Annotated in this window: 104 protein-coding genes and 1 pseudogene (2 of these 105 cut by a window edge); 61 read left to right on the forward strand and 44 right to left on the reverse strand. The window is 69.8% G+C overall.

Annotation, left to right across the window (positions count from 1 at the left end):
- Positions 1–16, reverse strand: the start of a protein-coding gene (locus FB453_RS24980; RefSeq protein WP_145794054.1) for a MarR family transcriptional regulator. 512 nt of this gene lie to the left of the window's left edge; 16 of the gene's 528 nt are visible here — the first part of the coding sequence; the start codon lies at positions 14–16; the stop codon falls past the left edge of the window.
- Positions 17–55: 39 nt separating this feature from the next.
- Between FB453_RS24980 and FB453_RS24985 the strand changes: the two genes are divergently transcribed.
- The 3 genes from FB453_RS24985 (at position 56) to FB453_RS24995 (ending at position 2,222) form a co-directional block, all read left to right on the forward strand.
- Entirely contained in the window at positions 56–682 is a 627-nt protein-coding gene (locus tag FB453_RS24985) for a mycothiol-dependent nitroreductase Rv2466c family protein (RefSeq protein WP_145794056.1), read from the forward strand.
- 152 nt (positions 683–834) lie between these two features.
- Positions 835–1,710, forward strand: coding sequence for an endonuclease/exonuclease/phosphatase family protein (locus FB453_RS24990; protein WP_145794058.1), 876 nt, complete (start codon positions 835–837; stop codon positions 1,708–1,710).
- Between the two features lie 107 nt (positions 1,711–1,817).
- Positions 1,818–2,222 carry a hypothetical protein gene (locus tag FB453_RS24995; protein WP_091399939.1) on the forward strand — a complete coding sequence of 135 codons (405 nt, stop codon included), beginning with the start codon at positions 1,818–1,820 and terminating at the stop codon, positions 2,220–2,222.
- Between the two features lie 113 nt (positions 2,223–2,335).
- Here the strand turns inward: FB453_RS24995 and FB453_RS25000 are convergent, their stop codons facing one another.
- Positions 2,336–2,863, reverse strand: coding sequence for a GNAT family N-acetyltransferase (locus FB453_RS25000; RefSeq protein WP_486480431.1), 528 nt, complete (start codon positions 2,861–2,863; stop codon positions 2,336–2,338).
- Between the two features lie 61 nt (positions 2,864–2,924).
- Here FB453_RS25000 and FB453_RS25005 point away from each other — a divergent pair, with 61 nt between their 5' ends.
- Positions 2,925–3,779: an ATP-grasp domain-containing protein gene (locus FB453_RS25005; protein ID WP_145794061.1), complete on the forward strand. Its 855-nt coding sequence runs from the start codon at positions 2,925–2,927 to the stop codon at positions 3,777–3,779.
- Here FB453_RS25005 and FB453_RS25010 read toward each other — a convergent pair.
- Together FB453_RS25010 and FB453_RS25015 are read right to left on the reverse strand one after the other, a co-directional pair.
- The gene (locus FB453_RS25010) at positions 3,756–3,980 is read right to left on the reverse strand and encodes an adenylyltransferase/cytidyltransferase family protein (protein ID WP_486480432.1); all 225 of its coding nucleotides are present in this window, start codon (positions 3,978–3,980) and stop codon (positions 3,756–3,758) included. The two genes, FB453_RS25005 and FB453_RS25010, sit on opposite strands and share 24 nt — an antisense overlap.
- Positions 3,920–4,453 (reverse strand): DUF6817 domain-containing protein, encoded by a 534-nt coding sequence (locus FB453_RS25015; RefSeq protein ID WP_145794066.1) that lies wholly within the window; start codon positions 4,451–4,453, stop codon positions 3,920–3,922. Before FB453_RS25015 ends, FB453_RS25010 begins: the two co-directional genes overlap by 61 nt.
- Positions 4,454–4,612: 159 nt before the next feature.
- Here FB453_RS25015 and ybiA point away from each other — a divergent pair, with 159 nt between their 5' ends.
- From ybiA to FB453_RS25055, 8 genes are all read left to right on the forward strand, one after another.
- Positions 4,613–5,197 carry a riboflavin biosynthesis intermediates N-glycosidase gene (gene ybiA, locus FB453_RS25020; RefSeq protein WP_145794068.1) on the forward strand — a complete coding sequence of 195 codons (585 nt, stop codon included), beginning with the start codon at positions 4,613–4,615 and terminating at the stop codon, positions 5,195–5,197.
- Positions 5,194–5,721, forward strand: coding sequence for an HAD domain-containing protein (locus FB453_RS25025; protein ID WP_486480433.1), 528 nt, complete (start codon positions 5,194–5,196; stop codon positions 5,719–5,721). The genes ybiA and FB453_RS25025 overlap by 4 nt, the downstream gene beginning before the upstream one ends.
- 312 nt (positions 5,722–6,033) lie before the next feature.
- Positions 6,034–7,410, forward strand: a complete 1,377-nt coding sequence (locus FB453_RS25030; protein WP_145794071.1) for a family 43 glycosylhydrolase — start codon at positions 6,034–6,036, stop codon at positions 7,408–7,410.
- A 33-nt stretch (positions 7,411–7,443) separates the two neighbouring features.
- Entirely contained in the window at positions 7,444–8,883 is a 1,440-nt protein-coding gene (locus FB453_RS25035) for a glycoside hydrolase family 43 protein (protein ID WP_145794074.1), read from the forward strand.
- 29 nt (positions 8,884–8,912) lie between these two features.
- Entirely contained in the window at positions 8,913–10,388 is a 1,476-nt protein-coding gene (locus FB453_RS25040) for an RICIN domain-containing protein (protein WP_486480434.1), read from the forward strand.
- A gap of 146 nt (positions 10,389–10,534) precedes the next feature.
- On the forward strand, positions 10,535–11,206 hold the full coding sequence (locus FB453_RS25045) for a hypothetical protein (RefSeq protein ID WP_486480435.1): 672 nt from the start codon (positions 10,535–10,537) through the stop codon (positions 11,204–11,206).
- Between the two features lie 838 nt (positions 11,207–12,044).
- Positions 12,045–12,758, forward strand: coding sequence for a ThuA domain-containing protein (locus FB453_RS25050; RefSeq protein ID WP_222431406.1), 714 nt, complete (start codon positions 12,045–12,047; stop codon positions 12,756–12,758).
- Complete coding sequence (locus FB453_RS25055; protein WP_145794081.1) at positions 12,728–13,843, forward strand: Gfo/Idh/MocA family protein; 1,116 nt, start codon at positions 12,728–12,730, stop codon at positions 13,841–13,843. The genes FB453_RS25050 and FB453_RS25055 overlap by 31 nt, the downstream gene beginning before the upstream one ends.
- 28 nt (positions 13,844–13,871) lie before the next feature.
- Here the strand turns inward: FB453_RS25055 and FB453_RS25060 are convergent, their stop codons facing one another.
- Together FB453_RS25060 and FB453_RS25065 are read right to left on the reverse strand one after the other, a co-directional pair.
- On the reverse strand, positions 13,872–15,371 hold the full coding sequence (locus tag FB453_RS25060; RefSeq protein WP_145794084.1) for an FAD-dependent monooxygenase: 1,500 nt from the start codon (positions 15,369–15,371) through the stop codon (positions 13,872–13,874).
- A gap of 123 nt (positions 15,372–15,494) precedes the next feature.
- Positions 15,495–16,115, reverse strand: a complete 621-nt coding sequence (locus FB453_RS25065) for a TetR/AcrR family transcriptional regulator (protein ID WP_091399920.1) — start codon at positions 16,113–16,115, stop codon at positions 15,495–15,497.
- Between the two features lie 122 nt (positions 16,116–16,237).
- Between FB453_RS25065 and FB453_RS25070 the strand changes: the two genes are divergently transcribed.
- From FB453_RS25070 to FB453_RS35060, 3 genes are all read left to right on the forward strand, one after another.
- Complete coding sequence (locus FB453_RS25070; RefSeq protein WP_145794086.1) at positions 16,238–16,597, forward strand: DNA polymerase ligase N-terminal domain-containing protein; 360 nt, start codon at positions 16,238–16,240, stop codon at positions 16,595–16,597.
- A 58-nt stretch (positions 16,598–16,655) separates the two neighbouring features.
- A complete protein-coding gene (locus FB453_RS25075) occupies positions 16,656–17,390 on the forward strand; it encodes a VOC family protein (protein WP_145794089.1) in 735 nt (244 codons plus the stop codon).
- Positions 17,391–17,542: 152 nt separating this feature from the next.
- A complete protein-coding gene (locus FB453_RS35060) occupies positions 17,543–18,148 on the forward strand; it encodes a TraR/DksA family transcriptional regulator (RefSeq protein WP_486480436.1) in 606 nt (201 codons plus the stop codon).
- 69 nt (positions 18,149–18,217) lie between these two features.
- On the opposite strand, the gene FB453_RS25085 is transcribed toward FB453_RS35060, so the two are convergent.
- The 4 genes from FB453_RS25085 to FB453_RS25100 form a co-directional block, all read right to left on the reverse strand.
- Complete coding sequence (locus tag FB453_RS25085) at positions 18,218–18,883, reverse strand: DUF2306 domain-containing protein (RefSeq protein ID WP_145794091.1); 666 nt, start codon at positions 18,881–18,883, stop codon at positions 18,218–18,220.
- Positions 18,884–18,981: 98 nt separating this feature from the next.
- Positions 18,982–19,644 carry a response regulator transcription factor gene (locus FB453_RS25090; protein WP_145794093.1) on the reverse strand — a complete coding sequence of 221 codons (663 nt, stop codon included), beginning with the start codon at positions 19,642–19,644 and terminating at the stop codon, positions 18,982–18,984.
- Entirely contained in the window at positions 19,641–20,780 is a 1,140-nt protein-coding gene (locus FB453_RS25095; protein WP_145794096.1) for a sensor histidine kinase, read from the reverse strand. The genes FB453_RS25090 and FB453_RS25095 overlap by 4 nt, the downstream gene beginning before the upstream one ends.
- 83 nt (positions 20,781–20,863) lie before the next feature.
- Positions 20,864–23,149: a tetratricopeptide repeat protein gene (locus FB453_RS25100; protein ID WP_186718512.1), complete on the reverse strand. Its 2,286-nt coding sequence runs from the start codon at positions 23,147–23,149 to the stop codon at positions 20,864–20,866.
- 144 nt (positions 23,150–23,293) lie between these two features.
- On the opposite strand from FB453_RS25100, the gene FB453_RS25105 reads away from it, so the two are divergent.
- Together FB453_RS25105 and FB453_RS25110 are read left to right on the forward strand one after the other, a co-directional pair.
- On the forward strand, positions 23,294–23,893 hold the full coding sequence (locus FB453_RS25105) for a hypothetical protein (RefSeq protein ID WP_145794100.1): 600 nt from the start codon (positions 23,294–23,296) through the stop codon (positions 23,891–23,893).
- 167 nt (positions 23,894–24,060) lie between these two features.
- Positions 24,061–25,326 carry a prolyl oligopeptidase family serine peptidase gene (locus FB453_RS25110; RefSeq protein ID WP_145794103.1) on the forward strand — a complete coding sequence of 422 codons (1,266 nt, stop codon included), beginning with the start codon at positions 24,061–24,063 and terminating at the stop codon, positions 25,324–25,326.
- A 58-nt stretch (positions 25,327–25,384) separates the two neighbouring features.
- Here FB453_RS25110 and FB453_RS25115 read toward each other — a convergent pair whose 3' ends face one another.
- The 4 genes from FB453_RS25115 to FB453_RS25130 all read right to left on the reverse strand — a co-directional run bounded on the left by FB453_RS25115 (position 25,385) and on the right by FB453_RS25130 (position 29,715).
- Positions 25,385–25,906, reverse strand: coding sequence for a hypothetical protein (locus FB453_RS25115; protein WP_145794105.1), 522 nt, complete (start codon positions 25,904–25,906; stop codon positions 25,385–25,387).
- A gap of 9 nt (positions 25,907–25,915) precedes the next feature.
- Complete coding sequence (locus FB453_RS25120; RefSeq protein ID WP_145794108.1) at positions 25,916–26,425, reverse strand: hypothetical protein; 510 nt, start codon at positions 26,423–26,425, stop codon at positions 25,916–25,918.
- A 54-nt stretch (positions 26,426–26,479) separates the two neighbouring features.
- Positions 26,480–28,138, reverse strand: coding sequence for an RICIN domain-containing protein (locus tag FB453_RS25125; protein ID WP_145794110.1), 1,659 nt, complete (start codon positions 28,136–28,138; stop codon positions 26,480–26,482).
- A 62-nt stretch (positions 28,139–28,200) separates the two neighbouring features.
- Entirely contained in the window at positions 28,201–29,715 is a 1,515-nt protein-coding gene (locus tag FB453_RS25130) for a family 43 glycosylhydrolase (RefSeq protein WP_486480437.1), read from the reverse strand.
- 259 nt (positions 29,716–29,974) lie between these two features.
- Here FB453_RS25130 and FB453_RS25135 point away from each other — a divergent pair, with 259 nt between their 5' ends.
- On the forward strand, positions 29,975–30,409 hold the full coding sequence (locus tag FB453_RS25135; RefSeq protein WP_145794112.1) for a glutaredoxin domain-containing protein: 435 nt from the start codon (positions 29,975–29,977) through the stop codon (positions 30,407–30,409).
- A 13-nt stretch (positions 30,410–30,422) separates the two neighbouring features.
- Here the strand turns inward: FB453_RS25135 and FB453_RS25140 are convergent, their stop codons facing one another.
- On the reverse strand, positions 30,423–31,610 hold the full coding sequence (locus FB453_RS25140; protein WP_145794114.1) for an amidohydrolase family protein: 1,188 nt from the start codon (positions 31,608–31,610) through the stop codon (positions 30,423–30,425).
- A gap of 277 nt (positions 31,611–31,887) precedes the next feature.
- Between FB453_RS25140 and FB453_RS25145 the strand changes: the two genes are divergently transcribed.
- Both FB453_RS25145 and FB453_RS25150 read left to right on the forward strand, forming a co-directional pair.
- Complete coding sequence (locus FB453_RS25145) at positions 31,888–32,778, forward strand: DUF1963 domain-containing protein (protein ID WP_145794117.1); 891 nt, start codon at positions 31,888–31,890, stop codon at positions 32,776–32,778.
- 102 nt (positions 32,779–32,880) lie between these two features.
- The gene (locus tag FB453_RS25150) at positions 32,881–33,834 is read left to right on the forward strand and encodes a cyclase family protein (protein WP_186718514.1); all 954 of its coding nucleotides are present in this window, start codon (positions 32,881–32,883) and stop codon (positions 33,832–33,834) included.
- Here the strand turns inward: FB453_RS25150 and FB453_RS25155 are convergent.
- The 5 genes from FB453_RS25155 to FB453_RS25175 all read right to left on the reverse strand — a co-directional run bounded on the left by FB453_RS25155 (position 33,812) and on the right by FB453_RS25175 (position 37,829).
- Positions 33,812–34,657: a CPCC family cysteine-rich protein gene (locus FB453_RS25155; protein WP_145794119.1), complete on the reverse strand. Its 846-nt coding sequence runs from the start codon at positions 34,655–34,657 to the stop codon at positions 33,812–33,814. The two genes, FB453_RS25150 and FB453_RS25155, sit on opposite strands and share 23 nt — an antisense overlap.
- A gap of 97 nt (positions 34,658–34,754) precedes the next feature.
- Entirely contained in the window at positions 34,755–35,702 is a 948-nt protein-coding gene (locus FB453_RS25160; protein WP_145794121.1) for a formylglycine-generating enzyme family protein, read from the reverse strand.
- A gap of 47 nt (positions 35,703–35,749) precedes the next feature.
- Entirely contained in the window at positions 35,750–36,289 is a 540-nt protein-coding gene (locus FB453_RS25165) for a hypothetical protein (protein WP_145794123.1), read from the reverse strand.
- Complete coding sequence (locus tag FB453_RS25170) at positions 36,286–36,813, reverse strand: hypothetical protein (protein WP_145794125.1); 528 nt, start codon at positions 36,811–36,813, stop codon at positions 36,286–36,288. The genes FB453_RS25165 and FB453_RS25170 overlap by 4 nt, the downstream gene beginning before the upstream one ends.
- Positions 36,810–37,829 carry a hypothetical protein gene (locus FB453_RS25175; protein ID WP_145794128.1) on the reverse strand — a complete coding sequence of 340 codons (1,020 nt, stop codon included), beginning with the start codon at positions 37,827–37,829 and terminating at the stop codon, positions 36,810–36,812. Before FB453_RS25175 ends, FB453_RS25170 begins: the two co-directional genes overlap by 4 nt.
- 231 nt (positions 37,830–38,060) lie before the next feature.
- On the opposite strand from FB453_RS25175, the gene FB453_RS25180 reads away from it, so the two are divergent.
- Positions 38,061–40,541: a M14 family zinc carboxypeptidase gene (locus tag FB453_RS25180; protein ID WP_145794130.1), complete on the forward strand. Its 2,481-nt coding sequence runs from the start codon at positions 38,061–38,063 to the stop codon at positions 40,539–40,541.
- Between the two features lie 79 nt (positions 40,542–40,620).
- Here the strand turns inward: FB453_RS25180 and FB453_RS25185 are convergent, their stop codons facing one another.
- On the reverse strand, positions 40,621–41,088 hold the full coding sequence (locus tag FB453_RS25185; protein ID WP_145794132.1) for a cupin domain-containing protein: 468 nt from the start codon (positions 41,086–41,088) through the stop codon (positions 40,621–40,623).
- Between the two features lie 116 nt (positions 41,089–41,204).
- On the opposite strand from FB453_RS25185, the gene FB453_RS25190 reads away from it, so the two are divergent.
- Positions 41,205–41,675 carry an Rrf2 family transcriptional regulator gene (locus tag FB453_RS25190; protein WP_145794134.1) on the forward strand — a complete coding sequence of 157 codons (471 nt, stop codon included), beginning with the start codon at positions 41,205–41,207 and terminating at the stop codon, positions 41,673–41,675.
- A 19-nt stretch (positions 41,676–41,694) separates the two neighbouring features.
- Here FB453_RS25190 and FB453_RS25195 read toward each other — a convergent pair whose 3' ends face one another.
- Together FB453_RS25195 and FB453_RS25200 are read right to left on the reverse strand one after the other, a co-directional pair.
- Positions 41,695–43,824, reverse strand: coding sequence for a ThuA domain-containing protein (locus FB453_RS25195; RefSeq protein WP_145794137.1), 2,130 nt, complete (start codon positions 43,822–43,824; stop codon positions 41,695–41,697).
- A 189-nt stretch (positions 43,825–44,013) separates the two neighbouring features.
- Positions 44,014–44,367: a VOC family protein gene (locus FB453_RS25200; protein ID WP_145794139.1), complete on the reverse strand. Its 354-nt coding sequence runs from the start codon at positions 44,365–44,367 to the stop codon at positions 44,014–44,016.
- A 166-nt stretch (positions 44,368–44,533) separates the two neighbouring features.
- On the opposite strand from FB453_RS25200, the gene FB453_RS25205 reads away from it, so the two are divergent.
- Complete coding sequence (locus FB453_RS25205; protein WP_145794141.1) at positions 44,534–45,313, forward strand: hypothetical protein; 780 nt, start codon at positions 44,534–44,536, stop codon at positions 45,311–45,313.
- Complete coding sequence (locus FB453_RS25210; protein WP_145794143.1) at positions 45,310–45,681, forward strand: GntR family transcriptional regulator; 372 nt, start codon at positions 45,310–45,312, stop codon at positions 45,679–45,681. Before FB453_RS25205 ends, FB453_RS25210 begins: the two co-directional genes overlap by 4 nt.
- A 176-nt stretch (positions 45,682–45,857) precedes the next feature.
- Here FB453_RS25210 and FB453_RS25215 read toward each other — a convergent pair whose 3' ends face one another.
- Together FB453_RS25215 and FB453_RS25220 are read right to left on the reverse strand one after the other, a co-directional pair.
- A complete protein-coding gene (locus tag FB453_RS25215) occupies positions 45,858–47,072 on the reverse strand; it encodes a sigma-70 family RNA polymerase sigma factor (RefSeq protein ID WP_145794146.1) in 1,215 nt (404 codons plus the stop codon).
- Positions 47,072–47,458, reverse strand: a complete 387-nt coding sequence (locus FB453_RS25220; protein ID WP_145794148.1) for a YciI family protein — start codon at positions 47,456–47,458, stop codon at positions 47,072–47,074. The genes FB453_RS25215 and FB453_RS25220 overlap by 1 nt, the downstream gene beginning before the upstream one ends.
- A gap of 438 nt (positions 47,459–47,896) precedes the next feature.
- On the opposite strand from FB453_RS25220, the gene FB453_RS25225 reads away from it, so the two are divergent.
- The 8 genes from FB453_RS25225 (at position 47,897) to FB453_RS25255 (ending at position 56,351) form a co-directional block, all read left to right on the forward strand.
- On the forward strand, positions 47,897–49,126 hold the full coding sequence (locus FB453_RS25225) for a cellulose-binding domain-containing protein (protein WP_145794151.1): 1,230 nt from the start codon (positions 47,897–47,899) through the stop codon (positions 49,124–49,126).
- A gap of 202 nt (positions 49,127–49,328) precedes the next feature.
- A complete protein-coding gene (locus tag FB453_RS25230) occupies positions 49,329–50,333 on the forward strand; it encodes an ABC transporter substrate-binding protein (RefSeq protein WP_186718519.1) in 1,005 nt (334 codons plus the stop codon).
- Complete coding sequence (locus tag FB453_RS25235; RefSeq protein WP_145794157.1) at positions 50,330–51,118, forward strand: class I SAM-dependent methyltransferase; 789 nt, start codon at positions 50,330–50,332, stop codon at positions 51,116–51,118. Before FB453_RS25230 ends, FB453_RS25235 begins: the two co-directional genes overlap by 4 nt.
- 110 nt (positions 51,119–51,228) lie before the next feature.
- Positions 51,229–52,218, forward strand: coding sequence for a FecCD family ABC transporter permease (locus FB453_RS25240; RefSeq protein ID WP_486480438.1), 990 nt, complete (start codon positions 51,229–51,231; stop codon positions 52,216–52,218).
- The gene (locus tag FB453_RS25245; protein ID WP_222431407.1) at positions 52,215–53,120 is read left to right on the forward strand and encodes an ABC transporter ATP-binding protein; all 906 of its coding nucleotides are present in this window, start codon (positions 52,215–52,217) and stop codon (positions 53,118–53,120) included. Before FB453_RS25240 ends, FB453_RS25245 begins: the two co-directional genes overlap by 4 nt.
- 95 nt (positions 53,121–53,215) lie before the next feature.
- On the forward strand, positions 53,216–53,857 hold the full coding sequence (locus FB453_RS25250; protein WP_145794161.1) for a GNAT family N-acetyltransferase: 642 nt from the start codon (positions 53,216–53,218) through the stop codon (positions 53,855–53,857).
- 133 nt (positions 53,858–53,990) lie between these two features.
- The gene (locus FB453_RS34375; RefSeq protein ID WP_167362386.1) at positions 53,991–54,137 is read left to right on the forward strand and encodes a hypothetical protein; all 147 of its coding nucleotides are present in this window, start codon (positions 53,991–53,993) and stop codon (positions 54,135–54,137) included.
- 174 nt (positions 54,138–54,311) lie between these two features.
- Positions 54,312–56,351 (forward strand): hypothetical protein, encoded by a 2,040-nt coding sequence (locus tag FB453_RS25255; RefSeq protein WP_486480439.1) that lies wholly within the window; start codon positions 54,312–54,314, stop codon positions 56,349–56,351.
- 72 nt (positions 56,352–56,423) lie between these two features.
- Here FB453_RS25255 and FB453_RS25260 read toward each other — a convergent pair whose 3' ends face one another.
- Positions 56,424–56,840 (reverse strand): hypothetical protein, encoded by a 417-nt coding sequence (locus FB453_RS25260; protein ID WP_145794165.1) that lies wholly within the window; start codon positions 56,838–56,840, stop codon positions 56,424–56,426.
- Between the two features lie 136 nt (positions 56,841–56,976).
- On the opposite strand from FB453_RS25260, the gene FB453_RS25265 reads away from it, so the two are divergent.
- From FB453_RS25265 to FB453_RS34380, 4 genes are all read left to right on the forward strand, one after another.
- Positions 56,977–58,005: an NBR1-Ig-like domain-containing protein gene (locus tag FB453_RS25265; RefSeq protein ID WP_145794167.1), complete on the forward strand. Its 1,029-nt coding sequence runs from the start codon at positions 56,977–56,979 to the stop codon at positions 58,003–58,005.
- Between the two features lie 209 nt (positions 58,006–58,214).
- Positions 58,215–59,078 carry a peptidoglycan-binding protein gene (locus FB453_RS25270; RefSeq protein ID WP_145794169.1) on the forward strand — a complete coding sequence of 288 codons (864 nt, stop codon included), beginning with the start codon at positions 58,215–58,217 and terminating at the stop codon, positions 59,076–59,078.
- A 33-nt stretch (positions 59,079–59,111) separates the two neighbouring features.
- Positions 59,112–59,996: a peptidase inhibitor family I36 protein gene (locus FB453_RS25275; protein ID WP_145794172.1), complete on the forward strand. Its 885-nt coding sequence runs from the start codon at positions 59,112–59,114 to the stop codon at positions 59,994–59,996.
- A gap of 6 nt (positions 59,997–60,002) precedes the next feature.
- Positions 60,003–60,926 (forward strand): peptidase inhibitor family I36 protein, encoded by a 924-nt coding sequence (locus FB453_RS34380; RefSeq protein ID WP_186718521.1) that lies wholly within the window; start codon positions 60,003–60,005, stop codon positions 60,924–60,926.
- Positions 60,927–61,004: 78 nt separating this feature from the next.
- Here FB453_RS34380 and FB453_RS25285 read toward each other — a convergent pair whose 3' ends face one another.
- Genes FB453_RS25285 through FB453_RS25295 form a run of 3 tightly spaced genes read right to left on the reverse strand, consistent with a single transcriptional unit; the run spans position 61,005 to position 66,676 of the window.
- Positions 61,005–63,878 carry an FAD-binding and (Fe-S)-binding domain-containing protein gene (locus FB453_RS25285; RefSeq protein ID WP_145794174.1) on the reverse strand — a complete coding sequence of 958 codons (2,874 nt, stop codon included), beginning with the start codon at positions 63,876–63,878 and terminating at the stop codon, positions 61,005–61,007.
- A gap of 24 nt (positions 63,879–63,902) precedes the next feature.
- A complete protein-coding gene (locus FB453_RS25290) occupies positions 63,903–65,099 on the reverse strand; it encodes an anhydro-N-acetylmuramic acid kinase (protein WP_145794176.1) in 1,197 nt (398 codons plus the stop codon).
- 11 nt (positions 65,100–65,110) lie between these two features.
- Positions 65,111–66,676 carry a sodium:solute symporter gene (locus tag FB453_RS25295; protein WP_145794177.1) on the reverse strand — a complete coding sequence of 522 codons (1,566 nt, stop codon included), beginning with the start codon at positions 66,674–66,676 and terminating at the stop codon, positions 65,111–65,113.
- A 195-nt stretch (positions 66,677–66,871) separates the two neighbouring features.
- On the opposite strand from FB453_RS25295, the gene murQ reads away from it, so the two are divergent.
- A complete protein-coding gene (gene murQ / locus FB453_RS25300; protein ID WP_145794179.1) occupies positions 66,872–67,765 on the forward strand; it encodes an N-acetylmuramic acid 6-phosphate etherase in 894 nt (297 codons plus the stop codon).
- Between the two features lie 228 nt (positions 67,766–67,993).
- Here the strand turns inward: murQ and FB453_RS34385 are convergent, their stop codons facing one another.
- From FB453_RS34385 to FB453_RS25315, 4 genes are all read right to left on the reverse strand, one after another.
- Positions 67,994–68,170 carry a hypothetical protein gene (locus FB453_RS34385; protein ID WP_186718523.1) on the reverse strand — a complete coding sequence of 59 codons (177 nt, stop codon included), beginning with the start codon at positions 68,168–68,170 and terminating at the stop codon, positions 67,994–67,996.
- A gap of 121 nt (positions 68,171–68,291) precedes the next feature.
- A complete protein-coding gene (locus tag FB453_RS25305; protein ID WP_145794182.1) occupies positions 68,292–69,089 on the reverse strand; it encodes a hypothetical protein in 798 nt (265 codons plus the stop codon).
- Positions 69,090–69,289: 200 nt separating this feature from the next.
- Positions 69,290–70,528, reverse strand: a complete 1,239-nt coding sequence (locus FB453_RS25310) for an MFS transporter (protein WP_145794184.1) — start codon at positions 70,526–70,528, stop codon at positions 69,290–69,292.
- A 75-nt stretch (positions 70,529–70,603) separates the two neighbouring features.
- Positions 70,604–71,269, reverse strand: coding sequence for a DNA alkylation repair protein (locus tag FB453_RS25315; protein ID WP_145794186.1), 666 nt, complete (start codon positions 71,267–71,269; stop codon positions 70,604–70,606).
- A gap of 110 nt (positions 71,270–71,379) precedes the next feature.
- Between FB453_RS25315 and FB453_RS25320 the strand changes: the two genes are divergently transcribed.
- Complete coding sequence (locus tag FB453_RS25320; protein WP_112583542.1) at positions 71,380–72,093, forward strand: alpha/beta fold hydrolase; 714 nt, start codon at positions 71,380–71,382, stop codon at positions 72,091–72,093.
- 62 nt (positions 72,094–72,155) lie between these two features.
- Here FB453_RS25320 and FB453_RS25325 read toward each other — a convergent pair whose 3' ends face one another.
- A complete protein-coding gene (locus FB453_RS25325; RefSeq protein WP_145794188.1) occupies positions 72,156–74,039 on the reverse strand; it encodes an alpha/beta hydrolase-fold protein in 1,884 nt (627 codons plus the stop codon).
- Positions 74,040–74,265: 226 nt separating this feature from the next.
- On the opposite strand from FB453_RS25325, the gene FB453_RS25330 reads away from it, so the two are divergent.
- Positions 74,266–74,658, forward strand: a complete 393-nt coding sequence (locus FB453_RS25330) for a nuclear transport factor 2 family protein (protein WP_145794190.1) — start codon at positions 74,266–74,268, stop codon at positions 74,656–74,658.
- A gap of 119 nt (positions 74,659–74,777) precedes the next feature.
- Here the strand turns inward: FB453_RS25330 and FB453_RS25335 are convergent, their stop codons facing one another.
- Both FB453_RS25335 and FB453_RS25340 read right to left on the reverse strand, forming a co-directional pair.
- On the reverse strand, positions 74,778–76,343 hold the full coding sequence (locus FB453_RS25335) for an alpha/beta hydrolase (protein ID WP_186718525.1): 1,566 nt from the start codon (positions 76,341–76,343) through the stop codon (positions 74,778–74,780).
- 69 nt (positions 76,344–76,412) lie between these two features.
- Complete coding sequence (locus tag FB453_RS25340; protein WP_186718527.1) at positions 76,413–79,241, reverse strand: BTAD domain-containing putative transcriptional regulator; 2,829 nt, start codon at positions 79,239–79,241, stop codon at positions 76,413–76,415.
- A 184-nt stretch (positions 79,242–79,425) separates the two neighbouring features.
- Between FB453_RS25340 and wrbA the strand changes: the two genes are divergently transcribed.
- Positions 79,426–80,034 (forward strand): NAD(P)H:quinone oxidoreductase, encoded by a 609-nt coding sequence (gene wrbA, locus FB453_RS25345; protein WP_091399821.1) that lies wholly within the window; start codon positions 79,426–79,428, stop codon positions 80,032–80,034.
- Between the two features lie 93 nt (positions 80,035–80,127).
- On the opposite strand, the gene FB453_RS25350 is transcribed toward wrbA, so the two are convergent.
- Positions 80,128–80,730 carry a class I SAM-dependent methyltransferase gene (locus FB453_RS25350; protein WP_145794197.1) on the reverse strand — a complete coding sequence of 201 codons (603 nt, stop codon included), beginning with the start codon at positions 80,728–80,730 and terminating at the stop codon, positions 80,128–80,130.
- A gap of 53 nt (positions 80,731–80,783) precedes the next feature.
- Here FB453_RS25350 and FB453_RS25355 point away from each other — a divergent pair, with 53 nt between their 5' ends.
- The 3 genes and pseudogenes from FB453_RS25355 (at position 80,784) to FB453_RS25365 (ending at position 83,059) form a co-directional block, all read left to right on the forward strand.
- Positions 80,784–81,563, forward strand: a complete 780-nt coding sequence (locus FB453_RS25355) for a hypothetical protein (protein ID WP_145794199.1) — start codon at positions 80,784–80,786, stop codon at positions 81,561–81,563.
- A gap of 76 nt (positions 81,564–81,639) precedes the next feature.
- Positions 81,640–82,476: pseudogene (locus tag FB453_RS25360) on the forward strand (alpha/beta fold hydrolase).
- A complete protein-coding gene (locus tag FB453_RS25365) occupies positions 82,469–83,059 on the forward strand; it encodes a TetR/AcrR family transcriptional regulator (RefSeq protein WP_145794201.1) in 591 nt (196 codons plus the stop codon). Before FB453_RS25360 ends, FB453_RS25365 begins: the two are co-directional and overlap by 8 nt.
- Positions 83,060–83,385: 326 nt before the next feature.
- Here FB453_RS25365 and FB453_RS25370 read toward each other — a convergent pair whose 3' ends face one another.
- Positions 83,386–84,270 (reverse strand): CDP-diacylglycerol diphosphatase, encoded by an 885-nt coding sequence (locus tag FB453_RS25370; RefSeq protein ID WP_486480440.1) that lies wholly within the window; start codon positions 84,268–84,270, stop codon positions 83,386–83,388.
- Between the two features lie 139 nt (positions 84,271–84,409).
- On the opposite strand from FB453_RS25370, the gene FB453_RS25375 reads away from it, so the two are divergent.
- A complete protein-coding gene (locus FB453_RS25375) occupies positions 84,410–84,724 on the forward strand; it encodes a chorismate mutase (RefSeq protein WP_145794206.1) in 315 nt (104 codons plus the stop codon).
- A gap of 19 nt (positions 84,725–84,743) precedes the next feature.
- Here the strand turns inward: FB453_RS25375 and FB453_RS25380 are convergent, their stop codons facing one another.
- On the reverse strand, positions 84,744–85,628 hold the full coding sequence (locus FB453_RS25380; RefSeq protein WP_486480441.1) for an IclR family transcriptional regulator: 885 nt from the start codon (positions 85,626–85,628) through the stop codon (positions 84,744–84,746).
- Between the two features lie 69 nt (positions 85,629–85,697).
- Between FB453_RS25380 and FB453_RS25385 the strand changes: the two genes are divergently transcribed.
- The 7 genes from FB453_RS25385 to FB453_RS25415 all read left to right on the forward strand — a co-directional run bounded on the left by FB453_RS25385 (position 85,698) and on the right by FB453_RS25415 (position 94,611).
- A complete protein-coding gene (locus tag FB453_RS25385; protein ID WP_186718529.1) occupies positions 85,698–86,945 on the forward strand; it encodes an ABC transporter substrate-binding protein in 1,248 nt (415 codons plus the stop codon).
- A gap of 76 nt (positions 86,946–87,021) precedes the next feature.
- Positions 87,022–87,975: a carbohydrate ABC transporter permease gene (locus tag FB453_RS25390; protein WP_145794214.1), complete on the forward strand. Its 954-nt coding sequence runs from the start codon at positions 87,022–87,024 to the stop codon at positions 87,973–87,975.
- Positions 87,972–88,802: a carbohydrate ABC transporter permease gene (locus FB453_RS25395; protein WP_145794216.1), complete on the forward strand. Its 831-nt coding sequence runs from the start codon at positions 87,972–87,974 to the stop codon at positions 88,800–88,802. The genes FB453_RS25390 and FB453_RS25395 overlap by 4 nt, the downstream gene beginning before the upstream one ends.
- Before the next feature lie 8 nt (positions 88,803–88,810).
- Positions 88,811–89,992, forward strand: a complete 1,182-nt coding sequence (locus FB453_RS25400; RefSeq protein WP_145794217.1) for a mandelate racemase/muconate lactonizing enzyme family protein — start codon at positions 88,811–88,813, stop codon at positions 89,990–89,992.
- Entirely contained in the window at positions 89,989–91,197 is a 1,209-nt protein-coding gene (locus FB453_RS25405; protein ID WP_145794219.1) for a fumarylacetoacetate hydrolase family protein, read from the forward strand. Before FB453_RS25400 ends, FB453_RS25405 begins: the two co-directional genes overlap by 4 nt.
- Entirely contained in the window at positions 91,194–92,711 is a 1,518-nt protein-coding gene (locus FB453_RS25410) for an aldehyde dehydrogenase family protein (protein ID WP_145794222.1), read from the forward strand. The genes FB453_RS25405 and FB453_RS25410 overlap by 4 nt, the downstream gene beginning before the upstream one ends.
- A 322-nt stretch (positions 92,712–93,033) precedes the next feature.
- Positions 93,034–94,611 (forward strand): alpha/beta hydrolase-fold protein, encoded by a 1,578-nt coding sequence (locus FB453_RS25415; protein WP_145794224.1) that lies wholly within the window; start codon positions 93,034–93,036, stop codon positions 94,609–94,611.
- A gap of 108 nt (positions 94,612–94,719) precedes the next feature.
- Here FB453_RS25415 and arfA read toward each other — a convergent pair whose 3' ends face one another.
- Positions 94,720–96,243: an arabinosylfuranosidase ArfA gene (arfA, locus tag FB453_RS25420; RefSeq protein WP_145794226.1), complete on the reverse strand. Its 1,524-nt coding sequence runs from the start codon at positions 96,241–96,243 to the stop codon at positions 94,720–94,722.
- A 285-nt stretch (positions 96,244–96,528) separates the two neighbouring features.
- Between arfA and FB453_RS25425 the strand changes: the two genes are divergently transcribed.
- From FB453_RS25425 to FB453_RS25460, 8 genes are all read left to right on the forward strand, one after another.
- Positions 96,529–98,901 carry a glycoside hydrolase family 3 N-terminal domain-containing protein gene (locus FB453_RS25425; RefSeq protein ID WP_222431409.1) on the forward strand — a complete coding sequence of 791 codons (2,373 nt, stop codon included), beginning with the start codon at positions 96,529–96,531 and terminating at the stop codon, positions 98,899–98,901.
- 316 nt (positions 98,902–99,217) lie between these two features.
- Positions 99,218–100,213 carry a LacI family DNA-binding transcriptional regulator gene (locus tag FB453_RS25430; protein WP_258399579.1) on the forward strand — a complete coding sequence of 332 codons (996 nt, stop codon included), beginning with the start codon at positions 99,218–99,220 and terminating at the stop codon, positions 100,211–100,213.
- Positions 100,214–100,381: 168 nt separating this feature from the next.
- Positions 100,382–102,565 carry an alpha/beta hydrolase-fold protein gene (locus FB453_RS25435; RefSeq protein ID WP_145794228.1) on the forward strand — a complete coding sequence of 728 codons (2,184 nt, stop codon included), beginning with the start codon at positions 100,382–100,384 and terminating at the stop codon, positions 102,563–102,565.
- Between the two features lie 104 nt (positions 102,566–102,669).
- Entirely contained in the window at positions 102,670–104,010 is a 1,341-nt protein-coding gene (locus FB453_RS25440; protein WP_145794230.1) for an extracellular solute-binding protein, read from the forward strand.
- 76 nt (positions 104,011–104,086) lie between these two features.
- The gene (locus FB453_RS25445) at positions 104,087–105,028 is read left to right on the forward strand and encodes a carbohydrate ABC transporter permease (RefSeq protein ID WP_145794232.1); all 942 of its coding nucleotides are present in this window, start codon (positions 104,087–104,089) and stop codon (positions 105,026–105,028) included.
- On the forward strand, positions 105,029–105,913 hold the full coding sequence (locus FB453_RS25450; protein ID WP_145794234.1) for a carbohydrate ABC transporter permease: 885 nt from the start codon (positions 105,029–105,031) through the stop codon (positions 105,911–105,913).
- Positions 105,914–106,000: 87 nt separating this feature from the next.
- On the forward strand, positions 106,001–107,728 hold the full coding sequence (locus FB453_RS25455) for an IlvD/Edd family dehydratase (protein WP_145794236.1): 1,728 nt from the start codon (positions 106,001–106,003) through the stop codon (positions 107,726–107,728).
- Between the two features lie 112 nt (positions 107,729–107,840).
- Positions 107,841–108,827, forward strand: a complete 987-nt coding sequence (locus FB453_RS25460) for a LacI family DNA-binding transcriptional regulator (RefSeq protein ID WP_145794351.1) — start codon at positions 107,841–107,843, stop codon at positions 108,825–108,827.
- Between the two features lie 100 nt (positions 108,828–108,927).
- Here the strand turns inward: FB453_RS25460 and FB453_RS25465 are convergent, their stop codons facing one another.
- The 3 genes from FB453_RS25465 to FB453_RS25475 all read right to left on the reverse strand — a co-directional run bounded on the left by FB453_RS25465 (position 108,928) and on the right by FB453_RS25475 (position 112,288).
- Positions 108,928–110,628 (reverse strand): cellulose binding domain-containing protein, encoded by a 1,701-nt coding sequence (locus tag FB453_RS25465; protein ID WP_145794239.1) that lies wholly within the window; start codon positions 110,626–110,628, stop codon positions 108,928–108,930.
- A gap of 174 nt (positions 110,629–110,802) precedes the next feature.
- Positions 110,803–111,738, reverse strand: a complete 936-nt coding sequence (locus FB453_RS25470; protein ID WP_145794241.1) for a hypothetical protein — start codon at positions 111,736–111,738, stop codon at positions 110,803–110,805.
- A 115-nt stretch (positions 111,739–111,853) separates the two neighbouring features.
- Positions 111,854–112,288, reverse strand: coding sequence for a hypothetical protein (locus FB453_RS25475; RefSeq protein ID WP_145794243.1), 435 nt, complete (start codon positions 112,286–112,288; stop codon positions 111,854–111,856).
- 210 nt (positions 112,289–112,498) lie between these two features.
- Here FB453_RS25475 and FB453_RS25480 point away from each other — a divergent pair, with 210 nt between their 5' ends.
- Positions 112,499–113,326, forward strand: coding sequence for an SAM-dependent methyltransferase (locus FB453_RS25480; RefSeq protein WP_145794353.1), 828 nt, complete (start codon positions 112,499–112,501; stop codon positions 113,324–113,326).
- Positions 113,327–113,397: 71 nt separating this feature from the next.
- Here FB453_RS25480 and FB453_RS25485 read toward each other — a convergent pair whose 3' ends face one another.
- The gene (locus tag FB453_RS25485) at positions 113,398–113,922 is read right to left on the reverse strand and encodes a MarR family winged helix-turn-helix transcriptional regulator (RefSeq protein ID WP_112734322.1); all 525 of its coding nucleotides are present in this window, start codon (positions 113,920–113,922) and stop codon (positions 113,398–113,400) included.
- A 144-nt stretch (positions 113,923–114,066) separates the two neighbouring features.
- Here FB453_RS25485 and FB453_RS25490 point away from each other — a divergent pair, with 144 nt between their 5' ends.
- Positions 114,067–114,424, forward strand: partial view of an LLM class flavin-dependent oxidoreductase gene (locus FB453_RS25490; protein WP_145794245.1) — the 5' end (the start) only. It continues 1,922 nt past the right edge of the window; 358 of the gene's 2,280 nt are visible here — the first part of the coding sequence; it begins with the start codon at positions 114,067–114,069; its stop codon lies off the right edge, out of view.

The following is a 114,424-nucleotide window of genomic DNA, read 5'->3' on the forward strand; positions in this document are numbered from 1 at the left end:
TCCGGTCGTCATCCACTGTTGCATCTTACCTTCCGGGGAAGATAAGTTGTCTTCCGTGGAAGACAACTCGCCTCGAACGTCAGCTCCGGTGGTCACGGCGTACGTGGATCCGTCCTGCCCGTTCGCCTGGATCACCTCCCGCTGGCTCATGGAGGTCGCGAAGATGCGGCCGCTCACTCTGCGGTTCGAGGTGATGAGCCTCGCGGTGATCAACGAGCATCGTGACCTTGAGCCCTGGTACCGCGAATTCAACGACCGGGCGTGGGGGCCGGCCAGGGTGTGTGTGGCGGCCGCCGCGCAACACGGCTCCGCCGCCCTCGCACGGCTGTACCCGGCGCTCGGCCGCCGGATCCACGACGCCGGCGACAAGGACTTCGACACCGTCGTCCCGCTGGCCCTGGCCGAGGCCGGCCTCCCCGCCGACCTGGCCGACGCCGCCCACCGCAGCGACCTCGACCCGCAGATGCGGGCGAGCACCGCCCACGCACAGCAACTGGTGGGCGAGGACCTCGGCACCCCGACGGTCATCGTCGACGACGTGGCCTTCTTCGGCCCCGTGCTGACCTCGGTCCCTCGTGGAGAGGAGGCCGTCCGCGTCTTCGACGGCGCTCGTCTGCTCGCCGGCTGCCGGGCTTTCTCCGAGCTCAAACGCGCCCGGTCCGACGGCCTCACCTTCGCGTAGCTCCACCACCGGCGCTGGGGGAGCTGGTTACCCCCGCACTGGTCGACCCAGGTCTGTCGATGCTTCGTCACCGGATGTTCGGCGTCGCGTCGACTCGAATCGATAGTGTCCGTTGGCCGGCCACCGCCGGCGGTCCAGGCGGAGGGAAAACGATGCGCAGCACAACGGACTGGTCGGCCCGCGCCCTGGGCGCTCTCGCGGGCGCGGTCGCGCTGGTGGCGGCCCTGCTGCCGGCCGCACCAGCCGCTGCCGCAAGCGTCGGCTTCAAGGCGGCCACGCTGAACATCTACTACGGGCTGAGCCAGGCCGACTTCGCGCACGACCTGAACCTGATCGCGTCCAAGGCTGACCTCGTCGGTCTCAACGAGGTCGGTGCCCGCAAGGGGCTCCTGGAGGGCTGGGCGGCCGACAACGGCTGGTGGTTGTACGCACCGGGCGGGACCAACCAGGCTGGCGAAGCGTTGATCGCAAAGAAGAGCATGTTCGACGTACTCGACAAGGGCTCGATCTTCGTCTGTGACACCAACGGCCCGGGCGAGGTGCCGCCCGCGCGGTACAACAACTGGGTCAAGTACCGGCACAAGGCCAGTGGCCGCAACGTGACCCACATCAACGCCCACGCGGTGGCCAGCATCGAAACCGCCGGCCGGCCGGAGGACCTGCCGCGCACCAGGTGTGCCGAGGCGCAGTTCCAGGGCCTCAAGGAACTGGCGGTCGACAAGCAGGACGAGGGCCAGGTCATCGTGAGCGGTGATCTCAACGTCGACTTCAGCGCCGACCGGAGCTACGGGTACGCGAAGTTCCCGTGGCAGGTATTCGAGGCCAACGAACTGCCGAATCTGCGCTCCAACTACAACCTCTACGGCGAGAAGGGCACCGGAACGCACGGCAACCGGCACATCGACTACGTCTACTTCTGGAAGCGGCTGCCCGAGTACCAACTGATGTGGATGACCGACTACGACATCGTCGGTGGCACGAGGTCCGACCACAACGGCGTCGTCTCCACCTTCTCCATCCAGAGCTGACGCGCCCGCCCTCCGCCGGGCGCGAGTCCTGCGCCCGCTCCGGCTGAGGCGTTCCGTGCTGCCGGGGCAGATGCGACCCGGGTGGCACGGCAGACGACAATGCGAGCGTGACCGACACCGTTCCGGCTTCGCTGCCCGCTGTGATCGAACTCGTCGATGAGTACATGTACCGCGTGCTGAAGGGCGCAGAGGATTCGGTGCTGGTGATCGGGGAGCTGATGGGCGCACTGACCGAGCCGAATGCGGAGGTCAGCGAGGTCAGCGAGGGGAGCGTCGGCAGGCTCTACCCCCTGTTCGGGGACCTATCGGACATCGTCGACGGCTTCCCGTTCGACTACGGCGACGGTACCGAGATGATCGCCCAACGGGAGATCCGCGACGCTGCCTGGGACTGGTTGACCACGGCGCGTAACGCCGACGGGTTGAAGGCCTACGTCGACCGCTGGATCGCGAGAAGCGCAGCCTTACCGACCATCGAGGACGGGCGGCCGTTCCGCGACATCGCAAGATAGTGGAGTGGCGGCGGGTTCGCATCGAGCGTGTGCGGGCCGGCGCCCATCATCGGCGCTCGGGGTGTCCCCCGTGCTCTGCCCACTCGGGCGCGAGGATCGACATCACCGTGGCGTCAACCCAGTCGTCGCCATCGCGCAGGACCTGCCGCAGCACGCCCTCGGCCACGAAGCCGACCTTCTCGTACGCCCGGCGGGCCCGGGGGGTTGAAGGCGAACACTTCCAGCGAGATGCGGTGCAGGCCGAGCCTCTCGAAACCGTGGCCGACGATCAGGCGTACCGCCTCGGTGCCCAAGCCGCGGTCGCGGCCGGCGGCGGCGAGCAGGGTGCGGAAGTTGCAGTTCCGGTTGGCGGGATCCCAGTCGTTGAGGACCACCTCGCCGACGCAGGCCCCGGTGGCGCGGTCCACGACCGCCAGGTCGAGTCGGTCGGTCTGCGCGTTGCGGCTGCCGTACCAGGAACGCATCCGCTCCTCGCCGGGAGCGTCGTCGGCCGGGCTGCCGGTCAGCCGGGCCACCTCGGGGTCGGCCACCGCCGCGCGGACGGTGTCCAGGTCGTCGTCGACGAAGGGCCGCAGGATCACCCGCTCACCGGTGAGGGTGGGTTTGATCGAGAAGTCGGGGGTCGCCTGGTCGCTGGGCATCGACTGATCGTCGGCGCGACCCCGGCGACAGGCAACCAGTTTCCGCGGGCAGGATACGGGGGTGATCCTGATCGTTCCCGCGAACCCGCTGCGTCCACGCCGCCCGGACGAGCATTTCGTGGCCGAGGCTGAAGCGGCCCGTGCTGCGGGATTCCAGGTGGCGGTGGTCGACCACGACGCGTTGGCGCGGAGCGGTGACGTACGTCGGGCGGTGGCCTCGGTCTCGGGGACCGGTGCGGCGGTCTATCGCGGCTGGATGCTGCGCAGCGAGCGGTACGCGGCGTTCGCCGAGGCTCTCGCCGAGCGCGGTGTGGCGTTGAGAACCAGTGCTGAGCAGTATCGGCGGGCACATGAGCTGCCCGGCTGGTACGCGGCGCTGGCGGCGGTCACTCCCGCGTCGGTGTGGACCCGGGGCTCGGATCAGGCAGATCTTGACCAGGCGCGCGTCGCGCTCGGGGCGGGACCGGCGGTACTGCGTGACTACACCAAGTCGATGAAGCACTACTGGGACGACGCGGCCTTCATCCCCGAGCTCGACGACGCGGTGGCCGTCTGGAGAGTGGCGAGCCGGTTTTTGGAATTGCGTGAGGACGACTTCGTGGGCGGGTTCGTGCTGCGTCGCTTCGAGCGGTTCACCTCCGCCGAGGTACGCACCTGGTGGGTCAACGGCGACTGCGTCCTGATCGGCCCTCATCCGGACAGCCCGAACGACAGCCCTTCGGTCGAGGTCGACGTGAAGTCGCTCGCGCCGATGATCGCCGGGCTCGGGTTGCCCTTCGTCACCGTGGACCTCGCCCTTCGCGCGGACGGAGTGTGGCGGGTCATCGAACTCGGCGACGGGCAGGTCAGCGATCGACCAACCACCATCGAGCCCGAAGCGATGATCGCCGCCCTACTCGGCCCGCCGCGCCCGTAGCGTGCGCACGTCGAAGAGAGCGCATGCCCGGCTGACCACATTCACATGCCCTGCAGTGAAGGGATCGAAGCTGCCGGGGTAGACGGCTCGCACCCGTACGCGGCCGGAGGTCCGTGTTGTCGGACGCGACGATTCGGGTGTCACTGCCGCAGGACCCGCTGAGCATCGCTGATGACCTGCTCCGAGGCGATCGGGGCCCACGACGCGAACAGCTTCCGGAAGTAGGCCCCGTGCCGGTCTGCCACCGCAGGATCGTGCTCGATGACGTCCATCTCGTTGACGATGCTCAGGTCCACGAGCGACCGAAGTCGAGTCTCACCGGGCGTCCCCACCTGACGTGTGAAGCGGTCGAACACCTCGCCGGTCCTCGCCAGCTGCTGCCAGCTGCGTCCACGGTCGCAGGCGCCGTACAGGTAGACGAGCTCCTCGGCGTCGGCGCCAACGAGATCCCGCAGCACCGCACGATCGGCCCGATCAACCAGGGTGACGTCGAACCCGTCGGTCCCGTAGGCGGCGTGGGTGAGGCCCGCTGCTTGCACGTCACGGGCGCAGCCGAGCACGGCGAGTCGTTCGCTGACTCGACATAGGTGGACGTACAGGTTGCCTCCGGGATGGGCGATCTGCTCAGCTCCCTGCCGGCGGAGCCAGACCCGCACGCCGTCGTCGATGGTCATGGTCCGACTGTAGGTATCGGCCGTCGGGTTCGATGGCCGCCGGACGTGGGCACTATGTCACAGCGCTGTGGGCATGCCTGGCGTCGCGGCGGCCGCGAGCACGTCGTCGCGGTCGAAAATGCGGGGTACGCGCAACGCTGGTGCCGCACACTCGCCATCATGCTGGCATCGGTTCGGAGCGTCGCGGATCTGGCCGCTGCGCAGGCGCAGGGTCATCAGGTCAAATTCCTGTTCTTCTGGGGGCACCAGCCCGAACGTGACGGTGGTGTCGGCGCAGGCTGCCTGAGTCAGTGGTGGCCGGCGCCGTTCACCGCCGACGACATGCGGTTCGCCACTGCGGAGCACTACATGATGTGGCGCAAGGCCACCCTGTTCGGCGACCGCGCGATGGCGGAACAGATCCTCGCCGCGCCGCATCCCCACGCCGCGAAGGTGCTGGGGGGACGCGTCGCGGGTTTCGATCAGCAGACCTGGAGTGAACACCGCTTCGCGATCGTGGTGGCCGGCAACCTCGCGAAATTCGATCAGCACCCCGCGCTCCGGGCGTTTCTGCTGGCCACCGGGCAGCGAGTCCTGGTGGAGGCCAGCCCGGTCGACCGGATCTGGGGCATCGGCCTGAACCGCGACGATCCGGCTGCTGGCGACCCTGCCTGTTGGCGAGGGCTCAACCTGCTGGGCTTCGCGCTCATGCAGGTGCGCGAGGTGCTCGAGGATCAAGGTCGGCAGGGGACGGTTCCGGCGTGATTCCCGGCTTCGCCGGACGTCCGGTCATCTTCCTCGATGTGGACGGACCGCTGATCCCGTTCAAGGCCCGATCGGTTGGCCAGAGACGTCCGTCGGGCGGCAGCGCCAAGCGGCAGACGGACAAGACCGGCAACCCCCTCCTTGATCGCCTCAATCCGGACGACGGTCGTCGGTTGCTCGCCCTGGGCTGTCAGTTGGTCTGGGCAACGACGTGGATGGCTGAGGCGAACGAGATCGTCTCCCCCCGGCTCGGTCTTCCGGACCTGCCCGTCGTCGATTGGCCCGACGACGACGAGGAGACGGGGCGTGGCCTGCACTGGAAGACCCCGTTCCTGACCCAGTGGGCAGCAGGAGGACCCTTCGTGTGGCTTGACGACGAGATCACCGACGCCGACCGCCGATGGGTGAGGGCTCGCCACCCGGGGCGGGCACTGCTGCATCGCGTTGACCCGTACACAGGCCTGACCGAGGCGGACTTCGCCGTCGTCCATCGATGGCTTCAGGAGGGTGAGGGCACGGTCTGACCGGGACTGTGGATGACGGGTGGCGTGACCGGGCTCGCGGGGGAGCGGCAGCGGTCGATCCCTTGACACTCGTAGATGCGATCGCTAACACTTGTCCGCAACGCGAACTTAACGAGTCGAACACATTGTGTCTGTGGTCGTGTGACGGGCCAGAGGCACCGCATGCGAACACTCCACCCCGTCGCCAGGGCCGCTCAAGCCTGAGCCCAGATACCGCCTGCTCTTGTTAACGCTAACATAGATGATCTTACGAGAGGGGTCGGGACGGTGATTCTGTCGGGAGCATCGACCAAGCGCCCACGTGCCCTCCTCGTGCTGTCCACGGTGGCCGCTGCGGCTGTCGTGGTGGTGGCCGACGGGCCGTCGTTTGCCGCGACGTTGCCGACCGGTGCGGTGTCGTTGGAGGCGGTCAACCAGGCCGGGCGGTACGTGCGGCACATCGATCATCTCGGTCAACTCGACCCGGTGACCTCCAGTAGCGGCAACCAGACCAAGCTCGATGCCACCTTCACAGTGGTCAACGGTCTGGCATCGCCGACCTGCTACTCGTTGCAGACCAGGACCGGCATGTTCCTGCGGCACCGCGACTACCGGCTCCGGGTCGACCCGAACACCGGTGACGCGGCGTTCCGGGCCGACGCCACCTTCTGTGCCGTGGACGGCTCGGTCAGCGGATCGGTGGCGCTCGTCTCGTACAACTATCCGAACCGGCGCATCCGGCACCGCGACTTCGCGCTCTGGCTCGACGCCTACCAGGACACGGCCGCGTTCCGGGCGGACAGCTCCTTCCGCCTCGTCGCACCCTGGGCCCCCAGGACCACCAAAGGGCCCGTGATTCCGGGTCTGTTCGCCGACCCGCACCTCGCCGTGTTCAACGGCCGCTACTACCTGTACCCGACCACCGACGGCTACGCGAGCTGGGCCGGCACCTACTACAAGGCGTTCTCCTCGACCGACCTGGTCAACTGGACCGACCACGGCGTGATCCTCGACCACGGTCCGGACGTCTCCTGGGCGGACAACTCGGCGTGGGCGCCGGCGGTGGCCAGCGCCAACGGCCGCTACTACCTGTACTTCAGCGGCGGCGCCGCCAGCGGCAACACAGCCAAACACCTCGGCGTGGCGGTGGCCGACACCCCCACCGGACCGTTCCGTGACGCCCTGGGCCGACCACTCATCCGCAGCGACCAGTTCTCCGGCGGACAGACGATCGACCCCATGGTCTTCACCGACGACGACGGCCAGTCCTACCTGTACTGGGGCCAAGGCGTCGCGCGGGCGGTGCGGTTGAACGCCGACATGGTCTCCTTCGACACCGCACAGGCGCGGGTCATCACCCCGTCGGGCTACAACGAGGCACCGTTCGTGTTCAAACGCAACGGCCTCTACTACTTCATGTGGTCGGAGAACGACACGCGCAGCGAGGACTACCGAGTCGCCTACGCCACCGGCTCCGCACCCCTCGGACCGTGGACCAGACGCGGCGTGATCCTCCAGAAGCGCCTCGACGCCGGCATCAAGGGCACCGGACACCACTCCGTGGTCCGCGCACCCGGCAGCGACACCTGGTACATCGCCTACCACCGCTTCGCCGTGCCGACCGGCAACGGCACCAACCGCGAGACCGCCATCGACCGGATGGAGTTCAGCACCGACGGCACCATCCGGCCCGTCGTACCGACGCTCTAGCTGACTGCTAGCCCCTGCGCGAAGGAGAGACAGATGTCGAGAGTCCTCGCCCGGCTCTGCGCGGTTGCGGTGGCCGCGAGCCTGTTGTTCACCACCTGGTCGGCGGCGACACCGAAGGAGGCGGCCGCGCTCGACCCGACCGTTGGCTACCTGATGGCGCACTTCACCGGCGAGTCGTCGACCGACCAGCAGATCTACTTCGCCCACAGCGCCGACGGCCTACGCTGGACCGACCTCAACAACGGTGGGCTCGTGCTGCGGTCCACAGTCGGCACCCGCGGCGTCCGCGACCCCGCCCTGGTGCGCTCACCGGCCGGCGACCGGTACTGGATCATCGCCACCGACCTGTGCATCGGCTGCGGTCAGGACTGGTCGACCGCGATCAACAACGGCAGCCGCAACCTCGTCGTGTGGGAGTCCACCGACCTGGTCAACTGGTCGGCGCCGTGGCTGCTGAACGTCGCCGGCGCAATTCCAGACGGACGTAACGCCTGGGCGCCCGAGGCGATCTGGAACCCGGCCACCGGCGACTACGTCCTCTACTGGGCGACGAACGTCCCGCTCAACGGCGCGACCAAACACCGCATCTACTACGCGCGCACGGCGAACTTCCGCAGCGTCACCACACCGCAGCCCTACGTCAACCGGCCGGGAACCCAGGAGATCATCGACACCCAGATCGTCGAGGTGCCGGCCGGAGTCGGCGCCTTCCGCTACGTCCGGGCCTCTCGGGACGGCCAGATCGCCATCGAAGGCAGCAACTCCATCCTCGGCACCTGGACCAGCCTCGGAAACCTCTCCGGCATCGGGCTGACCGGCGCGCAGGTCGAAGGCCCGATGTGGATGAAGATGAACACCCGCAACGAGTGGGTCCTCTACCTCGACCAGTACTCCAGCGGGCGTGGCTACCTGCCGGTGCTGACCACCGATCCGTCGAGCCCGGGCGGCTACCGACTGCCGGCCTCCGGCTCGTACACGATGGGTGGCACCAAGAAACGGCACGGTTCGATCCTCAACCTGACCGCTGCCGAACAGAACCGGGTGCTCGCCCGCTGGCCCGCCACCGCGGTCAACCGGATCCAGTCGTACAACTTCCAGGACCGGTACGTGCGGCACTACGACTACGACGTCCGCATCGACCCGAACGTCAGCCCTGCCCAGGACGGCCAGTGGCGGCTGGTGCCCGGCCTGGTCGGCTCCGGCACCGTCTCCATCCAGTCGGTCAACTACCCGGGCCACTACCTGCGCCACTACGGATACGACTTCCGCCTGGAAGGCAACGACGGCACCGCCACCTTCGCCGCCGACGCCACCTTCCGGCAGGTCGCCGGTCTCGCCAACTCGTCGTGGACGTCGTTCCAGTCCTACAGCCACCCGGACCGCTACGTCCGGCACTACAGCTACCTGCTCCGACTCGACCCGGTGTCCGACGCGCAGAGCCGTGCCGACGCCACCTTCCGCGTGATCAGCTGAACCTGGTCCCTCTTCAAGGAGTTCCGACTGTGGCACTACATCGACGGGTGCTCTGCGCCCTGGTGGCCGCGTTGACGGCGATGGTTGGCGTCGTCGCCGTCGCGTCGTCGCCGGCCACCGCCGCCACCAACCAGTTCCGCGGCATGAACTGGGCCATGTTGGGTGACAACTTCAAGACCAGCCCGCTCGTCGTGCAGGGCCTGAGCATGTCCGACAGCAACGCCACCGTGCGGGCCAAGGCCAATGCCCTCTACGACGACATGGCGTCCACCATGGGGGTCAACACCATCCGACTGCCCATCAACACCCACACGGTGGGGACGGCCTGGTGGGAGGCGTACCGAGGCGCCATCGACGCGGCCACCGCCCGCGGCTTCAAGGTCATCCTCGCCTACTGGGAGGACGGCGCCGCCTCCGGCGGCAGGATCACGAACCTCGCCGCGTGGAACGCGATGTGGTCCACCGTGACCAACACGTACGGCACGAACACCAACGTCTACTTCGAGCCGATGAACGAGCCGCACGGCTACAGCTCGGCGGAGTGGCGCAACGTCGCGGCCAACTGGCTCAGCTACCACTACTCGGCGGCGCCCGGCCGGGTGCTGATCGGCGGCACCGGCTTCAGCCAGGACCTGCGCGACATCTGCAACGACAGCCGCTTCAACTCGACGCTGCTGTCCTTCCACTACTACGCCTTCTTCTACGGCGCGATGACCTACGACGCCTTCCGCAGCCACATCCAGGCGCGCCTTGGCAACTGCGCCTCCCGCGCGGTCGCGACCGAGTTCGGCGCACCGATGAACGACGGTCGCAACTACGCCGACGCGGGCAGCACCGACAACTTCGTGCGCTACATCCGGGCCATGGCCCAGGTCATGCGGGACAACCAGATGGGTGGCACCTACTGGCCCGCCCTCGGTGGCAAGACCGGCACCATCGGCTACGACTGGTACTCGATGTTCGCCCTCAGCGGCAGCGGCACCGACCTCAACCTGACGGTCCGTAACACCTCCGGCGCGGACCGGATCCGGTACGCGTGGGGCGACGCCATCGGCGGCGACCCGACGACGCCCCCGCCGTCGACGGGAACGTACTACCGGATCAACGTGCGGCACAGCGGCAAGGCCATGGACGTCCAGCAGCCGAACACCGACAACGGCGCCCGCGTCGGCCAGTACACGTACGGCGGTGGTGCGTGGCAGCAGTGGCAGTTCCAGGACGCCGGCAGCGGATACTGGCGCATCGTCAGCCGGCACAGCGGAAAGTGCCTCGACGTGGTGAGCGCATCGACCGCCGACGGTGCCGAGCTCGTCCAGTACACCTGCGGCGCCGGCACCAACCAGCAGTTCCAGATGGTCGCCAACGGCGGTTACTTCCAGCTCCGGGCACGACACAGCAACAAGTGCGTGGACGTGCCGGCCGCGGCGACCGCGGACGGAGTGGTCCTCAAGCAGTATTCGTGCAACTCCGGCACCAACCAGCAGTGGTCCCGCACCACCGTCTGACGGTCGTTCCGGCGTAACGACCGATCCACGGTGGCCTTCCCGAGCCGGACAACGACGGGTTGCGTGTCGGCAATCCGTCGTTGTCCGGGCGGTGGGCCGCTCCGTAGCGTCGCGACTACGGACCGATGCCCAGCGGAAGGACCCTCGTGACCGAACTCGTCGCTCCGCAGCTCGTCGTGAACAGCAGAATGATCTACTTCGGTTGGCTGCCGGCCGACCCCGACGCGGTGGCCGCCCTGGTGCCCGACGGGCTCAGGCCGGCAGCGAACCACCAGGTCTTCATGAACCAGTACGCCGTCGACGACGCCGGGCAGACCTCTGGCTTCAGCGCCTACTCGCTGACGTACATCGGACCGGACCTCTCCGGGCTCGACGCCCCCGACGGTGTCACGCCCGGCCGCTGGTGGACGCACTACGTCAACTCCAGTCCGGTCGTCCGGGCGTACGCCGCCGCCCGGGGCGTGCCGGCTACCCCGGGAAGGACCACCATCGAGGTACGGGGGCACCGGCTGATCGCGACCACCGAGGCGGACGGCGTGCCCGTGATCAGGACGACGGCCCGCGTCGGGCGCACCGGTGACGCCGTCAACCGGGGCCAGTTGCGCTATCTCACCCGGCTGAACGGCAGACTGCTCAGCGGCAACTACCCGTTCGTGGCGGAGCCGGTCGACCCGTTCGCTGTCGAGTCGCTGGAGTTCCTCGAACCCGACCATCCGGTGTACGCGCTGCGTCCGGCCGACCCGCTGGAGATCGTCTGGGGTTTTTACTCACCACGCGCGTCATTCGCCTACCCGGGCGGCGAGTCGGTACTCGACTGAGCCCGTTACCTCTGGAGGTCTGCAAGACGATCGGCGGCGTCGCGATCGGCGAGCCGGCGAGACCGTTGGACGTCTGCGCAGCTCAGCCAGCGATTCGACGGTGCGCCGCAGGGGGGCCGTATCGATCTGACGGGGAGTGCGTCGCCCACTTCTGCCGGGCTGGCTCGCGATCTGTCATGGTGTGCTAACGGTGCGTGCCGAGGTGATGGCCGGCTGGCGGCAGGACTGGTCCCGCTCGAGCGGGGGAGCAATCAGCTGGGCCTGGCGTTGCGCTACCGTCAAGGCGCGCACCTCGGCGTCGATCAGTCCGCGTCCGCCGGCCGTGACGGCCCGCAGGGCCCCACCAAATCCAAGGAGAACCCGATGCCGGAGCCTGAACCCGCCCAAGACGACCCCGCGGTGGCTGCCGACACCTCGACGCCGGCCGAGACCGAGACCGAGACCGAGCAGCCTGCCGTTCCCGCGAATCGGGCTGCCCGACGCGCGAAGGGCAAGGTCGCCTCGCCTCAACCGCATGGAAAGGGTCAGCATCTCGGCGGCCGGGGCTCGGTCCAGAGCCCTCGCCAGTATGGTAACCGCCGTAGCGGTTGATCAGCAGATCCCGCTGCGACGCTCGCGATTCGACCCGGCCGGCCCGGAACCTCTGCGCCGTTTCAGCACCTGCGTTCTTGCTGCGGCGTGAGCCGACCGTGCACAGTGGAATCCGGAAGCCGGCGTACGTCGGCTTTGTCGGGGCGACCACGGGTACGGTTTCGGTGCTCGACACGTACCGGCATCGGCGGCACGTCGTCGGGGCGGGAGCGGCCAGCCCGGTGGCGACGGACCGTGGGAGGGAGCGATGGTGGCGCAGCGCAGAGCACTGGTGGTTCGGGGCGGTTGGGAGGGGCACCAGCCGGTCAAGGCGACCGAGTTGTTCCTCCCCTTCCTCGAACGTAGCGGCTATGCCGTACGGGTCGAGGAGTCGACGGAGATCTACGCCGACGCCGCCGAGATGGCCGAGACCGACCTCGTCGTGCAGTGCATGACGATGTCGCAGATCACCGCGGACCAGGTGGCCGGCCTCAGCGCGGCGGTCGTCGCCGGCACGGGCTTCACCGGCTGGCACGGCGGCATCGTGGACGCATTCCGCGCGTCATCCGAATACCTGCACCTGGTGGGCGGCCAGTTCGCGACCCATCCGGGCCGGGAGCCGTGTGAGCGTCACGGCGGCCCGGAGGACAACTTCCTGCCGCACACGGTGCGCATCACCGACCTCGGCCGGGAGCACCCGATCACCGCGGGCATCGAGGACTTCGACCTGGTCACCGAGCAGTACTGGGTGCTGCACGACGACCTGATCGACGTACTGGCCGTCACCACCCATCCGACGCAGGCGTGGCACCCGTGGCACCGGCCGGTCACCTCGCCGGCGATCTGGACCCGACTGTGGGGTGCCGGACGCGTCGTCGTGACGACCCCCGGCCACAGCCTGGACGTGCTGGAGCACCCGGGTGTCCGTACCGTCATCGAGAGGGGAATGGTGTGGGCGACCCGCACCGCGTCGGCGTCGTAGGTCTCGGGTTCATCTCCCGCGCGTACCTGGACACACTCGCGGAGCACCCCGAGGTGAGCATCGCCGCGGTGGCCGACCTCGACGCCTCCCGGTCGGCCGCGGTCGCGGCCACGATTCCCGGAGCCGAGGCGATGAGCGTCGAGCGCCTGCTCGCCCGCCCGGACGTGGAGACGGTGCTCAACCTCACCATCCCCGCGGCGCACGCGGACATCTCGCTGGGAGCGATCGACGCCGGCAAGGACGTGTACGTCGAGAAACCGCTCGCCGTGACGTTCCCGGACGGCCGCGCGATCATCGAGCGGGCCGCGTCGGCCGGCGTCCGCGTCGGGTGCGCGCCGGACACCGTCCTGGGTACGGGTACGCAGACGGCGCGGGCGGCGATCGACGGCGGGCTCATCGGACGCCCCACGTCCGCGTCGGCCGTCATGGTCACTCCCGGGCACGAACGCTGGCATCCCAACCCCGACTTCTACTACGCACCCGGCGGCGGCCCGATGCTGGACATGGGGCCGTACTACATCTCGGCGCTCATCCACCTGCTCGGGCCGGTCCGGGCGGTGACCGGAGCCGCCAGCCGCCTGCGCACCGAGCGCGTCATCGGCTCGGGCCCGCGCACCGGCGAGCGAATCCCGGTGGGGGTGGACACCCACCTCACCGGCGTCCTCGAGCACGCCAACGGTGCGCTCTCCACCATCACGACGAGCTTCGACGGCGTCCGGACGACTGCCGCACCGATCGAGGTGCACGGGGAGGCTGGCTCGCTCGCCGTACCCGATCCGAACTACTTCGACGGCGAGGTCCGTCTCTTCGCACTCGGTGGCACCGAATGGCGCGCCCTCGAACCGCAGGCCGGTTACGCCAAGGGTTCCCGGGGCATCGGTCTGATCGACCTTGTCAGGGCCGACGATCAGCGTCCGCCGCGCGCCGGCGGCGACGTCGCGCTGCACGTGCTCGAAACGATGACCAGCCTGCTCCGGTCGGCGGCGGAAGGCCAGCGGATCGAGCTGACGACTGTGGCGCAGCGACCCGCGCCGGTCCCGCTCACTCCGGTCGAGGCCTGGAAGGCGTACGCAAAGACACGCTGAAGAGGGCCAGCCCGGAATGGGTTCGTGGTCATCGCGGACGGCCGAAGTGATGGGTGAGCGCGGCACGCAGCGTGGCGGCGTTCCCGGCGGACCAGGCGATGAAGCAGTCGGGGCGTACGAGCAGGGCGGTCGCCGTCGTGCCCTCCAGTGAGCCGGTGACCACGTCGACCCGGTCTCGCCATGGTGCGGCGATCCCGGCGTGGGCACCCGTGGAGTCCAGCAGCAGTGGCCGGGCGGTGCGGGTCAGCTCGGCGAGGCGTGTCGCGCCGTGGTCGGTCTGCACGACCAAGTCGGGCGCGCAGCGGCCGGCCAGAGGGTCGGCCGGATCGGCGGGGTAGCGGATGTCCGCACCGGACATCAGCGCCGCGATGTGCCCGGTCACCTCCGGCTTGCGCAGCAGTTCGGCGAAGAGTTCTCGCAATCCGCTGACCTCGTCGCCAGGGCCGATGAGCGCCGACTGCGCCTGGGTGGACATGACGACCCGTTCGGCGACGGGGCGACGTTCGCTGTCGTACGTGTCGAGCAGACCCTGCGGTGCCCAGCCGCGTACCGTTGCGGCGAGCTTCCAACCCAGGTTGACCGCGTCCTGCAGGCCCAGGTTGAGGCCGGGGCCGCCCATCGCGGGGTGCACGTGCGCGGCGTCGCCAACCAGCAGCACCCGGCCGGCGCGGTAGCGGGCGGCGATGCGGGTGTTGCGGCCGGTCAGCCGCCGCAGCAGGCCGGGGCCGTCAGGCGCGCCGAGGGGGATGTCGGCACCGAGCACCCGGGCGACGCTGGCGCGGAGCTCGGCCAGGTTCATCGGGGTCTCGTCGTTCGGTGGCGTGTCGGGCCACTCCGTCGTGCTCAGGATCGCCGGGCGGCCGGGGAACGGGGCCCAGGCGATCAGGCCACGCGCCGTGCGGGTGTGCTGGAAAGGCGGGACGACACCGTAGCCGGGGACGCGCAGGCCGCCCGTCTCAGGGTCGAGGGACGACGCAGGCACGGTCACCGTGGCGGTGCGGGAGATCGACCGGTCGTTGGTGACACCGGGGAAGTCGATACCGGCGAGGCGGCGCACCACGCTGCGGCCGCCGTCGGCACCAACGACGAAACGACTGGTGAGCTGCGTACCGTCGGCGAGGTGGACCTCGACCGCGTCGGGGCGTTGGCGGAGGTCGACGACCTCGTGGCCGCGGCGCAGGTCGACTCCGAGCTCGGCGGCTCGGACGGCGAGACCGGCCTCGAGCTGGGCTTGCGGCACTCCGAGCACGTAGTGCGGGTTCTCCGCGAGCATCGTGAGATCCAGCGAGAACGCGCCGAAGGTGAAGGCGGGTTGAGGGGCCGGCGGGGTGCTCTCACCGCTGAGCCGCGCGTAGAGGCCGCGCCGGTCGAGCAGGCGGACGACCTGTCCCACGAGGCCGTTGGCGCGAGGCTCGCCGGTGGGCGCGGCGTGGCGTTCGAGGACGACGGGGTGCACGCCGGCGAGGGCCAGTTCGCAGGCGAGCATGAGGCCGTTGGGGCCGGCTCCGACGATGACGACATCGATCATGATCGTGATCCCTTCGGGGTGCGCGTCATCGCCACGGCAGGCGCGGCACGTGGCCGGCCCGCCGCGGGAGTGTGATGCGGCTGGAGACGTGGGTGAGGTGGTGTCCGGCGTGAGGGCGGAGCTTCAGCGGGGTGGGGCCGGGAGGCCGGCGGCGACCTGGGTGAAGGCGTCGGTGATGAGGCGTTCGATCGGGGCGGGTGGGTCGGCGCTGTCGAGATAGTGCTGCATGGCGACGACGACGGCGGCGCTGGCGGCGGCCGCGACGAGCCTCGGGTACATGTCGGTGGCGAGGTCGGTGCCGGTGCGCTCGGCGACCGCGGCGGCAAGCTCGGCCTCGGCGAGGGCGGTGGCGCGCAGCCGCTCGCCCTGTAGCGCGGGCTCGGCGAGCATGGTGCGTACGCCGGCAACCCACCGGGCGTGGTCGGGGGAGGGCATCGCCTCGACCTCGGGGCCGCGCGTGAACTGATCCAGCGCGGCCTGGGTGAGCGCCACCCAGAGCGGCTCGTCGGCGGGACGCTCGCGCAGCGCGGCTGCGGTGCGCAGGCTGCGGTCGAGGTGGCGGGAGGCGATCGCCTCGGCCTTGCTGGAGAAGTAGTTGTTGAAGGTACGCGGGGAGACGCCGGCAGCCTCGGCGATGTCCTCGACGCGGACGTTGTCGTAGCCACGCTCCGCGGTGAGGTGGATCGCAGCCCAACCGAGCGCCGCCCGCGTCTCGGCCTTCTTGCGCTCCCGCAGTCCCGTCATGCCACCACGCTAGCACTAATTGCGTGACACGCAAATATGCGCGCCACGCAATTAATGCCGGCGGCCGCGTGAGGTAATCGCGTCGACAGGCGGGAGGGCCGACCCGCGCCGACAATGGGGGAGTGGCACCCGCCTTCGTCCTGCACCACCACCGCAAACCACGACCGCACTTCGACCTGCGGCTCGAAGAAGATGGTGTGCTGCGCTCGTGGGCGGTGCCTCGCGGTCTGCCGGACAGTCCCAGCGACAACCGGCTCGCGATCGCCGTCCCCGACCACGACCTCGCTCACCTCACCTACGAGGACGTCGACAAGTCGATCGCCGACATCGGCACCTGGGAGGAGCATGATCGCAGCGACCGCCGGATGCTGTTCACGTTGCACGGTCGCACCGGGCGCCGGCGATACGCGCTCATCCGTACCGGCGAGGGATGGCTGTTGCACCTGACGAAGGAGCAGCATCCGGACGAGCGCGGACGGTAGTGCGGTAGGCGGCGATGGCGGTCAGCGAGACGTCGACGCAGGCCCTAGCATCGCCGGCATGGCGACACGTCTTGTTCAGATCAACATGAAGGCTCGGGACGACTCCGCGCTGGGCGGTTTCTGGGCGCAGGCGCTCGGTTGGGAAATCTCCAGTGAGGGACCCGGCGTGACCAACCTCGAACCCGAGGGCTTCGTCTACCCCGACCCCGTCGCTGTCTGCATCGACCTCATCGTCTCCTCGGAGCCCAAGACGGCGAAGAACCGGGTGCACGTGGACCTCGCCACCACCTCGGCGGCCCACCAGGCGCAGGTGGTCGCTCGCCTGACGGATCTCGGCGCAACGACCGCCGACGTGGGCCAGGGCGACGTGCCGTGGACGGTCATGGCCGACCCGGAGGGCAACGAGTTCTGCGTGCTGGACCCCCGACCGCTCTACCGGGACACCGGACCGATCGCCGCCGTGGTGGTCGACTGCGCCGATCCGCGAGCCATGGCCCGGTTCTGGAGCGAGGCCACGGACTGGACCCTGCACGAGGTGACCGACCAGATTGCGCGACTGCGCTCCGCGAAGGGCGTCGGCCCCTATCTGGAGTTCGTCCGTACCCCGGACGTGAAGAGCGGATGGAACCGCGTCCACCTCGACGTCCGCCCGTACCCCGGTGACGACCCGGAGGCCGAGGCGGCCCGGCTGCGGAGTCTCGGCGCGACCCCCATCGACCTGGGCCAGGACGTCCCGTGGAGGGTGCTCGCCGACCCGGAGGGCAACGAGTTCTGCCTCCTCACCCCGAGCTGACCAACCGGCGACACCGTGCCGGCGGAGAACCGGACGGCGTCGACCGATCGGAGCAACGGTCCTAATCGCGGCCAAAAGTGGCAGTTCGTGGCCGGAACGAGGCCCCGCCGCGAACGTTGGCATTAGGGCAACGCCACTCTATGGTGGGGGGCATGCCGCCGGTGACCTTCCGCTCGCCCGCCGCCACCGAGGTGGCGGTGTGCGGTGCTGTCCGCGTGCCGACGGCGACCCGCCCCAAGGCCGACATGCGGGTGCCGGTTGTCCGCGCACCGCACACCGTGCCCACGCACACAGTGTCGAGCCCGATGCGAACCGGCCGAGGCCCACCTGCGGAGTCGTTGCATACCCAGAACGACCGCCAGGGCGAAGCTATCAAGCTTCGGCCCTTTTTGTTTTTCCCGCCCATCTCCCTTGAAAGGCAGATCATGAGCGTCGATCATCGTCCTACTCCCGACCAGAGTTGGCTGGCTGACCTGCGAGCGTCCCTGGCGGACGACTTCGCCACCCAGACGGCTCGGCTGCGGGAACTGACCGAGCTCAACGCGGACACCGGCGACCCCGGCGAGGCCCACAACCAGGCTGCGCTGCTGCTGGCCACCCGCCAGAACATCGAGCAGATCACCGGTGCGCTGAACCGGATCAGCGACGGCACCTACGGTGCCTGCCAGAGGTGCGGCCGGAGCATCCCGGCCGAGCGGCTCGAAATTCTCCCGCACGCTCGCTTCTGCGTGCCGTGCCAGGAGAAGCGGAACAGGTGACGCTTCGGTGTGGCTGCCGTACCGCCGGCACGGCAGCCACACCGTCAGGTGCGAGAGGGGTGACGACCCTCAGCCCTTCTGCCGCTCGGGCTCCGCTCGGCGCACTGCCGCCGCGGCGACGGCCGGAGCTGGACGCCGCAGGTACCACTCGGCCACGGCAAGGTTGATCAACCATCCGGCGACCACCAGGCCGGCCCGGAGGTTCCCGTCGGGCTGGTCGCCGGTCGCAATGAGGTACGGCGCGTGGGTGAACGCCTGGGTGCCGGCACCGAGGCCGATCGCGTAGCCGCGCACCATCCACCTGCGGTGCTGGGCGATGTCCCGGCGGAGCACGGCGGCGAGGCCGAGCAGGATCGAGCCGGCCATGGCCGAACCGAAGACGAGTCGCATGCCGGCGAGCACGTCGTTGTCATGGGCGGGCAGGTCGTACGCGACGGCCATCCACAGGCCGGTGAACGCGACCGTCAGCCCACAGGGGACGAGCAGCCGGCCGGCCCTGCGGTGCCAAGAGTGGCGGCGCAGACGGGGCACGAACTGGAACGCGCCGAGGATCGTGTAGACCACCGCGCCGACGATGTGCAGCACCACCGGCAGCGGATCGGCGACGAAGCGGGCGTTGGCCGGGGTGATCTCCGGTCCGCTGCTCAACTCGGTGAGGCGTCCCGCGCCGGCGAGCATCGGTATCAGGCCCAGCAGGATCAACGCGGCCGGTAGCCGCCACTCGCGCATCGTCATGCCACCGATGGTGGTCGCCGCACCCGCCCCCGCTCATCGGCACAAGGGCCGCGATCGGGTCGGCCCATGGTCGGACGCCGTCGTCGTACTTCCGCCGGTCACCAGTGCCGTCGGCGGCGGTTGGTCTCGTACGCCCACATCGCCACCTCGACCCGGTTACGCACCCCCAGCTTCATCATCAGGCTGGTGACGTGCGACTTGACAGTGCTCAACGTGATGTAGAGCTCGTCGGCGATCTCCTGGTTGGTGCGTCCCCGCGCGACTGCGACCAGGACCTGCTCCTCCCGGCTGGTGAGCGCCTCGATGGGCTGCGTGCGCGGTGCGGCCGGATCCGTGTCGGCGAACGCCTTCAGCAGCCGCGTGGTGACGCTCGGCGCGATCAGCGCGTCCCCGTTGGCGGCGGCGTGCACGGCCTGGCTGAGCAGGTCAGGGCCGGCCTCTTTCAGCAGGAAGCCGCGGGCGCCGGCCCGCAGCGCCGCGTACACGTACTCGTCGAGGTCGAAGGTCGTGATGACGACCACCGCGAGCGGCTCCGGGACCGTTGGCCCGGCGAGCGCCCGGGTGGCCTCGATGCCGTCCATGCCCGGCATCCGAATGTCGAACAGACACACGTCGGGGCGGAGCCGCCGGGCGAGTTCGACGGCCTGGCGGCCGTCGCCGGCACCACCGACGACCTCGATGCCAGGTTGAGTGTTCAGGATGATGGTGAGGCCGGTACGAACGATCTCCTGGTCGTCCGCCACGAGCACGCGAACCGTCACGCGCCGACCCCTTCGCGCGGAAGCACGGCCGTGACGGTCCATCCGCGGTCGGGATCGGGGCCGGCCTCGCAGGTGCCGCCGAGCAGGTCGGCGCGCTCCTTCATTCCGACCAGCCCGAAACCGGGCGAACCTGTCGGACGGGCGCCGCCGGCCTCGCCGTCGTCGCTGACCCGCAGGCACACCGACGTGTCGTCGGCCGCCACGCTGACCTCGATGCGGGTGGCGTGGCGCGCGTGCCGACGGGCATTGGTGACCGACTCCTGAGCCAGGCGGTAGAGCGCGGAGCCGACAGTGGGCGGAAGGCCGCCGAGGTCGCCTCGCAGATCCACGTCGACGGTCGGCCCGGTGCGGAACTGGCCGGCGAGCCGTCCGATGTCGGCGACCTGCGGGTTGGGCCCCAGGTCGGCGGGCTCGTTACGGCGCAGGACGCGGACCATCGCGCGCATCTCGGCCAGCGCACGGGACGCCTCGGCCTCGATGGTGTGCAGCGCCTCGACGGCGGCATCCGGCTGACTCGTCGACGCGGCGATGCCGGCCTGGGCGCGGATCGCCATCGCCGACACGTGGTGGGCCACCGTGTCGTGCAGGTCGCGGGCGAGCCGCTCACGCTCCAACAGCTTCACCTGATCGAGCTCGCGCTGCCGGGCGGCAGCGCCGAAACGGATCGCAACACCCAGCGTGGCGGCGGCGAACATCACCGCGAAACCGGCGACCAGCTCACCGCCGTCGACCGAGTCGACCAGGCCGGCGGCGGTCACCTTGGCCACCACGAAGAATGAACCGAGCACCGCATCCCGGCCGGAGCCCCAACGGAACAGCGCGTACACCAGGAGGACCAGGAAGCTGGCCGTGAACAACTGGCAGGGATCGCCGGGCAGCACGAACGGGGCGACCGTCGTGCAGCCGAACGCGATCACCACCATCGCCAGCGGCGCCGTACGCCGCCACAGGAGCGTGGGCAGCAGCGCGAGCACGACGACGACGCAGCCCACCCGCCAGGGCAGATCGGGTCGGAAGACCCCTTCCACCAGGATCGCCGGCGCGAGGACTGCGATCAGCGCCCAGTCACGCCACACCCTCGACAGGGCGGGGGAGACACGCGGCTCGGCCAACACCGCGTGCAGGCGAGGGTGCATGGACCCATCGTACGAACGGTGGTGCGACTTCAGATCGTCCCAAAGTACGACCCGGGTGGCCGGTCGCTGGGCGATGGTCTCGATTACGGCAGCTGGAGTTTGGCGCGGACGGCGGCGGCGTCCGGGTGGTTGAGGGCCGTGAAGATGTCCAGTGCCCGCTGCCAGTCGGCCTGACCGGAGGTGGGGTCGCCAAGGGCGTGCCAGGTGTCACCGAGCCGGCTGAGGGTGTCCGCCTCACCCCAGAGGTCGCCGAGGTCACGGGTCAGCTCGAGCGTGCGCTCGTAGCACTCCACGGCCCGGCCGTACTGGCCGAGGTGATGGTGTGCGAAGCCGAGGCTGTCCCAGGTCGCGGCCTCACCGGCGCGGTCGTCGAGCTGTTGGAGGAGTGCGAGGGCCTGCTCGCAGTACGCCAACGCCCCGAGGTGCTCGCCGAGCTGGGCAAGGCACCAGCCGACCGCGTTGAGCGCGTCGGCCTGGGCCCTGCGGTGACCCGCGGCCCGGGCCAGCACGAGGGTCCGCTCCGAGTGCTCAAGGGCCTTCCGCGGCTCACTCCGCCGGTCCCACAGCGAGGCGAGGTTCTGGTGCGTACGCGCCTCGCCCTCGGTGTCTCCAGCGCGGACGTACAGGTCGAGGGCCTGATCGAGGTGGCCCAGCGCGTCAGCGTACTGGTTGACCACGGTGTGGGCGCCGGCGAGGAACCGGTGCGCGACCGCCTGTGCGACCGGGTCGCCGAGGCGCTCGGCGGCGAGCAGGGCCGCCCGGCAGGTCTCGACGCGGTCGTGCCAGTGCCCCTGCCGGTCCAGGAACGTGTCGAGGGCCCGCCCCAGCCGCCAGGTGTGCGCGTCGAATCCGGCACCGGCGGCCTGCCGGAGCGCGGCGAGCAGGACCGGGTGTTCCGCGGTCAACCAGGCCATCGCCTCCGCGTGGGTGGTGGGCCGCTCAGGATGCACACCGGCCGCGGGTGGGGTCACGAGGTGGTCGACCGGGTCGCTGTGCGGGCGCAGCAGGGCGTCGGCCGTGTGGGTGGTGTGGGTGTAGTGGTCGAGAAGCCGAGTGGTGGCGGCCCGGCGGTCCGGCTCGGGATCGGTGCCGTCGCTGAGTTCGGCGGCGTACGCCCGCAACAGGTCGTGCGCCGTGAACCGGCCGGGCCGGTACTCGGCGAGCAGGTTCGCGCGGGTCAGCTCGGTCAGCGACCGGTGGGTTCCTTCCGCCGGAAGACCGGCCAGGCTCGCCGCCGCGGCCACCGTGATGTCCGGACCGGGGTGCAGGCCCAGCAGCCGGAACAGCCCGGCCGCCGGCGGGGCGAGCGCGGTGTACGACCAGGAGAACACCGCCCGTACCTCCCCGACGGCGTCGCCCGCGTCCAGTACGCCGAACCGCCGACCAGCCGTCCCCAGCTCGGTCGCGAGGGTGCCCAGCGGAAAGCCGGACTGCTGGACTCTCGCGGCGGCGATGCTCAACGCCAGCGGTAGCCGTGCGCAGGCGGCGATGATCGCCTCGGCGGCCTCCGGCTCGGCGGCCACCCGTTCGGCGCCGAGCCGATTGGTGAGTAGACGACTGGCCGCGTCGTGGCTGAGCAGGCCGAGCGGGATCGGGTGCGCGCAGTCCAGGCTGACCAGAGAGGTGAGCTGGTTGCGGCTCGTCACCAGGACCACGGTGGTGGATGTGCCGGGCAGCAGCGGACGGACCTGTTCGGCGTCGCGGGCGTTGTCCAGCACGATGAGGACCCGTTTGCCGGCCAGCGCGCTGCGGTACAGCGCGGCCTGGGCGTCGAGGTCGGCGGGCACCCGGGCGGCCGGCACCCCGAGAGCGTCCAGGAAGCCGTGCAGCACCTTCGCCGCGCTCAGCGCCTGCCCGCGCGGGTCGAAGCCGCGTAGGTTCACGTAGAGCTGACCGTCGTCGAACTGGTGCGCGACGCGATGCGCCCAGTGCACGGCCAGGGCGGTCTTGCCTACCCCGGCGGTGCCCGAGATGGCGGCGACCACGACGGCGGTGGGCGCGGCGACGAGCTTGTCGAGAAGGGCCAACTCGTCGTCACGGCCGGCGAGGCTGGCCACGTCGGCGGGCAACTGCCGAGGCACAAGCCGGTCGGGCGTGCGCGGCGCGCGGCGGCGGCTCTCCTCGATCCGGTCCCGGGCGGTGGCCAGCGCACCCTGCTCGGCCGGCGTGGCACCGAGGAGCCGGACCAGAGCGTCGAGCCGGTCGGTCGGCGGCAGCGTCTTCCCGGTGAGGTACTCCGCGATCGCGGTGTGCGACCAGCCGGTGCGGGCGGCCAACTCGCGATAGGTCAGCTCGCCGTCACCCTGCTGGCGTGCGTGCCTGCGTCGCAACGCCCGCAACAACCCGGCAAGGTCGTCGGACGTTCGCACCCCCGCAGCGTCCAGTGTCCCGCCCCCCGTCGGCAATCGACGTTCGTCAGTGTACGGCGGTGTACGGAATCCCGGCCAGAGGCTCGGCCCGTTCGGCGATCCTGCTCGGGTGCAGAGCGCACTGATCGAACCATTGGAGGTCATGTGTCCGTACATCTCAAGTCTCTGGTCCTGGCCCTGACCGTGCTCGCGGCGACGCTCACCGTCCCGGCGGCCGCCGCGTCGGCGGCGCCCGACGTGGCCATCTGCAGGACGAAGGCCGCCTGCGCCGACGGTGGCCTGCGCGCTACCCCGTCGGGCAGTTCGGCCCGCACCACCGGCGACATCACGACCAACGCGATCCCGGTGCCCACGCCGCCCGCGTTCCCTCCGGGCACCCCCTGCTACCGCGAGGAGGTCTCCGAGGCGGTCTACGAGACAGCCACCTACACCACCATCTACGAGTTGTACTTCCAGGCGAGCGTCTGCCTGTTCTCCAACGAGATCGTGCTGTACGGCCTGGACACGTCCCTCTCCTTCCCCAACGACGTGCAGGACCCCCGACTGACCTCGATGCGGTTCGTCGTGCGCGACCAGATCGTCAACTACAGCCCGACCGAGAAGGACGGCTACTCCGAGTTGTGGGTGACCTTCTGCCCCGACCCGGCGCAGCCGAGCGCCTGCCAGCGGTACCTGCACCGGCTGGGCCTGATGTTCAACCCCGCCTGGGTCTACCCGTTCTCCGTGTTCGAGCGCCTGAGCTGACCGTGCGGGCGATCCTCCTGCCGTGACTGATCAGGGCGTCTTCCGCGTAGCTCCATGACGTGGGGCGCCCTGATCACTCGTGCTCACACCGGTTGCCAGCGGATCTCCGCGGCGTTACGTTGAGATTCCATCGATGACCTTCTACATCACAAGGTACGGGGGACCGCATGTCCACGTCTGTCACTCGTCGCACCGTTCTGGCCGGTGGGGCCGGTGCCGCCATTGGCCTGGCCCTGCCCGGCACCGCCGCCCACGCCGGTGGACACCATCCCACCAGCGTGAGTTTCACCCTCGACGCGACAACGCTCGACGGCGGCGAGCAGGTCACCTCGGTCACCCTCGACACCCGCCGGCTCGGGCCGATCGACCCGGCCGGGCTGACCCCCGGCACGTTCAGCGTGCACGCCAAGGCCACCAGCCCGATCCCGATCGCTCCCGGGGACCAGATCTTCAGCGAGTACGACCTGGACCGTACGGTCACCGCGGCCCGTCTCGACCGGCACGGGAACATCGTGCTGGAGCTGAGCCACGCCGAGGGTCAACCCGGAGGTGGCACCCTCGGCTACATCCTGAGCAGGGGCCGCAACGTCCGGCTGGACCTCGTCTACACCATCACCCAGAACACCCCGATCGTCCGGCGCCGCGGCGCGCCGATCACCATCACACGCTTCGTGCCGGCAGGGCTGTCGAACCCCGAGGTGGACGCCTTCACCTACCACGTCTCGGGCTCGGGCCTGAAGTACCGGCTGTACTCGCCCGACCACTCGCCCCGGCACGGCCGGCGACCGCTGATCGTCTGGCTGCACGGTGGCGGCGAGGGGGCCTCGCTGCCGGACGACTACTACGACAACGAGACCACACTGCGCGCCAACCGGGGCGCGCTCGGCTTCGCCACCCCACAGGCTCAGCGGATCTTCTCCGGCGCGTACGTCGTCGCGCCGCAGAGCACCTCCTACTGGATGGAGGACGGCCCCCGGTTCGCCCCGCTGATCCGCGAGATCATTCAGGACCTCGTACGTCGCAAGCGTGTCGACCCCGACCGGATCTACGTGGTCGGTTGCAGCAACGGCGGCTACATGTCCCTGGAGATGACCACCACCTACCCCGACCTGTTCGCCGCGTCGGTGCCGATCTGCGGGGTCGTCCAGCCGCTCAGCGGCGAAGGCCCGCCGCTGATCACCGACGCCGAGTTGGCGGGGATTCGGACGCCGACCTGGCTGGTCACCTCACGCGACGACGACACGGTGCCACCTGAGACCAACACGATCCACGCCCACGACCTGATCCCGGGATCCCTGATCACTCTGTACGACCACGTCGTCTGGAACGGCTACCAGTTCCCCGGCCACTGGTCCTGGATCTATGTGGCCCGCAACGACCCGAGTCTCAACGGCACCCACATCTGGCAGTGGATGGCCCGCCGCCGTCGGTGATCTGCCGGCCGGGCTCGTGCCCGCGTGCGGCACCGATCGGATCGGCTCGCGTGGATCACTACTTGCGGCGTAGTTCCCGCAACACACCATGCCGGCGCAGGGCCCAGGCGAGGCGCCGGACGCTCGGGTGCCGCACGAACAGCACCGCCGTCCGGCGGATCAGGCCCAACCGGTCGTCGCTCAGCTGGTTCTCGATCGCCTGCCAGATCAGCTCGCGCACCTTGGCGCTGGCCAGCACCGCCCGCACCTCACGCCGCACCACAGGGTCCTCGGCCGCCGACGCGATGGCGGCAGCCTGACCCGGCCGGTCCGCCAGCGGCTCCACCGCGGCCGCGACGAGCGGCCTGCGTACCTCGTCCTGCTCCAGCAGCAGCAACACCGCTTCCCGGATCTCGACAGTGTCCAGGGCGGACCGCAGCAGGCTCAGCAGGCTGCGCTCCACCTCGTGGTCATGGTCCGGAACGGACAGGGTGGCCAGCAGCACCGCGACCTCATCAAGATCGACGACGTGTCGCACCCCGGAACGGAACTCCGGCAGCTCCCACGCGACCTGTAGAGCCTTGACGAGATTGCGGTTCATGGGCCATCGCTACCCGGAAGCGCCAGCCGGCGAAACCCCGACCTGGCGCCGGACGACCTGGATACCGGCGGTCGAGGTGGCCACCAGCGTCGCAGCTGCGGCGACCAGCAGCAGTGTGGTCTCCGCCAGGACACTGTGCATGTATTCGCCTCCGTTCGCGGTGGCCCGCAGGTACTGCACGGCTGCGATCAGGTTGAGGGGTGCGGCGATGAGCGCGCTAACCCACCACCTCGTCCTTGGCGCTGTGGGTGCGCCCGCTGGTCGCGCGCGGCGGGCCTGGATGACCCAGTTGGCGACGCTGGCCCAGGCGGTGAGCAGCGTCAGGAGCAGCAGACAGAATGTCGCTGTGGACAACTCACGAAGCGGCACGACGCTGTCGAAGATCTCCACTATGGCGGACCCGTCGTGGGTCACCACGCCGACGCGGCGCTCGTATGCCCCAAGAGCGACGAGGGTGTGGGTGACGTCGACGACCGTGAGTGCGACCAGGGCGGCCACGGCCGTGCGGGAGTTCGGCATCTGGCGACGATAGCCCTCGGGCGTGGCTTCTTGAGTCCCTCTGCCGATCGCCTCTCAGCACCACGTCAGGGTCGAGTTGACCCGGGTGACGTTGCTGATCGTGTTGTTCGCCCCACCGCAGGGGCTCTGGGTGATGTTGGTGCCGCTGACGGTCAGATTCTGGAACCGGATGCCGGAGGAGATCGGGAACTCGCTCCGGGCCGCGATCCTCACCTCACCACCGCCCGTCACCGTCCCGGACGCCCCGGCGATGGTGACGTTGTAGCAGTTCTCCACCAGGATCGCGTTGTTCCCCGTGTTAGAGATCGTCACCCGATCGATGACCGCGCCACCGGACTCGGACACGCAGAAGATCCCCCGACCACCGCCGGACGCGAGCACGGTTCCGACCCGGATGTTGGTCGGGTACGAGTTGCCCACCCGGCCGTTGCGGTTGGCCATCCGGAACGCCGCGTACCCGGTTCCGGTCCCGGCGCCCTGCGCGTCGACAGTGCCGATCGTGGCGTTGATCGTGTCGTTGAGCAGCAGGCCGGAGTCCCGGGTGTTGCGCGCCGTGACCGTGCCGATCGTCAGACCGTCCACGCCGTACGTCTCCACCCCGTGGCTGCCGGTTCCTGACACGTACACGGTGTCGATGCGAATGTTGCGCACCTTGACCGCTCGATCCCCACCGTGGTTGTCGATGCGCACGCCCAGACCGGCCGAGAGTCGCATGTCGATCTGCCCGAGGGTCAGGTTGTTCACGTTGCGCATGAAGATCCCGTACAACGGCGAACCGGTCAGCGTGAGGTTCTGCACCTCGACGTCAGTGGTTCCCCGCGAGTACACCGGTGCCTGGTCACCCGAGCCGGACCCGGTCACGTTGATCGTGCCGCAGACGGCCAGGGCCGTGTACGACGGCAGCGACAACCGCGAGCCCGCGCTCATCGAGCCGGAGCCGCGAACCACCACCCGCTGCTTCGACGTACGACCCGCCGAGAGCGAGTTGACCGCCGCCTGCATCGCCGACAGCATGTCCGAACCCGAGTAGACAGTCGACGAGCCGTTGCGGGCCGTCCAGGTGCTCCCGCTCAGTACGGCCTCGGCGTTGGTCGACCCGCTGCCACAGCCGGTGGTCGGTGGCGTGCTGCCGCCGCCGACCGCGACCAGCTGCCACTGCTGGTTCGGGCCGTTGAGGTCGGCGTACTGACTGATCCGGCCGCCGTCGGCCGTGGACCGCTCCCAGACCTCAAGTGCCTTCGCGGAGTGGCGGTTGATCAGCCGGACGTAGCCGCCGTCGGAGTCGAGAACCTGGAACTGCTGGTTGGTGCCGTTGACATCGGACCACTGGCGGTACTCGGCGCCGTCGGCGGTGTTCCACTCCCAGAGGTCGACGACCTTGCCGCTGTGCCGGGCCTTGAGGCGGTAGTAGCCGCTGCCGGAGGAAACGAACTGGAACTGTTGCCACGCGCCGTCGTTACGGGACCACTGCTGGATCACCGCGCCGTCTGCCGTCGAGGTGTCCCGGACGTCGAGGACCTTGCCGCTGTTGCGGTTGACCAGGACGTAGTAGGCGTTGGTGTCGATGCTCGCCGCCGCTGCGGGCGGTGCGCCGACCAGAGCGGCACCGGCCGCGCCGACCAGCGTGGTGATCATGGCGAACACCAGGCCCGTACGCCGGCCGCGACGGATCGACCCGCCGCCGGACGGTCTTCTGGTGATGCTGAAGGGCATCGCTCCTCCTGGCTGGAATGGGCTCCGGACGAACCTGGACGGGTATCGACGACCGCGGGCACCTACTCGAGGTGGAAGGTGGCCGAAGCGCGCTCGGCGCTCGAACTGACCGCCTCGATGTAGAGCAGTCCGTCGCGGTGGCGCACGTGGCGGCCCGGGAAGTTGTGCGACTCCAGTGAGATCCCGGCGCTGTCGGCGAGGCCGGCTTGACGACGGAAGCTCGCGTCGCCGCCAAACAGCGCCGAGCCGTCGTTCTTCTCCACGTACAGGGCGTAGCCCCGGTGGCGTAGGTAGTAACCGGGGAAGTTGGTCGACTCCAGCGACACCGATCCGCCGCCGGCGAGGCCGGTGACGATGCGGAACTGGGAGTCGGCCAGGTTGGTCACGTTCGGCTCGATCCGTGCCCGGTAGTCGTAGTGCCGGATGAAGCTGCTGGCCTGGTCATGGGACCGCAGCCGCACCGGTGTGGCCCCATCGGGCACCGGGATGCCGAAGTTCGGGGTGCCGTCGGCGTTCCAGTACACCTTCTGTAGCCGGGTGCGTCGGTTCGGGTCGTTGAGCGGATCGCCGGTGATGTCGCGGTAGTTCCGGTCGTGGTAGACGAGGATGTCGCTCTGCCCGTCCTCAGAGACGGTGAACGAGTTGTGGCCGGGGCCGTACTGGCCGGTGGCCGCGTTGCTGGCGAACACCGGGCTGGGGCTCTTGCTCCAGGAGGCGGCGTCGAGCAGGTTCGCGCTGGCGGAGGCGCTCAGCATCCCGAGGCAGTAGTTGGCGTCCGTGGCGCTGGCCGAATAGGTCAGGAAGATCCGGCCGTTTCGTTGGATCACCGCCGGTCCCTCGGCAACCCGGTAACCGCGGGTTTCCCAGTCGTACGTCGGCACGACGAGCCGGGTCACGGTCCCCGTGATCTGCCACGGGTTGACACCCATCCGGGCGAGGTAGACGTTGGAGTTGTTTCCGATCGACGGCTCCTGCTGTGCCCAGGTCAGATAGCGCACCCCGTTGGCGACGAAGGTCGAGGCGTCCAGGCTGAAGGTGTCCCAGGGTGTGGTGATCCGGCCGCGTTCCGTCCACGAACCCGTCAGCGGATTCGCGTTGGCGTTCTCCAACACGTACATCCGGATCCGCCACACGTCGTCGGTGCGGCCCGCGGCGAAATAGACGTACCACCTGTTGTTTATGAAGTGGATCTCCGGCGCCCAGATGTGGGCGCCCATCTCTCCGCTGGTATGGCGGCTCCAGATCGTCGTCTCCGCGGCCGTGGCCAACCCTTGCAGGGTGGTCGCCCGGCGCAGCACGATCCGGTCGTACTGCGGCACCGTCGCGGTCAGGTAGTAGTAGCCGTCGGTGTGCCGGAAGATGTGCGGGTCGGCCCGCTGGTTCACCAACGGGTTGGTGTAGTTGACGGCCGGTGCGGCGTGCGCCGGCGCGGCCATGGGCAGGCCGGCCGAGACGGCCAGCACCACCAGCACCGCGGCCAGCGTCGACCGCAGACGCCGAGGGACATCGTGGCCGGCAGGCCCCCGGCGGACGGCCCGACGGGTGTTCGGGTCGGTTCGAGGGAATGGCAGCGGCATGTGTCCTCCGCGAGATTGGAAACGGCCATTGACCAGGACCTTTAGCGCCGCGGCGGTGCCGTGGCCGGTCCGGTCGACGCCCCGCGGCGACGTCGGGCAGGACCGGGGGAGAGGCGTGAAGGGCTGGGAATGTGACGGTGGCGTTGCTGCCAGGTGGCGGAGTTCATGTTGGCGTTAACATCGACACATGTCAAGGTGTGAGGGCCGCCGACCTGGCCGGAACAGCGGCCATCGCGTACCTGGAGGTAGGGTCCTCGGCGTGCTGCGACGGTGGGTTCTGGCGGTCCTGATGGCGACGTGCGGCGTGCTGGTGGCGGTGACGCAACTGGCCGCCGGTCTGCCCGTCGTCGGCGGCGTCGAGTTGGTGGTCTTCCTGGCGTTGGCGCTGCTGCTGTCGCCGTTGGCCTTTCCCCGCTCGATGGGCGCCGCCGAGGCGCAGCGGGCCAGCGCGGTGGACGGCCGGCCGATCGTGTACTGGCGTCCCGGCTGTCATTACTGCCTGAGGCTCCGGTTCTCCCTCGGCCGGCTCGCCCGGCGGGCGCACTGGGTGGACATCTGGCGCGACCCGGCCGCTGCCGCCGCCGTCCGGGCGGTGGCCGGCGGCAACGAGACAGTGCCCACCGTCGTGCTCGGCGATCAGGCTGTCGTGAACCCCGACCGTGCCTGGTTCCGTGAGCAGCTCCGCTCGTCCTGACCCTGCGACACCCTTATCTCACGAGGTCACCGGCGAGGTATACCGCGAGCGGGCGGTGCAGCACCCTGATGTCGCTCGTCGGGTCGCCGTCCACGATCAACAGGTCGGCCTCGAACCCGGGGCGGACCCGACCCTTGCGTCGCCCCAGGCCACACACCTCGGCGCCGACCGACGTGGCCGCGGCGAGGGCGACGGTGGCGGAAATGCCGCAGACCACGTACTCGACGAGTGTCTCGGGCAGGATCCCGTGCGGCTTCGCGGGGCCGAGGCCCGCGTCCGAACCGGCCACCAGGCGGACCCCGGCCCGGTGCAGGGTGGCAACGCCGTCGCGCAGCGCGGCCTCGCTGAGCCCGGCCCGCGCCGCCATCTTCACCACCTCGGGTGGCGTGACCACGGCCGGGTCGGTGCCGAGCGTGGCACAAACCGCCACCCCCGACGCGGCCAGTCGGTCCGCGAGCTCAGCGGGAACACGGGCGCCGGCCGCGGTGACGCAGGTGCAGTGCTCGATGCCGTCCACACCGACGCGCAGCGCCTGCTCGACCGCGCTGAGCGCGTGCGCGTGCGCAGTCACCGGCAGGCCCAGATCGTGGGCCTGCGTCAGTGCGGCGGTCAGTTCCTCGTCGGTGAACTGCGGCCTCGTGGTGTCGGTGCCCGGGGTGAACACCCCGCCGCTGGCCATGACCTTCACCAGATCGGCACCGGCCGCCACCCGCAGACGTACGGCCTCGCGGATCCCGTCGACACCGCTCGCCTCACCCCCCAACGACCAGCAGTGCCCGCCGACGCTGGTGAGGGGTGCGCCCGACCCCACCACCGTCGGAAGGTCGTTCGGTACCCGCCGATCCCGCCAACGAAGCACCGCGTCGCGCCGGTCGCCCAGGTCCCGGACCATCGTGACGCCGGCCGCCAGGTGCGTACGTAGCGACGCCTCGACGACCGCGTCGAGGTCCGACTCGGGACGATCGGCGAGCCGGCCGAGCGCGTCGGGCCCGGCGTCGGCGCACAGGTGCACGTGCGCGTCGACCAGGCCGGGCAGCAGCGTGCCGTTCGGCTCCTCGCGCACCGGCCAGCCTTCCGGCGCCTCGGCGCTACCCCGGTGCACCTCGGCGATGCGCCCCTCGTCGAGCAGGACCAGCACCCCGCCGTCCACGCGCCGTTCGCCGTCGAACATCCCGGCCACCCGGACAGCATGCTTCGTCATCGTCACCCCAACCCCGCCCCGCTCGGCCAGTGCTGTCACGACCAACGCCCGCGATGCCCTCGTCCGCTGGCGGCCACCGGTCACGGTCTGACCATCGCACCACCGCAGGGTGCACAGCCTCCCTCGGCAGAGCGATGTCTCTTCCCCCTGCCGGGTTAGCGGCCCGCTGACACATTCCTGCCCGAGGACGGGATGTTCCTCGCAACAATGCCGACAGGGCGAGCCGTCCGGCCGCCCGGTGTTCTCGCGTCGTACCTCGATGGCATCATGCGGGGCCATGGATCATCAAGGGCAGCTTCGCCGTGCCGCGCTCGCGCTGGGCATTCCGGACGACGAGATCAACAGGTTCACCGACCACCTGCGTCTGTCCGTCCGGTTGGGCGGGGGGTCCGGCGGTGCCCCGGTCGGGCAGTTCGGTGGGTTGCCGCGACTGCCGGTGGGCACCGACTGGCCGACCGCCGGAGCCAGTCCGTTGCCGTTCATCTTCTCCGTCGACTGTGCGGCGCTGCCGAGAGTCGACGGCTTCGGCCTGCCGGCAGATGGCTCGCTGCTCTTCTTCCTGGCCCACGAGGAGGACCACCTGGCCGGTGGCACTGGAGACCGGAGATACGCGCGGGTCGTGTACGTACCGGCCCACACCGATACCGAGGTAGCGGAAGAACCCGGCATCCCCAATGTCGTCGGCGAGCAGTACGACCTCCACGCCAGGCTCGGCGCGGAGCTGCACCCTTGGATCGCGACGCACGACGACGATGAGGACGACGAGGACGAGGACGACCTGTCGCCGTTCCAGCAGCAGTTGGCCCGTGACCTGGAGCGCGACCTGCCGCATCTGGAGGAGCTCCGGGCGCTGGCCGACGACCTCTGGCCGCCCGATGAAGGGCTTGCCAGCGCCGATATCGGCGGGTATGCCGACGACGAGGTGCTCAGGAGTATCGCGGAGCAGACCCTGGCCTGGCGGGAGAAGGCTGGCGAGATCGTCGTCCCGGTGGCGCAGTGGTATTCCCAGCTGGAAAAGGAGAAGCACCGGCTGACGAGCGAGTGGGTCTCGCTCGCCCGTTTTTCCCTCGCCGACGAGTTCTACTACGGCAGCTTCGTCATCCGCCACGACGACCTCGCCGCCGGTCGGCTGGACGAGGCGCTCTCCGTGACCGAGTTCAGTGAGTAGAACAGCCGCGGCCGCGCTGCCTGCGGTCGTCCGTCGATCAAGCGGCGGACTACCCTGACCTGCGGTGCCTCGAACCGCGTGACCAGAGGAGTCGATGCTGACATGACGGCAGGACGACCGGTGCCGACCCAGAACGAGGTGCTCGGGTACTTCGACACTCTGTCCAACTGGGGGCGGTGGGGCGACGACGACGAGCGCGGAACGCTGAACCACATCACCGACGCCGTCCGGCTCGCGGCGGCGGGGGCGGTGCGGCACGGCAGGAGCGTGTCCTGCGCGTGGGAGGTCTCCGTACCGGCAGACATGGAGCGGTCGACGACGACGTGCCCGTGCACCGCCGACATGCCGGGCGCGGAGAACATGCCGCCCGCCTTCCACGCCGACCGGCGCTGGGGCTTCTCGTCCGAACGGCTTGGCATCTCGTTCCACGGCAACACCGTCACCCACCTCGACTCGCCGTGTCACATCTACTGGGACGGCACGATGTACAACGGGCGGTCACACTCGTTGGTCGACGCCGCGACGGGCTCGGCGTGGGCGGCCGTCACGGCGGCCGCGAACGGGATCATCACCCGTGGTGTATTGCTGGACGTCGCCGCGGCCCGCGGTGTGCAGTGGCTGGAGCCGGGGGAGGGCGTGTACCCCGACGATCTCGAGGAGGCCGAGCGTCGCCAGGGTGTGCAGGTGCGACCCGGCGACGCGGTACTCCTGCGAACCGGCTATGGCCGCTTCCGGCACGAGAACGGTGCGGACAGCGGCTTCACGCAGGCCGGCTGGCACGCGTCCTGCCTTCCCTGGCTGCACGAACGGGGGGTGGCGCTGATCGGGGCTGACACCCCACAGGACGTTCAGCCGTCGGGGTACGACGACGTGTTGATGCCGGTCCACGCCGTGAGTCTCGTTGCGATGGGTCTGTGGATGCTCGACAACTGCGACCTGGAGGCCTGCGCGACGACGGCTGCCGAACTCGGCCAGTGGGACTTTCACCTGGCGGTCGCACCGGTCCGCTTCGCCGGCACGTCCGGCAGCCCGGTCAACCCGATCGCCACGTTCTGACCGGGGGCGCTGCCTCTGCCGGCGCATTGTTGCCAGACCATCGTGTGATGATCGAAGCGGTGATGTAGTAGCCGCCTTGGCTGTTCATGGTCGCCACGTGGAGACCCACCGAGGTCAGCGTGATTTGCAGCAGGTGAGCCTCCCAGTGCTGGTAGCGGAGGTCCCGCAGCCACACTTCTTCGAGTTCCGCTGCGACCTGGTGCGGCGATGCGGCTTGTTCGGCGAGGCAGTGGGCGGTCAGTTGACGGGCAGGGTCCGCGCTGCTGGACACGGTCACCTGCCGGATCGATCGGCAGCGCCAGAGGTAGTGGTCGAAGTCGACCGCCATGCCGGAGAGGTTGTCAGGGTCGGCAGGCGGCGTCGCGTCGGCGACAGCACGCACGGCAGCGACGAACTCGGTGACCCGACTGTCGCCGTCGTCGCCGTAGGTGAGGGCACTGGGTGTGACGTCCTCCCACCAGGCTCTCGCGGTGCGGCGCCGCCACCAGTACAGGACCGTCCGATCGGCGGGCCAAGGGGCCAGGCTCCCGCCGCGTGGCTCAAACCGGTCGCGGCGATCATCGATGCGCCGCCAGAGGGGCTCCCGCTCGAAATCGGCTACGTCGGCGCGGGTCTGCGTACCGGCATCGGGGCTGGACACGGACGGAGTGACGCTCCGCTGGGCATCGACCAGTGAGCGTTCGTTCATGCCGCCCGCCCGATACGGCCAGCGGAGTTGGTAGACGTCGTCCTCCCACCCGCACACGGGACAGATCTCATGAGATCCCGGTGGGTCCGAGAGGGTGCGATATCCGCAGCACACACAGGGGTACGCGGGCTCCATGCCGCTGATCGTGCACCAGGAATACCGTCGAGTCCTGCGCTTTTTGGGGTGCCGGCCGGGCGGAACTGCCGCTGCGAAGCGGCCAGCCGCTGTGGGCTCAGCTCAGCTCCAGGACGGGCCGGGTCAGGATCTCTTCGGCGTACCCGTCGTCAGAGGCGAGCCACTCGCCGAAATCCTTGTCCCGGTAGGCGGTCGCGAGGGCGAGCCACCCCAGGAAAAAACCGCTGCCTCCGCAGGTGGTGCCGCCGCCATCGCCGCCGCACACGATGGTGCGCTCGGTGGTCACCTCGTGCTTGTACGGATCTTGCCCGATCGCCAACCCCCACAGGTTGGTGTCGTTGTGCATTCCGGTTTTGTAGTCGTACGGGTAACCGTCGACGGGGCAGTCATCACCCCAGCGGAACAGAGTCGTCGCCCCCGCGCCGCATGCCCACTCCCACTCATCCGCAGTCGCCGTCCGCAGGCCGACGCTCGCGAGCTGGGCCATCGCCTCGTCGTAGGAGACGTCCGTAATCGCTCGGGCCTTCGCCACCTGCCCGGTCCGGTCGAACTCGACGGTCAGCCCACCGGCAGACCGGAACGTGCTCACCCCGTCGAGCTGGGCTCCCTGCGACGCGATGAGTTTGAGCACCCGGGGGTCGTCCGGCGCCAGCGAGACCTCGCAGGGGTCGAACGCGTCGACAGCGACCAGCATCGCTGGCAACTCCACGGTGCGCATCGGCGAGGTCATCGCGTCGACGTACTCGGCCAACGGTGGAAGGCCGTACTCGTCAGCGCTGTCGGCGTAGCTGGCCAGCTGGTCCGACGTGGGCTGGAAACGGGTCGCGTCGTGGCCGAGCGTCGGTCGGCCGCCGGGCACCAGAGCGAACCGCATCCCGTCCCGCTCGAACAGCGCCACCCGGTGCGACCGCCCCGCGTACACGATGTCCCGGAGGCCGACCGGCACGGCCAGACCGTACCGGTCGGCGATCTCCTCGACGAGCCGGTGGGCAGCGCCAGCGGAGAGGTCGTTCCACTGCGCACAAGTGAGATCGGCGTACGGCACCACGCAAGGATAGGACCGGACGTTCTGCTCCCGCAGGCGCGAAAACGTCACGTGCCAAACGCGTAGCCGCCGGGTCGGACCGGGTAGCGGGAGAGGTTGTACGGGGCGGTGTCGATGCAGTACCGCTTGGCGGGTCTGGTCGGATCGCCGCCGGCCTGGAGCGTCTCGATCTGGTCGGCTCGACCCGGACCACCCTCAATGATCTTGATGACGAAGACGTGGTTGACCATCGGGCTGCCGCCCTCCGGGACGACAGCGGTTACCAGTGCGGTGTCGCCCACCACGCTGACGCACGTCACCTCGGCGTGTCCCTCGCTCACCACGCTTCCGCCGGGCAGCGCATGCCGGAAACGGAACACGCCGTGGCCTGTTCCGTCGCGGTCGACCCAACCCAGGACACCGAACCGGATCTGATGACCGACTGTCCCGGGCTCGTCGTAGACGAAACCGCCAACGCCGGCGATCCACGCACCCGGCGTGGCGGGCACCTCCGGTGGGTCCTGGTCGTCGGCCCGCGCCGACAGCGGGGCACCGACGACCATCACGGCCCCGGCGAGCATGGCGACAAGCAGTTTGCGGGTTTTCATGGCTTCTCCATTCTGTGATTCATGGCTGCGCGCCGGCGGTAGTCGGCCGCCACCGCGATGACCAGAGGTCCCCAAGCGAGCATTGGGGCGTAGTAGCGGAGCACCTCCCAACCGGGAGTCGGGTGCACCGGTTCGTCGTCGCCGATGCCTACCCAGGTGCTCTGCACAAAGTGGAACCTCTGATTCAGGAGGAAGTAGACGCAGATGGCGACGAGCGACAAGCCGCCGATCAGTGCGACGCGCACGACCGGACGCGCCGGGATCCGACGGCCGCCGATGCGGGGCACCCAGTGCGGGACTCGTTGTCCCCACCCGTGCACCAGCCCGAGTGTCAACAGGGCCAGCCCCATCGACAGGGCGGACAGGAAGATCATGTACCACTGGGTGACGGCATCGTCGGTGAACACCAACGACAGTCGCCAGGCCGCGGACGGCAGGACGCAGAGCGGGACGGCGTAGGCGGCCCAGACCGCCCAGGGCGGCGGGGCGGCGGTCGAGACGCGGGCAGAGTCAGTGGGGTTCATGGACGCTCCGATCCTGGGGAGGCGGTCATGGCGACGTGGGTCGAGGTGGTGAGGGCGTAGCCGGCGGTGGTGACGGCCAACGACACTCCCCAGCCGAGGAACACCAGCAGCGTGGCGGTGACGGCCCACCCGTCCGACACGTCGGACCAGCGCGTGTCACCGGTGAGCAGCCGCCCGACGAGCACCGCGATGCTCAGCACGCCGTAGGTGACCAGCGTGAGCGCGACCACGCCGGCCGGGATCACGGCCAGCCGTCGGGGGACCTGTCGACCGTGTAGTCCCGGGACCCAGCGCGGAAACTGCTGCCCCCACCGCTGTACCAGCCCGAGAACGAGCAGGCCGGCGAGCGGCGGGACGACCGTGATCGCCACCCCCGTCGGCGTGGAGAGGTTCCGCTCGATGTCGTTCAGTTCGCGCTCGGAGATGCCGATCGGAACGCCGAGCACCCACAGCGCGTGGGGCACTGCCCAGCCGACCACTGGCAGCGCGACGGCGACGTACGCCCAGCGGCGCGTCCACAGCGGCACCGGCCGGTAGCCGACGGCGGCCGGTCCGCGCCGGGGCCCGGATGCGTTCGCGAGCCCGGCGAACAGGACGCCACCGGCCACCAGTACGAGCCGGGCCCCGAGGTCACGCCAGTCCGAGGGCCGCCCCGCCAGCGCTGCCGGGATCTCGAAGACCAGGTGCAGCGGGAACGCGACCACCAGGAGCAGCGCGGCCGCGGCCCAGCTGCAGGCGGTCGCCCAGGTGCCGGCAAACCGGACCGTGCACCCGAGCACCACCGCGAGGGCGACGCCGACTCCCACCGCGCCCCACCCCGACCAGAACGGCAACGCCACGACCTGGTCCGCACCGCACCCGCCCGCCGGATCGACCAGATCGGTGCGGTCGCAGGCGGTGTACCCCCACCGGCCACCGGCGATCCAGTACAGCCGCTGAGCGACCGCAGCGACGACGAACACGGCACACGCCAGCGCCCACGCTCTGGCGCGGTTCGGTACCTCAACGACAGCCATGGACCTACGATCGTCGGCTGCGTATCAGCTCTCCTCCCCGACAGATGGGGAAGCGTTCCCTCTGCCGGGGGACCTGGTGTCCGGGGTACCGGCGCGGGCGTACGGGGCCGGCGACGGTCGCCTCAAGGAATGCTCAAATTCGATCGACGTGAGCCGCTGGAGCCGCGAACGCACATACGCTCACCGGACCGGTCCGCCGGCAATCACCCGTCGTAGGCAGAAGGAGGGGGAATGCGGCGATCACAACGGCGCATCGCGCTACTCGCGCTGTCCACCCTGGTGGGTAGCATCCTCGTGACGACCGGCCCTGCGGGCGCGGATCCCACGGGGCCGTCAGCCGCCACCAGCCAATCCCAGCCTGAGGATCGTGAGTCGGTACGCCTCGTACACATCAGGCTGACCGGTGCCGACATGCTGGACAAGGTGGCCGCGGCGGGCTTCGACCTCGAACACGGCCTCCGGCGCGTGCCGAACGGCATCGAGGGCGAAGCGGTGGTGACCGCCGAGCAGGTCACCGAACTCACGGCGATGGGCGTCGAGCTGCTCGGCGACGACGCGGGCTTCGCCTGGAGCAACGAGGCCGACGGTGGCATTGGCGTCGGCGCGGCCAGCGCGCGGGCGGCCCAGCCGGCGAACCACGACGCGACGGTACGCGTGGTCCGCGCCGACTGGTTCACCACAAAGGGTCAGGGCTTCCTCTACGTCGAGGCGCGGACCACCGAGGGGCAGCAGGCGGACCCCATCGTCGGGATGCAGCTGGAGAACGACTCGGGGAAGGGCACGCCGTTCGGCTTCGCCCGGACGATGAGCCGGTTCGTCGACTCGGGGCAGTACATGTTCCACCGGAACCTGTTCAAGCTCGACGTACGCCCTAACAAGATCAAGCTGACGAGTTCCACCGGTGGCGTCGCGACCGGTGCCGTCTCCAACTGGCTCGAGGACGCCCCGCCGCCGCTGACGGCGAACCCGTCCTACAAGTCGGACTTCGTGGACGGCTACCGGCACCCGCAGCAGCTCTACAGCCGTGCCAAGGAGATCGCCCGTCAGTACCCGGACATCGCCGAGATCGTCTACCTGCCGAACCAGACGAACGGGTACCAACGCAAGGCGCAGGCCCAGATCGGCGGTACGGGGCAGGCGGCGGTCGTCGTCACCTCGGCGGCGTGGGGTCACCAGGGCGGCAACGACATCACGGTGGACTTCGTGGACCGACCCGACGCGAACCTTCCGCTCGCGGTGGAGGTCACCGGCAAGGCGGTTCGTGTCCTGCTCGCCACGGACGCCTCGGGTGCGCCGACGAGCACGGCCGCCGAGGTGGCCGAATCGCTGCGGACCCGCTCTGCGGGGCTCATCGACAGGGCGCACCCGTACCGCACCAACGAGGGCACCGGCATCGTCGCTCCGACGGCCGGCCCGGTCGCGCTGACCGACTTCCTCGACCAGAAGCGCGTCGGAGCACCGGAGGGCGAGGTGCCGCGCGGCCCGGCGACGATCCCGGTCCTGCGGATCGGCAAGCACCGTGACGGTACGAAGCCTGGTGTCCTCATCCAGGCGCAGGACCACGCCCGGGAGTGGGTGCCGGCGACGACCAGCCTGGAGTCGGCCGAACGTCTGGTGCACAACTACCGGTCCGACCGGGAGACGAAGAAGATCGTCGAGAACACGGACGTCTTCTTCATCCTGTCCAACAACCCCGACGGGGCGAACTACAGCTTCTACAACTTCGCCTCGCAGCGTAAGAACATGACGAACCACTGCCCGGACGCGAGCGCCGATCCGGCGCAGCGGAACTCCTGGGGCGTCGACCTGAACCGGAACTACCGGGTCGGGTCGGGCCACGACGGCTACGCGGGAGGGTCGACCAACTGCGTCAGTGGCACCTACCAGGGGCCGGGGGAGCTGTCCGAGCCCGAGTCGAAGAACATCATCTGGCTGGTCGAGAAGTACAAGAACATCAAGTTCATGATGTCGGTGCACTCCAACGGCGGCCAGCTCTTCTGGCAGCCCGGCGCCTACATCGCGGACGGCCGGATCACCACGCCGCGTCCGCCACTGGGTGACGAGGCGTTCTACTGGCAGTCCGCCGCCCGGATCCTGTCGCAGGTCAAGGCGCACCGGGAAACTGTCGTCACGCCGGAGAACGTCGGCGGCTCATCCGACGTCCTCTACTCCTCGGCGGGCAACGTACGCGAGGACCTGTACCACACCTACGGCATCTACGCGTTCGGCTGGGAGGTCGGGGGCTCCGTCTACAACCCGGCCACCGGCGACTGGCAGGGCGGTTCGTTCCAGCCGGAGTGGGACGGAAACCCCGAGCTCGTCAGTGGCCACGCCGAGACGATGGAGTACGCCAACGGGATCATGGAGATGTTCCGGGTCGCGGCCGACTGGGGCAGGGACAAGAAGGACCCGACGTCCCAGCTGGTTCCGGGCGCTGGGCGCTACTCCGGGCCTGTCGACGTGCGCTTCGAGACCAGCGAGCCGGCCACCATCTACTACACGACCGACGGCAGCCGGCCCACGCTCGAGTCGCCCCGCTACGCGGCGACCGAGTTCCGTGAGCCGGGGCAGGTGTTCCACGTGACCGAGACGACGACGTTCCGTTGGTTCTCGGTCGACAGCGCCGGCAACATCGAGAAGAACTACGACCCGACGAAGAACGACAGGCGCAACAACTACCGCACCGCGACGATCAGGATCGCCAAGAGGTAGCCCTCACGACGATCGTTGCCCCGTCGGTGCGGACCACCCGCGCCGGCGGGGCAACTTCTGCATGTGGAGGTCGCGTCGGTCAGCCTCGTCGGCCGGCCCACAACGGGCTGTCCACGTAGTGGTTGTCGTAACGGTCCTGGGTCTCGGCGACGTCCTGCCAGGTGGCTTCGCCCTGGTGCACCTTGTCGAGCAGTCGGTAGTAGTCGAACCGGGGCCTGCCGGGGGTGATCACGACGAGGAAGTCGGCGTCCTGGCCGTCGGCGGGGGCGAAGGCGTGCGGGGTGTTCGGCGGGACGAAGAGCGCGTCTCCCTTGTGCAGGGTGTGCACCTCGTCGTCGACGAGCATGTCAAGGGCGCCGTCGAGCATGAAGAACAGCTCACCGGAGTGGGTGTGGAGGTGTGGCGGGGCACCGTCGGTGCCGTGCTTGAGCACTGTGCGGTTGCTGGTCAGGGCGCCGCCGGTGTGCTCGGGGTCGAGGAGCAGCGTGATCACGCTGGCCGGATCGCTGTCGAGAACCTCGGCCTGGGCTGCGCGTACCAAAGTCATTGTCGACTCCTTCGTCGTCCGTCGATTCCTAGACACTAGATGTCCAGAATCAGTCGACGCCAGCGATCATGGCGTGCGTCACAAATTCTGGACAGGTAGAGTCCAGGATTATGCGGATGAGTCAGGGCGTCGAATGGGCCCTCCACACGTGCCTCAACCTGAGCTGGCTGGACGCCCCGGTGCCGACCAGCACCCTCGCCGCCTTCTACGAGCTGCCACCGGCGTACCTGAACAAGCAGCTCCAGGCCCTGGCCCGGGCCGGGATCCTCACCTCGACCTCGGGGCCGCGCGGCGGCTTCCAACTGGCCCGGACCCCGGCGGCGATCTCCCTGCTGGACATCGTGGCCGCGATCGAGGGCCCGGAGGAGCTGTTCCAGTGCGACCAGATCCTCCGCAAGGGTCCGGGCGAGCACGTGGGCGTCGACTATCGACAGTCCTGCGCGTTCGCCCAGGCCATGCGCGGCGCGGACCTGGCCTGGCGGCGGGAGCTGGCCGGCAAGACCGTTGCCGACGTCCGGGCCGACGTCGAGCGCGGTCACCCCGACGCACCAGCCAACACCCGGGCCAGGATCATGGAACTGCGCTAGGGGGTGGTCCGGCCCGCGGTCAGCGGCCGTGCACCTCCAGCTCCCACAGCGAGTAGCCGTACGCGGGCAGCGCCCGCTGGGTGCCCTGGACGCGCAGGTAGCGACCGGTGGCCGAGATCGCGATGTCGTCTACACCGCCGTCGCCCGTGGTCGTGGTGTGCACCGGCGACCAGGTGACGTTGTCCGGGGAGACCTGGATCTGGTACGACCGCGCGTACGCCGCCTCCCAGGTCAGCCGGACCCGATCGAGGGTGCGGGACGCGCCGAGGTCCACCGAGATCCACTGCGGGTCGGCGTACGCGCTGCCCCAGCGGGTCGTCGTGTTGCCGTCCACGGCGTTGCCCGCCGTGTGCGCGCTGCCCGGCTCCACGCTGGACGTGGTGACCGGCCGGCCCCGGGAGAGCAGGGTGCCGCTGGCGGCGGTGCCGTAGACATTCAGGTCCCACAACGAGTAGCCCCACTGGGTGGCGCGTTGGGTGCCGTATACCCGCAGGTAACGGCCGGTGCCGGTGACCGTGAGGTCGTCGACGCCACCGTCTCCGGTGGTCGTGGTGTGCACCGTCGACCAGGTGGCGTTGTCCGGCGACACCTGGACCTGGTACGCCCGCGCGTGGGCCGTCTCCCAGGCCAACCGCACCCGGTTGATCGCGTACGTGGCACCCAGGTCGACGGTGATCCACTGCGGGTCGGCGTACGCGCTGCCCCAGCGGGTGGTCGTGTTGCCGTCCACGGCGTTGGCCGCCGCGTGGGCGCTGCCCTGCTCGACGCTGGACGCCGTCACCGGCCGGCCCTGGGCCAGGTCGGTGGCGGGTGGCTCACTCGGACCGTCGGTCCTGATCCGCACGTTGCGGTAGTTGATGTCCATCCCGGCGCCGTCGTTCTGCAACCCGATGTAGCCGTTGGCGATGGCCCGGCTGCTGACGTAATCGTTGATCTTGACGCCGTTGAGCCATATCTCGACCCGCTGGCCGTGCACGCCGATCTCGTAGGTGTTCCAGGAGCCGGGTGGGTTCAGCGCCGCCGCGCGGGCGGCCTGGTTGGGTGCCTGGAAGCTGTAGACGCTGCCGGTGGTGCGCGTCGCGTCGCCGTCGGTGGCGTCAATCTGGATCTCGTGACCGGCGGCGACCGGGCCCCACGGGTCGCCCTGCGGATCGGGGAACCCGATGAAGACCCCGCCGTTGTCGTCGCCCGGCATCATCCAGTCGACCTTGAGCGAGTAGTTGGCGAAGGTGCGCACCGGGTACCAGAGCAACCCCATGCCACCGTTGGACGTGAGGGTGCCGTCGGCCACTGTGAAGCCGCCCGGCCCCGCCTGCCGCCACTGCCCGAGGGTGGCCTGGGTGCCGTCGAACAGCGGGGTGTAGCCGGGCTCCGGCCGGCAGTCGGCCGCCACCGCCCCGGCCGCCACCTGGATGCCGCCCAGCAGCATGCGGGTGAAGTTCGGGTCGGCGTAGCTCTGCTCGGTGTGGCCGAGGCCGGTGTACCAGGAGCGTCCGCCGCCATAGTTGTGGCACCAGGTGATCGGGTGGTCACCACCCATCGACCCACCCGTGTACGACGACTCGTCGAGGTTGGCCAGCACCTTGACCGCCGAGCGGGGGTTGGTCCGGTAGTTGTACCACTCGTCGGTGCGGGTCCAGGTCGACGGCAGGTGCGCGGTCGAGGCGTTGGCCCGGTCCTCGACCCGCACTGTCGCCTGCTGGGTGGCCGGGTGCGAGGCGAAGTACCCGCCGACCAGCCCGCCGTACCACTGCCAGTCGTACTCGGTGTCGGCGGCGGCGTGCACTCCGACGAAGCCGCCGCCGGCGGCCAGGTACGCCTCGAACGCGCCCTGCTGGCCGGCGTTGAGCACGTCGCCGGTGGTGCTGAGGAAGACCACCGCCTGGTACTGGGCGAGGTTGGCAGTGGTGAAGGTCGCCGCGTCCTCGGTGGCGGTGACGGTGAAGCCGTTCGCCGCGCCGAGCTGCTGGATGGCGGCGATGCCGTTGGGGATGGAGGAGTGCCGGAAGCCGGCGGTCTTGGAGAAGACCAGGACCTTGCCCAACGGTGCGGCCTCGGCTGGGGACGAGGTGACCGCCGCCGCACCGGCGGCGAGGGTGAGTGCGGTGACGACGGCGGCGGCGAGCGTGCTGATGGCGCGTCTACGCATGCGGGGCTCCTTGTGGGGAAGTGCCCGGTGTGCCCACGTCCGCCGAAACGAGGGCGATGTCGAGACGACGCGGAGCGGTGCCACCGTGCCGGGTTGACGGCAACCGGGTGAACATCGATCCACATCGTTGATGTGCAGTTAACATCGGGCGTCTGTGAGGGTCAATCCCTCGGGATTGCCGGCACCGTCTCAGGAGCGGTGAGCCGCCACATTGATGACGTTGCCGTCCGGGGCGCGGACGAAGAACCTGCGCACGCCCCACGGCTCGGTGGTCAACGGATGCACGATCTCGTAGCCGAGCCGCTGTGCCTCGGCATAGGCGCCGTCCACGTCATCCACCTGCACGCTGATGACCGAGTCCTCGGGTGCGGTCGCGTCGCCGGAGACGAGCTGCACGGCCACGTCGGGGTCGGGCGAGGTGTAGCGGGCCACCCAACCCAGGTTGAATGCCTCGGTGCTCAAACCGAGAAAGTCGGTGTAGAAGCCCTTCGCGGCGCCGACGTCAGCCACCGGAAGGTTGGGCAGAATGCGGACGACGCGCATGGGGACCTCCAGCTCAGGCGATTGAGACTCCTGATTATTCGGGTGCGAGGGAGGGCGGTGGGGCCCGCCTGGCTGTTCGGGACAGCACGCGAGCCCAGCGTTGACATTGTCGCACGCTATGACTCATCCTGTTGAGACAATGCTTGCGACATTCGGGGGTGGTGGCATGCGCGAGGCGGATCTCACGGAGGCTGGGCGGTGGCTGGCCCGGCACGGCCTGACCGACGCCGAGCCGACCCCGCTGATCGCGGCGCGGCTGGCGGCGCGCGGGCGTGCCAAGGCTGCCGGCAGCCTCCTGCTGGCCGCATTCCTGCTTGGTGCGGCACTGACGCACGTGCTGGGGCGGCTCGCCGACGGCGCGTTCTCCTGGCTGCCGGTGCTGGTGCTGGCGGCGTTGGTGGTCGGGTTGCTGGTGGGGCAGTGGCTGCTCGGCTGGTGGGTGCGGCGCGTCGACCTGCGGGCCGGCGCGCAACTGTCCCGGCGGGTGGCCCACCCGGTCGAGCTCGGCTGGCCGGCGGTGCTCGGCCGGCCGCACGCCGTCTTCACGGTTGCCACGTTCACCGGCGCGGTGCTCCTCGCGGTGAGCGTGCTGCCGGTCGCGGACTCCAGCCTGCGGTACGGGGCGATCGTCGTGCTGATCAGCCTCGCCGGCGCCGGCGCCGGCATCATCATGCAGCTGCGCCAGATCCTGGCGAGCCCGGCCGTGGCCGAGGACGAGGTGTCGCTCACGGCCGATGTCATCATGCGGGTCGAGGACACCCGCGCCCTCGTCACACCGAGCCTGGTGTGGTCGCTGCCGGCCATCCTCCTGTCCGGCGAATCGCTCGGCTGGTGGAACGCCGTTGCGGTGGGGCTCGTCGTGGCGGGCGTCAGCGCGCTCTACCTCATCCAGGTCCGGACTGCGGATGTCGGGACGGCGGCACGGCGGGCCATGGCCATCCAATGATCGTCATCGACGCGGCCTCGCCGACACCGCCGTACGAGCAGCTCCGAGCCCAGCTCGCGAGGCAGGTCCAGGACCGCTCGCTCGCCGTCGGCACGAGACTGCCGACGATCCGCCGGCTCGCCGCCGACCTCGGTCTCGCCGTGAACACCGTCGGTCGGGCGTACCGGGAGCTGGAGGAAGCCGGACTGATCGAAACCCATGGGCGGGCCGGTTCGTTCGTCTCGGCCGCAGGCGAGCACTCCCTTGAACAGGCCCGCCGCGCCGCCCGCGCCTACGCGGCGGTCATCGCCAGCGTCGGAATCGACTCCACCGAGGCGATCCGGATCGTCGCGGCGGCGCTGGGCGACGCTTCGGCCGTCAGGCCCTGATCCGCTCGGCAATCACCACCGCGACGGCCCTGAGCTGCCCGCCGGAGAGCGGTGGCTCTGGCGACACTGACCCGCCGACCGCCAACGTCAGGACAGCGGCCACCAGGCCGCCGACCAGCCGGGCGCGACTCGGTTCACAGCCCGCGTACCGACTGACTCTTGACGGTTCTGAGGAGTCAGCTCAGGCCGGCCGCCTTGCGCAGCAGCACCGCGCGTTCGCGCTGATTGGCGCAGAGCCGGGCGGCCAGCTCCAGCTCGGCGCGCGCCTCCGGAAGCCGGCCGAGGCGGGTCAGCAGCTCGCCGCGTACGGTCGGGACGAGGTGCGACCCGGGGAGCCGGTTGGAGGCGATCAGCTCGTCCACGATGGCCAGGGCTGGCGCCGGACCCGAGGCCATGGCGACGGCGACGGCCCGGTTGAGTTCGACCACCGGCGAGGGCGCGACCCGGCCGAGCGTCTCGTAGAGCCGGACGATCCGGGCCCAGTCGGTCTCCTCGACCGAGGCTGCCGACGCGTGCGTGGCCGCGATGGCGGCCTGTAGACCGTAGGGGCCGAGGCCGCGCTGCGATGCCCTGGCCAGCGCGGCCAGCCCACGGCGGATCGCCGGGAAGTCCCACAACCGGCGGTCCTGGTCCTCAAGGAGGATCGGGGTGCCGTCCGGGCCGGTCCGGGCCGGGAAGCGCGCGGCCGTCAGCTCGCACAGGGCGAGCAGGCCGTGCACCTCCGGCTCGTCCGGCTGTAGCGCGGCGAGTGTGTGGGCCAGCCGGATCGCCTCGTACGCCATGTCGGTGCGCAGCAGCCTGTCGCCCGACGTGGCCGTCGACCCCTCCGTGAAGATCACGTAGAGGACGCTGAGCACACCGCCCAGCCGCTCCCGGCGCTCGCCGGCCGGCGGCAGTTCGAACGGCACCCCGGCCGCCGCGATCGCCTTCTTGCCCCGGGTGATGCGGGCCTGCACGGTCGGCACCGACACCAGGAACGCGCGGGCGATCTCCTCGGTGGACAGCCCGCCGACCACCCGCAGGGTCAACGCCACCCGCGCCTCGCGGGAGAGCAGCGGGTGGCAGCTGACGAACATCAGCGCCAGCACATCGTCGTCGATCCGGTCGGGGTCGATCTCCTGAGCGAGCGCGGGATCGGCCGCCAACAGTGCGTATCGCTCCTGGAGGGCGACCCGGCGGCGGATGGCGTCGATCGCCCGCCGCCGGGCCGTGGCCATCAGCCACCCGGCCGGATTGGCCGGAGAGGCACGCTGCCAGGACACCAGCGCCTCGGCCACCGCCTCCTGGGCGGCGTCCTCGGCCAGCCCGAAGTCACCGGTGAACCGGGTCAGCGCGGCCACGATCCGCGCCGACTCGATCCGCCAGACGGCCTCGACGTCGGCCGTACCCATCAGACCTGGCCGTTGCTCTCGCCGCCCCGCGGGACCTCGTCGGCCTCGGCCACCCGCCGGACCTCGATCTTGGACCCGCGGACCGCCGGGACCCGCCTGGCCCACTCGACCGCCTCCTGTTTCGTGGCGACGTCGAGCAGGAAGTAGCCTCCGAACAACTCCCTGGTCTCGCCGTACGGACCGTCGGTGACCACCGGTGCCTCGCCACCGAAGTCGACAACGACGCCCTGGCGCGGATCGTCCAGCCCTTCGGCCGCGACGAGAACGTCGGCCTTCATCATGTCCTCGATGAACTGGCGGGTGGTGGCCATCATCTCGTCGATGTTGGCCATCATGGCCGCGTTCGTCTCATCGGTGCCCCGCATGATCAACATGTATTTCGACATCGCGTTCTCCTCATCCGACGGGGCCGTCTCCCGGCCCCAGCATCCCCACGTCGAACGAGCGGCCGACGGATCGACACGGGCCGGGGCATTCTTTTCCTGTCCTTTGCTCGTCGATCTTGCACTTGCTGTCCCGACATAAGGGGCATTCAATCTATGTCGACAACTGAAACTGCATGATCGACGCCGCGGGAGAGCGCCGCCGACGCTTGATTAGATAGTCGGATATCAATAGATTGAGGGTGGGCGCCGCCGGGGTCCGGGGGACCGGGCCGTCGGCGGCTGACAGGTCCACCCCCGAGCCGGGCATTTCGGTCGTACGCGCGACCGGTCGCTGTGGCGCACCGCCGCGCCGCATCCAGGGCACGTTGTCGCGCCGCGTCCCGTCCAGGACGCGCCGCCGTGCCGCCTCCGCTCAGCTCGATGGCAGAAGGACCCTTCATGACGATTCTCCGTGCCCGCCCCGCCGCGACCCTGGTGGTCGTAGCCGCGCTGGCCGCCGCCGCGACCACAACCGGAGCGGCAGTGCTCAGCGGCCCCGCCGCAGCCGCCCAGGGTTGCCGGGTCGACTACACGCCCAATCAGTGGCCCGGCGGATTCACCGCCACCGTCAAGGTCTCCCCGGGGGACGCGGCCGTCTCCAGTTGGACCGTCACCTGGACGTACGCCGGGGACGAGCGGGTCACCAGCGGCTGGAACGCCACGGTCAGCCAGTCCGGATCGACGGTGACCGCCCGCAACGCGTCGTACAACGGCAGCATCCCGGCCGGCGGCTCCACCGAGTTCGGGTTGCAGGGCACGTACGGCTCCAGCGGTGGTGCGCCGACCGGGTTCAGCCTGAACGGCGTGCCGTGCAACGGCGCCACCCCGCCGCCGACGACCCCGCCGCCGACGACGCCGCCGCCGACCACGCCTCCGCCGACCACGCCTCCGCCAACGACGCCTCCGCCGACCACCCCGCCGCCCACCACCGAACCGCCGACCGGGTGCGCCGGCGCGGTGCTCTGCGACGGCTTCGAGGGCCAGACCGGTTCGACGCCGTCCGGTGACTGGGCCGTGGTGAGCCCGGACTGTTCCGGCGCCGGTACCGCCACCATCGACACGGCGACCACGCACAGCGGCAGCCGGTCGGTCCGGATCAACGGCGCCGCCGGGTACTGCAACCACGTCTTCATCAGATCCACGAAGAACCTCGGCAGCGTGGGCAACGTGCGGTACGGCCGGATCTGGGTCCGGCACACCACGGCCCAGCCCACCGAACACACCACGATGATGGCGATGGCCGACGCCGCCGACGGCAACAAGGACCTGCGGTTGGGTGGCCAGAACGGCGCCCTGCAGTGGAACCGCGCCTCCGACGACGCGACCCTGCCCGAGCAGAGCCCGGCCGGGGTGGCGCAGAGCCTGTCGTTACCCACCAACCGGTGGACCTGCGTCGAGTTCATGGTGGACGGCGCGGCCGGTCAGCTGCGTACCTGGGTGGACGGCACCGCCATCCCCGGGCTGACCGCGGACGGCGCACCGACGCACGACATCGACGGCCAGTGGTACAACCGCACCTGGCGGCCGCAGCTCACCGACCTGAAGCTGGGCTGGGAGAGCTACGGCGGCGGAGCCGACACCCTCTGGTACGACGACGTCGCGCTGGGGTCCAGCCGGATCGGCTGCTGACCCTTCGGGGTCGTGGACGGGCCCGTCAGCGGTGCCCGCAATGGTGATGAATGCGTCGAGGGTGTGACCCGGAACCTGGGTCACACCCTCGACTGCGTCGGCGTGAGTGGGCGGCCGGAACGTGGGCCGGCGTCCACCGCCGGGTGGCGTACCGCACCCCCGCCTGCCAGGCCGCGGAGGCGCTGTTGATATGTTCGCGGCCATGAAAACCGTTTTCATTAAGGCGGGCATGTGCCTGGTGCTGGCCGCGGCCGGCTGCTCCGATGGCGGAGCAGCCGAGCCGGCCGCGCAGAGCCACCTGGCCACTCCGGTCCACCTGACCAACTGCGGACTGCCGGTCAGCGTCACCGCGCCACCCCAGCGAGCGATCGCACTGGAACAGAACGCCACCGAGATCATGCTCAGCCTCGGTCTCGCCGATCGGATGGTCGGCACCAGCTACCAGACCGACCCGGTGCTGCCCGACCTGCGCCCCGCGTACGAGAAGGTGCCGGTGCTGGCCAAGCTCTACCCCTCACGAGAGGCGGTCCGGGCGGCAGCCCCGGACTTCGTCTACTCGACCTACACCTCCGCGTACTCGCCGGACGCCGCGGGCTCGCGCGCTGACCTGGCCACGCTCGGCGTACCGGCGTACCTCTCCGAGTTCGCCTGCGAGAAGCCGGCGGACGCGACCCAGAGGGTCACCTTCGATGGGATCTTCGACGAGATCCGCGACATCGCCGGCGTCTTCGGCGTCCCGGAGCGGGCCGACAAGCTGATCCGCGACCAGCAGAGTCGGTTGGACGCTGCCCGAGGTGCGGCGCCGACGACCGCGTCGAGCGCGGGCCCGTCACTCCTCTGGTACTACTCCGGAACGAGCACCCCGTACGTGGCCGGCCACGGCGGGGTTCCGGATGCGATCAGCTCGCTGCTGGGCGCGCGCAACACGTTCACCGATGCCAGCCAGAAGTGGCCGGCCGGCAACTGGGAGGAGATCGCCAAACGCAACCCGGAGGTGATCGTGTTGGCCGATCTGACCCGGGGTGGCGACGGCGACAGCGCCCAATCGAAGATCGACTTCCTGCGCCGCAACCCGGTGACGTCGAAGTTGGACGCGGTGGTCGCCGGGCGGTTCGTCACAGTGCCCGGCTCGTCGATGGATCCGTCGATCCGCAGCGTTCAGGCGGCGGAACTGGTCGGTGCCAACCTGCACGGGACCGCCCGATGACCCCGCCGGCCGGCGCCGAGGTCGCCGCGCTGGACCAGGCGGCCGCCCGCCGCCTGCTCGAACTCTGGAACGACCAGCAGTCCGCCTATGTCGCCCACCGCGACCTGCGCTTCGACGCGATGGCCGACGTGCTGCGACTGCACTGCCCGGACGACCCCGCGATCCTCGATCTGGCCTGCGGTCCCGGTGCGATCAGCGACCGGTTGCTGGCCCAATTCCCCCGCGCCACCGCCGTCGCGGTCGACTACGACCCGATCCTGCTGGAGGTCGCGCGGCGCGCCCTGGACCGGTACACCGCACGGGTCGAGGTCCACGACGTCGACCTGGTGGCCGACGGCTGGGAGGAGGTGCTGACCGGACGGCGGGTCGACGCCGTGCTCTCCTCGACGGCACTGCACTGGCTCGCGCCGGAGCAACTGCTGCGGGTCTACACCACCGCGGCGCGGTTGCTGCCCGCCGGTGGTGTGCTGCTCAACGCCGACCACCTCCGCTACGACGAGTCGGCGCCCACCCTCCGCGACATCGCCGGTCGGCACGACGCACAGGTGCAGCAGCAGACATTCGCTGCCGGAGCGCTCACCTACTCCGCCTGGTACGCCGAGGCAGCCCGACACCCGGAACTGGCCGGCCTGGCACCCCAGCGGGAACGGCGGTTCGCCGACCGACCGCCGCAGGCCCCAGCGTCACTGGAGTTCCACCTGGCTGCCCTTCGCGCGGCCGGTTTCGCCGAGGTCGGCACCGTCTGGCAGTACCTGGACGACTACGTGGTGTTCGCCCGCCGATGAACCCGCGAGTCGCACGATCCCTCGTCTCGGCGAGCGGCCCGCCCGGGTCGACGCGACGGGACTCGCCACCTGTTACCGGCATCTCGAGGAACGGCCGGTACGTCCTTCCGTTGGCCCTGCTCCTGCTGCTGGTCACCATCGCGGCGGCGGTCAGCGTGGGCTCGGCCGACCTGCCGGTCGACAGCGTTCTGCGCGCGGTGGCCAGCCATGTGGGCCTCCCGGTCCAGCCCCTACCGGCGTTGCCGGACAGCATCGTGTGGGATCTCCGGTTGCCCCGGGTGCTGTTGGCCGCGTTGGTCGGTGCCGGTCTGGCGGTGTGCGGGGCGGTGTTACAGGCGCTCACGCGTAACCCGCTGGCCGACCCGTTCCTGCTCGGTGTCTCGTCCGGCGCCTCAACCGGAGCGGTGGCGGTGCTGGTACTCGGCATTCGGATCGGCGCCGGCCCGGTCGACCTGACCACCGGCGCGTTCGTCGGCAGCATGGCCGCGTTCGGCGCGGTGCTGTTGCTGGCCGGCCGGCGGGCCGGCGGGCCGACCCGGATCGTTCTCGCCGGGGTGGCCGTCTCGCAGCTCTTCAGCGCGGTGACCAGCCTGATCGTGATCTCCGACGCGCACAGCCAGGACACCCGTAGCGTGACGTTCTGGCTGCTCGGTTCGCTGACGGCGGCCTCCTGGCCGTCGGTGACGCTGAGCGCCGTGGTTGTCGGCGTCGGCCTGCTGGTCTGTTGGGCCAGTGCGTCGGCGCTGGACGCGTTTGCGTTCGGCACCGATACCGCCCGCTCGCTCGGCTTCTCTCCCGGGCGCACCCGGGTGCTGCTGTTCACCGTCACCGCGCTGATGGCAGCCGCGCTGGTCGCGGCGAGCGGTGCCATCGGTTTCGTCGGGTTGACCGTGCCACACGCCGTACGGTTCCTGTTCGGCTCCGGGCATCGCATGTTGCTGCCCGCCTGCGCGGTGATCGGCGCGATCTTCCTGATCTGGGCGGACACCGTGGCGCGGACCGTCTTCTCGCCACAGGAGCTGCCGGTGGGCGTGCTCACCGCGCTGCTCGGGGTGCCGGTGTTCGCGCTGGTCATGCGACGCCGGACGGGTACGCCGTGATCGCGCCGGACACCGCCGGCCGGGGAGTGGGCGGTGACCCTTTCCCGGCGGGAGCGTTGCCGGCGCGGCTGGACGCGGACGGGATCGGGTGGGGCGTGGCCGGCGTACGGATCCTGGCCGGGGTGGCGCTCACCGCCGAACCGGGTGCCACGGTCGGGCTGCTCGGGCCGAACGGGTCCGGCAAGTCGAGCCTGCTGCGGCTGCTGGCCGGGCTGGCGCGGCCGGAGTCCGGGCGGGTGCTGCTCGACGACGTCGCGGTGGACGCCATACCCCGGCGTGCGCTGGCGCGGCGGGTCGCAGTTGTCACCCAACAGGTGGCCACCGACGTGGAGATGTCCGCACTGGAGGTGGTTCTGCTGGGCCGGACCCCGTACCGGCCACGCCTTGCCGGGGTCGGTGCCGCGGATCTGGACCTGGCGCGGCGCGCGCTCGCCGAGGCCGGCCTGGCCGGGTTCGAGCAGCGGCGCTGGTCCAGCCTCTCCGGTGGTGAGCGGCAGCGGGTGGACCTGGCCCGCGCTCTGGTGCAGGAACCGGATCTGCTGCTGCTCGACGAGCCGACCAACCACCTGGACATCCGGCATCAGCTGGATTTGCTGCGGTTCCTCGCCGAGTCGGCCAGCACCGTCGTGGTGACCCTGCACGATCTCAATCTGGCCGCGCAGTACTGCGACCGGCTGGTGCTTCTGTACGGCGGGCGGGTGGTCGCGGCGGGTACGCCCGTCGAGGTTCTCACCACCAGCCGGATCGAGCAGGTCTACCAGGTGCGTACGGACGTCGACGTCGCCGCTGACGGCCGGCCCCGGATCTGGTACCGCCACGCCGTAGGTGCCGACGGAGCTGACGAAGCGCGGGCCGAGACACCGCGGCACCCGGTTGCGTACTCCGTGCGGGAGGATGTCTGAACACTGTTGGGTCCGCGCGGTGGCAAGGGGCGGGAGCGCATTGCCGCGTCCGCCCTCGGCAGCCGCGCGGTCGGGGGACCGGGGGAGAGGCGACCATGGACCGCACGTTGGCCGACATCCTGGACGCGGCGGCGCACGAGCGCTTTCCGCCACCGGACGGCGGGACCACAGTGGTGCCACAACCGAGTCTCCGTGACGCCGGAGTCATCGCCTTCACCGGGCACTCGGTGGTGTTCACCGACGAAGACCCCCAGTGGGTACGCCGTACGCTGGCAAACCTCGACTGCGACTCCCTGGCGGCCACGATGAATCCGCGTTTCCTGGGTGCGCTGCTCGACCGCACCCGGCGCTCCATGGACACGATCGACCTGCTGACCGTGGCGAGTTGCCTTGACGGGCCACCTCCATTGCAGCTGACTGAGCTGGCGGACGCCGACCATCCTCGCGAGGTCAGGTCGCGTCGGCGTCGTGACGACATCCGCGTCTGGGCCGCCGAGGGTGGGGTGGTCGTGCTCGGCCGAGGGGTGGCCGGCCGTTGGGAGGCGGCGATAGAGGTCGACGACGAGCGTCGCCACCGAGGTCTGGGGCGGGCGTTGGCGACGGCCGCCCGCCATCTGGTGCCCGACGGCCAGCCGATCTGGGCCCAGCAGGCCGCCGGCAACGCGCGCAGCGTGCGCGCCTTCCAGGCGGCGGGTTTCCGACCGGTGGGTGCCGAAGCGCTTCTTCTCCACACGTAGGCCCTCCACCGTGGCAGCCGCACGTGCCACTGTGGGCCGAACCGTGATCGGCAAGAGGGTTTCCGAGATCACGCCCGGGGGCATCCCGCGGATGACGTCAGCCGCCCGCTACCCCTGATCGAGGAGAGCACCCATGTCGGTCCAGGCATTTCTCTACATCGTCGCCGTCATCCTGATCGTGCTCGCTGCTCTGCCGCTGCCCACGAGGGGTGTCTCGCTCGCGCTTCTGGGTGCCGCCTGCGCCCTGCTCGCCTACGCCTGGCCGGTGATCACCGACTGACCTTTCCGTGAGTCGTCGTCATTGCGGCCGGTGGCCGGCAGCCAGAGTGTGATCGGCTGCCAGCCACCGGCCGCGAGTCTGTTGCCCTCACGAGGTCGGGGTGCGCTTGCTGAGCTTCTTTCACAAGCGTAGGAAGAACACCACCCATCGATCCGCCGTCCAGCGTCGAAGGAAATGCGTGTGACCACCTCCAGAGGGCTCCGTCTGGCCGTGTCCGTGCTGGTGACAGCAGGCGCTGTCCTGCTCGGCACGGCGGCGCCTGCCGCACCGCCGACGACTCCCGCACCGACCGGGCACCCGTCCTGCGACCCGATCGACCCGACCGCCTGCCTGCTGCCGTTCCCGAACGACCACTTCACCGTGCCGGACCGGAGCAGCCCCACCGGCAAGCGGGTGCGGTTCGCCGCCGCCGCGATGCCCGCCAACGTGCAGGGAACCCCGATCGACCCGACGGAGTGGAACCGGCAGGACGGGTTCAGTCCGGGCTCACCGATCCTGGTGCGCGTACCCGGCCTCGACGCCGCGGCGAGCGGGATCGCGCCGGTCACCGACATCGGCCGCTCGCTGGCGCCGAACGCGCCGATCGTGCTGCTCAACACCCGGACCGGTGAGCGCACGCCGTACTGGGCCGAGTTGGACGCGCACGCCGCCGGCCAGCCCGACCGGCAGCTGCTGATCATCCGGCCGGCGGTGGCGCTTGCCGAGGGCACCCGCTACGTCGTCGGGTTGCGCGGTCTGCGGGACGGCAACGGGGCGTTGATTCCGGCGCCGAAGGCGTTCACGGCGTACCTGACCGGTGCCGGCCTCAAGCAGCGGGACGCTCGGGGGCCGCAACTGAGGCGGATCGTCGCCGAGCTGAGCCGGACCGGCGTCAAGCGGCACAGCCTCTACCTGGCCTGGGACTTCACAGTGGCCAGCCGGCACGGGCTGACCGGGCGGATGTTGGCGGTCCGGGACGACGCGTTCGCCGACCTCGGCCCGGCCGCGCCGCCGGTCACCGTCACCCAGGTGACGGACTATTCACCGGAGCAGGACGCGCTGATCGCCCGGCAGGTCACCGGCACCATCGGCGTACCGTCCTATCTGACCGGCGACGGCGGGCCCGGCTCCCGCCTGCACTACGGGCCGGCCGGCGGCGCCGGGACGCCGCCCACGCCGAACGCTCTGCCCACGCCGTCCGGCGCGACGGTGGCAGCGGACTTCGTCTGCAACATCCCGCGCAGCGCCTCGGCCGCGCGCCCGGCCCACCTCTCGCTCTACGGCCACGGACTGCTCGGTCGACCGACCGAGATCAACGCCGGCAACGTCAGGACGATGTCGAACACCCACAACTTCACCTTCTGCGCGACCAGCTGGATCGGCATGGCCGCCGCCGACGTTCCCTTTGTGGCCAACGCTTTCACCGACCTCAGTGTCTTCCCCGCGGTGGCGGACCGGCTGCAGCAGAGCTTCCTGAACTTCCTCTTCCTGGGTCGCGCGATGATCCACCCGGCTGGGTTCGCCGCCCACCCGGCGTTCCGGGACGCCACCGCCCGGCCGCTGATCAATCGCGTCGGCGGGCTGCACTACGACGGCAACAGCCAGGGCGGCATCAACGGAGGTGCCCTCACCGCCATCGCCCAGGACTGGACCCGGTCGGTGCTCGGCGTACCGGCGATGAACTACTCCACACTGCTGCAACGCAGCGTGGACTTCGCACCGTTCCAGACCGTGCTCGACGGCTGGTACCCGGACAAGATCGACCAACAACTGGTCCTCGCGCTGCTGCAGATGTTGTGGGACCGGTCCGAGGCCAACGGGTACGCCCAGCACATGACCGACCGGCCACTACCGCGCACCCCGGCGCACCAGGTGCTGATGCACGTGGCCTTCGGCGACCAACAGGTCTCGCCGGCCGCGGCGGAGGTGCAGGCGCGCACCATCGGCGCGCGCCTGCACACCCCCGCGCTCGCCGACGGCTGGTCACTGGACGTGCGGCCGTACTGGGGCATCACGCCGATCCGCCGCTACCCGTACACCGGCTCGGCGATCGTGATCTGGAACAGCGGCGCGGCCTACGCGCCGCCGCCGACGAACCTCGCTCCGGCCGGACCGGAGTACGGCGACGATCCGCACGAGTTCCCCCGCGCCCAGGCCGGAGCCCAGAAACAGAAAGCGGTCTTCCTGCTCACCGGCAAGGTCGTCGACGTTTGCGCGCGGACACCCTGCCCCTGACGCGAGAATCGGAACGAAGCGGGGCGCTGGCCGTGCCAGCGCCCCGCCTGGGAAAACGTCGACCCTGTCGGGTCAGCAGCGCACCTCGGTCTCCTTCTGCGCCACGTCCGAGATGCCGCCGAGGGCCCGGGTGCACACCGACAGCGTGTTGGCGCCCAGGGACCAGACCTCCGGACCACTGGAACACTGCAGGTCGCGCAGCGTGCTTCCGGTCACGATGGAGGTGCAGACCTGGTACGAACCGTGGCTTGCCCGGTACTGCTGCCACACGTACGTGTAGGCGTAGTTCTTGCCGCAGCCCTTGTACTGCTTGACCGATGCCGCGGTCTGACCGCCGACGGTGACGTACGCGGTGGCGCCGATCTGCACCGAGTCGAGGCAGCGCGGGTTGGTCTCGGCGTGCGCGGGTCCGGCGATCGCCAGCGTCGCCGGCACAGCCAGACCGGCGGCCGCGAGGATGCGTACGCCACGGCGGGAAAGGTTCTTCATCGGTGACCTCCTTCAATGCACAGGAATTGTGGGGCCCGGTGTCGTCGATGCACCACATTGATGGCGACCGAGCCCGTTCGGTACCCTCTGACACGCTCTGACAACGCCTGACAACGTCGTCTGACATGGGGGAGTGATGAAGGACCAGCGTGCCGCCGCTCAGTCGACTATGGACAGACAGGCCGCCGAGAGGTTCGCCGAACAGCTACGCGCCCTGCGGACCGCCGCCGGTGACCCGTCGTTCCGCAAGATGGCTGGGCGGTCGGGTCGGATCTCGCACACCACGCTGCACGAGGCCGCCGCCGGGACCAGGTTCCCTTCCTGGGAGACCGTGCGGGAGTTCGTCCGAGCCTGCGAGGCGGACGAGGTCCAGTGGCGGCGTCGCTGGGAGGACGCGCAGCGCCCCGGGACGGGCCACGGCATCGCGGATGGCGATGCCGCGCCGGTCAGTACCGATTCCCCGACCGGCGCCGACATCCCGATCACCACGGGTGGAATGGAACCCGACACCGGGACCGACGCCCCGGAGACCCACGGGCCCGTCGTGTCCGTCGTCCCCCTGCCGTCCCCGGAGGAGCGGAACGCGCTGCGGAGCACTGACTATCCGCCGACCGACGAGGACGTCGCGGGCGCACGGCGGCCCCGGCTGCCATGGCTCGCCGCAGCCGCGGTGCTCCTGGTGGTGGCGATGGTCGCCGTCCTGGGCGTCGTCGTCCGCGGCCGGTCGTCACGGGACGACTCCGGCGCGGTGGCGGCGTCGTCCGCACCGTCGGTGTCGCCGTCGGCCTCAGCGTTCTCGGATTCGCTGATCCCCGGCGACTCCAGCAAGTTCATCTCCGACGTCACCATCCCCGACGGCACCCGGGTGCGGGTGAACTCCCAGTTCGTCAAGGTGTGGGCCCTCAAGAACGTGGGGAAGGTCGCCTGGCACAACCGCTTCCTCGCCCGCACCACCCCCACCGCCGATGCCGACGGCTGCCGGGTGCCGGACCGGGTGGCGATCGGTGACACACCGCCCGACGAGCAGGTGATGATCAGTGTCGAGGTCACCGCGCCGAGCCGTCCCGGGAAGTGCTGGGTGAGCTGGAAGATGGTCGACGAGAACGGGCAGGAGTTCTTTCCCACCCGCCGGCCGGTGTACTTCATGGTCACCGTCACCGCCTGAGTGCGCCCCCCCGGTCGCCCTGGCCGGTGTAAGAGCGGCGATCGCTCGATGTCAGTCCCGGGTGCCATCAAAGTTGACAACAGCACATCGATCGAGGTCAGTGACGGCCTGACGGATCTGACAGGACAGTAGGGGTACCGAACAGCAGGCCGTTTCTCGCAAGGTGATGTCCGTTCCGAACGACTCACCAACTGCGAGGAGGATCGACAGTGCGCCGTCCCTGGTTATCCGTCGGGCTCGCCGCGCTCTGCGTGGCCGTCGGGGTTCCGGCCCACGCGTGGGCCGCGACATCCGGCGCCACAGCGCAGCGAACCGTCACCACGGCCGCGCGGCCGGTCGTGGACATGGAGGCCACCGTCCTGGCCGCCCAGATCGACCCCCGCCGGGCCGACAACACCCTGACACCGGGCGCGAAGACCTCCGTCCTCGCCGTCGAGCAGGCGCTCCAGGCCCAGAACCTGCTCAACGCGCAGTGGGTCGACGGCTACTTCGGCACCCAGACGGTCTCGGCGTACGCGGCGTACCAACGCTCGCTCGGTTACACCGGGCTTGCCGCGAACGGGCTGCCCGGCACGACGTCGCTGACGAGGCTCGGGCAGAACCGGTACACGGTCGGCAACCCGATCGGCCCGGGCGCGAAGGTTTCGCGTGACGGGTACGTCGTCAACGCCCGTACGCAGGCCATGTTGGCCGAGGCGCAGCGTCTGCTCGGCTACACCCTGGTGCTCGACCAGGGCTCGTACAACCCGGGCGGCGACCCCACCTCGGCCGGTACGCACGACGGCGGGGGTGTGGTGGACATCGCCGTCACCGGCATGACCGCTGCCAAGCGCACCGCCGTCGCCCGGGCCCTGCGCCAGGTCGGCTTCGCGGCCTGGGTCCGTAACCCGAATCAGGGCGACTGGCCGTGGCACATCCACGCCACGGCGATCAACGACACGGATCTGTCCAGCCAGGCGCAGCACCAGGTCGGCGACTACTACCTCGGCATGAACGGCCTGGCCAACCAGGGACCGGACGACGGCCCCCGGGTCCCGATCAAGACCTGGGAGCAGTACCAGCGCGGGCAGTGACCCGCACCCCTTCACCGTTTCTGAAAGGACACCATGAACATCCGTAAGAGCCTCGCCGCCGTCGGCGTCGCGCTGGCCGCGACCACCTCGATCCTCAGCGTCGCATCACCCGCGTCGGCGGCGGCCCGAGACGGGGTCTGCGACAGCGGCGAATTCTGCTACTACTACAACAGCGACAACGCCGGATCGATCTCGGACTTCACCGGTTCGCTCGACGACTACGGCACCGAGCAGCCCTCGTGCTACGACTTCAAGGGCGCTGGCGCTGGCAAGGGCCTGTGCATCAAGAACGAGGCCGCCTCGGTCTGGAACCGCAGCACCAAGACCGTACGCGTCTACTACAACAGCGGCTACGCCGGTTCTTACCAGGACTTCGCGGCCGGCGCCATGGCAAACCTCAACGCCACGCTGAAGAACAACAACGCCTCGCACCAGTTCTCGCCGTCAACCCGCACGAACCTGTCGTACGCCCTGTACCAGGCCAGCGGCGGCACTGTCACGTGCGCCTTCGACGGTTACACCACGACGCCCGGCCGGCACGAGGGCATCGACATCGCCCGCAGCGTCGGCTCGGACGTGCGCGCCCTGGTCTCCGGAACGGTCATCTACGTCGCGCGGGGCAGCACCGGCAGCGGCGGCCTGTCCACGATCTCCGTCTACAACTCCTCACTCAACAAGTCGGTGATCTACCTGCACACCGCGCCGAGGTCCGGGGTGAGCGTGGGCGACGCCATCAGCAAGGGCGAGATCATCGGCGATGAGTCGTGGCACGGGGTGTCCTCCAGCTCGGGCGCGCACACCCACGTCGAGGTCCGGGCCGGCCGGCAGACCCACGCGGCCGTGAGCGTCGGCGACCCCACCCTGGACAACGCCGACCCGACCGCGTTCTGGAATTCCCAGGGCTACAACGAGAAGTAGGACGCCATGAATATCCGCAAGGGCCTCGCCATCGTCGGCGCCGTCCTCGCCATGTCCACCTCCATCCTGAGTGTTGCCTCGCCGGCAGCGGCGGCCACACGGGACGGAACCTGCGACAGCGGCGAGTTCTGCTACTACTACAACAGCAACCAGGCCGGCTCGGTCTCCGACTTCACCGACTCACTGGACGACTACGGTACGACCCAACCGACCTGCTATGACTTCAAGGGCGCGGGTAGCGGCAAGGGCCTGTGCGTGAAGAACAACGCGGCGTCGGTGTGGAACCGGACCGGCAAGACCGTGCGGGTCTGGTTCAACAGCAACTTCGCCGGTGCCAGCCAGGACTTCGCGGCCGGGGCAATGGCAAACCTCAACGCCACGCTGAAGAACAACAACGCCTCGCACGAGTTGGTGAGCGGGCCGACGGGCTGTAGCACCGACGGCACCAACAGCAAGCTGCCGAGCACCATCCTCGTCTACCGGGTCAGTCTCGGGCGCGTCGACCGGGTCGACTTCAAGACGTACGTCAAGAACGTCCTCCCGAACGAGTGGGTGACGAGCTGGCCGGCCGCCTCGCTGGACGCCGGTGCGATGGCCGTCAAGAGCTACGGCTGGTACTGGGCGCTGCACTCGACCCGGAAGACGTCCGCCGGACAGTGCTACGACGTTCGGGACGACACCGGCGACCAGGTCTACCGGCCGTCGTCGGCACAGACGTCGACGTCCGCCGCGGTGGACCGGACCTGGTCGGCCCGGATGACCCGCAGCGGCAACATCCTGCGGGCGCACTACTGCGCGACGACGACCGCATGTGGTGGTTGGGTGGACGGGGACTGGCTGTCGCAGTACGGCTCGCGTGACCTCGCCAACGAGGGCAAGAACTACCAGGCGATCCTGCGCTACTACTACCGCGACATCGCGCTCTCCTGAGGTACCGCACCAACCGCACCAACCGCGCCGCCCGCCGCAGCTCTGCGGCGGGCGGCGCGCTCATGGGTACGGCACCGGCTACGCCGGCGGCTCGACCGCCTCGACGAGCACCTCGAGCACGTGCCGGTACGGCTGGCCGGTGGCCCGGCTCATGCCCATCTCGCAGGTGCGGTTGCAGGAGGCGTACGCGTCGTGGTCGCGCTGATTGATCTCGGCGGCCTGCGCCGCGGTGGCGCCGGCCGTGACCTCGGGGTGCAGCAGCCCCCGGTCACCGGCGAAGGCGCAGCACCCCCAACTGTCCGGCACTGTGACGGTGTCGGCGACCGCCCCGGCCACCGCGCGCAGGTCGTCGATGCCGCCCAGGTGCACTGTGGAGCAGGTGGGGTGCAGCGCCAGCGAGCCCAGTCGCCGGGGCTGCGGCAGCGCCGGCAGGAGGTGCTCGGCGGTGAAGGTCACGCTGTCCACGAAGCGCAGCGCGCCGTACCGCGCCCGGTCCTCCTCGGCCAGCGCGGCGGTCAGCTGCGTCAGCCCGTGCGTGCACGATGACGCGTCGCACACGACGGGCAGGCGACCCTCGTCGCTGGCCACCCAGAGCGCGGCCAGCGTCCGCTCGGCCATCTCACGGTGACCGGCGGGGTAACCCTTGGACTGCCACGGGGTGCCGCAGCACAGGCCCGCCGTGCCGGTCGGTACGACGAGCGGCACCCCCGCCAGTTCGCAGAGGCGCAGGAACGCCGCCGCCGAACCGCCGGACGAGCCGTCCTCGGGTGCGAAGAGGCTGCCGACGCAGGCCGCGAAGAACACCGCCCGGGCGTCCGGCGCGCTGCGCGGGGTGGGGCGGGGCGCGCCGGCGCGCGGCATGTCGTCGCTCCACAGCGGCACGAGTTCGGTGGCGCCGAGCCCACGGATCATCCCGGTGGCGGCGCGGGTCACCGGCGTCGGCACGGCGTGTGCGGCGGTGAGCCCCACCCGGACACCCGTCACGGCGGCCTTCCAGTGCCGCGCGGCAGTGCGGGCGGTGCGCTGGGCGCGAGGGCTGTGCCGATCGGCGCGCAGCCGTTTCATCGCCGCCCCGGTGTCGATGCCGACCGGGCAGGCGGTGACGCAGAGACTGTCCGCGGCGCAACTGTCCACCGCGGCGTACTCGTAGTCGGCGGTCAGTTCCCGGCGGCGCTCCTCGTCGCCGGCGGCGGTGGCGAGGGCGATCTGCCGTTGCAGCACGATGCGCTGCCGGGGCGTGGTGGTGACGTCGGCGGTGGGGCAGACCGGCTCGCAGTAGCCACACTCGACGCAGGCGTCCAGCTCGGGGTCGACCGTCGGGACGGCCTTGAGCTGCCGCAGGTGCACTGTCGGGTCGTCGTTGAGCAGCACACCAGGGTTGAGCAGGCCGCTCGGGTCGCACAACCGCTTGAGTTCGCGCATCACGTCGTACAGTTCGTCGCCGTACTGCCGGCGGACGAAGGGCGCCATGGCCCGACCGGTGCCGTGCTCCGCCTTGAGTGTCCCGCCCTCGGCCAGCACCAGGTCGACCATGTCGTCGGTGAACCGGGCGTAGCGGTCGATCTCGGCCGGGGTGTCGAAGGACTGGGTCAGCATGAAGTGCAGGTTGCCGTCCCGGGCGTGTCCGAAGATCACCGCGTCCGGGTAGCCGTGCCGGTCGAACAGGCGGATCAGCCCGTCGCAGGTGCCGGTCAGGCGCGGCATCGGCACCGCGACGTCCTCCAGCAGGGCCGTGGTGCCGGGCGGGCGGGCCCCGGCGACGGCGGTGTAGAGGCCCTTGCGCAAATGCCAGAGGTTGGCCCGTTCGCGCGGGTCGCGGGTCAGCTCGGTGCCGGCGACGGCCCGCAGCCGGTCGAGTACGGGCCGGGCGTCGGCCAGCGTCGCGGCCAACTGCTCCGCGCTGTCCTCGGCGAACTCCACCAGCAGCGCGGCGTGGCCGGTGACAGTCAGCCCGCGCAGGGCCGGGCTCGCACCCGGGTCGCGCTGACTGACCCGCAGCGCGGCCGCGTCGAGCAGTTCGGCGGTACGGGCGCCAGCGGCCAGCAGAGCCGGCAGCGCGTCGGTGGCGTCGGTGAGACCGGGCAGGATCAGCAGGCCGGTGGCGGCGTGGTCGTGGATCTCGACGGTACGGAAGACCGCCTCGGCCACGAAGCCGAGCGTGCCCTCGCTGCCGATCATCAGGTGGGCGAGCATCTCGACCGGGGTGGTGTGGTCCAGCAGCGAGTTCAGCCCGTACCCCATGGTGTTCTTCATCGCGAACAGCCGCTCGATGGTGGCGCGCGAACCCGGCGTCGATCGCACCCGGTCGCGCAGGCGCAGCAGCCCGGCGTGCAGCTCGGGCTCGTCGGCCCGCAGCCGGTCGTCGGCGTCGCGGGTGCCGGAGTCGACGACGGTGCCGGACGGGAGCACGAAGCGCAGCGACTCCATGGTCCGGTACGCGTTGTCGGTGGTGCCGCAGGTCATCCCGCTGGAATTGTTGGCCACCATGCCGCCCACCGTGCAGGCGGCCTCGCTGGCCGGGTCCGGGCCGAGCCGGCGTCGGTAGCGGGCCAGCCGGGCGTTGGCCTGCCGGATCGTCAGGCCCGGCTGGAGCCGGATGCGGCGGCCGTCGTCGAGGACCTCGGCGTGCCGCCAGTCGGTGCGGACGTCGACCAGCGCGCCCGCGCCGCCGGCCTGCCCGGCGAGGCTGGTGCCGCCGCCGCGCAGTGTCAGCGGCACACCGGCCTCGCGGGCGCCGGCCATCAACGCCCCCACCTCGGCCGTCGAGGCGGCGCGAACCACGGCCTGCGGCTCGAACAGGTACGGCGAGGCGTCGTGTGCCGCCGCCAGCCTTCGGGGCAGCTCGGCGCTGGCCCGGCTCGGATCATCGAGGCGCGAGCGCAGCAGGTCGGCGATCGCGCGGGCGCGAGCGCCGGACGCGGTCGGCGGCGGCACGGGTACGAGGGGTCTCATCGGCGGATCCTCCCGGGAGCGGGGTCAGTCGGCCACCGGCGGCACGGCGGGACGGCCGGCGATCAGCAGTCGGCGGGGAGCGGTGTTGGCCGGAGCCGGCAGCCGCAGCGGCTGCCGGCCGGGGGTGATGCTGCCGAGCACGGAGGCGTGCCGCGCACCGGTGCCGGAGCGCAGGGTGCCCGGCAGCGCGTGCACTGTCAGGTAGCCCAGCAGTGCGAAGGCCAGCGCCTCCTTGGCGTCCGACGCGATGCCCAGGTCGTCGCTGGAGGACAGCTCGACACCGGGTAGCTCGTCGGCGATCATGCGCATCAGCGTCGGGTTGTGTGCGCCGCCGCCGGAGACGACGAGCCGGGTGACGCCGTGGTCGCGGCAGGCGCCGGCCACAGTGACCGCCGTCAGCCGGGTGAGCGTGGCCAACACGTCCTGCGGGTCCTGCGTGGGCGCGTCGGCGAGGGCGGCGAGCAGGTAGGGCAGATGGAACAGCTCCTTCCCGGTGCTCTTCGGGCCGGGCAGCCGGTAGTAAGGCTCGTCGAGCAGCCGCCGCAGCAGCTCCGGGTTCACCTGCCCGGCGGCCGCCCCGCGCCCGTCCCGGTCGTACTCCTCGGTGCCCCCGCTGAAGTGGCGCGCGGCGGCGTCGAGGAGCGCGTTCGCCGGACCGGTGTCGAAGGCGAGCGGGTCCACGTCGGGAGCGACGACGGTGATGTTGGCGATGCCGCCCAGGTTCAGCGCGGCCGGGACGCCGGGCAGGCCACCCAGCAGCAGCGCGTCGAAGAGGGCGACCAGGGGAGCGCCCTGGCCGCCGGCGGCCACGTCGCGGCTGCGCAGGTCGGACACGACCGGGAGGCCGGTGGCCTCCGCGATCCAGGCCGGCTGACCCAGCTGGAGAGTGCCCCGAACCGTGCCAGCCTCGACCCAGTGGTGCATGGTCTGCCCGTGCGAGACCACCAGGTCGGCCTCGCCGTCGCACAGCTGGGCGAGGGCCCGCACGCCGGCCTCGGCGAAGGCCTGGCCGACGCCGGTGTCCAGCACGCAGATCGCCTCGGTGGTGGTTGCCGCGGGCGGCAGGGCCGCGGCGATCTGCGTGCGCAACTCGTCGGAGTACGGGTGGCTGAGCCGGCCCAGCGGTCGCATCCGCACTGTGTCGCCGCTCAGCTCGAACTCGGTCGCGGCGGCTTCGATGCCGTCGTAGGAGGTTCCGGACATCAGGCCGATCACGCGCATCACGTCCTCCTTCACGCCCGGCCGGCGGGCGCCGCCGCCGCGTCGTCGTCGACCTCGTCGGTACGTCCATGGTCATACGGAGTCTCCGGGGCCGGGTGGAACCGGCTGGACACCGCGCCGACGACCAGGGTGATCAGGACGCCGATCGGGACCAGCCACTGCGCGGCGATGGCGGTGGCGGTGGTCGTCCCGGCCGTCGTCACATCGATCTTGACGTAGCGGACGATGTAGGTCATCACCGCCACGGTGACCAGGAAGGCGATCACCGCGTCGACCTGGTTGGCCCGCTTGACGAGACGGCCGAGCAGGAAGGCACCGAGCAACGCCCCGTAGGTGTAGCCGGCGATGGTCAAACCGGTCAGGTAGACGTTTCCGGTGCTGGAGCTGAACGCGCAGGCGAAGACCGCCATCAGCACCGCCCAGACCAGGGTCATCACCCGGGCGAGCCGCAGCATCGCGTCGTCCGACGGGACCTTGCGGAAGAAGCTGTGGATGAAGTCGGCGACTGTGGAGTTCGACATCGAGTTCAGCGCCGAGGACAACGAACCCATCGCGGCGCCGAGGATGCCGGCCACCAGCAGACCCGAGATGCCCACCGGCAGGGCGTGAAGGATGAAGCTCGGGTAGAGGTTGTCGCTGCTGGCCAGGCCGAGTTCCTTGAAGGTCTGACCCTTGTTGTACGACCACAGCAGCGCCCCGACCAGCGAGAACGCGGCGAACTGGATCACCACGAAGATGCCCGAGGAGATCATCGCCTTCTGCCCCTCGCGCAGCGTGCGGGTGGACAGGATGCGCTGGACGATCAGCTGGTCCGACCCGTGGCTGGCCATCGCGAAGATCGCGCCGCCGATGATCGCGGTCGGAAGGGCAAACGGGCTGGTGAGCACGTGCGAGAGGGCGAAGTTGGTGTCGAAGAGCTGGAACTTGCCGGCGTCCAGCGCCTGCGAGTAGCCGTCGAAGCCGACGGCGTGGCTGAGCACCGCGATGGCCAGGATCGCCCCGCCCAGGTACAGCCCCATCTGGATGGCGTCGGTCCAGATGACCGCCTTGATGCCACCGAGGTAGGTGTAGACCACAGTGATGAGCGTCAGCACGATGATGATGGCCTGGTAGCCCACATTCAGCCCGAACTCGTCGAGAAGGAGCTTGATGGGGATGGCCGAGGCGAACAGCCGTACGCCCTCGGCGAGCAGCCGGGTGAAGACGAACGTCACCGACGCCAGACCCTGTACTTTCAGGCCAAACCGCTCACCGAGGTACTGGTAGGCGCTGACGAACCCACCCCGCTTGTAGAGCGGGATGAGCACCGCGGCCACGACGACCCGACCGATGACGTAGCCCAGGGCCAGCTCGACGTTGCCGAAGCCCTGACCGCTGTAGGCGCCGCCGGGAACACTGATCACGGTCAGGACGCTGGTCTCGGTGGCGACCACGGAGAACGAGACGGTCCACCAGGGCAGTCGACCCTCGCCCACGAAGTAGTCCTTGGCGGACTTCTGTTTACCGGACAGACGTAGTCCGACGTAGGCGATCACCACGAGGTACAGCACGATCACAACGAGGTCGAGTTGACGCACGGCTCGCTCCCTACCAGCGGTTGTCAATAAGTGACGTTAGCCGAGAGTAACGCGAAACTTTTTGCCACCGCCCGTCCGGGCTGGCTACGCTGTGGTTTCAGCCTGCTGATACGGGGACTGTTCGCAGCTGCGCCCTCGGCCTGGCCTCTCCCCGCTGGCCGGCGACTGCACACCAGCGAGAGGAACGAGCACCCCGTGGACCTCAGCACCCTCGGCACCGAGACCCGCAACGACAAGACCGGCGACCTCGACCGGATGTCTCCCACCGAGTTGCTTCTCGCGATGAACGACGAGGACCGGACCGTCGCCGACGCCGTCCGCCGGGCCGTGCCGGACATCGCCGCCGCCGTCGACGTCATCGTGGCGTCGCTCCGTCAGGGCGGACGGCTGATCTACCTCGGCGCCGGCACCAGCGGCCGGATCGGCATGCTCGACGCCGTCGAGATCCCACCCACCTTCGGTACGACGCCCGACCGGGTCGTCGGACTGCTCGCCGGCGGGGCACGAGCCTTCGGCGTCGCCGTCGAGGGCGCGGAGGACGACCCCACCCGCGCCGTCGCCGACCTCGACGCGGTCGGTCTGACCGCCCGCGACACGGTGGTCGGGCTCGCCGCCAGCGGCCGCACCCCGTACGTGGTCGGTGGGCTGGATCACGCCCGCGCGCTTGGCGCGGCGACCGTCTCCGTGGCCTGCAACACCGACGCGGTGACCAGCCGGCACGCCGACGTCGCCATCGAGGTGCCCACCGGACCCGAGGTGCTCACCGGCTCCACCCGGCTCAAGGCCGGCACCGCCGAGAAGCTGGTCTGCAACATGCTCTCGACCGCCACGATGGCCCGGCTCGGCAAGGTCTACGGCAATCTGATGGTGGACATGAACGCCACAAACGAGAAGCTCGTCGACCGGGCGCGGCGGATCGTCGCCGAGGCCGCCGACACCGACCTCGACACGGCCGCGCGGGCGCTCGCGGCGGCGCACGGGCACGCCAAGACGGCCATCGTGCTGCTGCTGGCGAACTGCACCGCCGAGGAGGCCGCGGCCCGGCTGAGCGCCGCCGACGACGACGTCCGGGCGGCCGTCGCTGCCTGACCCAGGGGGTCGCGGTGGCCACAGCCGGCGGTCGGCGGTGATCGTTGGTCACCTCGGCCGGAGCGGATGCCATATTGAGCGATATACCTAGGAGTCATACATATGCCTCTGAGGTATATCGCCCAACAGCACATCGACATGGCGATCCAGCCGTTGCGCACGCAGCCAGCCGGTCACCGGCGCGTGACCGAAGCGCCCCGTCCATAGCGGACGGGGCGCTTCGTGGTGTCAGTCGAGCTGCGTGTCCGGAACCGTTCGGTCCTCGTCCGCGTCGCCGTCGGAGGAGTCGGCCAGCTCGATCCGGGGGGACCGATCCGGCGGGAGGTGGGCGAAGTCGGCGATGACGACGACATCCACCTCTCCGTCGATCATCATCTGCTCGACGGTCTCCCACGAGGCCCGCATGATTCCTGCGAATCGGTAGGAGTGTCGGCGAAGGTGGCTGAGACACTTCGCGACAACGGGCTCTGATGGCTCGATGTGGGCGGGGACCCAGATTACTGCGATTTCCATGAACCTCTCCTGATCAACGTCGTGGACGCGAGTGGGTGATCAGGAGTTGTCGGGGCGGGGGAGGACCCCGCTCGACGGGACGGCTGGTAGCGAGCATGTCGACGGCGGTGACGGTGAGCCCTGGCCGCAGCGGCGAGGTGGGCGGCGATGCTGCGGCTGTCGACGTGGGTGAATCAGCGCCGCCGGTGCCGACGCCGGTCGGTGTCGACGCGAGCGCCAGCGCGAACGCCGATGGCCCCGGCGCGGGACGGGCGGGCGGGTTGGGCCGCTGTCCGGTGACGGCGGTCATCGTCGCCCGTGCCTGCTCCGACGCCCGGCCATCGGACGTGCCGCCAGCGCTGCCCCGGGACACCGTCGCCGGTACGCGCGTCGACGGTGCCGGCGATGGCGGTGAGGCCACCCGTGCTCCCGGGGAAGCCGAGGCGGATGGTGCCGGTGTGGTCTGCGGCAACGACGACGGGGTGCCGGCCGGCCGACTTGGCCGGGCGGTGGAGGGCTTGGCCGACGGCGTCGGCACCGCAACGGCCGACGGCAGCGGTAGCGGGTCCGTCGACGGCAGGGGTAGCGGGTCCGCCGACGGTAGAGGCACGGGCAGAGAGACGACAGCGGTCGGCAGGGGCAGGGGGACGGTCAGCTGCACCTCGACTACGTCGGCCACCGAAACCTTGATGGCCTCCGGCGATGTGGCGACCTCCACCAGCGGGAGCCGCGACGGCGATGGGGTGTCGGCGTGGGCGGGGTCGGCACCCAGAGCCGCGCCGAGCGCCACCGCGCCGAGCGCCACCGGGGGGAGGCTGTGCCTCAGCCGCATCAGACGGAGGCTGTCGGCAGAGGGGTCGCCAGGCCTGCCCGGTCCGGCTCACCGGTCCGGTGCCGCTGGCCGAGCAGTCGCCCCTCGCACCCTGCCGTTCCCTCCATGCGCGGGTTCTTGCCCCGGCAGATCGCGGGCTACACCTTCCGTCGATATCTCAACCGAGCAATGTGGACGGACCTGTAGCGCACCTGGTCGGTTCACACCCGAGCTTCGGTGGGTGTCGGCGTGGGGTCAAGTGGCAGGTCACGCAGCCGGCGGATCGGCGTCGACAGGTAGATGATCGGGGACAGTACGGTGAGTGCCCCGAAGATCAGCAGGGTGGTACGCGCGCCGAGTGGCCCGGCCAGGATGCCGGCGAGTAGACCACCGACCGGGATGGCGCCCCAGGAGACGAACTTGACAGTGGCGACCACCCGGGACAGCAGTTCCGGTGGGCTGGCGAGCATCCGGTAGGTGCGGGTGGTCACGCTGAGCACCACAGTGGAACTCGCGAAGATGACGTTTCCGACGGCGAAGGCCAGGAACGCGGCGGTGCCGGTGCCCAGCGGGATGATGAGCGCGCCGGCCACACCGACGAAGGCCGCGATGATCAGGCCGCGTGCGGTGCCGAACCGATCGGTGAAGCGGGTCGTCAACGCCGCGCCGATGAGCGCGCCGAGGCCGTCGGCGGCGATCAACAGCCCGACCATGAGCGGCGATGCGTGCAGCTCACGCATCAGGTAGAACGGGAACAGGGCGAGCATGGCGCCGTTGACGAAGTTCGTCGCGGTGGCGTCCCACATGGCCGGTCCGATGATCGGATGCCGGAGCACGAAGTGCCAGCCCTCGCGGATCATCGTGATCATCGGCGGCCGCTCGGCCGGTCGCTGCACCCGCCGGGCCGGCAGGGTGCGCAGCAACGTGGCGGAGAGCAGGTAGCTGACGGCGTCCACGAAAAGCGTCGGCACCGCGCCCAGCAACTGCACCGCGAGACCACCCAGGGATGGTCCGCCCAGCGCGTTGGCGGCGTGTGTGCCGGAGGTGAGGCTGTTGCGGGCCTGCAACTGCGCGGCCGGCACGATCTCCGGCAGGAAGGTCTGGTTCGCCACGTCGAACAGCACGTTGGCGAAGCTCACCACCAGGGCGACCGCGATCAACTGGGCCACCGTCAGCATGTCGAACCACCAGGCCAGCGGGACCGACGCGATGGCGAGGGCCCGGACCAGATCCAGGGCGACCTGCATGCCGCGCAGCGGGAGGCGCTGCACGATCACGCCAGCCGGCAGGCTGATCAGAAGGTACGCCAGATAGCTCGCCGCCGTGATCAGACCCATCTCGAAGGCCGACGCGTGGAGCACTGTCAACGCGGTCAGCGGTAGGGCCAGCGTGCCGACCGCCGAGCCGAGTTGGCTGGTCGTGCCGGCGACCCACCACCGCCAGAATGCAGTAAGTCTCATAATGGAACTCACTATAGGGGCGCACGGGAGACGACGTCGACCCCGCCGATGCGGGATCGACCGACAATTCGCTGCCTATCGCGCTCGGCGCACCATCTCGCTGATCCAGGTGGGAGCAAACGGAGACGTACAGCCCGGGGAGGTGGGGTAGCCCTTGAGCACCTCGAGGCGTTCGCCGATGTCGATCGCCCGGCCGCGGTGCTCGGCGTGCTCGATGCCGATCTGCGCCAGGCAGTGGTTCATCGCCCACTGCAGGCGATCCGGCGCGTCCTTCATCTCGGTCTCGATCACATCGAGCAGTCCCGGGAGGTCGAGACTCTCGGGCTTCTTCGTCACGCGTTCGCTGGTCAGCGCCCAGCCGGCACTCGCGACCACGGGATCCGGGTCGGCGAACCAGGCCAGCCGCAGCTCTTCGGAGTGCGGGCTCTTCTTCACCACGTAGTTCAGAAGCCAGTCGTGCACCTTCGGGGCGCGCGCCTCGCGCAACATGACGTCCAACTCGTCCCGCTCGAACGCCCTGGGACGGCAGATCAGGATTGCCAGCAGCCGCGCCGAGGCCCCGCCCGTCGCCCAGAGCTGGCGCGCGAGATCGTGCTGCGTCTTCAGTCGCTTCGCCAGCGCCCGAAGCGCGCCGAGATTCACACCATGATCGTCGCCGTGTCTGGCGTTCACCTCGCGTGTCTTCGGGTCCTCCAGCTCGCCCAGTTCGGCCGTCACCTCGGCCAGCGTCGTCGTAGCCATTGCAGTCTCCTGCCCATCGGGACCGGACGTTTCACACTCGCGTGACGGGTATCCAGGCGTACCAGTGCGACCGGCGGTGAAAAGCTTCACGGAGTGAGGGGGCACCTATCATGCCTGATCCACAGCCCACCATCGTGCTCGTGCACGGCGCGTTCGCCGAGTCGGCGAGCTGGAACGGTGTGCTCGAGCGGCTGGGCGCCGGGTACGACTCGGTGGCCGTCGCGAACCCGCTGCGGAGCGTCGCGGGCGACGCCGCGTACGTGCGGGATGTCGTCCGCTGGATCGGCGGTCCTGTCGTCCTCGTCGGCCACTCGTACGGTGGCATGGTGATCACGCAGGCCGCGGCCGGCGACACCTCGGTGCGGGCCCTCGTGTACGTCAACGCCTTCGCGCCGGACACCGGTGAGTCGGCGATGACGTTATCCGCGAAGTTCCCCGGCAGCACGCTCGCCGACACGCTGGTGCAGTACCCGGTGTCGACCGGCGGCAACGAGGTGGCGATCGGCCAGGAGCAGTACCACGCGCAGTTCTGCGCGGACTCGTCGGACGACGTGGCCGCGCTGATGGCCCGGACCCAGCGGCCGATCACCGAAGAGGGCCTGGGCGGCAAGCTCACCGGCGATCCCGCCTGGCGATCGCTGCCCAGCTGGTTCGTGTTCGGGGACGCTGACAAGAACATTCCCGCCGACGTGCACCGCTTCATGGCCGAGCGGGCCAACCCCCGGGGCCAGCGCGAGGTCGTCGGCGGTTCGCACGCGATGGCGGTGGCCCGGCCGAGCGAGGTCGCCGAGACGATCATCGAGGCGGTTCGGGGCGTGAGCTGACGGGCCGGACGGGCTGCTGACGGTGGGCCGACGACGAGAGGTCGCCGGCCCACCCCTGCTGGCTACCGAACCCGCAGCTGCTGGCGGACCGCCGCGGTGGGGGCGTGGACCCGGTCACCGGAGTAGGCGACGTGCACCGGGTGCACACCTGCGGGCAGCCCGTCGGTCGGCAGCTCGACGACGGCCGCGCCACCACGGAGCGGAACCACCTGCGTGGTGCCGCCGAAGGTGACGGCGACCTCGCCGGTCACCTTCGGAGCCTTCCGGTGCGGAGACTGTGCCCGTACGTCGACGGTCAGCGTGAACGTGTCACCGCGGACGACTGAGGCCGGCGTGGCCTTCGCCTTCACCGCGACCCGTGCCGGACCCGGAGGCGTCAGGGTGACCTGGGCCGAGCGTGACTTGGTCGGATCGACCGCCGACGTCGCCACGACGGTGAGCGACGACGCGGTCTCCGCGGCGGCGACCGAGAGCAGACCCTCCGCGGAGATGGTGGTGCCCGCAGAGGTCGCACCCTGGACCGACCACGTCACCGCCGGGCTCACACCCTCGTTGGTCGTCACCTGGGCGGTGAACCGCCTTTCCCAGTTCCAGCCCTTCGTCAGGTGCACCGTCGCCGGCGTCACCGACACGGAGTCGACCCCCGACCACAGGTGATCCCGGGCGAAGATCGTGAACAGCTGGCCCGCCGTCATTCCGTCGTGCGCGCCGGGGACCTGGGTCGTCGCGGCGGCGTACCCCCGGGCCCGGAAGTTGTCCGCGATGGCGTTCTGGGCGTTGAGGTTGCCCTCGAAGACGCCGTTGCCGAGGAAGACGGTGAGGTCGTCGTCCCCGACCGCGTTCGCGATGGTGTCGTAGTCCTGGGTGGTGAGCGACGGGTTGCCGGAGAAGTGTCCGTAGAACGCGAAGGTGCTCGGGTAGTTCCTGATGACGACGCCGCCCGTCATCCCGCCGTACGAGAACCCGGCGTAGGCCCGCCCGGAGCGCTCGGTCGAGACGTTGTAGCTGCTCTCGATGAGGGGCAGGATCGTCTGGACCAGGTTGTTTGCCGCGTTGGTCTGGTTGTAGGACGCGAAGCCGAGGCTGGTGCCCGTGAAGTGGTTGCCCATGGTGACGACCACCGTCGGCTCGATCTCGCCCCTGGCCGTCATGTTGTCCAGGATGTTCGGGACGTTCGCGGGGACCATGAAGTCGGTCTCGTCGCCGAAGATGCCGTGGGCGAGATACGCGACCTTGTACGGCTCCGCGCGGTTGGCGTCGTAGTTGGCCGGCAGGTAGACGCCGAGGTAGTGGCCGCTGTCGCCCAGGATCGTGGTGTACGGGACGTACTGGACAGTTCCTCGCTTCGCGCGGTCGGCCACCGGCAACTCGTAGTCCGCACGCGCCTTCAGCACCGGGTCGTTCTGCTTCTTGGCGTACGGCACGTGCACGGCATCGAGCACGTCGTTGTTCCTGACCCGGAACGAGGACTCGCCCGGCGGGCGAGGGTTCGTCGAGGCGGGGTCCCAGATGCGCTTGTTCTCCCAGCCCTGGGTCGGGTCCCAGACGCGGTACCAGGAGCTGAGACCTCCGGCGTGCAGCGGGACCGAAACCGACCAGTTCCCCTTCGGGTCCCGGGTCATGTCCCGGAGGAACTCGGTGCCGCCCGCGTGGTAGCGCCCCGGCTGCCACTCTTCCGGCTGGTAGCGCGTGGTGCCGGTGTCGACGTCGAGCAGTGTCAGGTCCCCGGCGAGGCGGACCTGAGTGGCATGGGGATTGCGGTAGACGAACGTGACTGTGTATCCGGTCGGTGACTTGCGGTCGGCCTTGACCGTCGCACCCGGCACGGGCGCGGGCCTGCCGGCGGCGGCAGCCGGCGCGGGGACGACGGCCCCCGCACCGAGTGCCGTGAACGCGAGAATCGAGATCGCAAGCCGGAGCCTGCGTCTTCCGGTCGTTTCCCTCATGCGCGAAGACTCCTTTGTGGTGGTCGCTCGTCGCGGTCTGGTCCGGTGCTGGGAGTTGAGGGCTCCGATGACAGCTAAATCGAATTAGCATCGGGAGTGTGGCTGGGTACCCCTTTCGATGTCAAGGGTGTCCAGGGCCGAGGCCCGCCAGCGCCTCGACGGCTGCGCCACCCGCGGCCTGCGGGTTTTCCCAGCTGACCGCCGCTCGGATGGCAAGGTGAGGGCCATGGACAGGAAGCACGTCGAGGATTGGCTTGCCACCTACGAGCGGCTCTGGCGGACCCCGGGCACGGACGCGCTGGTCACGCTCTTCACCGAGGACGCGAGCTATCAGCAGGGGCCGTACTGGACGCCCGTCGTCGGCCTGCCGGCCATCACTCGGATGTGGGAGAAGCAGCGCAAGGGTCCCGACGAGGTGTTCCAGCTGACCACGGAGATCGTCGCGGTCGAGGGTGACACCGCCGTGTCGCGCCAGGAGGTCCGCTACGGCGACCCGGTCGACCAGGAGTACCGCGACCTGTGGGTCATGCGGTTCGCCGACGACGGACGGTGCCGCTCATTCGAGGAGTGGCCGTTCTGGCCGGGGCAGCAGCCCGCCGAGCCGTCCGACGGCTCCTGACCTGAGACGGTTGCGGTGGCGACGCCCCAGCCACCGGGTAGGGGACCTGACCGACAGGCCGTCGGATGGGTCGCACTACCTACCGTGAGCTGGGGCGTCACCGTGACGATGTCGACCCGTCAGACCGGGGCGGCCGGGCAGCTCGCTCCGGTCGGCGGTGTGGTTCTGGTGATGAGGTACCGCTCCACCTGACGACGGGTGCACTCGGTCCGTGGGTAGCTGGCGTGGCCCGACCCCTCGTAGGTGACGAGGTGGCCCCGGCTGCCGAGCTGGCGCACCACCCGTTGCGCCCCGTCGTACGGGGTGGCCGGGTCGTACCGTCCGTTGAGCACCAGCAGCGGCGCGCTCGTCCGTACCCGCAGCTGATGTTGCGGGTTGGTCGCCGTCCAGCCCAGGCAGATCGCGCCGAAGCGGACGGCCAACGGGGAGGCCCGCAGGTGCGGTGCGGCGGCGCGGGACAGTTCCAGATACCGGTTCCAGTCGGCGAACCCGTCGATCGGCAGCGACCAGTCCTGGCAGAACGCCGGTAACGCGTACTCGGTCAGGTCCTTGTCGCCGTCGACCGGCACCATCGGGGACGCGAGTGAGGCGGGCTCGCCCCGTTCCAGCGCGAGCAGCATGTTCGCGAGATCGGCCCAGGTCGCGTCGAAGAAGTTGACGAAGGTCGCGAACCCAAGCTCGAACCAGGTCAGCGGGGTGCCGGTGGCCGCGTCGACAAGCGTGCCGGCATCGGCACGGCGCATCAGTTGGTCGTAGAGCGCCGGCACGTCACGTCCGTGCAGCGCGCAACCGGAGTTCCGCTCGCACCAGGTCACGAACTCGTGGAACAGCGCCTCGTTACTGGCCGCCCCGCTGCGGAAGTACTCCCGGACCCCCTGGCTGTGGTCCATCACGCTGTCCATGACCAGTGCGCGGACGCGGTCGGGGAACAGCTCGGCGTAGGACTGCCCGATCAGTGTGCCGTAGGACCACTGATAGAAGCTCAGCTGTCGCTCACCGAGTGCGGCCCGGATGGCGTCCGTGTCACGCGCGACGCTCACACTGTCCAGGTGGTCGAACAGTGGGCCACTGTGAGCGCGGCAGTCGTCGCGCAACTGGCGGTTGTAGGTACGGAGTCGCTCGAACTCCGCAGCGTTGACGGGTGCCAGGGAGGGGTGCTGGCCCAGCAGCTCCGATGAGCAGCGCACCGGTGCGCTACGGACCGTGCCCCGGGGGTCGAAGCCGACGATGTCGAAGCGGCGCAACACGTCCGGCCCGAGCTGGCTGGCGGCCGTCAACGCCACGTCCACCCCGGACAGGCCGGGACCGCCGGGGTTGAAGACCAGGACACCGATGCGGGCGGCCGGATCGGTGGCGGGTCGCCGGGCCAGGGCCAGCGGGAAGGTCTCCCCGCCCGGACGGGCCCAGTCGACCGGCAGGCGCAGGGTGCCGCACCGCGTACCCGGATCGTCGGGCTGTTCCGGGCACGCCCGCCAGTCGATCCGACCGTTCCAACCGCCGGTCGTGTCCGCGGCGACGGGTCCGGTGCCGCCGGCCGTCGGCGTGGTGCCCGCGAGCGACGGTGGGGCGTTGAGCGAGAGGGCGACGAGGACCGCGACGACGGCCGAGAGGCTACCGAGGAGCCGCCGGCGTCGACGGGCGACCCCGCGGGGATGCCGGAAGGTGGTTCTCTTCGTGGTCAACATTCGTCCAGCCTGCCGACGCCCGGTCCACGTCGGATCCATGCCGGTCCGCAGCCGCTCGGCGCAGGGCATTCACCGGTACGCCTCAAGCCGTTCGGACAGCACAGTGGCCTGCGGATGACCGACCCGGTCGAGGATCACCAACGCCTGCCGCCACAGGTCGACCGAGGTGTCGTGGTCGCCCACCGCCTGATGGGTGTCGCCGAGGCGGACGAGTGTGTCCGCCCGTCCGCAAGGGTCCTGGACGTCGGAATAGAGCGCCAGCGCGCGCCGGTAGCAGTCCGCAGCGGTCGGATGCTTCCCGAGGCCCTGATAGGCGAATCCGAGGCTGTCCCAGGTGTGGGCCGCGCCGAGCCGGTCCTCGGCCTCCTCGTAGAGCGCCAGCGCCTGCTCGCAGTAGGTGATGGCGCGGGCGTGCTCGTCCAGCCGCGCGTGGCTCCAGCCGAGAGCGTTGAGCGCCGCCGCCTCGCCGAGCCGGTCGTCGGTGCTGCTGGCCAACGCCAGTGCCTCCCTGGCATGCGGCAGTGCCGCCCCGGCGTCGCCCTCGATGTCGGAGAGCCAGGCGAGGTGCAGGTGTGCGCTGGCCTGCCCCGGGCGGTCGCCGGCCTGGTCGTACCGTGCCATCGCGCGCCGGAGGTGATGGTGGGCCGCATCGAACCGGCGGTGCTGGATGTGGGCCAGCGCGAGGTCCCGGTGGGCCAGCGCCTCGGCCCGTGGATCACCGCGGCGCTGCGCGACCGTTACCGCGATGGCCTGTACGGCGGCCAGGTCGTGCCACTGTGAGAGCCGGCTGAGCAGGGGAGTGAGGGCCTGGGCGAGGTGCCCGGCGTGGGCGTCGAAGCTGTGCGTGACCGCGTCGTCGACGGCGGCCAGCAGCACCCGCTGTTCGATGGTGAACCAGGCCAGCGCGGCCCGGTGGTCGGCGAACGCCGACGGTGACGCGTCGGCCGGCAGGGGCGGCGGATCGAGCGGCTGCCAACCAGCGTCGACCAGCCTTGCCGCGTCACGGGCGACACGCAGGTAGTGGTCAAGCAGGCGCCTGCGGACGGCGCTACGGTCGGCCGGGCGGTCGAGCGCGTGCGTCAGCTCCTCCCCGTAGGCGCGGAGCAGATCGTGACAGCGGAAGCGGGTGGGGGCCTGCTCGGCCAGCAGGTTCGCCCGGGTCAACTCGTCGAGCGCCGGCCGGATCAGGGGCGGTGGCGCTCCGGCGAGGCTGGCTGCTGCCGCCGCGCTGACGTCGGCGGCGGGGTGCAGGCTGATCTGCCGGAACAGTCGGGCCGCGTCCGCGCTGAGCAGTCGGTATGACCAGGAGAGCACGGTACGCACGTCGGTGGCGGCATCGTCGGTGGCCAGGGCGGCGAGCCCGCCCCGGCTCGCCGCGAGATCGTCGGCGATGGCCTGGAGCGGAAACGTGGGCCGGGCGGCGGCTCGCGCGGCCACGATGGACAGGGCCAGGGGCAACCGCGCGGTACGTCTGATCAGCTCGTCCACCGCTGCCGGCTGGGCGGCGGCCCGCTGCGCACCCAGTCGGCGGACGAGTAGTTGGCGCGCTTCGCCGTCGCTGGGCAGGTCCAGTGCGAGGGGATGGGCGCCATCGGTGGCGACCAGGCCGGGCAGGGTGTGGCGACTCGTCACGAGCACACCGCAGCCTGTCGATCCTGGAAGCAGCGGCCGCACCTGTTTCGCGTCGCGGGCGTTGTCGAGCAGCACGAGCAGCCGTCGGTCCGCGGTCAGGCTGCGGTACAGGGCGAACTGGGCCGCCGGCTCCGCGGGGATTTCCAGGGGTTTCACACCCAGGGCGGGCAGGAGCGAGCGTACGACGACGGCCGAGGGTGACGCCTCCTGCGTCGCGGTGCCGAATCCACCCAGGTCGACGTGGAGCTGCCCGTCGGGGAAATGATGCAGGTTGTCGTGCGCCCAGCGCAGCGCCAGCCAACTCTTTCCGACGCCGCCCGTACCGGTGATGACGACGGTGCTGGCCGAGCGGGAGTCACCGAGCAGCAGCGTGGTGAGCCGGGCCAGCTCCGCGGCCCGGCCGGTGAACAACGTCGGTGGGGCCGGCAGCTGCCGGGGGATGATTCGCGACGCGACTCTTTCCGGTGGCCGCGGATCGGATGTCAACAGCTCCCGCTCCGCCCGCAGGATGCGGGTGTGCAGGTGTTGGAGGTCGGGGCCGGGCTCGACTCCCACCTCCTCGGCGAGGAGGTGGCGGAGCTGCCGGTACGTCGCCAGCGCGTCGGCACGCCGGCCGGTCCGCGCCAGGGCCACCATCAGTTGCCCCCAGGGGCGCTCGCGCAGCGGATCGGCGTCGACCTGGCTCCGCAGCGGTTCGATCAGCTCGTGATGCCGTCCGGCGCGCAGCTGGAGGTCCGCCACCTCTTCCGCCAGGCTCGACCGCTGCTCCTGGAGCCGCGCTCGGACGGAGAGCAACACCCCCCAGCCCGGGAGGCCCGCGAACGGCTCCCCACGCCAGAGCGCCAACGCGGCCTCGAACGACTCCTGGGCGGCTGGCCAGTGACAGTGCCGCAGCGCGGAATACCCGCGCTGGGCTAGGTCGTCGAAGGCCACGCTGTCCACCGTCAGCCCGTCCAGGGCGAGGCGGTAGCCGGTAGGCCCGGCGAGGATGGCGGGGTCGGGGAAGCCGGGGGAGCGCAGCGCCCGGCGCAACGCCCAGACATAGGTCTTCACGTTGCCGGCTGCCGTCTTCGGTGGGCGCCCCTGCCACAGCTCGTCGACGAGTTGGTCGATGGACCACCCGGTGCCCGGCTGCGACATCAGCACGGCCAGGAGGCGTACCTGCATCGGCGTGCCGAGGGCCAGCCGTTCCCCACAGGCCGACCGCACCTCGACCGGTCCGAGCAGTTGGTACCGCGCCGCCGGTGGCGCCCCAGCGGGGTCCATCGCCTCATCGTAGGGGCCGAACCATTCCGCCTCATCGGCTGGACGGCCGCGGCCCGCGCCCGTCTCCTGGTGTGCTCCGTCACGCAGGTGGGCATGGTCAGGACGTTGGGGTGCCGCAGAGGTGGCTGCTACAGTCGAGATTGTTGCGGCCGCAAATTTATCAGCGGCAACTACTTTGGAAAGGATGCCTCCGATGACCAAGCTCTCTGTCATCTACTACTCGTCCACCGGTACCCTCCACGCCATGGCCAAGCGCCTCGCCGAGGCCGGCGAGAAGGCGGGCGCCGAGGTGCGGCTGCGTCAGGTTCCGGAGCTCGCCCCGGCGGAGGCCATCGCCTCCAACGCCGCCTGGAGCCAGCACTTCGACGCCACGAAGAACGAGCCGAAGGCGACCGCCGACGACGTCGTCTGGGCGGACGCGGTGCTGTTCGGCACGCCCACCCGTTACGGCAACGTGGCCAGCCAGCTCAAGCAGTTCATCGACACCCTCGGCCCGCAGTGGGCGCAGGGCCTGCTCGCCGACAAGGTGTACGCCGGCTTCACCGCATCCATGACCGCGCACGGCGGCCAGGAGTCGACCCTTCTGGCGCTCTACAACACCGTCCACCACTTCGGCGGTCTGGTCGTCGCCCCGGGTTACACCGACCCGCTGAAGTTCGCCGACGGCAACCCGTACGGCGTCTCGCACGTCACCGGCGGAAGCAACGACGCCCCGCTGGGCGATGCCCAGTTCGCTGCCCTCGACCACATGGCCGAGCGGGTCGTCAAGATCGCCGGGAAGCTCAGCGCCTGAGCGCGCTGGCACGTAACGCACGCCCGCGTCGACGCGGGTGCTCAGCTGGGCGAGGGCCGGTCTCCCACGATGGGAGACCGGCCCTCGGCGTCCTCACACCGCGACCGCCGCGATGGCGGCAAGCGGCCGATGCTCGTCGGTGCCGGGCCGCCGGAGACGTTCCACCTCCCGGAAACCGGCCCGGCCGAGTCGTTCGGAGACCTCGTCGACCGGCCAGCGGTAGGCGGTCAGGACCTTGTGGTCGAAGGCGCCGACCTCCTCGGCGTCGAAGACGCCCAGGACCAACCGCCCGGCCGGGACCAGCACCCGCCGGAACTCCTTGAGCATGCCGTCGAACTCCGGCGGCGGAAGATGAATCAACGAGTACCAGGCCAGGATGCCGTCGATGGAGCCCTCGGCGACGTCGAGGCGTTCCATCGAACCGAGATGGAACTCGACGCCCGGGTGGGATGCCCGCGCATGCGCGATGAACTCGGGGACGAGGTCGATCCCCATCACGTCGACGCCAAGCTCACGAAGGTAGCCGGTGAGGTGGCCAGGCCCGCACCCCAGATCGAGCACCCGGCCGGGCCGGCTGCCCAGGTGCCGTCTGATGAGGGCGAGGTCGTCGGCGGCCACCTGCTGGCTCGTGCCGAACAGCTCGATGTAGAGCTCCGCGACGGACGTGTAAGCCTGCCGTACCGTGTCCGTTTCCATCGCGGCACTATACGGGCCACCCGACCTTGCCCAGGCGGCCTACCGTGATGGCCATGACACGTCGAGCCACACTGGCCGGCATTTCTGCGGGCCTTCTCCTGCTGGGTTGCTCGGTTGGCGCGCCGACGAAGAGCGAACCCAAACCTGAATCCGCGCCGGTGTCGGCCGCCAGCGCCGATGCCACCACGACGGCCGAGGCGATCGGCCTGCTGCGTGGCGGCACGGCGTTCGTCAATCAGACGAGTTATCGCAGCGACGTCGACATCGCCAGTCAGATCACGTCGCTGTCGCACACCGACAACGTCCACAAGCGCTTGACCGCCAAGGTTACGGCGCCGGGTGGGGTCATCGAGATCCGGATGATCGACGACGAGGTCTACATGAAGACCAGTCTGTTCCGCGGTGTCGGCGACGGATGGACGGTCCTCGACCCGGCCCGGGTGCCGTCGGACTTCGCCCTGAGCTTCGCACCGGGCAAGAACGACTCCGGCGGCTCCGGCCGCCTGATCGACGCGATCGTCACCGCACGAGCGGACGGCCCGGAGATCTCCGGGACGATCGACGCGACCCGGATTGCCGCCGGTAACGGGATCAGCTTCCGCCCCGGTCCCGGTGGTGTCTTTCCGGACAGCGCGCGCAGGCACGCGTTCCGGGCATCGCTGGACACCGAGGGTCGGCTGGTCAGCTTCCTGATGCCGGAGGCCAGCGGGCTGCCGAACGCGTCCCTGCGCTACAGCGACTTCGGTACGACAGTCACTGTCGTTCGGCCGCCCGGAGCGATCGCCGCCCCCGACGCCCTCTATCCCCAACTCGGCCTGGGCGAAGGGAAGTAGCGGCGACCGGCGTTTGCCCTCTGCGGCTAATGCGATTAGCCTTTAGCTAATCGCGTTAGCTTCAGTGGAGGGCGTCATGATCGAATACCTGGACATTGCCGGCAACACCATCGCCTACGAGGTCACCGGGCAGGGCCCACTGGTCGTCCTGGCACACGGCATGGGCGACAGCCGGCACTCGTACCGGTTCGTCGCTCCGGCCCTGGCCGCGGCCGGATACCGGGTCGCCAACGTCGACATCCGTGGCTGCGGCGACTCCAGCCTCGGCTGGGGCGGCTACAGCCGCACCGACATCGCTGATGATCTCGTCGCCGTCGTGCGCCACCTGGGCGGACCGGCCGTGCTCATCGGCCAGTCGATCAGCGGCGGTGCCGCGACCATCGCGGCCGCCACCGCGCCCGAGCTGATCGTCGGCGCCATCGAGCTGGCGCCGTTCACCCGCGCACAGTCCTTCGACCTCGGCGGGTTGGTGCGGGTGAAGCGCTTCCGGGCCGGTTACCTCCAACTGGCGCAGGTACTCATGCGGGGCAGCCTGGCGAACTGGAAGAAGTACCTCGACGTGGCGTACCCCACCAAGCCCGCCGACTGGCACAGCGAGCTGGCGCGCATCGAGGCCAAGATGAGTGAGCCCGGCCGGATGAAGGTCCTCTAGGCCATGGCCAGGACCAGCCCGGCCGACGCCGGTCGGCAACTGCCCAACGTCACCTGCCCGGTCCTGGTGATCCAGGGCAGTGCCGACCCCGACTGGGCCGACCCGCGGGCCGAGGGCGAGCGCATCCTCGCCGACCTGCCGCGAGGGCTCGGCGAGCTGGCTGTCATCGAGGGCGCCGGCCACTACCCGCACGCCCAGACGCCCGACGAGGTCCTCGCCCTGGCCCTGCCCTTCCTCGCCCGGACGCTGACCAATGCCTAAGGCCCGGCTCACCCCGGCATCGGTCACCGAAGCCGCCGCCGCGCTGGTCGACGAGGTCGGCTTCGACAACCTCAGCATGGGCCTGCTCGCCGAACGGCTCGGGGTCAAGACCCCCTCGCTCTACAAGCACGTCACCAGCCAGGCCGAGCTGGCACACCGGATCGCCGTCCTGGCCATGACCGAGGCCGGCGATGCCATCCGCGACGCCATTCAGGGCCGGTCCGGCAGCGAGGCCCTCGCCGCGGGCGCGCAGGCGATGCGGACGTACGTGCGGGACCACCCCGGCCGGTACGCGGCCGCCAACGCCACCCGCCCGACCGGCCCCGACGACCCGTTCATCCCGGCCAGCGAGCGGGTGCTCGCCTCCTGGGCCGCCATGCTCAGCGGGTACGACCTGGATCCCGGCCAGGAGATCCACGCCATGCGGACACTGCGCAGCGTCCTGCACGGCTTCGCCACCCTGGAGGCGGCCGGTGGTTTCCAGATCGACGCGTCCGTCGACGAGAGCTTCACCTGGCTGATCAACTTCATCGATCAGGGCCTTCAAGCCGGCGCCGCCAGCGGCAGCGACGCCGCCCGCTGACACCGGGAGCCTCGACCCGTACCGGCTGCTCGCGGTCGCTCAATGCGCGTTCGGCATTCTGGAGCAGGAGCTGGGCGCACTGGATGACGCGGATCCGGTCGAGCGCCTGCGCACGATCTGCGCGGCCTACCTGACCTTCGCCGAACGCCGGCCCCATCAGTACCGGGTGATGTTCGGTGCCGTCTGGGACGCTGGGCAGGCCCTTGAGCGGGCCCCGGCCATGGCGGACGAGCTAGCCGTGCTCGGCATGGGAGCTTTCGAGGTCTTCACCGGGGCTGCGCGACTCCATCATCGACCGGATGGCGCTGCTGCGCTGAGCGGACGGCTCAGGCGTACGCGAGCAGGAAGTCGACGGTGCCCGTGCCGCCGGGCTGGCCGGCCGGGACGGGTAGGCCAGGCTCGCTGTTCAGGACGTAGAACCCGCCGCTGCCGATCAGGCGGGGCGTCACGGCCAGCATCTGCACGGCCATGGTCGCCCCGGTCGGTAGCACCACGCTGTCCAGCAGGGTTCGGAAGAGGTTCCCGTTCAGGTTCGCGACGTGCAGCACCCGGTACGAGCGTGGGGCGGGCAGGCCGGTGCTCGTCAGACCCCAGATCGGCACGATCTGGTTGCGCCAGCGCGACGGGTCGTTGCTGATCGCACTGTCGTGGTTGTTGAGCTGTGTCTGGATTCCCGAGTGGATTCCGGCCAGGTGGATGTGTAGCTGGTCCTGCATCCGGATCGTCGGGTCGGCGGAGTTGACGCCCAGCCCGATATGCGGGTAGACGACGTGCCCCGGCTGCCCCGGCTGCGCGTTGTTCCACGCCTCCAGCCAGTAGTTCGGCGCGTTGGCGGTGGTGATGAACGGGCACTCGATGCCGCTGATCCGGCAACTGGGCACGAGCAGAAAGTCGTGGTTCGACCCGGTTCCTCCATTGAGGACGACGTATGTGGGAGTCGTGCGCAGACACTGGGGGAACGGTGGGCCGGTTTTCGTGCCCTCGCAGACCTGGACCCGGTCCCACAGGTCGTACCTGCCACCGGTGTCGGTGGGGTGGCCGCACAGGGTCGAGGGTGTGGGGCAGGCCGCGGCGCCCGGGCCGCCGGGGGTCGATGGGGAGGGTTCGGGGGTCGGGCCGCCGTCGGCCAGCGCCCGGTCCGCGCCGGCCAGACCCAGCAGTCCCGTGGCGCCGGCGGTCCCGGAGAGCCTGACGAACTGACGTCGTGGCATTCCGCCCATCGTCATCCTCCGTGGTTGCCGTGCCGAGGCGAACATGAACGTGTCGAGATTAGGGCGAAAGCGGGCATTCGGCGCGTCGCCCGGCGAACGGGTCGCCTGATCGTGTCGCCGTCGTGCGACGATTTCCGGCGTGGCAGAGACTGCGGCGACGTTGACCGAGATCCGTGCTCGGATCGACGAGCTGGATCGAGAACTGGTCGGGCTGCTCGCCCGGCGGGAGGCACTGGTCCGGCAGGCCGCCCCGCTCAAGAGCGACGCTCAGGCGGTCCGTGCGCCGGACCGGGTGGCGCAGGTGGTGGCCCGGGTCCGCACGTTGGCCAGCGAGGCCGGTGCCGACCCGGATCTGATCGAGCGGATCTACCGGAGCATGATCCAGTCCTTCATCGACATGGAGACCGACGAGCACCACCGGGTCACCGGCGGGTCGGCGCCGACAACGCGGTGATCGTCCGGCACGTGCGCGCTCAGGTAGCGGAGCGGCTCTCACCGTCCGGGCTCGCCACGGCGGGCGGCGCGTAGCCGAGCTCGTACGAGATCTTGTTGGCGGTCTCCAGGAGCAGCGGAAGGTTGCTCTTGAGCTGGTCGAGGCTTGCGATGACCTCGATCGCCGTGATCGAGGCGGCGGCGATGACCTGCCCCCGCGAATCCCTGATCGGCGCGGCCACACACATCACGTACGCGTCGTGCTCGCCGTTGTCCACGGCCCAGCCACAGTCGTGGATGCGGGCGAGTTCGGCTTCCAGGGCGTCGTGGTCGGTGAAGGTGGTGTCGGTGAATTTCTCGAAGACAACGTGGGAGAGAAGACGGTCGCGTTCCTGCCGGGGAAGGTAGGCCAGGATGGTCTTGCCCACAGCGCTCGCGTAGATGGACACCGCGCGTCCCACCCGCGAGGGCAGCTTGACGGCGTCGAACGCCGGGCTGTCCACCTTGTCGATATAGATGATCTCGTCGCCGGTCAGTTGCGCCAGGTGTACGGTGTGGCCGGTCGCGCGTTGCAGCGCACGCAGGTGTGCGGCCGCGGGCTGGCGGAGGTCCATCGAGCCGAGCGCGAGCTCGGACAACTCGATCAGGCCACTGCCGAGCACGTAGGTGCCCGCGCCGGTGCGGCGGACGAAGCGCGCGGACTCCAGCGTCTGGAGGATGCGCAGGGCTGTGGACTTGTGGACGCCGAGCACGTCCGCAGCCTCCGTAAGGGACAGCGGGTGCTCCGCGGATCGACGGATGAGGTCGATCGCGCGACGGATTGATTGCGCCAAGGCTGTGTCTCCCCTCGCGCGACGGGCAGCGCCGCCGCTGTCATTGCACACTATGCAATATAGATGACGCGATGCGCAATCGCCACTTGACACCGTTGCGCATGGCGCTACGATCGTTGCAATTTAATCGGTTCGATGCCAACACGTAACAGTGGAGTAACGATGGGTAATAAGCGCGCTCATTTCGGCATCGCCAGGGCGACATGTGCCCTCGGCCTGGTCGCCGCCCTCCTGACCGGTTGCGGCTCGGACGGCGATTCCGGCGACGGCGTCACCAAACTGACCTTCGCCGCCTCGACCTTCGGCGACCCGGGTCGCGGGCCGCTGTTGACCAAGTGGCTCGACGAGTTCAACCAGAGCCAGACCAAGGTCCAGGTGTCCGCCGCCGCGGTGCCGTACCCGACCTTCGGCCAGACCGTGCTCACGCAGATGGGCAGCGGCAAGGGCCCCGACCTGGTCCGCTTCGACATGCCCGAGTTCGAGGCGGCCTCGGACGCCGGCCTCATCGCGCCGCTGGACAAGGTGATCGACGCCAGCAAGTACGACCTGCTCAAGCAGCCGGACCAGTTCATGGTCCACGACGGTGTCCGGCACGGCGTCATCTTCGAGGCGTCGAACTACGCGATGTTCTACAACGCGGACCTGATCCCGACGCCGCCGACCACCTACGAGCAGTTCACCTCCACCGCGAAGTCGCTGACCAAGGGTGACGTCTTCGGCCTGGCGTTCCGTCAGACGGAGGCCGAGGAGGCCGGTGTCTGGCAGGACATCTTCAACTACGTCTACGGCTTTGGCGGTGCGTGGTCGGACGGCAAGAACCTGACGATCAACTCGCCGGAGAACCTCAAGGGCCTGCAGGCGTTCAAGGACCTGTACGACGCGAACGTGATCCCGCGCGGAGCGGACGCGGCCACCTTCCGGCGGATGTTCGCCGAGGGCAAGGTCGGGATGGAACTCAACAACGGCGGCTACGTGACCGCCACCCGCGGCCAGAACGCCAAGCTGAACTTCAACGTCGCGCCCATCCCGTTCCCGGTCCGCAAGCAGGGCGCGATCCTCGCACCGATCGTGATCAACGAGGCGAGCGAGGGCAAGGACGAGGCCGGCACCTTCATCAAGTGGGCGCTGGAGCCGCAGAACCAGGTCAAGCTGCAGGAGATCCTCGGTGCGAGCAGCGTGGCCACCACCACGCAGCGCAGCGCGGAGGCGCTCAAGGCGACCCCGTTCCTCCCCGTCTTCGACGGACTCACCGAGACCAGCCTGCCGCAGATCGTGCTGGGGTTCGAGGCCAAGACGCCGGACATCCGCAAGGTGGTCGTGCAGAACGTGGTCGCGGCACTGCAGGGCAAGGCCGACCTCAAGTCGGCCCTGGATCGCGCCCAGCAGCAGGCGAGCGAACTGGTCCGCTGACCGCTCGACACGGCGACGCTGCCGGCGCAACGATCCGTGCGCCGGCAGCGTCCTTCCCCCAGAAGGATCGAATCCGATGACTGTGGTCGAGCAGACCGGAGCACCGAAGACACCAACCCCAGGCCGGCCCCGGCGTCGGCCCAGCCCGCTGGGCAGCAAGTGGACGCCGTACCTCTTCCTGGCACCCGCCGCCCTGTTCATCCTCGTCTTCCAGGCGGTACCCCTCGTTCAGGAGGTGTATCTCAGCTTCACCAGGACGAGGCTGCTCAACCCCACCCGCAGCGAGTGGGTCGGGCTCGACAACTTCAACCGGATCTTCGGCGACCCCGAGTTCCACCGCACCCTGCTGATCACCGTCGTCTACGTGATCACCTGTGTGGTCGTCGCGATCGGCGCCGGACTCGCCGTCGCGCTCCTGCTCAACAGGAAATTCCGCGGCCGGGGCGTGGCGCGGGCGCTGGTGACCGTCCCCTGGGCCGCTCCGGGCATCGCGGTCGCGCTCATCGCCACCTGGATGCTCAACGCGCAGTACGGCATCGTGAACCGGTTCCTCGACGCGGTCGGGCTCGGCGTGCCGGGTGGCGCCATCCTGGACAGCTCGCGCTACGCGCTCCCGGCGGTGCTCGCCACTACCATCTGGCAGCTGTTCCCGTTCACCTCAGTGGTGCTGCTCTCCGCCCTGCAGTCCGTTCCGCAGGACCTCAACGAGGCCGCGACAGTGGACGGCGCCGGGCGATGGGCCACCTTCCGCGCGGTCACCTGGCAGGTCATCAAGCCGACAGTGGGCCTGTTGGCCCTGCTGATGACGATCTGGTCGCTGCGGCGGTTCGAGCTGATCTGGCTGATGACCAAGGGCGGACCGGTCGGTGCCACCGAGACGCTCGTCATCGACCTCTACTCGCAGGCGTTCGACTCGAAGGAACTCGGATCGGCGGCGGCCATCGGAATGGTCGGCGTCGTCATCTCGCTCATCGTCATCATCGGCAGCCGACTGGTCGCCCGTGCCGTGGAGAAGGGGGAGGTCCGATGAGGCGCTTCCGATTCGGTGTCACCGCACGGATCGTCGCCGTGCTCGTCGTGCTGGGTGTCGCGGTGTTCCCGCTGTACTGGATGTTCGTCACGGCGCTGTCCAGCAACAGCGACCTCTTCGCCGACAAGCCCCGGCTCACGCCCGACCTCGGCCAGTTCGGGGTCTTCGTGGACGCGCTCGCCGAGGGCAAGGCGGCCGGCTGGCTGCTCAACAGCCTGATCATCGCCGTCGGCACGATGGTTCTCTCCGTCGGCCTGGGCATCCCGCTCGGCTACGCGCTGTCCCGGTTCTCGTTCTGGGGCAAGGCCGTGCTGACCGTCGTGCTGCTGTTCACGCAGATGCTTCCCGAGGCGCTCATGGTCGTCCCGCTGTTCGCGCTGTTCCGCCGCTTCGAACTGCTCGACTCGCTGACCGGCCTCGTCCTGGTGAACTCCGCGTTCGTCCTGCCGATCGTCGCGCTGATCCTCAAGGGCGCCATCGACGGCATCCCGAAGGAGCTGGAGGAGGCCGCGCGCGCCGACGGCGCCCGGCCCTTCACCACCCTGACCCGCATCAACGTGCCGCTCATCGCGCCGTCGATCGCGGCCACCGCTGTCATCGCCTTCTTTCACGCCTGGAACGAGTACGTGTTCGCGGTGACCTTCATCTTCAACCCCGATCTGCAGCCGGCCTCCGTCGGCATCGCGAACTTCATCGGCGAACTGGGTACACCGATCCAGACGGTGATGGCTGTCGCCTTCCTGTTCACGCTGCCCGCCGTCGCCTTCTACCTGTTGGTGCAGAAGTACGTGGTGTCCGGCATGACCGCTGGTGCGGTGAAGGGTTGAGCCGAAAGATGAAGATCGTCTCTGTCGACACACTGGTCGTCGACTTCTACCGTACGAACCTCGTCATCGTGCGGGTCCACACCGACGAGGGGATCGTCGGGCTCGGTGAGGCCACCCTGGAGGGCAAGGAACGTGCCGTCCAGGGGGCCATCGCCGAGCTGGCCGAGGCGGTGGTGGGCCTGGATCCCACAAGCATCTCGAAGATCCTCTACGAGACCGCGCGGGACTGGTACTGGCGCGGCGGGCCGGTGATCATGACGGCGTTGAGCTCGCTGGAGATGGCCCTCTGGGACATCTCGGCGCGCGAGCTCGGCGTACCGGTCTCCCGGCTTCTCGGCGGCGCGACCCGCGACCGGGTCCGCGCGTACGCCAATGGTTGGTTCTCCGGTGCCGTCACGCCGGAGGACTACGCGGCCGCCGCGCGACGGACTGTGGAGTCGGGCTTCCGGGGCCTCAAGTGGGACCCGTTCGAGAACTACGACCTGACCATCACCACCGCGCAGTTGGACCGGGTGCTGGCCCAGATCGACGCCGTTCGTCAGGCGGTGGGCCGCGAGGTGGAGCTGTTCGTCGAGGGGCACGGCCGCTTCGACGTCCGCCACGCCATCAAGGTCGCCAACGAGATCGCCCAGTTCGACCCGGTGTGGTTCGAGGAGCCCTGCCCACCGGACAACCTCGATGCGCTCGTCGACATCCGTCGCGCGTCGCCGGTGCCGATCGCCGCGGGGGAGCGGTGGTACGGGCGACAGGGCTTCGCGCCGGCGCTGGCCCGCCAGGCGGTCGATTTCGTCCAGCCCGACGTGACGCACGCCGGCGGGATCGCCGAGCTGGCCTTCATCTCCACGCTCGCCGCGACGAGCTACGTGGGCTTCGCGCCGCACAACCCGAGTGGTCCGCTCAGCACCGCCGCGACGCTGCAACTCGGGGCGACGTTGCCCAACTTCCGGTACCTGGAGATCATGGCGACCGACGTGCCCTGGCGTCCCGAGATCACCAACGAGCGGCTGGTGCTGACCGACGACGGCGACATCCTCATCCCGACCGGGATCGGCCTGGGCATCGAGGTGGATCTCACCGCGATCGAGCAGCATCCGTTCACACCGCACCCGCTGCGGATGTTCCAGGACGCCGTCTTCGACATCCGTCCCCGCGACGAGCGGTCCTTCTTCAACCTGGAGAGCGCCTCATGACGCTGCCACGGCCCCGGGGGTCGGCCGCGGCCGCGGACTGGGTCGGTACCGCCGCCGAAGCGTTGCCGGACGATGCCGACAGCGTCCTCATCGGCCGGATCTGGGACCCGTCCGGCGATGGACCCTCACCGGTGATCGTCCGCGACGGCGAGGTCATCGACATCAGCCACCGGTTCCCGACCGTCCGCGACATCTGCGAGCTGCCCGATCCCGCCGCGACGGTGGCCGGGCTCGACGGGCCGAGGGTGGGCGGCTTCGGGGAGATTCTGGCCAACACGGGGGCGGCGACCCGGGACCGTGGCCGGCCCTGGTTGCTCGCCCCGGTCGACCTCCAGGCGCTCAAGGCCGCGGGCGTGACCTTCCCGATCTCCATGATCGAGCGGGTGATCGAGGAACGGGCGCGGGGAGACCTTGCGCTGGCGGCGGACATCCGGCACCGCATGCTCGCCGACGTCGGTGTCGACCTGCACAGCCTGGAGCCGGGCTCGCCGGAGGCGGATCGGCTCAAGAGCCTGCTGGTCGCCGAGGGCATGTGGAGCCAGTACCTGGAGGTGGGCATCGGCCCGGACGCCGAGATCTTCACCAAGGGGCAGATCCTCTCCGCCGTCGGCACCGCCGTTCCCGTCGGCGTGCTCGCCGCGTCGACCTGGAACAACCCGGAACCCGAGGTCACGCTCATCGTCCAGTCCAGTGGCCGGATCGTGGGCGCCACCCTCGGCAACGACGTGAACCTGCGCGACATCGAGGGCCGCTCGGCGCTCCTGCTTCCCCTGGCGAAGGACAACAACGCCTCCTGCGCCCTCGGCCCCCTGATCCGGCTCTTCGACGACCGGTTCGGCATGGATCGGGTACGCGAACTCGAGGTGCGCCTGGAGGTTCGCGGCGAGGACGGTTTCCACCTCGAGGCGGTCTCGGAGATGACCCAGATGTCGCGTGATCCCGAGGAGCTGGTCCGGCAGCTGATCGGGCCGCACCACCACTATCCCGACGGCGCCGCACTGATGCTCGGCACCATGTTCGCGCCCATCCAGGACCGGGACCGCCCCGGTGAGGGCTTCACCCACAAGGTCGACGACGTGGTACGGATCAGCTGCCCGGCGCTCGGCACCCTGGTCAACCGGGTGCGGCACGCGGAGGAGTGCGAGCCCTGGCACTTCGGCGTCCGCGATCTCATGGGCAATCTGGTAAGGAGAGGACTGCTGTGAACGTGGTCAGCACTGTCGATCCGCGCGACGGTCAGCGTCGCGCGACGGAGCTCACCGAGACCGACGAGTCCCGGCTGGAGGTGATCGCCGGTCAGACGTCCCCGGCGGCGCAGTGGCTGGCCGCGCGCGGGAGGCTCGGCCGCGCGGAGTTGCTGGACGCGATCGCCGCGTCGCTGGAGTCCCGTCGGGTGGATCTGGTCGCTGCCGCCGAGGCGGAGACCGGGCTGAGCCACGCGCGACTCGACCAGGAACTCACCCGGGCGGCGCTGCAGTTCCGGATGTTCGGCGAGGTGCTGCGCGACGGAGCGTACGTCGAGGCCACCATCGACCACGCCGCCGACACACCGCTCGGCCGCGGCCCGGACCTGCGGCGGATGCTGGTACCCCTCGGACCGGTCGCGGTCTTCGGGGCCAGCAACTTCCCGTTCGCCTTCTCGGTCGCCGGCGGTGACACGGCCGCCGCGCTCGCCGCCGGGTGCCCGACGATCCTGAAGGCCCACCCGTCGCACCCGCTGACCTCACACGCCTCCGCCGCCGCGATCGAGTCGGCCGTCCGCGACCTCGGCGGGCCCGAGGGTGTCGTCGCGGCCGTGTACGGGGAGCAGGCCGGTCGCGCGCTGGTGCGTCACCCGGCGATCCGCGCGGCCGCCCTGACCGGCTCGGTCAACGCCGCCCGTGCCATCCAGGCGGCCATCGACGAACGACCCGACCCCATTCCCCTGTACGCCGAACTGAGCAGCGTGAACCCGATCGTCGTCCTGCCCGACGCGGCCGCCGCCCGAGCAGACCAGATCGCCGAGGGGTTGTTCGGCTCCTTCACGAACTCGGGCGGTCAGTTGTGCACCAAGCCCGGCCTGGCGTTCGTTCCGTCGGATCCGGGTGGTGACGGCCTGGTCGACGCGCTGCGGGCGAGAGTCGACGCGTCGGGCGGCACGGTCCTGCTCAACGAGCGCATCCGGGACGCGTACGAGAACCGCTCCACGGAGTTCGAGCGGGCCGGCGCCCGGGTGTCGGCGAGGCCGAAGGTCGAACCCGGCGCGGGCTTCACAGTGGCGCCGACCCTCCTGGAGGTCGACCTCGCCGGCCTGACCGCCGAGATCGCCGACGAGTGCTTCGGCCCGCTCCTGATCGTGGTCCGCTACGACGACGCCGCCGACCTCGACGCCGCGCTGGCCACCGTCCCGCCGTCGCTGACCGGTTCGCTCCACCGCGGACCGGGCGATGACGCCGACGTCGTACGCCGACTGGTCGACGTGCTCGCCGCCCGCGCGGGTCGCATCGTCTTCGACGGCTACCCCACCGGTGTCCGGGTGTCGTGGGCTCAGCACCACGGTGGACCGTGGCCGTCGACCAACGCCGTGCACACGTCGGTGGGCGCCACGTCGATCCGACGGTTCCTCCGCCCGCTGGCGTGGCAGGACGCCCCGGCCTGGGTCCTCCCAGAGGAGTTGCGCGACGAGTACACCGCCATCTCCCGCCGAGTCGACGGGAGGTTGCAGCCAGCGGTCGCATAACAGCGTCTGCTGGCCTCTTCCGGGCGCGTTTCCGGGCCACCTGCGACTGGCGCGCGAATTCCTTGACGAATTGACCCGACAGAGAATTCGCGCGCCAGTTGTCCTGGTGCCGCTGAAGCGCGCCCGAATTGTTTGGACGCGATTCTCCGCTCCGATTTCCGTCTTGACCGTCAATGCAATTCATGGTTCTGTTTTTGACAGGGAGCGATGTTAGCGCTCGCATGGCTGCATCGCTCGTTACTGGTATCCCTTCACCTCACCATCGAATGGTCGGTCGGCCGCTCGGTGCGGTCTGACCACACGCCGAAGAGGGAGCAGGAACATGCCCGTCGCACTTCCCCGTCCCCTGATGCCGGCACCGACACGCCGGCTGATGCTCGCATTGCTCGCCGCCGTCACAGTGACGGCCGGATCGGTCGCAGCCCCGGCGGCCTCGGCCGCACCGCCCGCGCCGCCGCTGGGCCCGACCGTCACCCGCACCGACAAGCCCCCGACCGGGTACACAGTCACCTTCCGGTACCGGGCGCCCGAGGACGTCCAGCAGGTCCACGTCTACGGCGACTGGTTCTACTCCCGACCGGAGAACATCGGATGTCAGGACTGCGGCGACGCGCGGCCGCCCGCCGAGTGGCAACCCGGCGACGTCGCGGCCACCCCGTGGCACACGCAGGCAATGCGGAAGGGCCCGGACGGGGTCTGGACCTTCACCACCCCACTGCCGGCGGGCACGTTCCGCTACGCGTTCACGCACGACTGCGCCAACGAACTCGCCACCGGCTGTGCCCTGCACGACGACCCCGCCAACCGGTGGCAGATCCAGCCGCAGTACCCGGGAGCGCCCGGCGCGGTACGCAGCACGATCTACGTCCCGGCCAGTAGGAAGTTCCCGACGTACGACACCGGTTACCAGGCGCCGGTCGCCAAGATCGGCCGGCTGGAGTCGCGGCGGTACACCTCGCCGCTGTCGACCAACCCGGCGGGAGTCCACGACATCGTCGTCTACCTGCCGCACGGCTACGACCCCAACCGGGCCACGCCGTACCCGACCCTCTACCTGAGCCACGGCAGCGGCGACCACTCGACCGCCTGGACGATGCAGGGCGTGGCCCACCTCATCCTGGAGAACGCCATCAAGGACCGGGCGGCGCAGCCCATGGTGATCGTGTCCACGGACTTCAACGGCCTCCCCGGTGGCAACGAGGGCTACGTCGACGAACTGCGGAACAACATCTTCCCGTTCGTCGAGCAGAACTACCGCGTCTCGACCCGGGCGCAGGACCGCGCGTTCGCCGGCTTCTCCGCAGGTGGCAGCCGGGCGTACACGATCATGTACAACCACACCGACCTGTTCGGCTACCACGCGGCCTGGAGCGCGGGCGGCCCGGCAGCCACCCAGGCCCAGGTCGACAGCATGAAGTCGGTGGCCGGCGGCATCATGATCGGCACCGGGCTGCAGGACCGGCTGGGCAACATCGCCGAGAACTCGCAGCGCAACGCCGCCGCCCTGCGGGCCGCCGGCGTCGAACTGGACGAGTACAACGTGCCGGGCGTGCACACCTGGCACGTGTGGCGTCCGCTGCTGAACCACTACCTGCGCACCCTGACGTTCCGGGCCACCACCACCGATCTCGACGTCACCACGTCACCGGCGGGCCTGTCGCACCTCACGAAGGTCACCGCCACCGCGACGGTCGGCACGGTCAGCACCAGCACGTCGGCACCCTCCGGCACCGTCGACTTCTACGCGGGTGACACGCACCTCGGGTCGGCCCCGGTGCACCACGGTGTCGCTCGGCTGAAGAAGACCGTCCACGGTGAGCTGAACGCGCCGGTGGTCGCCCGCTACCAGGGCGACAAGCTCTTCAACGACTCCCGGAGCGATCCGGTCGACGCCCGCTAGTCCCAGGCTGGACCCGTACTCCCTGTGGTGGGGAAGCCCCGGCCGCGCGCACCTGGTGAAGCCAGGGTGTGCGCGGCCGGGGCACGTCCGGGACCGTTCGTCAGCCGATCACGGGGTCGTGTCGGTGGCCCGCAGGCGCAGCATGGTCCAGGACGCCGGCGGAAGAGTGAGCTGGACGCTGGCGTCGGCGCCGCGTGCCGTGCCGTTGGGGCGTGGCGCGGCGTGGTCCGGACCGTCGGCCGTGTTTTTGGCGTGCAGGTCGGTGCCGCCGACGGTGACGCACTCGATGATGGCGCTGACCTGGGCGCCGGCGACGTCGATGGTCACCTCGGCCGGGGTCTCAAGGGCGCGGTTGACGAGGAAGACGGTCATCTCCCCGGTGTTGTCGTCCCAGGTGGAGACCGCGTCGACCGCGTCGATCTCACCGTAGCGGTCGGTGGTCGTCGTGCTCCCCTCGCGCAGCACGTCCAACACGGTGCCCTGAGCGTGCCGGGCGGTGCGGGCGAAGGGGTGGAAGATGGTCTGTCGCCAGGCCGAGCCGCCCACCTCGGTCATGATCGGTGCGATGACGTTGACCAGTTGGGCCTGGCAGGCCGCGCTCACCCGGTCGCTGTGCCGCAGCAGGCTGATGAGCAGGCCGCCGACGACGACCGCGTCGGCCACGCTGTAGTGGTCCTCCAGCAGCGGCGGCGCGACCGGCCAGTCCTCGCCGCTGGGCGGCGTGGACGGGGCGGCGGACTGGTACCAGACGTTCCACTCGTCGAACGCGATCATGATCTTCTTGGTGGACCGACGGATCGCTCCGACCGAGTCGGCGATGGCGGTGACGGCGTCGATGTACCTGTCCATGTCCTCGGCCGAGGCGAGGAAGCTGGCCAGGTCGTCGTCGACCGGCTGGTAGTACGCGTGCAGCGAGATCAGGTCCACGTCGTCGTACGCCTCGGTCAGCACGTCGCGCTCCCAGCTGCCGAAGGTCGGCATACCGAGGTGTGAGGAGCCGCAGGCGACGAGTTCGAGATCGGGATCGAAGCGGCGCATTGCCTTTGCGGTCTGCGCCGCGAGCCGCCCGTACTCGGTCGCGCTGCGCTGGCCCACCTGCCACGGGCCGTCCATCTCGTTGCCCAGGCACCACAGCTTGATCCTGTACGGATCGACAGCGCCGTTGTCGTGGCGCTGGTCGGCGAGGTGGCTCCCACCGCGGTGATTGGCGTACTCGAGCAGGTCGACGGCCTCGGCGGTGCCACGGGTGCCGAGGTTGACCGCCATGATCGGATCCACACCGGCCTTGCCGACCCACCGCATGAACTCGTCGAGCCCGAACGCGTTGGTCTCCAGGCTGTGCCAGGCGAGGTCGAGCCTGGCCGGTCGTTTGTCGACCGGGCCAACGCCGTCCTCCCAGCGGTAGGAGGAGACGAAGTTGCCGCCGGGATAGCGGACCGTGGTGACGCCCAACTCGCGCACCAGCGCGAGGACGTCGCCCCGGAAGCCGTCGGCGTCGGCGGTCGGGTGCCCCGGCTCGTAGATTCCGGTGTAGACGCAGCGACCCAGGTGCTCGACGAACGAGCCGAAGAGTCGACGTGGCACCGGTGCGACGCGTCGGCGGGGGTCCACTGTCAGGCGGGCCGTGTGCACGCCGTTCTCCGGAGTGCTGTCGGGGTGGGTGTTCAGGGCTGGCTCCCTTCGTGCAGGTCCGACGCCGGCGGCACTGCCCGAACGCCAGGACCGAGGGGGTGGTGGAGGCACTGTGAGCTCTGGACAAGGTGATCGTCTTCGATTACGTTCTCGATCTATGTAAACGTTACCGATTACGTTTACGTAAGGGAACACGACGCCTGGATCAATGTCTGGCCGGCATCCCCTTCGGGTCCTGCCGCCCCGGCCGAAAGACCAGCTTGTCGCGGTGATTGGGGTGACCGGGTGACCACTGTTGAGCCGGAGACCGAGGCGACCTACGCGGACGCGACAGCGCCCGTCGACCAACGGGTGGCGGATCTGCTGGCCCGGATGACCCGCGAGGAGAAGCTCGCGCAACTGGGCAGCACGTGGGCGTTCACACTGCTGGAGGGCGGGCGGTTCGCGGCGGAGCGGGCCCGGCCGATCCTGCGACACGGCCTGGGGCACGTGACCCGCGTCGCGGGCGCGACCAGCCTGAAGGCAGCGCAGGTGGCACGGGCCGCCAACGCGATCCAGCGTTTCCTGGTCAGCGAGACCCGGCTGGGGATCCCGGCGATCGTGCACGAGGAGGTCTGCTCGGGGGTGATGGCCCGCGAGGCGACCATCTTTCCGCAGGCGATCGGCGTCGCGAGCACCTGGGCGCCGGAGCTGAATCGGCAGCTGGCGGACGCCGTTCGCGCACAGATGCGCGCCATGGGAAGCCACCAGGGGCTCTCGCCGGTGCTGGACGTGGTGCGCGACCCACGGTGGGGCCGGACCGAGGAGACCTACGGCGAGGACCCGTACCTGGTGTCCCGGATGGGGGTGGCGTTCGTCCGGGGCCTGCAGGGCGCAGACCTGAACGACGGCGTCCTCGCCACCGCCAAGCACTTCGTCGGCTACGGGGCGTCCGAGGGTGGGCTGAACTGGGCGCCGGCCCACCTGCCGCCGCGTCTGCTACGCGAGGTGTACCTGTATCCGTTCGAGGCGGCGGTCCGCGACGGCGGGCTCCAGTCGGTGATGGCCGGCTACCACGAGCTCGACGGCGTCCCGTGCCATGCCAACCGCGAACTCCTTGACGACGTCCTGCGTGGGCAGTGGGGCTTCACGGGCAGCGTGGTCTCCGACTACTTCGCCGTCAACGATCTCCACTCGTACCATCACTTCGCGCAGGACAAGCAGCAGGCCGCGACGGTGGGCCTCGACGCGGGCGTGGACGTCGAGCTTCCGGCGACGGACGCGTACGCGGACGCCCTCACCCACGCCCTGGACGCCGGCGAGGTCAGCGAGGCCCGGCTCGACGAGGCGGTCGCACGGGTCCTTCGGCACAAGGTTGAACTCGGGCTCTTCGAGAACCCGTACGTCGACGAGGACGCGGCCGCGACGTCGGCGAACGCCGAGCGGCACCGGAACGTGGCGCTGGAGATCGCCCGCCGCAGCCTCGTCCTGCTCAAGAACGACGGCGTCCTGCCGCTGCTCGCGGGAACCGGAACTGTCGCTCTCATCGGCCCGAACGCCGACGACGCCCGACACCTGCTCGGTGACTACTCGTTCGCGGCCCACATCGAGGCGTTGGTCGAGGCGCGCAAGCGGCGCGGCCTGCTCGGCGAGATGATGACGATCCCCGACGATCTGGAGATTGACGAGAGCACCGACGGTGTGCCGACGGTGCGGGACGAACTCGCGGCGCGGCTGGGCGACCGGCTGCGCTTCGCCCCGGGCTGTGACGTGCTCGACCCGTCGACCGAGGGGTTCGCCGAGGCGGTCGCGGCCGCCGCGGCCGCCGATGTCGCGGTGCTGGTCCTGGGGGACCGCTCGGGGCTGACGCCCGGGGCCACCACGGGCGAGTCGCGGGACCGGTCCAGTCTGGACCTGCCGGGCGTGCAGGAAGAGCTGGTCCGTGCCGTCGTCGCCACCGGCACACCCGTCGTGGCGGTGCTCGTCGCCGGCCGACCGGTGGGCAGTGACTTCCTGCACGAGGAGTGCGCCGCGGTGCTGATGGCCTGGTTGCCGGGGGAGACCGGGGCGCAGGCGATCGCCGAGGTGCTCCTCGGTGAGGTCAACCCGAGCGGAAAGCTGCCGATCTCGTACCCCCGCGGAGTGGGCCAGATCCCCGTCTTCTACGGCCACAAGGTGTCCGGCGGGCGGTCACACTGGCACGGCGACTACGTGGACTCGCCGGTCGCGCCGCGATACGTCTTCGGCCACGGCCTCGGGTACACCTCGTTCGCGATCGAGGACGCCACGGTGGAGAGCGCCGAGGTCCGCGCCGGGGACAGCGTCGGTGTCGAGGTCACGCTCACCAACACCGGACACCGGGCGGGGGAGCAGGTCGTGCAGCTCTACGTCCGCGACCCGCAGGCCACGATCACCCGGCCGGTGCTGGAGCTGAAGGCCTTCGCCCGCGTCGAGGCCGCCGCCGGCCAGCGGGTGGCGGTGCGGTTCGCGCTCCCCACCGGCCAGCTCGGTTTCTACGACCGGAGCATGGCCTACGCGGTGGAGGCCGGGCAGATCGAGGTGTACGTCGGCTTCTCGGCTGCCGACCACACCCACGCCGGCGCTTTCGTCATCAGTGCGGACCCGGACCGGCCGACCTCGAAGGTCTTTACCGGGACCACCGAAGTCCGGCAGGTGTGAGCGTTCACCCGGGTCAGGGAATGGTTCTCGACGGAGCGTGCCGTCCTGTTGTCAACGGGTGGCGCCGGCGCGGAAACGGGGCCCCACTTCGACCCTCGGCCGAGGATGCCGATTGCGTTATTCGCAACGGCGTCCGAGGGTCAATCGCGCGCTTGTGATCGTCCAGATAGGACGTCCTGTCGGGCAGTCGCGTAAGGACCAAGAGGTCTTGTGTTCGTAATCGTTCTCAGTTACGTTGGCAACATCCTGGAAACGTAACCGATAACGATTGCAGTCCAGAGAGAGCGGCATGATTGAAGTCAATGCGCCGGTAACAATGAGTGATGTCGCCCGAGCTGCTGGCGTTTCCACAGCCACCGTCTCGCGCGTCGTCAACGGGCATTACGGCGTCAGCGCTCGCACAGTCGCTCAGGTGCGCTCCGCCATCGAGCAGCTCGGCTACGAGTCGAGCCTGGTGGCCACCAGCCTTCGGCGCAGCCGCACCAACGTTCTGGGCCTCGTGGCGCACAGCTTCCAGTCGTACACGGCGGAAGTACTCAAGGGCGTGATGAAGGCGCTGAGCCGCTCGGGCTTCGATCTGATCATCTACGCCAACAGCGACCTCTACGGGTCGTATTCGGAGGGTTGGGAGCAGCGGCACCTGACCCGCCTGTCGGGCACCCTCACCGACGGGTGCATCGTCGTCACGCCCTGGGGCGAGGTCCGGAGCCGGACGCCGGTCGTGGCCATCGACCCGGTGCGGGGCTCGACGGGGCCCTCGGTGATTTCCGACAACCTCACGGGCGCCACCACCGCTGTCGAGCACCTGCTCGGCCTGGGCCATCGGCGCATCGGGTTCATCGCCGGCCGCGACAGCCTGGCCTCGGCCTGGTCGCGGGAGGAGGGCTACCGGGCCGCGCTGACCGCCGCCGGGGTTCCGGTCGACCCGACGCTGATCGGCCGGGGAGATTTCAACCCCGAGTCGGCAACTCCGCTCGCGCGCGTCCTGCTGCAACGACCGGACCCGCCATCGGCGATCTTCGCGGCGAGCGACGGGATGGCCCTCAAGGTTCTGGAGGTCGCCAGGGAGCTGGGGTTCTCGGTGCCGGGGGACCTGTCCGTCGTGGGGTTCGACAACATCCCCGAATCGGCGCTGACCCAGCCGGGTCTGACCACTGTGGACCAGTCGATGTATCAGCTCGGGTACGAAGCCGCGCGGATGCTGAAGTCACTGGTGACCGGCGAGTGGGACGAGCCGAGCCAGATCGTGCTTCCGACCAGCCTCGTCGTGCGCGACTCGACCGCACCACCGAAGAGCGCGGCACGACCATGACATCAGCCCATGGGCACGCAGGCCTGATCGCTCCGGACAGAGCGATCAGGTCGGGTGTGGCCGTGGCAGCAGCCTGAAGGAGGTGCACGCACCACACGGCAGATCCACAGTTGATTTGCGCCGGTCAGTCGGGTCGCGTCCGCTGCCGGCACGTGAAAGGAGTGGAGTGTGACTACCGAACAGTATCACGGGCGCTTACGCCGTCTGGGCGTACGCCGGCGGCTCTCGGCGGCGTTCACCGCCGGGGTCATCGCCACCGCGGCGGTGCTCATCGCGCCGCAACCAGCCGCGGCGGACACGCCGTGGCTGAACGTCTCCGCGGACCGCTACGCCACGTTCGCCGTCCCGGCGGCGTACGTCCAGGAGAACCTGGGCACCGTCGCGCAGGTCGTCGTCGAGGGAAACTTCGGTCCGTCGGCCAGCTGGGCGGAGTTCGGTCTGACCCGTCGGGGTGACGTGTGGTCGGGTGTTCTCGGCGCGTTGGAGCCCGGGCTGTACAACTACCAGCTCACCGCCGACGACACCAAAACCATCAAGGACCCGACGAACAGCACCAGTGTCGCGTCCAACCCGCTCCTGAGCACCTTCCTCGTCGCGGGGGACTCGGCGCGGTGGCTGCTCGACGCGCCAGCCGGCACCGGCGGAAAGATCGAGACGCTGAGCTATCGGACCAGGAACGCGCAGCGCTCCGCCCTGGTCTGGACGCCACCGGGTTACGCGGCCAAGGGCTCGAAGGGATACCCGGCGCTCTTCCTGCAGTCGGGCGACGGTGTGGCCGCCACCGACTGGCTCGACCTCGGCCGATCCAAGCAGATCCTCGACAACCTCTCCGCCGCTGGCGCCATGAGCCCGATGGTGGTGGTGATCAACAACGCCGACGCCTCGGACGACAGGGAGTTGAAGGACCTCCGGAAGGCGGTCACCGACAACTACCGGGTCCTTCGCGATCCGGCGCACCAGGCGATCGCGGGTGTGTCCGACGGCGGCACGCAGGCGCTACGGGCCACGCTCACCAAGCCGGGTCAGTTCGGTCACGTCGGTTCGTTCTCGGGCACGTCGGCTCCGGAGATCGACCGCAAGGACGCTAAATCGATCAACCACAGCGTCAAGCTGCTGCGCCTGTACACCGGTAACGTCACCGATCCCGCGTACAACACCACCTACCGCCTGACGAAGGCGTTGGGTCGAGCCGACGTCCGGTTCGAGTTCGACGGGGTCAACCCCGACGGTGGCGCGACCTGGACCACCTGGCAGGAGAACCTCGTCGACTTCGTGCCGCGGTTGTTCCGGCACGTGGCCGACCACGGGCCGAGCCCCGGTCACCAGCCGCTCAAGCGGGAGTTCACCCCGCCGCCGGCCGGCACCACCCCGACGCCCTTCGTCAGCGAGGACGGGTTCGTCACCTTCGAGACCACCACGGACTTCACTGACGCTCAGCACGTCACGGTCTGGGCGAACGTTGCGCCGGGCGGCAGTTGGTTGCGACTGCCGCTGACCCGCGACGGCGACCGGTGGCGGGCGACCGTGGGCCCCCTGAAGCCCTGGTTCTACTACTACCGGCTGATCGTGGACCGGGTCGCGGTCAAGGACACCTCCAACCCGACGACTGTCACCACCGAACCGATGTGGAGCACCTTCTTCATCCCCGGGCCGGGTGCCCGACTGCTGTCGGACGTACCCGCCGGTCGTGGCGGGAAGGTCGAGAGCATGACCTACACCAGTACGGTGGCCGGCCAGGACCGGACCGCGCTGGTCTGGACCCCGCCGGGGTACGACCCTGGCCGTGCACAGCCGTACCCCGTCCTCTACCTCCAGCACGGCGGCGGCCAGAACTACACGGACTGGGTCGAGATGGGCCGTGCCAAGCAGATCCTCGACCATCAGTTCCTCGACGGCGACCTCACGCCGATGGTCGTCGTGATGGGCAACGGCAACTCGTCGAACTTCAACAGCGAGTTGCGGGAGAACATCGTTCCGACGGCCCGTGCCCGCTACAACATCTCCAGCGATCCGTCGCAGCAGGCCCTCGCCGGCCTGTCGATGGGCGGCGGGCAGGCGTTCGGGGTGCTGCGGGCCTACCCGGGCGAGTTCGCCTACGTCGCCGCGTTCTCGGCCGGTTTCGGCAGCGGCACCGGCGTCGACGTGGCGGCGATCAACAACGGCACCAAGATGCTGCGCCTCTACGTCGGTGACCAGACCGACTTCGTGTACCCGAGCTTCATGGCATCGCTGACCACGTTGAACAACCTCGGTATCCGCTACGAGTTCGACGGGGTCACCCCCGGGCCGCACGGCTGGGACGTGTGGCAGAAGAACCTCATCGACCTGGCGCCCCGTCTGTTCAAGCGCTAGGAGCCTTCGCCGGCGACGCCACCGGGAGCAGGGCTTCCTGCCCCCGGTGGCGCCCGCCAGCGCATGGATGCAGTGCACCGCCATCGCCGAAGGGAACCATCTCAATGAAGAGAAGACGAATACTCGCCACGGTAGCCATGCTCGCGGCGGGGACCGGCCTCGTCGCCTGCTCCTCCGACGAGGGCGGCAGCGACGCGAGCAATTGCACGAACACCATCACCAAGCAGAACGTGCCGGTCGTGACGATGTGGGGCTGGTACCCCAACACCCAGCTCGTCGTCGACAACTTCAACAAGCAGCACGACGATGTGCAGGTCTGCTGGACGAACGTCGGCCAGGGCAGCGACGAGTACGACAAGTTCCAGACCGCCATCTCGGCGGGCACCGGCGCGCCCGACGTGATCATGGTCGAGGCGGACCGGATCCCGACGTTCCAGATCCAGGGCGCGCTCGTCGACATCAAGCAGTACGGCTTCGACGCGGTCAAGGCCAACTACGGCGAGGGCGCCTGGAAGGACGTGTCGGTCGGCGACAAGGTCTACGGCGTCCCGGTCGACGGCGGTCCGGTGGCGATGATCTACCGCAAGGACATCTTCGACAAGTACAAGATCACGCCGCCGAAGACCTGGGCCGAGTACGAGCAGGCCGCCCAGAAGGTCAAGGACGCCGGCGGCCCGCTCTTCGGTGACCTCGGCGCGAACGTCTCGGCGCTCACCATGGCGCTACAGATCCAGAAGGGCGCCTCGCCCTTCACCTACGACCCGGCGCAGCCGAAGGCGATCGGGGTGAAACTCAACGACCAGGCGTCCAAGGACGTGCTGGACTACTGGGGCGGCCTCGCCAAGAAGGGCCTGGTCGGTACGCAGGACCAGTTCACCCCGGAGTACATCTCCGGCGTCATCAACGGCAACTACGCGACGTACATCTCGGCGGCCTGGGCGCCCGGCTACCTCACCGGCGCCGGCGTCGGTAAGGGGCAGGACACCGGTAAGTTCGCGGTGGCGCCGCTGCCGCAGTGGGATCCGGCCAACCCGGTGCAGATCAACTGGGGTGGGTCGGCCTTCTCGGTGACCAAGCAGGCGAAGAAGCCGGAATTGGCCGCGAAGGTCGCCTACGGGCTCTACGCCGACAAGGAGTCACTCACCGACGGCTGGACCAACCAGATCATCTTCCCGCTGAACCTCACGGCGCTCAAGGACCCCGCGTTCGTCGACCTGAAGGTGGCGTTCTTCAACGGCCAGCAGGCGAACAAGGAGGTCTACCTTCCCGCGGCCGAGGCATACAAGGGCGTCGCGTACGCCCCCTTCGGTCAGTACTACCTCGACGCCATGACGAAACAGGTCAGCGAGATCATCAAGGGCTCCGTAACCGGTTCGCAGGCTGCCGACCGGCTCCAGGAGGACGTGGCGAAGTACGCCAAGGAACAAGGCTTCACCGTTCAGTGACCGGATGGGTGGGCCGCGCCGACACTGGCCGGCCGGCCCACCCGCCCCCCTCAGCGTCCACGTCCCGGAGACCAAGATGACATCCCTGACCGAGAAGCGCGCATCGCGTACTCAGCCTGAGAAGCGCAAGATCCGTGGCAAGGTGCACCTCCGCGAACACCTGATGGGGTGGCTCTTCGTCGGGCCGTTCGGGATCGTGTTCCTGGCGTTCCTCATCGCACCGTTGGGGTACGCGCTGTACCTCAGTCTCTTTCAGAAGAAGCTGATCGGCGGCACCAGCTTCGTTCTCTTCGACAACTACGTGAAGGCGTTCACCGATCCGAGCTTCCTGTCCGGGGCGTGGTTCGTCATCCGCTTCTCGCTGGTCTCGATCCCGCTGCAGATCGTCATCGCGCTCGCGCTGGCCCTCATTTTGGACTCGGTGACCACACTGTTCGCTCGCTTCTCCCGCCTCATGATCTTTCTTCCGTACGCGATCCCCACGGTCATCGGGGCCGTGATGTGGGGGTTCCTCTACAGCCGGGGTTTCGGCCCGCTGACCGACATCTTCGGGCTGTTCGGCGCCACCGCGCCCGACTTCCTGAGCAGCGACCTGATCTTCTACGGGCTGCTCAACGTCGTCACCTGGCAGTGGGCCGGCTACTACATGATCATCTTGTACGCGGCGTTGCAGGGCGTCGACCCGACGCTCTACGAGGCGGCCCGGATGGACGGCGCCGGGCGGTGGCAGATCGCGACGCGCATCAAGATCCCGCTGATCGCGCCCGCCCTGATCCTCATCCTGGTCTTCTCGCTCATCGGCACCCTGCAGTTCTTCAACGAACCGCAGATCCTGCGATACCTCGCCGCGGGCACGATCGGCTCGGACTTCACCCCGAACATGTACGCGTACCAACAGGCGTTCTCGCTCGCCAACTTCAACTACGGGTCGGCGATCTCCTTCGCCCTCGGCGGGCTCGTGTTCATCTGCGTGTACGCCTTCCTGTTCTTCACCCGCAAGCGGAGGAGCTTCCTGTAGATGACCGAGCACACCAGCGTCCGCGCCGGCGCCCGCCGACCGCAGCGCTATCTCCCCCTTCAGATCCTCCTCGGCTTCCTGGTGATCTACTTCCTCGTACCGTTCTGGTGGGTCATCGTCAACAGCTCCAAGGACGCACCGGGCCTGTTCGGCGGCGGCAACACCCTCTGGTTCACCGACCAGATCGACTACCTCGGGAACCTCCGGCAGCTCTTCACCTACGACGGTGGCATCTACCTGCGGTGGATGCTCAACTCGACGCTCTACGCCATCGCCGGCGGCATCGGCGCCACCGTCCTGGCGGTCATGGCCGGCTACGGTTTCGCCAAGTACCGGTTCGCCGCCCGACGCTTCAGCTTCGCCGTCGTGCTCGGCGCGCTGATGGTGCCCGCCACCGCTCTGGTCATCCCGACGTTCATCATGTTCTCCCGGCTCGGCCTGACGAACACGGTCTGGGCGGTGATCCTGCCGTCGCTGCTCAACCCGTTCGGCGTCTACCTGATGCACGTGTACGCGCGCGACGCGGTGCCCGACGAACTCCTGGACGCGGCGCGGGTCGACGGCGCGGGAGAGATACGGACGTTCATTCAGATCGCCCTTCCGCTGATGCGTCCCGCGGTGGTCACCGTGCTGCTCCTGTCGGCCGTGGCGTCCTGGAACAACTACTTCCTGCCGCTGGCCATGCTCTCCGACAACCGGCTGTTCCCGGTCACCGTCGGCCTTGGCCTCTGGCAGGGAATCGCGTCCGCGAACAACGCGGGAACCACCTCACTGTGGAGCCTCATCATCCTGGGCTCCCTGGTGTCCGTGATCCCGCTGATCATCGCGTTCTTCAGCCTGCAACGACACTGGCGCGGCGGCCTGTCCGTCGGAGGTCTGCGGTAGGCCGCGCCGACGCCGCCAGCCAATCCACCAGACGCGCATTGATCGCCGCGCAGGACGCGGCCGGACGGATGACAGAGAGGTGTGCTGATGTCGACGACGAATCGACCGCTGCGCAGCGGGGAGTGGTTCGGTGCGGAAGGCCGCAACGGGTTCATCCATCGGTCCTGGATGCGCAACCAGGGGTTCGCGGACGACGTCTTTGACGGGCGCCCGGTGATCGGCATCGCCACCACCTGGTCGGAGTTGACACCCTGCAACGCTCACCTGCGCGACCTCGCCGAGTCGGTGAAGCGGGGCGTGTGGGAGAGCGGGGGCCTGCCGCTGGAGTTCCCGGCGATGAGCCTGGGCGAGCCGCTGATGCGACCCACGACAATGCTCTACCGCAACCTGCTGGCGATGGAGCTGGAGGAGTCGGTCCGCGCGAACCCGCTCGACGGGGTGGTCCTGCTCTCCGGCTGTGACAAGACCACTCCCGGCCTGCTGATGGGAGCGGCGAGCGTCGACCTGCCGACAGTGATGCTGACCGGCGGCCCGATGCTCAACGGCAAGTTCCGCGGCCAGGACATCGGCTCGGGCACCGTCGTCTGGCGCTTCACCGAGGAGATGCGGGCCGGTCGGATGACCGCGGCCGACTGCTCCGAGGCGGAGGTCGGCATGTCCCGCAGCCGAGGCCACTGCATGACAATGGGTACCGCCTCCACGATGGCCTGTGTGACCGAGGCGCTGGGCGTGCAGCTGCCGGGGGCGGCCGCCGTGCCGGCGGTCGACTCTCGGCGGTACGCGCTCGCGCACGCCGCCGGACGCCGGATCGTCGCCATGGTCGAACAGGACCAACGGCTGTCCTCTGTGCTCACCAGGCAGGCGTTCGAGAACGCCGTCCGGGTCAACGCCGCCATCGGCGGCTCCACCAACGCGGTCGTACACCTGCTCGCGATCGCCGGACGCCTCGGCGTCCCCCTCTCGCTGGAGGACTTCGACACCTTCACCGCCGACGTGCCCATGCTCGTCAACCTCATGCCGTCGGGAAAGTACCTGATGGAGGACTTCGCCTACGCGGGCGGCCTTCCGGTGGTGATGAAGGAACTCGCCCCGCTGCTGCACATGGACCACATCACCGTCAGCGGCAGGAGCGTGGCGGAGAACGTCGACGGCGCCCAGTGCTGGAACCGGGACGTCATCGGCACCCTGGAGGAGCCGTTCCAGCCCGCCGGCTCGGGCACCGTGGTGCTACGCGGCTCGCTCGCGCCGTCCGGGGCGGTGCTGAAGGTCTCCGCCGCCTCCGCCCACCTCCTCACGCACACCGGCCCGGCGCTCGTCTTCGACCGGATCGAGGAGTACGTCGTCGCCGCCGACGACCCGGACCTCGACGTCACCCCCGACACGGTGATCGTCGTCCGCAACGCCGGACCACGGGGCTACCCCGGCTTCCCGGAGGTGGGCAACGTGCCCATGCCACGACGGTTGCTCGCCGACGGCATCACGGACATGGTGCGGATCTCCGACGCTCGGATGAGCGGCACCGGCTACGGCACCTGCATCCTGCACGTGGCGCCGGAAGCGTCAGTGGGTGGCCCGCTCGCGCTGGTACGCACCGGCGACCTGGTCTCCGTCGACGTGTCGACGCGCCGCCTGGACCTCCTGGTCGACGACGCCGAACTGACCCAACGCCGCACCGCCTGGCAGCCTCCGCAGCCGGTGGCCGACCGTGGTTGGGTACGGCTCTACAGCGAGCACGTCCTCCAGGCGGACAGCGGCGCGGACCTCGACTTTCTCGTCGGTGGCAGCGGCAGCGCGGTGCCCCGTCACTCACACTGACGGCCGCGATCGGACGAGGCCCACGAGGAACTGATTCCATGGAAGAACGGACGGCCCGCCAGTGCGAGTTCACGCAAAGGCCGCTGTGACAGCGGCCGACCGGCCCCCGGTCATGGCCGACGTCGCTCGCCTGGCGGGCGTGTCACACCAGACGGTGTCCCGGGTCATCAACGGGGCACCCAGCATCAGGCGCGAGACGCGGGAGCGGGTCCTTGAGGCGATCCGACGACTCGACTACCGCCCCAACACGGCCGCCCGCGCGCTGGTGCGCGGACGGTCCGGGATGATCGGCATCATCGGCACGGCCAGGACGCTGTTCGGTCCGACGAGCATCCATCGCAGCGTCGAGGACGCCGCCCGCGCGGCCGGCTACTTCGCTACCTCGGTGAGCCTCTCCGAGGTGACGGTACGGGCGCTCAGCGACGCCACCGAACACCTCATGCGCGTCGGCGTGGAGGGCGTCGTGATGATCGCCGGCAACGACGAGGCGCTCGAGGTGGTGCGGATGACGCGCTCGGGTGTCCCCTTCGTCGTCGTGGAAGGCGATCTGTCCAGGGCCAGCGTGACCGTCGGCGTCGACCAGGTGCTCGGCGCCCGGATGGCCACCGAGCACCTCCTTGACCTCGGGCATCGGGAGATCGTGCACGTGAGCGGTCCGCTCAACTGGGCGGAGGCCCGCGCTCGCCTCGAAGGTTGGCGTCAGGCGATGGCTTCCGCGGGCCTACGCCCGCCGGAGCCGGTCGAGGGGGACTGGCGAGCGCACAGCGGCTACGCCGCCGGGCTGCGGATCGGTGCGATGCGCGGGACCACGGCGGTGTTCGCCGCCAATGACCAGATGGCCATCGGTGTACTGCGCGCGTTGCACGAGCGTGGGCGGCGGGTGCCACACGACGTCTCCGTCGTCGGATTCGACGACGTGCCCGAGGCGCCCTTCCTCATCCCGCCGTTGACGACGATCCAGCAGGATTTCGACGCGGTCGGCCGGCGGGCCATCACCGCCGTCACCCAGGCCATCGACGACACGGTGCCGCAGCGTCTGCCGCTGGTCGTCCCCAAGCTCGTGGTGCGGCAGAGCACGGCGCCGCCGACCGCTACCTGAACAGCCGACGATCTGGACCGGCTGCCCGCCGACGGGCGGGAGCCCCAGCGTGTGGCCGGGGCTCCCGCGACGTCGATGGTGCTCGTGGCGAACGAGGTGTTCAAAGGGTGAAGACGAGCGTGGAGATGCTGCGGGCGCCGACGTTGATGGTGGCTTGACCGCCGTTCACGCTGGTCGGCTGGCTGGCCGCGTTGGCGTTCTGCGAGGTGAGGTAGTGCTCGGCCCGGCTGACGTTCTGCGGGGCCTGGATCACGGCGTTGTTGACCGCGCTGTTCGAGCGGTTGAGGATCACCAGGGTGATCTTCCCGTCCCCCTGGTAGGCCGTCACCTCCAGCGGTGAGGCCTTCGAGCTCTTCGTCAGGGCGACCCGCTGGTAGCCGGGGCGGACGTACTTCGCGTACTGCGAGAAGGCGTACCCGCGCTTGAGCGGAGCGCCCGCGACGGTGCCGAACGCCGACTCACCGTCACCGATGAAGGAGTAGTAGCGCTTGCCGTACCACCAGATGTAGGCGTTCCAGTTGGCCTCCATCGACTTGTGCACGGTGCGCATGATGTCGTCGAGGGTCTCGTTCCAGACCGCCGCGTTGGCGGGGTTGCCCCAGATGTTGGAGCCGCCACCGTCGGCGGCGTGCAGGTTCCACTCGGTCATCCACACCGGCTTGTTGTGCTGTTCCGCCAGCGAGTACGGCCGCAGTCGGCCCGACTCCTCGGTGCCGTACAGGTGCCCGCCGACGTAGCCGATGTTGTTGCGGGCGGTTGCGTCGTTGAGGGTCGGATCGGTGTAGCCGTAGTTCATGTTGACCGCCTCGGCCACCATCAGCTTGGTGTTCTGCACCTTGGTGCCCTGGTCGCGGACGAAGGTGCGCAGCTCGGTGCCGCTCCAGTCCATCGAGTCGTAGTCCGGGTGCCAGTCCGGCTCGTTCTGCACCGACGTGACATCGATGGGTACGCCCTGGCCGCGCATGTACTGCACGTAGCTGTTCAGATGGTTGGCGTAGTCGTCGTAGTAGTCGGTCCTCAGCTTGCCGCCGTTGACCCGGCTGTTGTTGGTCTTCCACGCCGCTGGCGCGGTCCAGGGCGAGGCGAGGATCTTCACGTTGGACCCGTACGACTTCGCCGTCTTCAACGAGTTCACGTGCGTCGCCCACTCGCTGGATTCCGGCGACAGGCCGGTCCGCACGATGGAGAGTCCCAACTGGTTGGCGCCCATCCCGACCAGCGTCTGCGTGTCAGTCGTCGACCAGGCGCTACCCCAGATCGACTGCGCGGCCCCGAACCCGTCGACGGTCTGGTACCTGGTCGCGCTGTTCACCGTGATGTCCGCCGGCCCGTTCGGCGGCGGGGTGGTGGGCGGCGGGTCCGTCGGTGGCGGGGTTGGCTCTGTGCCACCGGTGCAGCCCACCCCGTTCAACGCGAAGGTGGTCGGATCGGGGTTGCTGCCGGTCCACGAGCCGTTGAAACCGAAGGAGACAGTCCCGTTGGTCGGGATGGCCCCGTTGTAGCTGACGTTCTTGGCGGTGACGGTGGTGCCGCTCTGCGTCAGCGTCGTGTTCCACGCCTGCGTGACGGTCTGTCCGGCGTTGTAGTTCCAGGTCAGCGTCCAACTCGTCACCGCGTCGTCGAGATTGGTGATGGTGACGTTGGCGCCGAAGCCGCCCTGCCACTGTGACGACACGCTGTACTTCACTGAACAGCCGGCGGCTGCGGCCCCCGCTGGCATCGCCACGGCGACCGCTGCCGACGCGAGCAGGACGGCGCCGGCCGAGACCACGGCGGCGTTCGTCACTCTGCTTCTTCTCATGAAACTCCTCCTGGAGTGGTGGTGGCTTCCACGCCTCGGGAGGGCTCGTCTGCGGCGAGATTCAGCGATGGTGTGGGCGGCTGAAAGTTGGGAGCGCTCCCAGGTGGTGGTTCCAGAAAGCTAATTCGTATAACGAATCCTGTCAATGCAATCGGCCTCGGCGCAGTGGTGCCGTCATCGGCCGCAGGCGCCGCACTGCCCGCGAGTGCGCAGGTGGTAGTCGGTGGACCCGATCACCAGGCCAACCCCCATGACGAGGTACGCCGACATCGCCACCCACAGGAACGCGTCCGAGAACTCGCTGTGCGAGCCCGACGTCACCTGCACCATCCCCATGCCGAAGTAGGCCACGATGCCCGCGCCGAGCCCGAAGCCGGGCACCAGCAGCAGCGGACGAGGAATGGTGCGCCCGGCGAGCAGCGGCACCCACCCCGGCCAGACCTCACCCCAGTGGTACACCAGCGCCAGTGGCAACAGCACTCCGGCCAGCACCAGGCCGATCTCCAACCCGAGCAGGGACGCGCTCTGGTCGACGCGGTCGAACCCCACCACGAACTGGGCCGCGAAGCGGGTCACGAGACCGCCCACAGCCGCCCACGCGGCCCAGCGCGCCCACCGCGCGGGTGCCGAGCGCCGCGTACCCGGTCGGATCGTCCGGCAGCAGGCTGGGCAGTCGCCCCGGGTACGCCGCTGATAGCGCGCGGAGGTCAGGGCGAGCAGTACCGCTCCGGTGACACAAACGAGCCGGCTGACGAACGCCAGCGGGTCGAAGAACGGGCCGACGGTGAACAGCAGGAAGCCCACCAGCTCCGGCAGCAGGATGGCGGCTGCCGCGACCAGCGCTCCGGCGACAGTCCAGGCGAGCCCCGCAAGCGCCGGCCGCCAGGTCGCCACCCGGTCCAGGGCAACCGCCAGCCCGCCCGCCGCCGCACACAACGCCACCGACCACCAACCGGTGAAGCCGAGCAGGTCCAGCCCGAGCCGCCCGAACTCCGGAGCCTCACCGACCGTCCAGGCCAGACGCACGCCCCCGTATGCCACGGCCCAGCCGAGCACTGCGTACGTCAGGCCGTGAACGCTCCGCCCGACGATCCGTGTCGATGTCGTCATGGACCGATCCTGGCGGCGTACCGGAGTGGGCGGACCCCGCTGACAGGGGACGTCACTCCCTCGCGCGAGGGATCGGCCTCACCGTGAATGCGAGGAACAGAGCGGGAACTGCCTGCTATCCGGCGTTCCCCGCTGCCTGTTCGTGCGCCCGGCGCAGGATCGCCTCCGCCTCCTGGCGGGCGGCGCTCACCGTCTTGTCGGCGTCGAGCCGCGCGGCGTTGAGGTGATCGTCGGCCTGCTCTTCGGCGAGTTTGAGGATCTGCTCGACCTGGGTGCCCAGACCGTTGAGCGTGGGTCTGTTCGCGTTCCGTCGCTTTCGTTCGGCGACGTCCGCTGTCCCCGTTGCCGTTCGGTCGCCGGCCGGCGCGTCGCGGTCGACCAGGCCGTCCCCCACCAGATCGGACTCCGCCGAGCCGATCAGGGAGAGCCCGATGCCGAGCGCGGCGACCGCGACTCCGAGCCAGACCGCAACCGGTCCGAGGGCTGGACCGACCGCGACGCCGACGCCCAGCCCGAAGAGGGCTGCCGCGGTCTTGACCGGCTTCGCCATTGGGGTCCTCCTCGGGTGGTACGGGACAGGGGTTTGCGGTTCCAGCATGGCGAGTGAGTCAAGCAGGGCGGGTCGTCTGTGGAGGGACCGGGTGTGGTGTGAATCCTCGGCCTTCTATACCGTGGCACGGTCACGGGTGGCCACTTCCTCGACCGGGCCGTCCCGCGACGACGTCGCTTACGCGTTCGACATGGGGGATTAGTCGTGACCATGGAATCGCCGACGACCGGCCGGCCGGAGGCCGGTGAGGCCGACGTTCAGCAGAAAATCGACACGTCGGTGCCGCATTCGGCGCGGATCTGGAACTACTGGCTCGGTGGCAAGGACAACTTCGCTGTCGACCGCGAGGCCGGGGACCAGTATCGCCAGGTCTTCCCCGGCGTCGTCGACGTGGCCCGGGCCTCTAGGCAGTTCCTGGTGCGCTCGATCATGTTCCTCGCCGCCGACGCGGGCATCCGCCAGTTCCTCGACGTCGGCACCGGGCTGCCGACCGCCAACAACACGCACGAGGTGGCCCAACGGATCGCCCCGGACGCGCGGATCGTCTACGTCGACAGCGACCCACTGGTGCTGGTGCACGCCCGCGCGTTGCTGGTGGGCGCGGCCGAGGGCAGGACGGCCTACATCGACGGCGACCTGCACGACCCGGCCGCGGTCATCGCCGAGGCCGGCAAGACGCTGGACTTCGCGCAGCCGATCGGTCTCATCCTCAGCGGCGTCATGGGTCACGTGCCCGACTACGAGGCGGCCCGTTCGATCACCCGGCAGCTGGTGGCGGCACTGCCGAGCGGCAGTTACCTCTCGCTGAACGACGGCACGAGCCTGATCAGCGCCGAGATGCAGCAGGCGCAGGACGACTACAACGACAGCGGCGCGACCCCGTACACCCTGCGCTCTCCCGACGAGATCGCCGGCTTCTTCGACGGCCTGGAACTGGTCGAGCCCGGCGTCGTGCCCTGCCCGCAGTGGCGGCCGGACGACGCGGTCGACACGCCGGCTGACATCGACGCCTTCGGCGGGGTGGGCCGCAAGCGCTGACGCTGTCCTGCGGCGGCGGTAGTCACCAGGGTGGGTTGTTCCTGGTGACTACGCCGCCGCGCGGTACGCGGTCAGCCGGATTGGTCGGCTGGCGGAAGGACGCTCTGCACCGCCACGCAGGGGTCCGTGGCGGGTGCGGCGGCGTGGATCGCTTCGGCGGCCCGGGCGGCGAGGTCGCGAAAGACCTCGCGCTGCTCCTCGGGTAACCCACCCAGCACGTGGTCCTCGGCGTGGGCGACCCGCCGCTCGGCCTCGGCGAGCGTCTGACGTCCGCGTTCGGTGGCCACGACCCGTCGGGCCCGCCGGTCCTGGGGGTCAGGCCTGCGCTCGATGAGACCGGCGTTCGCCAGGTCGTCGATGACGTAGGTCAGCACGCTGCGGTCGATGGCCAGGCGAGCGGCCAGGGCGCCCTGCGTGGGCACCTCCTCGTGCACGACGACGGCCAGGATGTGGTAGCCCCGGCTGCCGTGCGGCAGGTCCTTCAGCAGCTCCTCGACGCGCTCGTGCCAGCGGCGCAGCACCATGCCCAGCGACCAGCCGAAGTTCGAGCCGCGCGTGCGGTCGGCCGGCAGCTCGCACGGATCGGTCACGGACATGTCCCGATGCTAGTGGCCGGTGCGTTGATCATGATCCGACATCGCGGCAGCCCAGGAATGATTGGCGGCGAAGATAGGTTGTCTGACAAACGATAGGTACAGAACATGATGGGTTGATCAAACGATCGCGTGGATGGTGAAGCAATGTCGGACTACGGGCATGAACTCCGGTTTGGATCATTCCTGACACCCAGCGTGCACGACCCCGATCAGGTGGTGGCGCTGGCCGAGCTGACCGAGGCGGCGGGGCTGGACCTGGTCACCTTCCAGGACCACCCGTACAACGCGGAGTTTCTCGACACCTGGACCCTGCTGAGTTGGGTCGCCGCCCGCACGGAGCGGCTCCGGATCTCCGGGAACGTCCTCAGCCTGCCGCTGCGCCCGCCGGCCGTGCTGGCCCGGGCCGCGGCGAGCCTGGACCGGTTGTCGCACGGCCGTTTCGAACTGGGCCTCGGCGCCGGCGCGTTCTGGGACGGGATCGAGGGCATGGGGGCACGTCGGC

The organism is Micromonospora sp. CNZ322, from assembly GCF_007827755.1.

Excerpts from the sequence above, each read along its gene's own strand:
- FB453_RS25260 (WP_145794165.1), bottom strand. The coding sequence starts at position 56,840 with ATGAAGAACCTTTCCCGCCGTGGCGTACGCATCCTCGCGGCCGCCGGT.
- ybiA (WP_145794068.1), top strand. The coding sequence starts at position 4,613 with ATGCTGGCATCGGTTCGGAGCGTCGCGGATCTGGCCGCTGCGCAGGCG.
- FB453_RS25305 (WP_145794182.1), bottom strand. The coding sequence starts at position 69,089 with ATGCGGCTGAGGCACAGCCTCCCCCCGGTGGCGCTCGGCGCGGTGGCG.
- FB453_RS25395 (WP_145794216.1), top strand. The coding sequence starts at position 87,972 with ATGAGGCGCTTCCGATTCGGTGTCACCGCACGGATCGTCGCCGTGCTC.
- FB453_RS25325 (WP_145794188.1), bottom strand. The coding sequence starts at position 74,039 with ATGAGGGAAACGACCGGAAGACGCAGGCTCCGGCTTGCGATCTCGATT.
- FB453_RS34380 (WP_186718521.1), top strand. The coding sequence starts at position 60,003 with ATGAATATCCGCAAGGGCCTCGCCATCGTCGGCGCCGTCCTCGCCATG.
- FB453_RS25035 (WP_145794074.1), top strand. The coding sequence starts at position 7,444 with ATGTCGAGAGTCCTCGCCCGGCTCTGCGCGGTTGCGGTGGCCGCGAGC.
- FB453_RS25310 (WP_145794184.1), bottom strand. The coding sequence starts at position 70,528 with ATGAGACTTACTGCATTCTGGCGGTGGTGGGTCGCCGGCACGACCAGC.
- FB453_RS25130 (WP_486480437.1), bottom strand. The coding sequence starts at position 29,715 with ATGCCGCTGCCATTCCCTCGAACCGACCCGAACACCCGTCGGGCCGTC.
- FB453_RS25475 (WP_145794243.1), bottom strand. The coding sequence starts at position 112,288 with ATGGCGAAGCCGGTCAAGACCGCGGCAGCCCTCTTCGGGCTGGGCGTC.
- FB453_RS25120 (WP_145794108.1), bottom strand. The coding sequence starts at position 26,425 with ATGCCGAACTCCCGCACGGCCGTGGCCGCCCTGGTCGCACTCACGGTC.
- FB453_RS25145 (WP_145794117.1), top strand. The coding sequence starts at position 31,888 with ATGGATCATCAAGGGCAGCTTCGCCGTGCCGCGCTCGCGCTGGGCATT.
- FB453_RS25255 (WP_486480439.1), top strand. The coding sequence starts at position 54,312 with ATGCGTGTGACCACCTCCAGAGGGCTCCGTCTGGCCGTGTCCGTGCTG.
- FB453_RS25220 (WP_145794148.1), bottom strand. The coding sequence starts at position 47,458 with ATGTCGAAATACATGTTGATCATGCGGGGCACCGATGAGACGAACGCG.
- FB453_RS25315 (WP_145794186.1), bottom strand. The coding sequence starts at position 71,269 with ATGGCTACGACGACGCTGGCCGAGGTGACGGCCGAACTGGGCGAGCTG.
- FB453_RS25465 (WP_145794239.1), bottom strand. The coding sequence starts at position 110,628 with ATGAGAAGAAGCAGAGTGACGAACGCCGCCGTGGTCTCGGCCGGCGCC.
- FB453_RS25140 (WP_145794114.1), bottom strand. The coding sequence starts at position 31,610 with ATGACGAAGCATGCTGTCCGGGTGGCCGGGATGTTCGACGGCGAACGG.
- FB453_RS25125 (WP_145794110.1), bottom strand. The coding sequence starts at position 28,138 with ATGCCCTTCAGCATCACCAGAAGACCGTCCGGCGGCGGGTCGATCCGT.
- FB453_RS25235 (WP_145794157.1), top strand. The coding sequence starts at position 50,330 with ATGACCCCGCCGGCCGGCGCCGAGGTCGCCGCGCTGGACCAGGCGGCC.
- FB453_RS25095 (WP_145794096.1), bottom strand. The coding sequence starts at position 20,780 with ATGCACCCTCGCCTGCACGCGGTGTTGGCCGAGCCGCGTGTCTCCCCC.
- FB453_RS25215 (WP_145794146.1), bottom strand. The coding sequence starts at position 47,072 with ATGGGTACGGCCGACGTCGAGGCCGTCTGGCGGATCGAGTCGGCGCGG.
- FB453_RS25185 (WP_145794132.1), bottom strand. The coding sequence starts at position 41,088 with ATGACTTTGGTACGCGCAGCCCAGGCCGAGGTTCTCGACAGCGATCCG.
- FB453_RS25265 (WP_145794167.1), top strand. The coding sequence starts at position 56,977 with ATGAAGGACCAGCGTGCCGCCGCTCAGTCGACTATGGACAGACAGGCC.
- FB453_RS25370 (WP_486480440.1), bottom strand. The coding sequence starts at position 84,270 with ATGCCACGACGTCAGTTCGTCAGGCTCTCCGGGACCGCCGGCGCCACG.
- FB453_RS25230 (WP_186718519.1), top strand. The coding sequence starts at position 49,329 with ATGAAAACCGTTTTCATTAAGGCGGGCATGTGCCTGGTGCTGGCCGCG.
- FB453_RS25175 (WP_145794128.1), bottom strand. The coding sequence starts at position 37,829 with ATGGCTGTCGTTGAGGTACCGAACCGCGCCAGAGCGTGGGCGCTGGCG.
- FB453_RS25450 (WP_145794234.1), top strand. The coding sequence starts at position 105,029 with ATGACCGAGCACACCAGCGTCCGCGCCGGCGCCCGCCGACCGCAGCGC.
- FB453_RS25330 (WP_145794190.1), top strand. The coding sequence starts at position 74,266 with ATGGACAGGAAGCACGTCGAGGATTGGCTTGCCACCTACGAGCGGCTC.
- FB453_RS25195 (WP_145794137.1), bottom strand. The coding sequence starts at position 43,824 with ATGCGTAGACGCGCCATCAGCACGCTCGCCGCCGCCGTCGTCACCGCA.
- FB453_RS25115 (WP_145794105.1), bottom strand. The coding sequence starts at position 25,906 with ATGAACCGCAATCTCGTCAAGGCTCTACAGGTCGCGTGGGAGCTGCCG.
- FB453_RS25445 (WP_145794232.1), top strand. The coding sequence starts at position 104,087 with ATGACATCCCTGACCGAGAAGCGCGCATCGCGTACTCAGCCTGAGAAG.
- FB453_RS25015 (WP_145794066.1), bottom strand. The coding sequence starts at position 4,453 with ATGACCATCGACGACGGCGTGCGGGTCTGGCTCCGCCGGCAGGGAGCT.
- FB453_RS25460 (WP_145794351.1), top strand. The coding sequence starts at position 107,841 with ATGGCCGACGTCGCTCGCCTGGCGGGCGTGTCACACCAGACGGTGTCC.
- FB453_RS25200 (WP_145794139.1), bottom strand. The coding sequence starts at position 44,367 with ATGCGCGTCGTCCGCATTCTGCCCAACCTTCCGGTGGCTGACGTCGGC.
- FB453_RS25075 (WP_145794089.1), top strand. The coding sequence starts at position 16,656 with ATGGCGACACGTCTTGTTCAGATCAACATGAAGGCTCGGGACGACTCC.
- FB453_RS25405 (WP_145794219.1), top strand. The coding sequence starts at position 89,989 with ATGACGCTGCCACGGCCCCGGGGGTCGGCCGCGGCCGCGGACTGGGTC.
- FB453_RS25415 (WP_145794224.1), top strand. The coding sequence starts at position 93,034 with ATGCCCGTCGCACTTCCCCGTCCCCTGATGCCGGCACCGACACGCCGG.
- FB453_RS25060 (WP_145794084.1), bottom strand. The coding sequence starts at position 15,371 with ATGATCGATGTCGTCATCGTCGGAGCCGGCCCCAACGGCCTCATGCTC.
- FB453_RS25485 (WP_112734322.1), bottom strand. The coding sequence starts at position 113,922 with ATGTCCGTGACCGATCCGTGCGAGCTGCCGGCCGACCGCACGCGCGGC.
- FB453_RS25285 (WP_145794174.1), bottom strand. The coding sequence starts at position 63,878 with ATGAGACCCCTCGTACCCGTGCCGCCGCCGACCGCGTCCGGCGCTCGC.
- FB453_RS25430 (WP_258399579.1), top strand. The coding sequence starts at position 99,218 with ATGAGTGATGTCGCCCGAGCTGCTGGCGTTTCCACAGCCACCGTCTCG.
- FB453_RS25050 (WP_222431406.1), top strand. The coding sequence starts at position 12,045 with ATGGTGGCGCAGCGCAGAGCACTGGTGGTTCGGGGCGGTTGGGAGGGG.
- FB453_RS25350 (WP_145794197.1), bottom strand. The coding sequence starts at position 80,730 with ATGGAAACGGACACGGTACGGCAGGCTTACACGTCCGTCGCGGAGCTC.
- FB453_RS25400 (WP_145794217.1), top strand. The coding sequence starts at position 88,811 with ATGAAGATCGTCTCTGTCGACACACTGGTCGTCGACTTCTACCGTACG.
- FB453_RS25085 (WP_145794091.1), bottom strand. The coding sequence starts at position 18,883 with ATGACGATGCGCGAGTGGCGGCTACCGGCCGCGTTGATCCTGCTGGGC.
- wrbA (WP_091399821.1), top strand. The coding sequence starts at position 79,426 with ATGCCTCCGATGACCAAGCTCTCTGTCATCTACTACTCGTCCACCGGT.
- FB453_RS25165 (WP_145794123.1), bottom strand. The coding sequence starts at position 36,289 with ATGAAAACCCGCAAACTGCTTGTCGCCATGCTCGCCGGGGCCGTGATG.
- FB453_RS25250 (WP_145794161.1), top strand. The coding sequence starts at position 53,216 with ATGGACCGCACGTTGGCCGACATCCTGGACGCGGCGGCGCACGAGCGC.
- FB453_RS25065 (WP_091399920.1), bottom strand. The coding sequence starts at position 16,115 with ATGACGGGACTGCGGGAGCGCAAGAAGGCCGAGACGCGGGCGGCGCTC.
- FB453_RS25290 (WP_145794176.1), bottom strand. The coding sequence starts at position 65,099 with ATGCGCGTGATCGGCCTGATGTCCGGAACCTCCTACGACGGCATCGAA.
- FB453_RS25205 (WP_145794141.1), top strand. The coding sequence starts at position 44,534 with ATGCGCGAGGCGGATCTCACGGAGGCTGGGCGGTGGCTGGCCCGGCAC.
- FB453_RS25190 (WP_145794134.1), top strand. The coding sequence starts at position 41,205 with ATGAGTCAGGGCGTCGAATGGGCCCTCCACACGTGCCTCAACCTGAGC.
- FB453_RS25110 (WP_145794103.1), top strand. The coding sequence starts at position 24,061 with ATGTCCACGTCTGTCACTCGTCGCACCGTTCTGGCCGGTGGGGCCGGT.
- FB453_RS25170 (WP_145794125.1), bottom strand. The coding sequence starts at position 36,813 with ATGAACCCCACTGACTCTGCCCGCGTCTCGACCGCCGCCCCGCCGCCC.
- FB453_RS34375 (WP_167362386.1), top strand. The coding sequence starts at position 53,991 with ATGTCGGTCCAGGCATTTCTCTACATCGTCGCCGTCATCCTGATCGTG.
- FB453_RS25440 (WP_145794230.1), top strand. The coding sequence starts at position 102,670 with ATGAAGAGAAGACGAATACTCGCCACGGTAGCCATGCTCGCGGCGGGG.
- FB453_RS25470 (WP_145794241.1), bottom strand. The coding sequence starts at position 111,738 with ATGACGACATCGACACGGATCGTCGGGCGGAGCGTTCACGGCCTGACG.
- FB453_RS35060 (WP_486480436.1), top strand. The coding sequence starts at position 17,543 with ATGCCGCCGGTGACCTTCCGCTCGCCCGCCGCCACCGAGGTGGCGGTG.
- FB453_RS25455 (WP_145794236.1), top strand. The coding sequence starts at position 106,001 with ATGTCGACGACGAATCGACCGCTGCGCAGCGGGGAGTGGTTCGGTGCG.
- FB453_RS25320 (WP_112583542.1), top strand. The coding sequence starts at position 71,380 with ATGCCTGATCCACAGCCCACCATCGTGCTCGTGCACGGCGCGTTCGCC.
- FB453_RS25150 (WP_186718514.1), top strand. The coding sequence starts at position 32,881 with ATGACGGCAGGACGACCGGTGCCGACCCAGAACGAGGTGCTCGGGTAC.
- FB453_RS25355 (WP_145794199.1), top strand. The coding sequence starts at position 80,784 with ATGACACGTCGAGCCACACTGGCCGGCATTTCTGCGGGCCTTCTCCTG.
- FB453_RS25180 (WP_145794130.1), top strand. The coding sequence starts at position 38,061 with ATGCGGCGATCACAACGGCGCATCGCGCTACTCGCGCTGTCCACCCTG.
- FB453_RS25390 (WP_145794214.1), top strand. The coding sequence starts at position 87,022 with ATGACTGTGGTCGAGCAGACCGGAGCACCGAAGACACCAACCCCAGGC.
- FB453_RS25000 (WP_486480431.1), bottom strand. The coding sequence starts at position 2,863 with ATGCCCAGCGACCAGGCGACCCCCGACTTCTCGATCAAACCCACCCTC.
- FB453_RS25210 (WP_145794143.1), top strand. The coding sequence starts at position 45,310 with ATGATCGTCATCGACGCGGCCTCGCCGACACCGCCGTACGAGCAGCTC.
- FB453_RS25335 (WP_186718525.1), bottom strand. The coding sequence starts at position 76,343 with ATGTTGACCACGAAGAGAACCACCTTCCGGCATCCCCGCGGGGTCGCC.
- FB453_RS24990 (WP_145794058.1), top strand. The coding sequence starts at position 835 with ATGCGCAGCACAACGGACTGGTCGGCCCGCGCCCTGGGCGCTCTCGCG.
- FB453_RS34385 (WP_186718523.1), bottom strand. The coding sequence starts at position 68,170 with ATGCGGGCCTCGTGGGAGACCGTCGAGCAGATGATGATCGACGGAGAG.
- FB453_RS25365 (WP_145794201.1), top strand. The coding sequence starts at position 82,469 with ATGCCTAAGGCCCGGCTCACCCCGGCATCGGTCACCGAAGCCGCCGCC.
- FB453_RS25480 (WP_145794353.1), top strand. The coding sequence starts at position 112,499 with ATGGAATCGCCGACGACCGGCCGGCCGGAGGCCGGTGAGGCCGACGTT.
- FB453_RS25155 (WP_145794119.1), bottom strand. The coding sequence starts at position 34,657 with ATGGAGCCCGCGTACCCCTGTGTGTGCTGCGGATATCGCACCCTCTCG.
- FB453_RS25385 (WP_186718529.1), top strand. The coding sequence starts at position 85,698 with ATGGGTAATAAGCGCGCTCATTTCGGCATCGCCAGGGCGACATGTGCC.
- FB453_RS25340 (WP_186718527.1), bottom strand. The coding sequence starts at position 79,241 with ATGGACCCCGCTGGGGCGCCACCGGCGGCGCGGTACCAACTGCTCGGA.
- FB453_RS25275 (WP_145794172.1), top strand. The coding sequence starts at position 59,112 with ATGAACATCCGTAAGAGCCTCGCCGCCGTCGGCGTCGCGCTGGCCGCG.
- FB453_RS25225 (WP_145794151.1), top strand. The coding sequence starts at position 47,897 with ATGACGATTCTCCGTGCCCGCCCCGCCGCGACCCTGGTGGTCGTAGCC.